Origin of the sequence: Paenibacillus physcomitrellae (assembly GCF_002240225.1) — a bacterium.
Taxonomy (GTDB): Bacteria; Bacillota; Bacilli; order Paenibacillales; family Paenibacillaceae; genus Fontibacillus; species Fontibacillus physcomitrellae.
This window is the reverse complement of the sequence record NZ_CP022584.1, coordinates 2,750,515-2,865,857: the sequence shown is the minus strand read 5'-3', so window position 1 is coordinate 2,865,857 and position 115,343 is coordinate 2,750,515. Positions and strand designations below refer to the sequence as shown.

Annotated in this window: 92 protein-coding genes and 2 riboswitches (2 of these 94 only partly in view); of the genes, 61 read left to right on the top strand and 31 right to left on the bottom strand. The window is 53.2% G+C overall.

Annotated elements, in window-relative coordinates; all coding sequences use genetic code 11:
• From CBE73_RS12980 to CBE73_RS12970, 3 genes are all read left to right on the top strand, one after another.
• Nucleotides 1-3, top strand: the final stretch of a protein-coding gene (locus tag CBE73_RS12980; protein WP_094094566.1) for an ATP-binding protein. 1,680 nt of this gene lie to the left of the window's left edge; 3 of the gene's 1,683 nt are visible here — the last part of the coding sequence; the start codon falls outside the window, past its left edge; it ends in the stop codon at nt 1-3.
• A 295-nt stretch (nt 4-298) separates the two neighbouring features.
• Entirely contained in the window at nt 299-1,027 is a 729-nt protein-coding gene (locus tag CBE73_RS12975; protein ID WP_068698698.1) for a GntR family transcriptional regulator, read from the top strand.
• A 179-nt stretch (nt 1,028-1,206) separates the two neighbouring features.
• Complete coding sequence (locus tag CBE73_RS12970) at nt 1,207-3,621, top strand: phosphoketolase family protein (protein WP_094094565.1); 2,415 nt, start codon at nt 1,207-1,209, stop codon at nt 3,619-3,621.
• 118 nt (nt 3,622-3,739) lie between these two features.
• Here the strand turns inward: CBE73_RS12970 and CBE73_RS12965 are convergent, their stop codons facing one another.
• Nucleotides 3,740-4,369 carry an HD domain-containing protein gene (locus CBE73_RS12965; RefSeq protein WP_094094564.1) on the bottom strand — a complete coding sequence of 210 codons (630 nt, stop codon included), beginning with the start codon at nt 4,367-4,369 and terminating at the stop codon, nt 3,740-3,742.
• Nucleotides 4,370-4,569: 200 nt separating this feature from the next.
• Between CBE73_RS12965 and CBE73_RS12960 the strand changes: the two genes are divergently transcribed.
• The gene (locus CBE73_RS12960) at nt 4,570-5,340 is read left to right on the top strand and encodes a hypothetical protein (RefSeq protein WP_094094563.1); all 771 of its coding nucleotides are present in this window, start codon (nt 4,570-4,572) and stop codon (nt 5,338-5,340) included.
• A 61-nt stretch (nt 5,341-5,401) separates the two neighbouring features.
• Here CBE73_RS12960 and CBE73_RS12955 read toward each other — a convergent pair whose 3' ends face one another.
• A complete protein-coding gene (locus CBE73_RS12955; RefSeq protein WP_068698690.1) occupies nt 5,402-6,532 on the bottom strand; it encodes a 5-methyltetrahydropteroyltriglutamate--homocysteine S-methyltransferase in 1,131 nt (376 codons plus the stop codon).
• A gap of 169 nt (nt 6,533-6,701) precedes the next feature.
• On the opposite strand from CBE73_RS12955, the gene CBE73_RS12950 reads away from it, so the two are divergent.
• From CBE73_RS12950 to thrS, 8 genes are all read left to right on the top strand, one after another.
• On the top strand, nt 6,702-7,541 hold the full coding sequence (locus CBE73_RS12950) for an aldo/keto reductase (protein WP_094094562.1): 840 nt from the start codon (nt 6,702-6,704) through the stop codon (nt 7,539-7,541).
• Between the two features lie 141 nt (nt 7,542-7,682).
• Complete coding sequence (locus CBE73_RS12945; protein WP_094094561.1) at nt 7,683-8,420, top strand: PspA/IM30 family protein; 738 nt, start codon at nt 7,683-7,685, stop codon at nt 8,418-8,420.
• Between the two features lie 29 nt (nt 8,421-8,449).
• On the top strand, nt 8,450-9,484 hold the full coding sequence (locus tag CBE73_RS12940) for a TFIIB-type zinc ribbon-containing protein (RefSeq protein WP_094094560.1): 1,035 nt from the start codon (nt 8,450-8,452) through the stop codon (nt 9,482-9,484).
• A gap of 56 nt (nt 9,485-9,540) precedes the next feature.
• Entirely contained in the window at nt 9,541-10,326 is a 786-nt protein-coding gene (locus CBE73_RS12935) for a TPM domain-containing protein (RefSeq protein ID WP_373286382.1), read from the top strand.
• A gap of 39 nt (nt 10,327-10,365) precedes the next feature.
• On the top strand, nt 10,366-11,430 hold the full coding sequence (locus tag CBE73_RS12930; protein ID WP_094094559.1) for an SPFH domain-containing protein: 1,065 nt from the start codon (nt 10,366-10,368) through the stop codon (nt 11,428-11,430).
• 284 nt (nt 11,431-11,714) lie between these two features.
• A complete protein-coding gene (locus CBE73_RS12925) occupies nt 11,715-14,504 on the top strand; it encodes a glycoside hydrolase family 3 protein (RefSeq protein ID WP_094094558.1) in 2,790 nt (929 codons plus the stop codon).
• 635 nt (nt 14,505-15,139) lie between these two features.
• Nucleotides 15,140-16,630, top strand: a complete 1,491-nt coding sequence (locus CBE73_RS12920; protein WP_094094557.1) for a chitinase — start codon at nt 15,140-15,142, stop codon at nt 16,628-16,630.
• An 875-nt stretch (nt 16,631-17,505) separates the two neighbouring features.
• Nucleotides 17,506-19,341, top strand: coding sequence for a threonine--tRNA ligase (gene thrS, locus CBE73_RS12915; protein ID WP_342351903.1), 1,836 nt, complete (start codon nt 17,506-17,508; stop codon nt 19,339-19,341).
• A 56-nt stretch (nt 19,342-19,397) separates the two neighbouring features.
• On the opposite strand, the gene CBE73_RS12910 is transcribed toward thrS, so the two are convergent.
• Nucleotides 19,398-20,288, bottom strand: a complete 891-nt coding sequence (locus CBE73_RS12910; protein ID WP_094094555.1) for a LysR family transcriptional regulator — start codon at nt 20,286-20,288, stop codon at nt 19,398-19,400.
• 226 nt (nt 20,289-20,514) lie between these two features.
• On the opposite strand from CBE73_RS12910, the gene CBE73_RS12905 reads away from it, so the two are divergent.
• Nucleotides 20,515-21,834, top strand: a complete 1,320-nt coding sequence (locus CBE73_RS12905) for an MFS transporter (RefSeq protein ID WP_174704722.1) — start codon at nt 20,515-20,517, stop codon at nt 21,832-21,834.
• A 127-nt stretch (nt 21,835-21,961) separates the two neighbouring features.
• On the opposite strand, the gene CBE73_RS12900 is transcribed toward CBE73_RS12905, so the two are convergent.
• From CBE73_RS12900 to udk, 4 genes are all read right to left on the bottom strand, one after another.
• Nucleotides 21,962-22,324, bottom strand: a complete 363-nt coding sequence (locus tag CBE73_RS12900; RefSeq protein ID WP_094096303.1) for a DUF1304 domain-containing protein — start codon at nt 22,322-22,324, stop codon at nt 21,962-21,964.
• A gap of 708 nt (nt 22,325-23,032) precedes the next feature.
• Nucleotides 23,033-23,115: riboswitch (cyclic di-GMP riboswitch) on the bottom strand.
• A 451-nt stretch (nt 23,116-23,566) separates the two neighbouring features.
• The gene (locus CBE73_RS12895; RefSeq protein ID WP_094094553.1) at nt 23,567-26,662 is read right to left on the bottom strand and encodes an MMPL family transporter; all 3,096 of its coding nucleotides are present in this window, start codon (nt 26,660-26,662) and stop codon (nt 23,567-23,569) included.
• A complete protein-coding gene (locus CBE73_RS12890; RefSeq protein WP_094094552.1) occupies nt 26,655-27,299 on the bottom strand; it encodes a TetR/AcrR family transcriptional regulator in 645 nt (214 codons plus the stop codon). Before CBE73_RS12890 ends, CBE73_RS12895 begins: the two co-directional genes overlap by 8 nt.
• Nucleotides 27,300-27,500: 201 nt before the next feature.
• Complete coding sequence (udk, locus tag CBE73_RS12885; RefSeq protein ID WP_094094551.1) at nt 27,501-28,136, bottom strand: uridine kinase; 636 nt, start codon at nt 28,134-28,136, stop codon at nt 27,501-27,503.
• Nucleotides 28,137-28,275: 139 nt separating this feature from the next.
• Here udk and CBE73_RS12880 point away from each other — a divergent pair, with 139 nt between their 5' ends.
• The 7 genes from CBE73_RS12880 (at nt 28,276) to msrA (ending at nt 37,936) form a co-directional block, all read left to right on the top strand.
• Entirely contained in the window at nt 28,276-29,376 is a 1,101-nt protein-coding gene (locus tag CBE73_RS12880; protein ID WP_094094550.1) for a mechanosensitive ion channel family protein, read from the top strand.
• A 281-nt stretch (nt 29,377-29,657) separates the two neighbouring features.
• Complete coding sequence (locus CBE73_RS12875; RefSeq protein ID WP_229752696.1) at nt 29,658-31,085, top strand: RAD55 family ATPase; 1,428 nt, start codon at nt 29,658-29,660, stop codon at nt 31,083-31,085.
• 14 nt (nt 31,086-31,099) lie between these two features.
• A complete protein-coding gene (locus CBE73_RS12870) occupies nt 31,100-31,342 on the top strand; it encodes a hypothetical protein (RefSeq protein WP_094094549.1) in 243 nt (80 codons plus the stop codon).
• 2 nt (nt 31,343-31,344) lie between these two features.
• Nucleotides 31,345-33,531 (top strand): helix-turn-helix transcriptional regulator, encoded by a 2,187-nt coding sequence (locus CBE73_RS22435; protein ID WP_229752697.1) that lies wholly within the window; start codon nt 31,345-31,347, stop codon nt 33,529-33,531.
• 237 nt (nt 33,532-33,768) lie between these two features.
• Nucleotides 33,769-35,859 carry a bifunctional diguanylate cyclase/phosphodiesterase gene (locus CBE73_RS12860; RefSeq protein ID WP_094094548.1) on the top strand — a complete coding sequence of 697 codons (2,091 nt, stop codon included), beginning with the start codon at nt 33,769-33,771 and terminating at the stop codon, nt 35,857-35,859.
• A 166-nt stretch (nt 35,860-36,025) separates the two neighbouring features.
• Nucleotides 36,026-37,132 (top strand): threonine aldolase family protein, encoded by a 1,107-nt coding sequence (locus tag CBE73_RS12855; protein WP_094094547.1) that lies wholly within the window; start codon nt 36,026-36,028, stop codon nt 37,130-37,132.
• A 111-nt stretch (nt 37,133-37,243) separates the two neighbouring features.
• Nucleotides 37,244-37,936, top strand: coding sequence for a peptide-methionine (S)-S-oxide reductase MsrA (gene msrA / locus CBE73_RS12850; protein ID WP_094094546.1), 693 nt, complete (start codon nt 37,244-37,246; stop codon nt 37,934-37,936).
• Between the two features lie 146 nt (nt 37,937-38,082).
• Here msrA and CBE73_RS12845 read toward each other — a convergent pair whose 3' ends face one another.
• The 3 genes from CBE73_RS12845 to fabF all read right to left on the bottom strand — a co-directional run bounded on the left by CBE73_RS12845 (nt 38,083) and on the right by fabF (nt 42,019).
• Nucleotides 38,083-39,636 carry an MDR family MFS transporter gene (locus tag CBE73_RS12845; RefSeq protein ID WP_094094545.1) on the bottom strand — a complete coding sequence of 518 codons (1,554 nt, stop codon included), beginning with the start codon at nt 39,634-39,636 and terminating at the stop codon, nt 38,083-38,085.
• A 518-nt stretch (nt 39,637-40,154) separates the two neighbouring features.
• Entirely contained in the window at nt 40,155-40,685 is a 531-nt protein-coding gene (locus CBE73_RS12840) for a cysteine hydrolase family protein (protein ID WP_094094544.1), read from the bottom strand.
• A gap of 95 nt (nt 40,686-40,780) precedes the next feature.
• Complete coding sequence (gene fabF / locus CBE73_RS12835; RefSeq protein ID WP_094094543.1) at nt 40,781-42,019, bottom strand: beta-ketoacyl-ACP synthase II; 1,239 nt, start codon at nt 42,017-42,019, stop codon at nt 40,781-40,783.
• 199 nt (nt 42,020-42,218) lie between these two features.
• On the opposite strand from fabF, the gene CBE73_RS12830 reads away from it, so the two are divergent.
• The 4 genes from CBE73_RS12830 (at nt 42,219) to CBE73_RS12815 (ending at nt 45,298) form a co-directional block, all read left to right on the top strand.
• Nucleotides 42,219-43,061, top strand: coding sequence for a helix-turn-helix transcriptional regulator (locus CBE73_RS12830; protein ID WP_094094542.1), 843 nt, complete (start codon nt 42,219-42,221; stop codon nt 43,059-43,061).
• Between the two features lie 124 nt (nt 43,062-43,185).
• A riboswitch (Fluoride riboswitch) is annotated at nt 43,186-43,246 on the top strand.
• A 71-nt stretch (nt 43,247-43,317) separates the two neighbouring features.
• Nucleotides 43,318-43,716 carry a fluoride efflux transporter CrcB gene (gene crcB, locus CBE73_RS12825; protein WP_094094541.1) on the top strand — a complete coding sequence of 133 codons (399 nt, stop codon included), beginning with the start codon at nt 43,318-43,320 and terminating at the stop codon, nt 43,714-43,716.
• Between the two features lies 1 nt (nt 43,717).
• Nucleotides 43,718-44,080, top strand: a complete 363-nt coding sequence (locus CBE73_RS12820) for a fluoride efflux transporter FluC (RefSeq protein ID WP_094094540.1) — start codon at nt 43,718-43,720, stop codon at nt 44,078-44,080.
• Nucleotides 44,081-44,281: 201 nt separating this feature from the next.
• Nucleotides 44,282-45,298 carry a S66 family peptidase gene (locus CBE73_RS12815; protein WP_094094539.1) on the top strand — a complete coding sequence of 339 codons (1,017 nt, stop codon included), beginning with the start codon at nt 44,282-44,284 and terminating at the stop codon, nt 45,296-45,298.
• 105 nt (nt 45,299-45,403) lie between these two features.
• Here the strand turns inward: CBE73_RS12815 and CBE73_RS12810 are convergent, their stop codons facing one another.
• From CBE73_RS12810 to CBE73_RS12795, 4 genes are read right to left on the bottom strand one after another with little or no spacing between them, the layout of a single operon-like run.
• The gene (locus tag CBE73_RS12810; protein WP_094094538.1) at nt 45,404-48,691 is read right to left on the bottom strand and encodes a DEAD/DEAH box helicase; all 3,288 of its coding nucleotides are present in this window, start codon (nt 48,689-48,691) and stop codon (nt 45,404-45,406) included.
• The gene (locus tag CBE73_RS12805) at nt 48,688-50,454 is read right to left on the bottom strand and encodes an SWIM zinc finger family protein (RefSeq protein WP_094094537.1); all 1,767 of its coding nucleotides are present in this window, start codon (nt 50,452-50,454) and stop codon (nt 48,688-48,690) included. The genes CBE73_RS12810 and CBE73_RS12805 overlap by 4 nt, the downstream gene beginning before the upstream one ends.
• Nucleotides 50,455-50,477: 23 nt before the next feature.
• Nucleotides 50,478-50,825, bottom strand: coding sequence for an MGMT family protein (locus tag CBE73_RS12800; protein ID WP_094096300.1), 348 nt, complete (start codon nt 50,823-50,825; stop codon nt 50,478-50,480).
• A 16-nt stretch (nt 50,826-50,841) separates the two neighbouring features.
• Nucleotides 50,842-51,678, bottom strand: coding sequence for an AraC family transcriptional regulator (locus CBE73_RS12795; RefSeq protein WP_094094536.1), 837 nt, complete (start codon nt 51,676-51,678; stop codon nt 50,842-50,844).
• Between the two features lie 134 nt (nt 51,679-51,812).
• Between CBE73_RS12795 and CBE73_RS12790 the strand changes: the two genes are divergently transcribed.
• Complete coding sequence (locus CBE73_RS12790; RefSeq protein WP_174704720.1) at nt 51,813-52,262, top strand: SRPBCC family protein; 450 nt, start codon at nt 51,813-51,815, stop codon at nt 52,260-52,262.
• 118 nt (nt 52,263-52,380) lie between these two features.
• Here CBE73_RS12790 and CBE73_RS21940 read toward each other — a convergent pair whose 3' ends face one another.
• Nucleotides 52,381-53,334 carry a DUF4183 domain-containing protein gene (locus tag CBE73_RS21940; protein ID WP_483406838.1) on the bottom strand — a complete coding sequence of 318 codons (954 nt, stop codon included), beginning with the start codon at nt 53,332-53,334 and terminating at the stop codon, nt 52,381-52,383.
• 199 nt (nt 53,335-53,533) lie between these two features.
• On the opposite strand from CBE73_RS21940, the gene CBE73_RS12780 reads away from it, so the two are divergent.
• From CBE73_RS12780 to CBE73_RS12760, 5 genes are all read left to right on the top strand, one after another.
• Entirely contained in the window at nt 53,534-54,208 is a 675-nt protein-coding gene (locus CBE73_RS12780) for a response regulator transcription factor (protein ID WP_094094534.1), read from the top strand.
• Complete coding sequence (locus CBE73_RS12775) at nt 54,205-55,608, top strand: sensor histidine kinase (RefSeq protein ID WP_308420949.1); 1,404 nt, start codon at nt 54,205-54,207, stop codon at nt 55,606-55,608. Before CBE73_RS12780 ends, CBE73_RS12775 begins: the two co-directional genes overlap by 4 nt.
• 109 nt (nt 55,609-55,717) lie before the next feature.
• Entirely contained in the window at nt 55,718-56,179 is a 462-nt protein-coding gene (locus CBE73_RS12770) for a MarR family winged helix-turn-helix transcriptional regulator (protein ID WP_157739551.1), read from the top strand.
• Nucleotides 56,180-56,318: 139 nt separating this feature from the next.
• The gene (locus tag CBE73_RS12765; RefSeq protein ID WP_094094532.1) at nt 56,319-58,160 is read left to right on the top strand and encodes an ABC transporter ATP-binding protein; all 1,842 of its coding nucleotides are present in this window, start codon (nt 56,319-56,321) and stop codon (nt 58,158-58,160) included.
• Complete coding sequence (locus CBE73_RS12760; RefSeq protein ID WP_094094531.1) at nt 58,157-60,046, top strand: ABC transporter ATP-binding protein; 1,890 nt, start codon at nt 58,157-58,159, stop codon at nt 60,044-60,046. The genes CBE73_RS12765 and CBE73_RS12760 overlap by 4 nt, the downstream gene beginning before the upstream one ends.
• Nucleotides 60,047-60,258: 212 nt before the next feature.
• Here CBE73_RS12760 and CBE73_RS12755 read toward each other — a convergent pair whose 3' ends face one another.
• The 3 genes from CBE73_RS12755 to CBE73_RS22565 all read right to left on the bottom strand — a co-directional run bounded on the left by CBE73_RS12755 (nt 60,259) and on the right by CBE73_RS22565 (nt 63,379).
• Nucleotides 60,259-60,951 (bottom strand): DNA-3-methyladenine glycosylase family protein, encoded by a 693-nt coding sequence (locus CBE73_RS12755; RefSeq protein WP_229752698.1) that lies wholly within the window; start codon nt 60,949-60,951, stop codon nt 60,259-60,261.
• 116 nt (nt 60,952-61,067) lie between these two features.
• The gene (abc-f, locus tag CBE73_RS12750) at nt 61,068-63,080 is read right to left on the bottom strand and encodes a ribosomal protection-like ABC-F family protein (RefSeq protein ID WP_094094529.1); all 2,013 of its coding nucleotides are present in this window, start codon (nt 63,078-63,080) and stop codon (nt 61,068-61,070) included.
• Nucleotides 63,081-63,256: 176 nt separating this feature from the next.
• The gene (locus CBE73_RS22565; protein WP_268237170.1) at nt 63,257-63,379 is read right to left on the bottom strand and encodes an RAxF-45 family protein; all 123 of its coding nucleotides are present in this window, start codon (nt 63,377-63,379) and stop codon (nt 63,257-63,259) included.
• A 261-nt stretch (nt 63,380-63,640) separates the two neighbouring features.
• Here CBE73_RS22565 and CBE73_RS12745 point away from each other — a divergent pair, with 261 nt between their 5' ends.
• Nucleotides 63,641-64,093, top strand: coding sequence for a hypothetical protein (locus CBE73_RS12745; RefSeq protein WP_094094528.1), 453 nt, complete (start codon nt 63,641-63,643; stop codon nt 64,091-64,093).
• Between the two features lie 162 nt (nt 64,094-64,255).
• On the opposite strand, the gene CBE73_RS12740 is transcribed toward CBE73_RS12745, so the two are convergent.
• Both CBE73_RS12740 and CBE73_RS12735 read right to left on the bottom strand, forming a co-directional pair.
• Entirely contained in the window at nt 64,256-65,206 is a 951-nt protein-coding gene (locus CBE73_RS12740) for a DUF4097 family beta strand repeat-containing protein (protein ID WP_094094527.1), read from the bottom strand.
• Nucleotides 65,207-65,580: 374 nt separating this feature from the next.
• Nucleotides 65,581-67,146 (bottom strand): FAD-dependent oxidoreductase, encoded by a 1,566-nt coding sequence (locus CBE73_RS12735; protein WP_373286379.1) that lies wholly within the window; start codon nt 67,144-67,146, stop codon nt 65,581-65,583.
• Nucleotides 67,147-67,405: 259 nt separating this feature from the next.
• On the opposite strand from CBE73_RS12735, the gene CBE73_RS12730 reads away from it, so the two are divergent.
• The 8 genes from CBE73_RS12730 to CBE73_RS12695 all read left to right on the top strand — a co-directional run bounded on the left by CBE73_RS12730 (nt 67,406) and on the right by CBE73_RS12695 (nt 77,615).
• A complete protein-coding gene (locus tag CBE73_RS12730) occupies nt 67,406-67,804 on the top strand; it encodes a Fur family transcriptional regulator (RefSeq protein WP_094094525.1) in 399 nt (132 codons plus the stop codon).
• A complete protein-coding gene (locus CBE73_RS12725) occupies nt 67,801-68,550 on the top strand; it encodes a winged helix-turn-helix transcriptional regulator (protein WP_094094524.1) in 750 nt (249 codons plus the stop codon). Before CBE73_RS12730 ends, CBE73_RS12725 begins: the two co-directional genes overlap by 4 nt.
• A 120-nt stretch (nt 68,551-68,670) precedes the next feature.
• A complete protein-coding gene (locus CBE73_RS12720) occupies nt 68,671-69,531 on the top strand; it encodes a uroporphyrinogen-III synthase (RefSeq protein WP_094094523.1) in 861 nt (286 codons plus the stop codon).
• A gap of 121 nt (nt 69,532-69,652) precedes the next feature.
• A complete protein-coding gene (locus CBE73_RS12715; RefSeq protein ID WP_094094522.1) occupies nt 69,653-70,411 on the top strand; it encodes a cyclase family protein in 759 nt (252 codons plus the stop codon).
• 330 nt (nt 70,412-70,741) lie between these two features.
• The gene (locus CBE73_RS12710; RefSeq protein WP_373286380.1) at nt 70,742-72,190 is read left to right on the top strand and encodes a DEAD/DEAH box helicase; all 1,449 of its coding nucleotides are present in this window, start codon (nt 70,742-70,744) and stop codon (nt 72,188-72,190) included.
• Between the two features lie 266 nt (nt 72,191-72,456).
• Nucleotides 72,457-73,455 (top strand): M15 family metallopeptidase, encoded by a 999-nt coding sequence (locus CBE73_RS12705; RefSeq protein ID WP_094094521.1) that lies wholly within the window; start codon nt 72,457-72,459, stop codon nt 73,453-73,455.
• Nucleotides 73,456-73,693: 238 nt separating this feature from the next.
• Complete coding sequence (locus CBE73_RS12700) at nt 73,694-76,252, top strand: beta-mannosidase (RefSeq protein ID WP_094094520.1); 2,559 nt, start codon at nt 73,694-73,696, stop codon at nt 76,250-76,252.
• Nucleotides 76,253-76,265: 13 nt separating this feature from the next.
• Nucleotides 76,266-77,615 carry an MFS transporter gene (locus tag CBE73_RS12695; RefSeq protein WP_094094519.1) on the top strand — a complete coding sequence of 450 codons (1,350 nt, stop codon included), beginning with the start codon at nt 76,266-76,268 and terminating at the stop codon, nt 77,613-77,615.
• Between the two features lie 133 nt (nt 77,616-77,748).
• Here the strand turns inward: CBE73_RS12695 and CBE73_RS12690 are convergent, their stop codons facing one another.
• Nucleotides 77,749-78,567 carry a helix-turn-helix transcriptional regulator gene (locus CBE73_RS12690; RefSeq protein ID WP_094094518.1) on the bottom strand — a complete coding sequence of 273 codons (819 nt, stop codon included), beginning with the start codon at nt 78,565-78,567 and terminating at the stop codon, nt 77,749-77,751.
• A gap of 141 nt (nt 78,568-78,708) precedes the next feature.
• Here CBE73_RS12690 and CBE73_RS12685 point away from each other — a divergent pair, with 141 nt between their 5' ends.
• The 4 genes from CBE73_RS12685 (at nt 78,709) to CBE73_RS12670 (ending at nt 83,016) form a co-directional block, all read left to right on the top strand.
• Nucleotides 78,709-79,815: a lipocalin-like domain-containing protein gene (locus CBE73_RS12685; RefSeq protein WP_094094517.1), complete on the top strand. Its 1,107-nt coding sequence runs from the start codon at nt 78,709-78,711 to the stop codon at nt 79,813-79,815.
• A 235-nt stretch (nt 79,816-80,050) separates the two neighbouring features.
• Nucleotides 80,051-80,389: a DUF3243 domain-containing protein gene (locus tag CBE73_RS12680; RefSeq protein ID WP_094094516.1), complete on the top strand. Its 339-nt coding sequence runs from the start codon at nt 80,051-80,053 to the stop codon at nt 80,387-80,389.
• Nucleotides 80,390-80,677: 288 nt separating this feature from the next.
• Nucleotides 80,678-81,538, top strand: a complete 861-nt coding sequence (locus CBE73_RS12675; protein WP_094094515.1) for an ABC transporter ATP-binding protein — start codon at nt 80,678-80,680, stop codon at nt 81,536-81,538.
• Between the two features lie 194 nt (nt 81,539-81,732).
• Nucleotides 81,733-83,016 (top strand): stalk domain-containing protein, encoded by a 1,284-nt coding sequence (locus CBE73_RS12670; RefSeq protein ID WP_229752699.1) that lies wholly within the window; start codon nt 81,733-81,735, stop codon nt 83,014-83,016.
• 40 nt (nt 83,017-83,056) lie between these two features.
• Here CBE73_RS12670 and CBE73_RS12665 read toward each other — a convergent pair whose 3' ends face one another.
• The gene (locus CBE73_RS12665) at nt 83,057-83,293 is read right to left on the bottom strand and encodes a DUF5316 family protein (RefSeq protein WP_094094514.1); all 237 of its coding nucleotides are present in this window, start codon (nt 83,291-83,293) and stop codon (nt 83,057-83,059) included.
• A gap of 328 nt (nt 83,294-83,621) precedes the next feature.
• On the opposite strand from CBE73_RS12665, the gene CBE73_RS12660 reads away from it, so the two are divergent.
• The 6 genes from CBE73_RS12660 (at nt 83,622) to CBE73_RS12635 (ending at nt 91,120) form a co-directional block, all read left to right on the top strand.
• Complete coding sequence (locus tag CBE73_RS12660) at nt 83,622-84,980, top strand: FAD-dependent oxidoreductase (RefSeq protein ID WP_094094513.1); 1,359 nt, start codon at nt 83,622-83,624, stop codon at nt 84,978-84,980.
• 141 nt (nt 84,981-85,121) lie between these two features.
• The gene (locus tag CBE73_RS12655) at nt 85,122-85,799 is read left to right on the top strand and encodes a phosphatase PAP2 family protein (protein ID WP_094094512.1); all 678 of its coding nucleotides are present in this window, start codon (nt 85,122-85,124) and stop codon (nt 85,797-85,799) included.
• Nucleotides 85,800-85,955: 156 nt separating this feature from the next.
• Complete coding sequence (locus CBE73_RS12650) at nt 85,956-86,783, top strand: formate/nitrite transporter family protein (RefSeq protein ID WP_094096295.1); 828 nt, start codon at nt 85,956-85,958, stop codon at nt 86,781-86,783.
• Nucleotides 86,784-87,128: 345 nt separating this feature from the next.
• On the top strand, nt 87,129-89,213 hold the full coding sequence (locus CBE73_RS12645; protein ID WP_094096294.1) for a molybdopterin-containing oxidoreductase family protein: 2,085 nt from the start codon (nt 87,129-87,131) through the stop codon (nt 89,211-89,213).
• A gap of 126 nt (nt 89,214-89,339) precedes the next feature.
• On the top strand, nt 89,340-90,557 hold the full coding sequence (locus CBE73_RS12640) for an MFS transporter (RefSeq protein WP_094094511.1): 1,218 nt from the start codon (nt 89,340-89,342) through the stop codon (nt 90,555-90,557).
• Nucleotides 90,558-90,685: 128 nt separating this feature from the next.
• Nucleotides 90,686-91,120 (top strand): GNAT family N-acetyltransferase, encoded by a 435-nt coding sequence (locus CBE73_RS12635; protein ID WP_094096293.1) that lies wholly within the window; start codon nt 90,686-90,688, stop codon nt 91,118-91,120.
• A gap of 173 nt (nt 91,121-91,293) precedes the next feature.
• Here CBE73_RS12635 and CBE73_RS12630 read toward each other — a convergent pair whose 3' ends face one another.
• Nucleotides 91,294-91,554: a DUF2164 domain-containing protein gene (locus tag CBE73_RS12630; protein ID WP_094094510.1), complete on the bottom strand. Its 261-nt coding sequence runs from the start codon at nt 91,552-91,554 to the stop codon at nt 91,294-91,296.
• 162 nt (nt 91,555-91,716) lie between these two features.
• Between CBE73_RS12630 and CBE73_RS12625 the strand changes: the two genes are divergently transcribed.
• From CBE73_RS12625 to CBE73_RS12615, 3 genes are all read left to right on the top strand, one after another.
• Complete coding sequence (locus CBE73_RS12625) at nt 91,717-93,429, top strand: glutamine--tRNA ligase/YqeY domain fusion protein (protein ID WP_174704812.1); 1,713 nt, start codon at nt 91,717-91,719, stop codon at nt 93,427-93,429.
• Between the two features lie 27 nt (nt 93,430-93,456).
• Nucleotides 93,457-93,906, top strand: a complete 450-nt coding sequence (locus tag CBE73_RS12620; RefSeq protein WP_094094508.1) for a hypothetical protein — start codon at nt 93,457-93,459, stop codon at nt 93,904-93,906.
• A gap of 231 nt (nt 93,907-94,137) precedes the next feature.
• Complete coding sequence (locus CBE73_RS12615) at nt 94,138-94,647, top strand: metallophosphoesterase family protein (protein ID WP_094094507.1); 510 nt, start codon at nt 94,138-94,140, stop codon at nt 94,645-94,647.
• 30 nt (nt 94,648-94,677) lie between these two features.
• On the opposite strand, the gene CBE73_RS12610 is transcribed toward CBE73_RS12615, so the two are convergent.
• Nucleotides 94,678-95,892 (bottom strand): MFS transporter, encoded by a 1,215-nt coding sequence (locus CBE73_RS12610; protein ID WP_229752706.1) that lies wholly within the window; start codon nt 95,890-95,892, stop codon nt 94,678-94,680.
• A gap of 148 nt (nt 95,893-96,040) precedes the next feature.
• Between CBE73_RS12610 and mobA the strand changes: the two genes are divergently transcribed.
• Nucleotides 96,041-96,670, top strand: coding sequence for a molybdenum cofactor guanylyltransferase (mobA, locus tag CBE73_RS12605; RefSeq protein ID WP_094094505.1), 630 nt, complete (start codon nt 96,041-96,043; stop codon nt 96,668-96,670).
• A gap of 127 nt (nt 96,671-96,797) precedes the next feature.
• Here mobA and CBE73_RS12600 read toward each other — a convergent pair whose 3' ends face one another.
• The 5 genes from CBE73_RS12600 to CBE73_RS12580 form a co-directional block, all read right to left on the bottom strand.
• Entirely contained in the window at nt 96,798-100,004 is a 3,207-nt protein-coding gene (locus CBE73_RS12600; protein ID WP_094094504.1) for an efflux RND transporter permease subunit, read from the bottom strand.
• A gap of 36 nt (nt 100,005-100,040) precedes the next feature.
• A complete protein-coding gene (locus CBE73_RS12595) occupies nt 100,041-100,988 on the bottom strand; it encodes a TetR/AcrR family transcriptional regulator (RefSeq protein WP_094094503.1) in 948 nt (315 codons plus the stop codon).
• A gap of 83 nt (nt 100,989-101,071) precedes the next feature.
• Nucleotides 101,072-101,386, bottom strand: a complete 315-nt coding sequence (locus CBE73_RS12590) for a DMT family transporter (RefSeq protein WP_094094502.1) — start codon at nt 101,384-101,386, stop codon at nt 101,072-101,074.
• Entirely contained in the window at nt 101,386-101,721 is a 336-nt protein-coding gene (locus CBE73_RS12585) for a DMT family transporter (protein ID WP_094096292.1), read from the bottom strand. Before CBE73_RS12585 ends, CBE73_RS12590 begins: the two co-directional genes overlap by 1 nt.
• Before the next feature lie 117 nt (nt 101,722-101,838).
• On the bottom strand, nt 101,839-102,444 hold the full coding sequence (locus CBE73_RS12580) for a TetR/AcrR family transcriptional regulator (protein WP_094096291.1): 606 nt from the start codon (nt 102,442-102,444) through the stop codon (nt 101,839-101,841).
• A 191-nt stretch (nt 102,445-102,635) separates the two neighbouring features.
• On the opposite strand from CBE73_RS12580, the gene cls reads away from it, so the two are divergent.
• Complete coding sequence (cls, locus tag CBE73_RS12575) at nt 102,636-104,144, top strand: cardiolipin synthase (RefSeq protein ID WP_094094501.1); 1,509 nt, start codon at nt 102,636-102,638, stop codon at nt 104,142-104,144.
• Nucleotides 104,145-104,311: 167 nt separating this feature from the next.
• On the opposite strand, the gene CBE73_RS22430 is transcribed toward cls, so the two are convergent.
• Nucleotides 104,312-105,985 carry a phospholipase D family protein gene (locus CBE73_RS22430; protein WP_229752701.1) on the bottom strand — a complete coding sequence of 558 codons (1,674 nt, stop codon included), beginning with the start codon at nt 105,983-105,985 and terminating at the stop codon, nt 104,312-104,314.
• Between the two features lie 458 nt (nt 105,986-106,443).
• On the opposite strand from CBE73_RS22430, the gene fni reads away from it, so the two are divergent.
• The 3 genes from fni to CBE73_RS12555 all read left to right on the top strand — a co-directional run bounded on the left by fni (nt 106,444) and on the right by CBE73_RS12555 (nt 110,513).
• Nucleotides 106,444-107,496: a type 2 isopentenyl-diphosphate Delta-isomerase gene (fni, locus tag CBE73_RS12565; protein WP_373286383.1), complete on the top strand. Its 1,053-nt coding sequence runs from the start codon at nt 106,444-106,446 to the stop codon at nt 107,494-107,496.
• A gap of 187 nt (nt 107,497-107,683) precedes the next feature.
• Nucleotides 107,684-108,784 (top strand): redox-regulated ATPase YchF, encoded by a 1,101-nt coding sequence (gene ychF / locus CBE73_RS12560; RefSeq protein ID WP_094094500.1) that lies wholly within the window; start codon nt 107,684-107,686, stop codon nt 108,782-108,784.
• A 217-nt stretch (nt 108,785-109,001) separates the two neighbouring features.
• Nucleotides 109,002-110,513, top strand: coding sequence for a helix-turn-helix domain-containing protein (locus CBE73_RS12555; RefSeq protein WP_094094499.1), 1,512 nt, complete (start codon nt 109,002-109,004; stop codon nt 110,511-110,513).
• 26 nt (nt 110,514-110,539) lie between these two features.
• On the opposite strand, the gene CBE73_RS12550 is transcribed toward CBE73_RS12555, so the two are convergent.
• Nucleotides 110,540-111,484 (bottom strand): SDR family oxidoreductase, encoded by a 945-nt coding sequence (locus CBE73_RS12550; protein ID WP_094094498.1) that lies wholly within the window; start codon nt 111,482-111,484, stop codon nt 110,540-110,542.
• Nucleotides 111,485-111,711: 227 nt separating this feature from the next.
• Here CBE73_RS12550 and prfA point away from each other — a divergent pair, with 227 nt between their 5' ends.
• From prfA to CBE73_RS12530, 4 genes are all read left to right on the top strand, one after another.
• Complete coding sequence (gene prfA, locus CBE73_RS12545) at nt 111,712-112,779, top strand: peptide chain release factor 1 (RefSeq protein WP_094094497.1); 1,068 nt, start codon at nt 111,712-111,714, stop codon at nt 112,777-112,779.
• 4 nt (nt 112,780-112,783) lie between these two features.
• Complete coding sequence (gene prmC, locus CBE73_RS12540; RefSeq protein ID WP_373286381.1) at nt 112,784-113,773, top strand: peptide chain release factor N(5)-glutamine methyltransferase; 990 nt, start codon at nt 112,784-112,786, stop codon at nt 113,771-113,773.
• A 139-nt stretch (nt 113,774-113,912) separates the two neighbouring features.
• Entirely contained in the window at nt 113,913-115,082 is a 1,170-nt protein-coding gene (locus CBE73_RS12535) for an FtsW/RodA/SpoVE family cell cycle protein (RefSeq protein WP_094096287.1), read from the top strand.
• Between the two features lie 238 nt (nt 115,083-115,320).
• A protein-coding gene (locus tag CBE73_RS12530; RefSeq protein WP_174704719.1) for a DUF421 domain-containing protein crosses the window boundary here: on the top strand, nt 115,321-115,343 show its beginning. It continues 475 nt past the right edge of the window; 23 of the gene's 498 nt are visible here — the first part of the coding sequence; it begins with the start codon at nt 115,321-115,323; the stop codon falls past the right edge of the window.

Here is a 115,343-nt window from a genome sequence, read left to right as displayed (position 1 = left end):
TAAGTGAGTCTAAAATAACTAGGGAAAGCGGTTGAAGGGATCTGTAGAGTGCTGGTGCAGGAGGGAATCCTCCGGGAGGAGCAATGTTTGTGGGGCTTCGCGCATCCGTCGAAAACAAACGGCCACCGGTCCAGGCAATTTCCACGATAGGAGATCTCCATTCTTAAGAAATTCTCAATTGTTAGCCTAACAGTGCATATCCCCCCCCCTTGGCCGATTATGGTATAGTAGGCTGCATTGGACGGGCCAACGCGCATCCGTGAAGCCGAGAGCTGACGAAACGAAGAAGGAGTAGGCCATGACTCAGTTTGTGTACAAGCAAATTATGGATGATCTTAAATCAAAAATATTGGCAGGCCAGTTCCCGGACATGCGTCTGCCGGATGAGCGGAGTCTCAGCGAGCATTACCGGGTGAGTCGGAGCTCCGTGAAACGGGCGCTTGCCCGAATGGAACATGCCGGACTTATTTTTAAGAAACAGGGTTCAGGCACCTTTATTAATCCGTTGTACATCAAGAACGAATCGATCTTCAATTACGAGGGCTCCAATCTGGGCGTCACCGACAATTTCCAGATGCACGGGCAGAAGCCGAAGGTGAAGGTGATCAGCTTTGAAGTGATCCTTCCTACGGAAGAACTGCAGAGGGATTTGTTCCTGGGGCCTCATGATTTCGTGTATAAAATCGTCCGCCTCCGGTTATTTGAGGAAGATCCGTTTATGATTGAGACAGGCTACATTCCGATCAAGATCGTGCAGAATCTGAACCTGGCCATCATTGAGGGATCGATTTTTAATTACTTGGAGGAAGCGCACAATCTGGCGGTCACCAAATCGTTTTTGTCCGTGTTCGCCGAGCCCTCCGAGCCTGCCGACCAGGAGCTGCTTCATTTAAAGCCGCATGAGCCGGTCGGCGTTATGGAGGGAATTTTTTTTCTGGACAACGGGACGCCTTTCGAATTCTCCCATATGCGGTTCCATTATCAGTACATGAAATTCAATAGCTTTGTATCGGTTCAGGAGCGGTAGGGAAGACTGAGGATCAGCGGATGCTGGTCTTCTTTTTGTTTCCTTCGGAGGCTGAGTTCTAAATTTCATACTATGTTCACTTTTTCACAAAATTGGACCGTATCATTTCTCAAAAAGGTTGTTATGATGTAACTACAAGTGAAATTATTCACAATATTAGAGATAAAGGAGTGGGTGAAATGTTAGTTACCGATACCAAAGTTGATTATTCGTCCCAAGAATACCTGGACAAATTGGATGCGTTTTGGCGGGCGGCCAATTATATCTCGGTGGGACAGCTTTATTTGAAAAGCAACCCTTTGCTCCGCGAACCGCTTAAAGCCGAGGATATCAAAGTGAAACCGATTGGACACTGGGGTACGATTCCGGGCCAAAACTTTATTTATGCTCATTTAAATCGGGTGATCAACAAATATGACTTGAATATGTTTTACATTGAAGGACCGGGCCACGGCGGCCAGGTTATGGTGTCCAATTCGTATCTGGACGGCAGCTACACGGAAATTTATCCTCAAATTACGCAGGATATCCCGGGGATGACGAAGCTCTTCAAGCAGTTCTCCTTCCCGGGCGGGATCGCTTCTCATGCAGCGCCGGAAACGCCGGGTTCCATTCATGAAGGCGGAGAGCTTGGATACTCTTTATCCCACGGTACGGGGGCCATTCTGGATAATCCTGACCTGATTGCGGCTGTCGTTGTGGGTGACGGTGAAGCCGAAACCGGTCCGCTTGCCGCTTCCTGGTTCTCGAACCGCTTCATTAACCCGATCACCGACGGTGCCGTGCTGCCGATTTTGCATTTGAACGGCTTTAAGATCAGCAACCCGACCCTGCTGTCGCGGATGAGCAAAGAAGAGCTGACCGCTTATTTCAAAGGTTACGGCTGGGAGCCTTATTTCGTGGAAGGCAGCGATCCGGCGCACATGCATCCTGCTATGGCGGAAACGTTGGATGCGATTGTGGAACGCATTGGTGCTATTCAAAGCTATGCGCGTGAAAATAACGACTCCGCCCGCCCGGCTTGGCCGATGCTGGTATTCCGTTCCCCTAAAGGCTGGACCGGGCCTAAAGAGTGGGATCAGGTGCCGAATGAAAACTCCTTCCGTGCCCACCAGGTACCGATCCCGGTGGATCAGAAGCATATGGAGCATGCAGATGCCCTGCTGCAGTGGCTGAACAGCTATAGACCGGAAGAGCTGTTTGATGAAAAGGGCCGTCTGCACGCCGAAATCGCCGAGCTCGCGCCAAAAGGAGACAGACGGATGGCGATGAATCCGGTGACCAATGCCGGCAAGCAGATCAAAGACCTGAAGCTACCGGACTTCCGCAAATACGCGCTGGACAACAGCGAGCCCGGCAAACAGACCGCCCAGGACATGTCCGTGCTGGGCAAATACCTCAAAGAAGTCATTGAGCTGAACGAAACGAGCAAAAACTTCCGCATCTTCGGACCGGATGAAACGATGTCCAACCGTTTGGCGCCTGTCTTTGAAGCTACAAAACGCCAGTGGCTGGAGAAAATCATGGAGCCGAACGACGAATTTATGGCTTCCTATGGCCGCGTTATCGATTCCCAGTTGTCCGAACATCAGGCGGAAGGCTTGCTGGAAGGATACGTGCTGACCGGACGCCACGGATTTTTTGCCAGCTATGAAGCGTTCCTGCGGGTCGTGGACTCCATGATTACGCAGCATTTCAAATGGCTGCGCAAAGCAACGGAGCAAAGCTGGCGCGCCGATATTCCGTCCCTTAACATTGTGGCGACCTCGACGGTGTTCCAGCAGGACCACAATGGTTATACGCACCAGGATCCAGGCCTGCTCGGGCACCTGGCCGACAAGAAACCGGAATTCATCCGCGAGTATTTGCCGGCTGACGCCAACACTTTGCTGGCTGTGTTCGATAAAGTGCTTAACGACCGTCAGAAGATCAACCTGATCGTGTCGTCCAAACATCCGCGTCCGCAGTTCTTCTCGGCAGATGAAGCGCAGGAGCTGGTGGATAACGGCCTCAAAATCATCGATTGGGCCAGCACGGACCAAGGTGGGGAGCCGGACCTGGTGATGGCGTCCTCCGGCACCGAGCCAACCATTGAAAGCCTGGCGGCGATCTCCATGCTGCACGAGAAGCTGCCGCAGCTGAAGATCCGTTATATCAACGTGGTTGATCTGCTTAAGCTGAGAAGCCGGAAGCTTGATCCGCGGGGATTGTCCGATGAGGAGTTCGACCGTTATTTTACAGCCGATAAACCGGTGATCTTCGCTTTCCATGGTTATGAAGGGCTCATCAAAGACCTGTTCTTTGACCGCAATAATCATAATCTTCATGTTCACGGCTACCGAGAAAACGGCGATATCACCACTCCTTTCGATATGCGTGTGCTCAACCAGATGGACCGCTTTGATCTGGTGAAGGAAGCGGTATTGAGCCTGCCTGAAGCCGGACAATATGCTGCTATCGTGAAAGAAATGGAACAGATGTTAGAGAAACATCATCAATATATCCGCGAAGAAGGCGTCGACCTGCCGGAAGTGGACAGCTGGGTTTGGAAAGGCGTGAAATCATCCATCCAAGGGGCGAGAACTCGGAGGTGAAGGTCGGTTCTCATTCCAATAGAAAGCCAGCCTGTCCGAGGCTGGCTTTTTGTTTCTTTTCAAATAAAATAGATTTGCGAATCAAGAGGGGGATTAAAAGGAGGGGCATAAGGGGAGGTTAAGATGCCAACGCGTCTTTGGTAATCTGCTCAATATCGATAGGGGATCGTGAGCCTTCGCTGACCAGGTCAGGCAGAATCTGTTCCAGAAAATAATCCACGCAGTGCAGCTGGATGCCTTTGATTTTGATCAGGGCGCTCCGGTACATAAATACAAATTCTTTCTCCGTGTTTCCTTTTTGCAGCTCGGCGAAGGCTTCGTAGATCTGGTCGAGTTTATCGGCAACCTCCAGGATTCGGCCTTCTACGGAATCGTCTTTGCCTTCCCGCAGCTGTCTGCGAAAGATCGGTTTGAATTCCTCTGGAATATGCCCGTCAATAAAATGCGCAACCATACCTTCCTCCACCTGCTGCAGCATGGCGCGGAGCTCGAGTGAGTAGTGTTTCACAGGGGTTTTGATATCCCCGATAAAAATTTCCCCGTAATCATGACTGCTCGTGATTTCATACAGCTTCTTCCAGTTCACGGCGACGCCGTGACTTTCTTCAATATCGGCCAAGGTTTTGGCGTATTGCACGACTTTCCAGGAATGCTCGGCAACGCTGTGCTCCTGAAACTTGAATTTACCGGGACATCGGATGATTCGCTCTAAATCGGTTAACGATTGGAAGTAGGTGTGTATCCCCATCTTATAAGTTCCTTTCCTTGTTGAATGAAATGTAGTGCTGTATACGTAGTATAAGCTTTATTTGTTATTGGACCGTTAACTCTACCAGGAAATTATTTCCCGGCGGTCTTCCCCTTCTGGCAGACTGTAATCAGGGAAGGTGACATAGCTTAGGGGCGTCCCCAGCGTTCCCGATCGAAAGGAGATAGGACAAGCAAAGCATGTTGTACGCAGCAGCTTTTTCAGCATACAAACCTTATATTCGCCAGCTTCCTTCCCGGCCTCTTACCAAAGCCGATCTGCTCCATGAGCGCTTTCTGCTGGCCGAATCAGGGCCTGTATCCATGTATTATGCGCCGCACAACGAAATCGTTAACCCGTACGCGCAGATTCTTATCGCAGGCTTAACGCCCGGTTGGAGCCAGATGAAGCTGGCTTTTGAAACGGCGAGGGATTGTTTGCAGCAGAATCAGGGGCCGGAGCTTAGGGATGAAGACATTCTTCAGCAAGCTAAGGAGGCTGCTCGCTTTGCCGGTCCCATGCGGAACAATATCATCCGGATGCTGGATACCCTAGACCTGCCGGCGCCGCTCGGCTTGTCTTCCGCTCAGCTGTTGTTTGAGGGGAGTCAGCAGCTTCTGCATACCACCTCCGTCCTGCGTTATCCGGTGTTTGCCCGCGGCCATAATTACACGGGAAGCAGGCCGGATTTGCTGTCGTCCGATTTCCTCAGGGACTTTGCCGTAAATTCTATCCAAGGGGAACTCGGTTCCCTGGACGCTTGCGGCGGCGGCTTTCGCCGTGTGCTCGTCATTCCGCTGGGCAAAGCGGTTGAAGGGATTTGCCGGGTGCTGGTACAGAAGGGCATCCTCCGGGAGGAGCAATGTCTATGGGGCTTCCCGCATCCGTCAGGGGCGAACGGCCACCGGGTCCGGCAATTTAATGAACAAAGGGGTTCTATGAGAGAGATCATAAGAGCCTATTTCCGCTGAAAAATAAAACCAGCCGTCTGCCCGATCCGGGCTGACGGCTGGTCTGGCCTTTGGCTGCTGATTAACCCTTCCACACGTCCCGGGCAATTTCCACGACATGGCGGAGTTTGGCCCACTGCTGCTCTTCGGTCAGCAGGTTGCCTTCTTCGGTGGAGGCAAATCCGCACTGCGGGCTGAGGCACAGCTGATCCAGACTTACGATCCTGGAAGCTTCCTCGATCCGGCGTTTGATCTCGTCAGCTTGCTCCAGTTCTCCAAATTTGGAGGTAATCAGCCCAAGCACGATCGACAGATCCGGACGGTTCACGTAACGCAGGGGTTCGAAACCGCCGGCCCGGTCGCTGTCATATTCGAGGAAAAATCCGTCAATGTTCAATCCGCCAAACAGCGTCTCGGCCACCGGCTCATAACCGCCTGAGGAAATCCAGGTAGAGCGGAAGTTGCCGCGGCAGATATGCATGGTGATCTTGAGATCATCCGGACGACCGCTAACGGCGTCGTTGATCGTTTGTGCGTAACGGGCAGACAGCTCGTCCGGATTGAGGCCGCGGGCGCGAAGCTGTTCCTTCTGCTCCTCCGAGCACAGGTACGCCCAGGCCGTATCATCCAGCTGCAAATAACGACAGCCGGCGTCATAGAAGGCTTGTAGCGCCTGCTTATAGGCGGCGGCCAGGTCATGGAAGAACTCATCCTGATCCCCGTAAACCTTCGGATCAATCGTGCCGCGGAAATGCAGCATGCTTGGGCTTGGAATCGTCATCTTGGCTGTGTGGCTGCCGGCAATGCTGTGTAAGAACTTGTAATCCTCCAGCATCGGGTGGGCGGAGAAGCCAAGTTTGCCATTAACCAGAATAGAATGGGCTTTGGTTTGGGTCTGCTGGAACTGGATACCGCTCTCCGCTTCATAGCCGGTCACGCCGTCCAGATGCTCCAGAAAATCGAAATGCCAGTAAGCGCGGCGGAACTCGCCGTCTGTCACGGCCTGCAAGCCTACCTCTTTCTGCTTCTCTACAATACGTGCAATTTCTTCGTTCTCGATCAGGCGCAGCTGTTCGGCAGACAAGCTGCCTGCGGCCTTTTGCTGGCGGGCCTGTTTGATTCGGTCAGTTCTCAGCAGGCTCCCGACCTGATCGGCGCGAAATGGAGGGGCCAAACGCGGTCCGGTGGATGGGGTTTGGTTAGATTCGCTCATTTGAATATATCTCCATTCTTAAGGAATTTTTTTAATTGTTAGCTTATCAAATGAGAGGGTTGAAGTAAACGCGGTTTGCTCATTTTGCCAGGCCAATCAAATGGTGATAAGGTAAAGAGTAGTAGAAGACTAAGATCAATGGAGCACACTGAATGAGGAGGCAACGGACATGAACCCGATTCCTGAAATTGTACTCAACGACGGCTTGAAAATTCCCCAAATCGGCCTTGGCACGTATACGCTAAAAGGCAGAGACGGAGCAAAGTCAATGGCCGGGGCGATTGATGCCGGCTACCGGCTGCTGGACAGCGCATTTAATTATGAAAATGAAGGTGCGCTTGGCGAAGCGATTCGCCTCAGCTCCGTTCCGCGCGAAGACCTGCTGATCTGCTCCAAGCTGCCAGGCCGCCGCCAGGCTTATGATCAGGCGCTTGTGACCATTGAGGAGTCCCTGTACCGCGCCGGACTGGACTATTATGATCTTTATTTGATCCATTGGCCGAATCCGAAGACGGACCGGTACGTGGAGGCTTGGCAGGCGATGATCGAAGCCAAGAAACGGGGCTATATCCGCTCCATCGGCGTCTGCAATTTCCTGCCGGAGCATAACAAGCGGATTATCAAGGAGACGGGCGTTGCGCCAAGCCTCAATCAAGTGGAGCTGCATCCGTTCTTTGACCAAGCCTACCAGCGGCAGAAAGATGCCGAGCACGGCATCGTAACGGAGTCTTGGAGTCCGCTGGGCCGGGGCCACAGCATTTTGCAGGATGAGAGGATTGGCGCGATCGCTGCTGCCCACGGCAAAACGAATACGCAGGTCATCCTGCGCTGGCATATCCAGCTGGGAGCGGTTCCGATCCCGAAAGCGGGCTCGCTTGAGCATCAGGTCGAGAATCTGAGCATTTTTGACTTCGAGCTGTCCAAAGCGGAAATGGACGTTATTTCAAGCTTTAACCGGGAAGACGGCCGGCTGTGGGGACAGGACCCTGCGGAATATGAGGAATTTTGACTCCTAGATAGGCATTTTTGCTGGGCAGAATCTAAGCCATCATTCGTAAAAGGATGATGGCTTTTTGGTCAAAATGAAACCTTAGCCGCCTTTTTCATGTATTATAAGAATACATGCAATTGATCGAGGAGGAAGCGCCGAATGGGGATCCTGTCGAGATTTCGCCAAGTGATGAAGATGAATGTGAACGCTTTATTGGACAAAGCAGCGGACCCGGAGCAGGAAGCTGACGCTTACATGCGCAGCTTGAGCAGCGATTTGGGACAGCTGGAGGCCGAAACCGCTGCCGTACAGGCGGATGAACGGAGAGCCCGCCAGGCCCTGGATGAAGCTCAAGCGGAGATCCGCAAGCTGCAGCGTTACGCCGAGAAGTCGATGGAAGCAGGCCGGGAGGAAGATGCGCTGGACTTTCTGAAGCGCAAGGCGGATAGGGAAGAGAAGCTGATCGGGCTTCGCGCGGCTTATAACCAGGCGGCAGCCCAAGCAGAAGGCATGAAGCGGATGAAGGAGAAGCTGCTGGCCGATCTGAATCGGCTGGAGAAGCGCCAGGCCGAGCTGAAGGGCAAGCTGGCGGAGGCCAAGTTCCAGCAGCGCTTGAACGAATCCGGCGGAGCAAATTCGGCCTTCAAAGCGCTGGAAGAGAAGGCCGATCTGGCCTTGAACGCAGCTCTTGCCCTGGCAGAGCTGAGGGGCGGCGCCGAGGAGGACGATCTGGACACGCTGATTGCCAAGCTGGAGCAAGCGGAGGGCGTTCAAGACAGCCGTTCGCCCGGGAGTTCAGACGATGATAAACCGTCTTCCTCCAATTGGGAGACCCCTGTGGCAAGTCCGGAAGAAGAGCTGGCTGCTATCAAGGAGAAACTGAACCGAAAGGAATAATCCTTCTTTGGTTCCAAAGAGGTGAGATTGTGCCGGTAATTGAATACAAATGTCCGAACTGCGGGAGCGGAATGGTGTTCGACAGCGCGACCGGAAAGCTTTCCTGTCCCAGCTGCGGCAGGCAAGATAATATCGAACAACTTCAGGACCCTTTGACGCAGACCGTATTTACGGAAGAAGACCAGGCTCAGGAATACCACTGCACCAGCTGCGGGGCGGTAATCATCACCGATGCGGACACCAGCGCGACAACCTGCAGCTTCTGTGGCTCGGCGGTTGTGCTGGGCGACCGTTTGACCGGGGATTTGGCCCCGGCGCTGGTCATTCCTTTTTCCATCAGCAAAGAAGAGGCTATGAAGGCCTTCAAGAAATGGTGCAAGAACGGGCTGCTGACGCCAAACGGATTCATGACAGCCGACCGGGTCAAAAGCATAACCGGCATTTACGTTCCCTTCTGGCTGTATGAGCTTCATAACAACGTGGAAGTGCAGGGCCATGCTACCCGGGTCAGAACCTATACCAGGGGCGATTATCAGATTACGGAAACCCAGCATTTTGAAGTCTATCGGCGGCTGAAGCTTAATTACAAACGGGTCCCGGTGGATGCTTCCAAGAAGCTGAACGATGAGCTGATGGATAAGCTGGAGCCATTCCCTTATGGGGAGATGAAGGATTTCAAGACACCTTACCTGGCCGGATTCATCGCCGAAAAATACAGCTTTGACGATGGAGAACTTCTCCCCCGCGCCAAAGGGAAAATAAGAGGATACATCGAATCCGCGATTTCGTCTTCCGTGTCGGGGTATACAACCGTTAATTATACGAACAAAAATATCGACACCTCGCTGAAGCAGTCGGATTATGCTCTACTGCCGGTCTGGATGGTGTATTACGATTTCAACAAGCAGCAGCATACGTTTGCGATGAACGGACAAACGGGCAAGGTTGTAGGCAAACCGCCGATCAGCAAAGCGAAGGTGACAGCCTGGTTTGCAGGCGTCTCCTGCGTTTCCCTGGTGGCGCTGAAGCTGTTATCCCTGGTGATGGGAGGCGGTTTTCTGTGAACACGCATATGAACAAAAACAAGAACAAACGCAAGCACATGAACAAACACAAATATATGAATAAGCTCGGTAGACTTTGGCTGTTTCTGCTTCTTTTATTTGCAGTTGTGGGTCTTCCTTTCCAGCACGCAGCGTCCGAAGTTAACAAGTCGCTTATTTATGATGAGGCACATTTGCTGACCGCGGAGCAGACCAAGGAGCTTAACGAGCTGGCTCTCCGTTACGGAGCGGAGCGTGAAACGGACTTTATTATTTTTACTACCGATAATCCCGAGAATCTGGACGTTGTGGATCTGACGGAGAATTTCTACGACGAGAAGGCGCCGGGGTACGATAAACCCCATGGCAATGCGGCAATTCTGACGCTGGATATGAGGAACAGGGACGTTTATCTGGCCGGATTCTATAAAGCGGAGGAAAGGCTGGATGACGGACGGCTGCAAAAGATTCGCAGCAAGATTACGCCGGATCTAACCGAAGGGAATTATGCGGATGCATTTGAAACGTACATCAAGACCGCATACAAATATATGGGCTTCAAGCCGGGGGTGAATCCGGACAATATTTTGTTTAACGGGTGGTTCCAGCTCGGCGTGGCCGTTGTTATCGGCGGTATCGTGGTTGGCATCATGGCTTACCGTTCAGGCGGAACCGTTACCGTGAACCGGATGACTTATGAAGATGCGGCGACATCGGGTGTTCTTGCCCAAGAAGACCGTTATATCCGGACGACTACGACAAGGCGGAAGATTGAGCGGCAATCCAGCGGCTCAGGCGGAGGCGGTGGAGGCGGCAGAACCGGCGGCGGGCATTCGCATAGCGGAAGCCGGGGTTCTTTTTAAGGCGGAGGACGACTTACACAGGGAAAGGTGGAGGATGAAATGGGCTTCTTTAAAAACCAGTTCTCAAATGTTGTGGAATGGGAAGAGTTCCGCGACGATATGATCTTTTGGAAATGGAACAACCGGGAGATTAAGAAGGGCAGTAAGCTGGTCATCCGCTCCGGCCAGGATGCCGTGTTTATTAACAATGGCAAAATTGAGGGCATTTTTGAACAAGAAGGCGTCTATAACGTGGACTCAGACATCATTCCTTTTCTCTCCACGTTAAAGGGCTTTAAATTCGGCTTCAACAGCGGCATGAGAGTTGAAGTGCTGTTCGTGAATACGAAGGAGTTCACGGTCAGATGGGGCACGCAAAGCCCGATTCTGATCCCGACGCCGCAGCTGCCAGGCGGCATGCCGATTCGGGCCAACGGCACGTTCAACTTCAAGGTGAATGATTATGTGACGCTGATTGACAAGATCGCCGGCATCAAGGAAAGCTACCTGGTCGATGACGTCAAGGTGCGGATCACCTCGGTGCTGAACCAGCTGCTGATGAAGTGGATTAGCAAAGAAGGCAAAGACATGTTTAATCTGCAGGCTAACGCTGATGCGATTGCGGCAGGGATCCGCGAGGATTTGGATATGCAGATCATGGGTGACGGCCTGACGGTGACCGGCTTTCAGGTGATGAGCTTCAATTATCCGGCTGAAATTCAGGAGATGATTACGAAAAATGCTTCCTACCAGATGATCGGCGATCTGCAGAAATACCAGCAGGTCAGCATGACCGACGGCATCGCTTCCGGCAAGGTTGCGGGCGGCGGTGCGGCGTCTGACATGGCCGGCATGATGATGGGCATGAATATGGCGAATGAAATGCTGAAGAACATGAACGGCGGACGGGGACAGGGACAAGGACAAGGCCCAGCTGCAGGGCCAAATAGCGGTGGTCCCAGCGCCGGAGCAGGAGCAGGGCAGCCGTCTGCTCAGCAGCCCCCTGCGGCACCTGCACCGTCTTCAGCTCCAGGTAACGTCACACGGCCGAATTTCTGTCCGAACTGCGGCGCGAAGAATGAAGGCGCTAATTTCTGCCCGAATTGCGGTCAGAAATTGGTTTAACTGACTTCCTTTTTGGAGTTATGTAGGTATTTTTAAGTTATGGTTACAAAAGTTCTTTGATTAGGTGCTTGTAGGATAGACCGTAACAGATTATGCTGGTAACATAAGCTGTACGGGTCTTCCTGCTCATAAAAATAAAATCGATTTCATTCAAACCGGACCTAAATAAAATCGATTTCATAATATTTGGGGCAAACACTCGGTTTTAGAGAGAGAATACCACCAATAAAAAGTAGTTATGAGCAACGAATCGTTCAGTATTTTATAACTTGGAGGGGAACATATTGAGCAAGCAGCTAATTGGAGTTCCATTGGAAGGTTTTGCAGAATTTAGCCGTAAGGTAGCGGCTGACGGCGCCGTGTTGCTGAAGAATGAAGGACAGGTCCTTCCGCTTGGCAATGGTGAAAGCGTATCCGTCTTCGGACGCACCCAAGTTAACTATTACCGCAGCGGCACTGGATCAGGCGGCAGTGTAAACGTGGCTTACACCACCAACCTGCTTGACGGACTTCGTTCCAAGACCAACTTGAAGGTTGACGAAGAGCTTGCAGCGGTTTATGAGAAGTGGATCGAGCAGAACCCGTTTGATAACGGCGGAGGCGGCTGGGCTGCCGAACCTTGGCATCAGAAGGAAATGCCGCTGAGCGACGAGCTTGTAGCCCAGGCGAGAACCCGCTCGGAGAAAGCAGTTGTAGTGATTGGCCGCACGGCTGGCGAGGACCAGGATAATGCCGGCGAGCCGGGCAGCTATCTGCTCACTGCGGATGAACTGGACATGATCAAGAAAGTTACGTCCCATTTCGATAAAACTGTAGTCGTGCTTAACGTATCCAATATTATCGACATGAGCTGGGTGAATGACAGCAGCTATGTCCATCCGATCTCCACCGTCATTTATTCCTGGCATGGAGGCATGGAGGGCGGCAATGCGATCGCAGACGTGCTGGCCGGCGAAGTAACGCCAAGCGGTAAACTGACCGATACGATCGCTTATTCGCTTGAGGATTATCCTTCTACTCAAAACTATGGAAACGAATTCAAAAACCTTTATCAGGAGGACATCTACGTAGGTTACCGTTACTTCGAAACCTTCTGCCCGGATAAAGTTCAATACGAATTCGGGTTTGGTTTGTCCTACACCACATTTGACGTGAAGCCTGAGGCAGCGAAAGTGGTGACCCAAGGCGGAGCGCCGTATATCGAAGCATCCGTTAACGTAATGAACACTGGCAGCACTTACGCAGGTAAAGAAGTTGTTCAGCTTTATTATGAAGCTCCTCAAGGAAAGCTGGGCCAGCCGGCTAAAGTACTTGCTGCTTTCGGCAAGACAAGCCTTCTCCAGCCGGGCGAATCGCAGAAGCTGACGATCAGCTTCCCGGTAACACGTATGGTTTCCTATGACGATGCGGGCGTAACAGGACACGCTTACGCTTATGTGCTCGAAGAGGGAACTTATCATATTTTTGCCGGAACCAGTGTGAAAAAGCTTTCCGAAGTGGCCGTAGACGGCCAAAACGGTTATGTTGTGGAATCGCTCCAGGTGATCGAACAGCTCCAGCAGGCGCTGGCGCCGACTGAGGATTTCACACGCATGAAGCCGGGGAGCCGTAAGACCGACGGCACTTATGAGCTGGAATATACCGAGGTTCCAAAGCTGCAATTCTCGCTGGCTGAGCGGATTGAGAAGAACCTTCCACAGTCGTTTGAGTACACTGGCGACCAAGGCTACAAACTGCAGGATGTGCTGGATGGCAAAGTCAGCATGGAGACCTTCATTGCTCAGCTGAGTGACGAGGATCTGATGGCCATCGTGCGCGGCGAAGGCATGAGCAGCCCGCGGGTTACGCCGGGAACGGCTTCGGCGTTTGGCGGGGTCAGCGAACCGCTTCAGGGCTTCGGCATTCCTGTCGGCTGTACAGCGGACGGTCCTTCCGGTATCCGGATGGACAGCGGGGACAAAGCAACCCAGGTTTCGATCGGAACGCTGCTGGCTGCTACCTGGGACACAGCGCTGGTTGAGGAGCTTTATGTACTTGAGGGTCAGGAGCTGCTTCGCAACGAGATTGATACGCTGCTCGGACCTGGCCTGAACATCCGCCGCAGCCCGCTGAACGGACGGAACTTTGAGTACTTCTCTGAAGATCCGCTGATTTCCGGTCTGTTTGCAACAGCTTGCGTGAACGGCATCAAGAAAGGCGGTTCCAACGCCACGTTGAAGCATTTTGCCTGCAACAACCAGGAGCAATACCGGACCAAGGTAGATGCCGTGGTATCTGAACGGGCTTTGCGCGAGATTTACCTGAAAGGCTTCGAAATTGCCGTTAAGGAAAGCGGAGCCAATTCGATCATGACCTCCTACAATCCGGTGAATGGTCACTGGGCGGCTTCCAACTACGACCTGAACACCACAATTCTTCGCGGTGAGTGGGGATATACCGGTATTGTGATGACGGACTGGTGGGCGGTTATGAACGATACCGTGAACGGTGGGCCGGCAAGCCGCAAATTCACCAATTTCATGGTACGCGCTCAAAACGACCTGTACATGGTTGTGGCCAACTATGGCGCAGAGACGAATGTCTGGGACGACAACTCCCGCGAATCGCTGGAGAACGGCACCTTGACCCGCGGAGAGCTGCAGCGTTCGGCTATGAACATCTGCCGCTTCCTGATGCATGCTCCGGTATTCTCCAGAGACTGGCAGGCAACGGATGAAGAGGTTAAATCCTATAAAGCGGATGCTTCCCTTGCGCCTGAACAGGTTCAGGTTGTAGCGGAAGAGACCGCGGTGGCAACGGAGACCGAAGGAACGACCTATATCCGGGTAGAAGAAGCCGGTAAATATCGTCTCTATGCCGGTCTTATGTCTGCGGAATCGGATCAGGCTCAAAGCGCATGCAATTTGATTCTGAACGGACAGATCGTAACCACCATTCAAACGAACGGCACAAATGCGAACTGGATCAAACAGACGCTGGTGCACATCGTTCTGGAAGCCGGTGTCTACGAAATGAAGCTGGAAGTAACCAAACCAGGCTTGCAGATCAACACCATTCAGTTCAAACGGATTTAAGACTTAAGAAGTTTGAATTTTGTTGGAATTGGGCAGAGAAGCAAAGAAAGAGCGGGTTCCTTTGGGAATCTGCTCTTTCTTTATTTTTTGAGCTGCTTAGGGCCGGGGTCTGGGTAAGGGATGAAATCTTCTTGTTTCGGTTATTAAAGCAGAGAGCGCATAAATTTATCCCTACCCCTAGAATTACAATTATGTTATATTAACTCCAAAAAATAGAAAGTCCGTAGGAGTCGGGTCCTTCTATGATTAATAGAGACTCTAACTAACTCCAGCCCTTAACCTCTAATTCCTAAGAATGCTTCTAACAATACTGCTAACAATACTGCTAACAATACTTCTGTCATTGCCTCCAACAACACTCCTAACAACGCTCCAGCAACACTTCTATCAACACTTCAGGCCATAATACTCTTGGTGACACTCCAACGCTCTTTCCGCAATTACTCTGACTACGATCACCTATTATTTTTGCTGTTATGAATACTACTATTTTACGTTCCCCGGTTGGTTTCTCTTGCTGGTAGATGGCCCCCTGCATCCGGATTTTGCTGGGATTAACGCTCTTAAACTCTGTAAAGGAGGTGAGCTTTGGTTTGTCCGGCCGTTAACACACATTCGATAAAGGAGGAGAATCTATGAAGAAGAAGCTTTTCTCTCAAAAGTTGTCTTTCAAAGGTCTTTTTCTTCCGCTTGTACTGGTTTTTACGATGATTTTCGGCGTATTGGGCGCAGACGTTGCTTCGGCTGCAGATCGGGGTGCCTGGGCCCCGAACGTTTCCTATGCGGTTAATGATACGGTCACCTATAATAGCAGCACGTATAAAGCCATCCAGGCGCATACCTCGCTGGTTGGCTGGGAGCCGCCTAATGTTCCTGCCCTGTGGCAGCTAACCCAAAGCGGTGGTGGTGGTGGAGGCGGTGGAAGCGATACGCAGGCGCCTACGGCTCCATCAAACCTTACGGTGACCGGAACTACCTCCACCAGCGTTTCGTTAAGCTGGAATACCTCCACCGATAATGTAGGGGTAACCGGTTATGACGTTTACCGGAACGGATCGGTTGTTCAGACGGTAACTGGCACATCCGCGACGGTTACCGGGCTGGCCGCGGCTACGGCCTATACGTTCAAGGTAACGGCCAAAGACGCCGCAGGCAACGTATCGGCTTCCAGCAGCAGCGTAAGCGCAACGACAGGTTCGTCAGGCGGCGGAGGTGGAGGAGGCGGAACGCTGCCTAAGCATATCCTGACCGGCTACTGGCAAAACTTCGTCAACGGTGCAACCCCGCTGAAGCTGAGCGATGTGCCAAACGACTATGACTTGATCGTGCTGGCTTTTGCCGAAATGGATGGAGCTAGACCGGGAGCCGTAAAATTCGGAGTCGATTCTTCGTTGTCCTCCGCGCTCGGCGGGTATACGGATGCCAATCTCATCAGCGACATTGAGGCCAAACATGCGGCGGGTAAGAAGGTAATCCTCTCGATCGGCGGGGAGCAGGGCAACATCAGCCTGGATAATGCTTCCCCTAACGTAGCCAACTTTGTGGACAGCATGTACAGCATTATCACCCGGTTTGGACTGGACGGCATTGACATTGACCTGGAACACGGCATGAATATGCCCAACCTGACCACGGCGATCCGGCAGCTGCAGCAAAAGGTAGGGCCTGGATTTATTTTGACTATGGCACCACAAACGATCGACATGCAAAGTCCGAATACGGCTTATATGCAGCTTTACAGCAACCTTAGAGACATCACGACCGTGATCAATGTTCAATATTACAACTCGGGTTGTATGCTCGGACGGGATGGAAAATGTTACTCTCAGGGCACAGTAGAATTCCTGACGGCCTTGACCGACTTGTCGCTGCAGTGGGTTTCTCCTTCCCAACTGGGCCTTGGCGTTCCTGCGACTTCCTCGGCGGCAGGCGGCGGTTACGTAGCTCCATCCGTAGTCAATGACGCGCTCCGCAGCTTGGCGAACGGAACGCAAAGCGGCAGCTACAAACCGGTTCAAGCTTATCCGGATATCCGCGGCGCGATGACCTGGTCCATCAACTGGGATGCGTCGAGCGGCTATAACTGGTCGAGAAACGTGAAACCGGTGGTTCATGCTTTGCCGTAAGGCGCAAAGGATTATTTGATCATCTTTGGTGCGGGAGCTGTCCGAAATAGGTTTGACAAATGCAGATTCGTTGATTATCATAACTGCATATCCAACTGAATGACAAAAGCTGGAATCAAGGACATGAATGCATGCAGGATACCGATCAGAGAGAGGGGTCGCCCGGCTGAAAGCCCCTTCGGAAGGCCGCACGAATTTACCGCCTTGTAGCTGCATTTTTGAAATAACGGACCTGCTGCATTTGCCGTTAGAGTAAGGAATGCCGGGAGTTCCCGTTACAGAATACTGAGGATTTGCCGGGCGGCCGGCAGATTAAATTTTGGGTGGAACCACGAGCATGCTCGTCCCTTGCGGACAGCGTGCTCTTTTTGATTTGAATATCAACAGCTGAGATCAAGGACATGAATACATGCAGGATACCGGACAGAGAGAGGGGTCACCGGCTGAAAGCCCCTTCGGAGGGTCGCATGGATTTACCGCCTTGTAGCTGCGTTTTTGAAATAACGGACCTGCTTTATCTGCCGTTAGAGTAAGGAATGCCGGGAGTTCCCGTTACAGAATGCTGAGGATTTGCCGGACGACCGGCAGATTAAATTTTGGGTGGAACCACGAGCATGCTCGTCCCTTGCGGACAGCATGCTCTTTTTAATTTGAATATCAACAGCTGAGATCAAGGGCAAGAATACATGCAGGATACCGAACAGAGAGAGGGGTCACCGGCTGAAAGCCCCTTCGGAAGTCGCATGGATTTACCGCCTTGTAGCTGCGTTTCTGAAATGACGGCCCTGCTATAGCTGCCGTTAGAGTAAGGGATGCCGGGAGTTCCCGTTACAGAACATAGAGGATTTGCCGGGCAGCCGGCAGATTGAATTTGGGTGGAACCACGAGCACGCTCGTCCCTTGCGGACAGCGTGTTTTTTTGTTCATCAATAATCAAAAATAAAGGAGAGTGTCTTACCGTGATTCATTTAGTTCAAGATGCCAGTCGAAATTATGCTGCCTTACTGTTGGCAAGAGTTGTACAACAAAAGTTCCCAGAGGCGAAGTTGGGGCTTTTCGCTTTAACGGATCAGGGATTTTATTATGATTTTGATTTGCCGAGCCCTTTGCCTGAGGAAGATTTGAAGATGATCGAACGGGAGATGGAGAATCTGGCGGCTGAGAAGGAACCTTATATATGCAGAAGGATTCCGAAAGAGGAAGCCGTGCCGATTTTTGAAGCCAGAGAGGAGAGTTGGAAGGTGGATTGGTTAATAGCACTTCCCGATTCTGAGGGGGTACTTGTTTACGAACAAGCAGGGTTTGTAGACGTCATTGACATTCGTCATGCGGGGGACCTTGCCGATCCCGGTAACCTGGCCCATTTAGCGGCTCCCAAACCGCTGGCCTTCAAGCTGCTGAACGTAGCCGGGGCTTACTGGCAAGGAGACAGCCGCAATCCGATGCTCCAAAGGGTATACGGGGTTGCGTTTGAGAGCGGGAAAGAGCTGAGACGTTATCTGGCGGCTCAAGAGGAAGCGCAGAAACGCGACCACCGCAGGCTGGGGAAACAGCTTGAATTGTTTATGTTCGCAGAGGAAGCGCCCGGGATGCCCTTTTACCTGCCGAAAGGGACGGTGATGCGGCAGGAACTGGAGAACCTGTCCCGGGGATTTTTGCAAACATACGAATATGAGGAAGTCCGTACGCCATTCATCATGAACCGGCAGATGTGGGAACAGTCCGGGCATTGGGAGCATTACCGGGACAACATGTATTTCTCGGAGATCGACCAGCATCAGTATGCGGTGAAACCGATGAACTGTCCCGGCCACATGCTGCTTTACAAAAATAAACGCCGTTCCTACAAGGAGCTTCCGGTCCGTTACGCCGAGTTCGGGCAGGTTCACCGCTACGAGTACAGCGGGGCGCTGAACGGCTTGTTCCGGGTGAGAAGCTTCTGTCAGGATGATGCGCACTTGTTCGTAACGCCGGACCAGATGGAATGGGAGATCAAACGGACGCTGCAGCTGGTTCAGGAGATTTACGGGATCTTTGGCTTCGAATACAGCCTGGAATTGTCCACAAGGCCAGCCGACTCGATGGGCAGCGATGAGCAGTGGGAGCAGGCGGAGCAAGCTTTGGCCCATGTCCTCGAAGAATCGGGGCTGGGCTACAGCCTGAACCCGGGCGACGGGGCCTTCTACGGCCCCAAGATTGATTTTCACATCAAGGATGCTTTGAACAGAAGCCACCAGTGTGGAACTATCCAGCTTGATTTCCAGATGCCGGAGAAATTTGGTTTGAATTATTACGACGAACGTAACGAGAAACAAACCCCCATTGTGATTCACCGCGCGGTTTACGGTTCGATCGACCGTTTCCTGGGTATCCTGATCGAGCATTACGGGGGTGTATTCCCGGCATGGCTGGCTCCTGTCCAGGTCGTCATTATTCCGGTAGCGGAGAGCCACGCCAATTACGGCGAAGAGATCCACCAGCAGCTTTTGGCGGCCGGGATCCGGGCGGACATCGACAGCCGGAGCGAGAAGCTGGGCTACCGGATCCGGGAAGCGCAGCTGCAGAAAATTCCGTTTACCCTTGTGGTTGGCGATGCCGAGCAGGAGTCAGGTCGGATCCAGGTCAGGACTTTTGGAGAGGCGGAGCAGAAATCGCTCGAAACAGAAGCGTTTATCGCTTCTCTCCGGAAGCGAATTGAAGAAAGGAAATAACAAGCGGAAGAAGTCCGGGAATTCATCCTAATCCCAGTCCCAACCTCGCCCAAACTCTATCCCCGATCCCGCCCGAAAAACTCCACCGCAAACTCCCGGAAATGCTGCGCCGCTTGCGATAAATAATGCTTGCGGTTCCAGGCGATGCCGAAGGTTCGTTGGCAGCGGGGTTCGGTGATCTGCACCTGCACGGTGCCGGGATTCAAGGCCCGGTTGCCGAGAGAAAGCGGTAGCGTAAACGTGATGCCAAGCCCCATTTCTACGAGGGTTTGCACGGCGCTGACCTCTTCCAGCTCAAAGGCGACATGCGGCTCGAATCCGGCCTGGCGGCAGAAGGCATCCGTGATTTCCCTGAAGTTGGAGCGTGCGGACAATGAAATGAAAGGCTCGTCCGCCGCTTCGCGCAGGGCGATTGATTTTCGGGAAGCAAAGCGGTGACCTTTGGGTACAGTCAGGCATAAGTCTTCTTCGGCGAGCGTCAGCCACTCGATGTCCGGGCCCTCTACAGCCGTAGAAGAAATGCAGAAGTCAATTTCGGCGTTCTCCAGCTCGCTTCGCAGCTCGGCTGCCGACCCGAGCTGACGCTGAACGATGCGCACATGGGGATGCAGCGTCAGGAACTGCTTGAGCAGCGTCGGCAGCACGTAAGGCAGCGAGACGGCGATGCTGACAACCCCGTGCTCAAGTCCAGCCATATCGATCAGCTCCCGTTCGCCTTCCTCGAGCTCAAGGAAAGCCTGTTCCACCCGGCGAAGATAGGTTTTGCCGAAGGCATTCAGCTTGATCTGCCGGCCCTGACGCTCGAAGAGCGGCATGCCGAGCCTGTTCTCCAGCCGTTGAATCGAGTTGCTGAGTGAAGGCTGTGATACGTTTAATTCTTTGGCTGCTTTAGTGATATGCTCAAGGCGGGCCACAGTCTGAAAATATTTAAGCTGCAGAAATTCCATCGACAAGTCTCCTTCGGTCTATAACTTTCAATCTATAACATTCGATTCACAACTTTTGATCTATAACTTTAATGTGATGATTTGATTATAAAATAAGTATTATTTTTTATGAATATTCAAATTTATAATGATACAGCGGACCCTTCAGTTCCCCACCGGATTAAGAGGGATCTGAAGGCGTTTTATACAGAGACAAGTTTCACGGGAAATGGAGAGAGTTTGGCTGATGAAAGAGAAAATTTGGACGAGGAGTTTCCTGGTCGTTTGTTTGAGCAGCTTTTTTATGTTTCTGACTTTTTATATTCTGGCCACGGCGTTTCCGCTGTATGTGAAAGACAGCCTGAACGGCAATGAACAGCAGATGGGTCTGGCCATTACGATTTATGTCGTTGGCGGCGTGCTGCTGCGGCCTTTCTCGGGGCAGTGGGTCGATCGTTTCGGTAAAAAGAAAATGGCCGTCATCGGCATGGCCGTCTTCCTCGCCGCGAGCTTGTGTTATTTCGGAGCCAAAGGCATCCTGCTTTTCCTGGTCGTACGTCTGATCCACGGCATGAGTTATGCCGTTGCTTCCACCGCGACAAGCACAGTCGCTTCCGCGATGATCCCGGACTCGCGCCAAGGCGAGGGAATGGGATACTTCAGCATGTTCATGAGCATTGCGATGGTTATCGGCCCTGCGATGGGGCTTTTTCTATGGAAGGATAAAAATATCAACGTCCTGCTGCTGGCCGTGTCGGCCATCGCAGCCCTGTCGCTGCTCTTTACGCTGCTGATCAAGCTGCCGCGGCAGCAGGCCGCCAAGGACGGCAGGGGAGCGGCTTTGGCTTCCGCTGACAGCGGCACAAACGCAGCCTTCAGCGGCGCCAGCGGAGCAACAGCAGCTGAAGCTGCTGCGGCCGTTGCAGCGGCTGCAGCACCCGAAACAGCCGGCCGCAAGAAACGGCTGAGCCTCAGCGGTTTTATTGAGCCTAAAGCGGTGCCAATTTCATTGGTCGGTTTTATTCTGGCCTTCTCTTACAGCTCGTTGTCCGGCTTTATGTCCTCTTTCGCGAACGAGATTCACCAAACGAAGGTGACGAGTTACTTCTTTGTGGTGTTTGCGATCATGATCGTGGCTTTCCGTCCGGTAATCGGGAAGATTTTTGATAAATATAAAGAGCATTATCTGTATTATCCGGGCATTGTGCTGTTCGCCATCGGCATGATCATGCTAAGTCAGGCTCATTCCTCAGCGATGGTGCTGATCGCAGGTGTGGTGATGGGGATCGGATACGGCGCGCTCATTCCGTGCTTCCAGGCACTGGCGATGAAGCTGGCTCCGGCGCACCGGCGGGGCAGTGCTAACGGCACCTTTTTCCTGCTGTTTGACCTGGGTTATGGCTTAGGCTCCTACTTTATGGGGTTGATTGCTTCGTACAGCGACTACCGCCTCATGTATCTGGTTGCAGGGCTGGTTCCGCTTCTGTCTGTAGCCGTTTATTATGTGCTCCACCACCGCCATGCCTCCAAAGGAATGGTTCGGGGGAAAGAGGCTAAGGTAATCTAAACATAGGGGAAAGTAAGGACAATAAAAAGCGGCGGATGCTCCTTCGAACAGGGCATCCGCCGTTTTGGTTGCAGCGCTCTTTATAGACCAAGCTATAAAATAAACTATAGAACGAGCTATAGAACAGCTATAGTACAAGCACCGCCAATAAAGCCACAAGCGCAGGCAGGCCCTGCATCAGCAGAATGGATCTTTTGGCTGTAGCTCCGCCGTAAAGAGCCGCTACAAGGACACAAATCAGAAAGAAAATTTCGATTTGCCGTCCGAAGGCCGCGTCAGGGTGGAAGATCCCCCAGACCAAACCGGCTGCCAGAAATCCGTTGTACAGACCCTGGTTGGCCGCAAGCGATTTGGAAGCCTCCGCTAACTCTGGAGTGGTGCCAAAGGTTTTCCTACCCCGGGGAGTAGTCCACAAAAACATTTCCAGAACAAGTATGTAAAGATGCTCTATGGCAACTAAGGCGACTAATATCAAGCTAATCACAACTATCACCTCCTCGTCTATAGACTACCAGTTTTTAGGAGGGATGAATAGACAGAAAAGAAGGCCTAAAATGCGAAAGGCACCACTCTTTAGAGCGGTGCCTTTCCTTACTTGTGGGACTTACTAATGACAAAGCTGAGTATAGTCTAGTTATGATATCAAGGTAACACTTATAGAAGGTCTTGCTAAGGTCTTCCGTCTTTCTAAGTAAGATATTGCTAGTCTTGCTAGAGTACTGCTAAAGTCTTGCTTCAGAATACTTGCTAGAATTGCTGTGTGACAGACTTATACTTGCTACTTTGGTACTAGATGCTTCGCGTTCAACCTAATTGTTGAACTATTTATCGAAGAGCGTAAGTTAACGGTGTACTTTCTTTCTGCTGGCTTGCTAGTGTTGTTGTACACTTACATGCTGGCGGCTTCTATAGAATACTTGCCTGGATAAGCGGACAAGTAACCGTTCGTCGCCTTTGTAGTTTACGCCTGCTTCCTTGCTGCAGATTGAATTCATGCTGGAACGCCAACCGAATGAAAGACATTCAGGCAAGCCATCCAGTCATGGAGGCCCCGTAAAATGATTAACTCCACATCCGTATTCACCTGCTTTAGATACACAGACTCGTGGCGGACAGGAGGTAAGGTTTATAAAAAGCGAAAAACCCTACTTACCGAAATAAGAAGGGTTAAAATCAACGGTTTAACGTTGCGTCTTATGTCGGTAACTGGCTGGCTTAGCAATTGCTTTAGCCCCTGTAGTTTTGCGTCCCTATCTTTCAATAGGTTTGCCTTTATCATTTTATTAGGTAAATCCATCCATGAAACTCATATCTATCCTTATATTAGAACTGAATAGAGGCTTAGTCAATAGAAAATTAGGAAAATAGAAGGAGTTAGCCGGAACCGTTTCTAGGAAAGGAAGCACGGTATAGTTCCTGTCCTATCATCTAGCTAATCTTTGACTCCGCCCTCTTCATTATGGAAAATAGCGCTATAGTCCCCTCTTCTTCGGCCCGTTTCTTCTTTGCTTCGCCGCTGCTTCAAATCTGGAATCCGCCGTTAAAATGGTTCTTTTGGATATGTGCTATTTAGAAATTCGGGGCAAGAAGTCAAAAAAACCGTCTGCCGGATGTTCCTGACAGACGGCTTTTTGGTAGGGAGTCAGAGGTTTATTTTAGAAGACTCTGGCTGCCTCTATACAGCAACAATTATTGGATGGGATCCATAAACTTAACTTAACTTAACTTTGCCTTACTCCTGTGTTTCGCGGCTTTTGGCCTGTTTATCCTGCAGGAAGCCTTGCACGGCCATCAGGGCCGGTACAAACATCGGCAGCAGGATGAAGGTCAGGACCACAAGGCCGACGATGACCGCCGCGGCAAGCTCGATCAGCAGCACGAGGCCGGACGGAATCAGCGTGGCGAAGGTGCCGCCCAAAATAATCATCGCAGAGATGATAACGCCGCCGACGCCGCGGGCCGAGCGGACAATCGCTTCGCGGTGGTCAAGCACGCCATATTCTTTGTACCGCATCATAAGGAAGATGCTGTAGTCGACGCCGACCGCCACAATGATGATAAAGGAGAAGAACGGAACAAAGGAAGAAACGCCGTCCGCTCCGATAATATATTCCGTTACCAGCTTGGAAGCCCCCATCGCCACATAATAGGAAGCGACCAGCGACAATACGATATACACCGCCGGCCAGAAGGACCGGATGACCAGCAGCAGGACCAGGAACACGCTGATGATGACGATCACCGCGGTGCTGTTAAAGGAAGACACCTGTGCCTTGTTCATATCGTAAGTGGTCGAGCTTGGTCCGGTGGCTCCGTGCGCGGCTCCGTCCAGGACGGTTCCGGCAAGGCCGGTGTCTACGGCTGCATTGATCTTCTCGATAATATTAAGCGCCGCCGGTGAATAAGGATCTTCGTTCAAAATGACAAGCATCTTTGTTATAGTCCGGTCGCCGGACATGAAGGCGTCTTCGGCCTTCTGGAATGATTCATCCTGAAGCGCTTCGCTTGGAATGAAGAAGGTTTTGGTCGTGCCCATCTGATTCAGGAAGCCGGACGTTTTGCCCAGTCCGTCGGAGATGTCGCCGAGACCTTGGCTGCTCTTCTGCAGCCCGGTCTTGAGCTGATCCAGTCCGCCGGACAGCTTGCCAAGTCCGTCGTTCAGCTGCTCTTGGCCATTCTGAATATCGCCGAGCGCTTTATTCAGCTTGGTCATGTTGGCGGCGATTTCCTGGCTGCCGGAGCTGCCCTGCTTCAGACCGTCCGCCAGCTTGCCGGCGCCCTGCTCGAGCTCGCCGAGACCGCTGGATATGCGGTCCAGTGCAGTGTCAAGCTGGCTCAAACCGCCGGTCGCACTGGCGAAGGATGAATTGAGCTGCTTGTAGTTCTGCTGCAGCGTCGTCATGCCGCTGCTGATCGAAGCCAGCGCGGTAGACAGCTGCTGTCCGGTTGCTTTTAGCGTTGTATAGTCGGTGTCCTCTTGCAGCTCGGAATGGCTTGCGCCCAGCTTGTCGATCAAGCCGTTCATCGAGGTCAAGCCGCTTTGCACATCAGGCAGGCCTGCCGCCAGCTTGTCGAGGCCTCCCTGAGCGGAGGTGTAACCCTGCTGCAGCTGCTTCAGGCCGGAGGAGAGCTGCCCGGTCTGCCCGGTAATCTGCTTCATGCCGTCATGCAGCTTGGCAATGCCCGCCTGCAGCTGTTCAGCACCTGAAGCGCCGTCGCCTACCCCGGAGGATACCTGGTTCAGCGCAGAAGTAATCTGCTCGTAGCCGTCTTTAACCTGAGCTGTACCACTGACCAGCTGCTCCACCTGAGAGAAATCCTCGGTGCCGGTCAGGCCGCTCTGCATCTGGTCAAGACCGTTCTTGACCTGGTTAACGCCATCCTTGGAGGCGTCGATGCCCTTGGTCACTTCAGCCGTTTGGCTGCTGATATAGAAGTCGTCGATGGGTTCTCCCTGCGGCTGGGTCACGCTGGAGACCGATTTGACGCCGGGAATCTGTTTAATGCTGTTTGTCAGGCCGTCGATAACGCCAAAGGCGTCGTTGTTATCCAGTTTATCTTTGCCTTCAATAACGACGGTGGTTGGCAATGCCTGGCCGCGCGTGAAATGCTCGGCAACAAGACCAAAACCTTTGGTCGACGGATAATCGTCGCCCAGCTCCGCAATCTGGTCAAAGGAGAGCTTTTGCCCGCTGGTCAGGAAAACCGGCACCAGCAGCACGATAATCGCGATTACCGTAATAAAAGGCCGTTTGACCGAAGAGGCCGCGAGCCCGCCCATCAGGCGGTTTTCCTTGTGGCCGTTGACGTTCTTGGAAGGCCAGAACAGCTTCGGTCCGAGAACCTTCAGGATAAACGGCGTCAGCGTGAAGATTTCAAGCACCAGGATCACGGCGCCGATCGCAACCACATTGGCCGATTTGTAGATCCCGAAGTTCGAGAAGCTGAGGCAGGCGAACGCAAAGAAAATCGTCAGAATGCTGTAGAAGATCGTTTTGCCAGCCGTTTTGTAGGAGATCAGGATCGCTTCATCGGTGGACTTGCCATGCGCCAGCTCCTCGCGGAACCGGTTGAAGAGCAGGATATTATAATCCGTGCCGATCCCGAACAGAATGAGTACCAGCAGCATTTGCGTGACGCTGGTTATCGGGAAGTTGAGCTTATCAATGACCTGCGCCGCAATCCCCATGGAGACCAGGTAACAAACCCCCACGGCTGCCAGCGAGACAAAGGGAACGACAACGGAACGGAACATGAGAATCAGCACGACCAGAATGAAAATGACGGTCAATGCTGCGCTTTTCTCAACTCCGGAGGTGGAGGCTTTTAAATAATCGTTCTGAATAAAATCCTCACCGCTGAGATAATAAGTCACGTTCACATCTTTCAGAGCCGAATCCAGATGATCCTGGATGTCATCTACACTTCGCCCGTTGATGTTCAGCGTGAAGGACACCATCAAGGTTGTGTTGTCTTCCGACAACAGGGAAGATTTGGCCTCAGGCGAGGAGAACGGATCGATCAAATCGGTGATCCCGAGTGCTTCCTTCTGATCTCTCAAGGCTTGAACACCGGCTTCGATACGGCTCATATCCTCTGCAGAGAACTTATTCTCGTCGTAGAAAATAACCAGATCACTGCGGCCTTCCGTCTTGTTCATCTTCTGGAGCAGTTCGCCCGCTACTTTAGAGGGACTGTCCGCGGAAAGCGGGTCCTGCCCGCGTTCATGCAAAATGGCATTAACATTAGGTGAAATAAGGGTCAAGACAACCGCGAGCGCCAGCCATAGGACAAGAAGCGGCCAGCGCCATTGAATCATTTTACGCATGATGATTTTCTCCTTCTCTCTCTTTGTACTCCTCCAGCAGTTGGTCGATTCCGCTGCAATAAACGGCTATCAGCCGATCCACCAGAAGGCCCAGCGTCTTTGGCTCGGGGTTATCGCGAATAATGAGCACAATGCCTTCGATTAAGGTGGCATTGATCATCTTCACCTCGCGCTGTTCATAGTTGCTGAGGCTTCTGGCAGGTTTAGCCGCCGCAAACTGCTTAAGCAGCAGGGTCTCCGAGAACAATGTGATCTCCTGCTTGATGCTTTCGTATTTCGAGCCTTCGCTGCGGCAGAGCAGCAGCATCAGCCCGGTACCTGAAGCCTTGAGCAGTCCGACGAGAGCATCCTCTACGCGGCGCCAGAAGTCATCAGTGGTTCTCACCTCGCTGCCGACGTGCAGGTCGACCGTTTGCAGATACTCGCCGGCATAGCTGCTGTACTGGCTGTAGATCGGGCCTACGATCGCATCAAACAGTTCTTCCTTCCCGCTGAAGTAGCGGTAGATATTGCCGGTTGTCATGCCTGCGCTTTTGGCAATCCGGCGCATAGAGGCTTCCGCATAGCCATACTGGTGAAACTCGTTGGCTGCGGCTTCCAGGATGGCATCCCGGACTTCTTCTTTTTGGATTTGCATTAGTGAACACCTGTTTACTTTTAGGATATTTTTTATTATAAATCCGCTTCAGCCCGATTTGCAACAAAGCGTTTTGTGGCAGCTTAGTTACGAAGGGAAACAACGTCTGCTGCTTTAGATGGCATGAAAAAAAGCCAAGCTGACCGGTTTGTCCGGCAGCTTGGCTTATGAATGCTCTCATTTTTGATTTTTGTGCGAAACTTAAGCTTCGCCCCAAGTGCGGTCGCCCGAAAGATATTTCTCGGTCAGGATAGCCAGAAGCTGAATGCCCACCTCGTTATGGCCGCCTTCAGGGATGATCAGGTCCGCATATTTCTTCGACGGTTCGATAAAGGCTTCGTGCATCGGTTTAACCGTCGTCAAATACTGATTATGGATGGATTGGATCGTCCGGCCGCGCTCCTCGATGTCACGCAGAACCCGGCGCAGAATCCGCACATCGGGATCGGTATCCACAAACACCTTAATGTCCAGCAGCTCGCGCAGCTTCTCGTCGGACAAGACATGCAGCCCTTCAATAATGACGATATTATTAGGCTTCAATTCAACGGACTTGTCCGTGGATCTTCCGTGAACCGTAAAGTCATAAACCGGAGCCTGCGCCGCTTGTCCGGACTTTAGCTGCTTCAGATGTTCAATCAGCAGCTCGTTGTCGAACGCAAACGGATGGTCATAATTGATCAGTTCGCGTTCCGACAAACTGAGATGCGAATGATCCTTGTAATAATTGTCTTGCGATATAAAAGTCACTTTACCCGATCCTAAACGGTCGATTACGGAACGGGCTACCGTAGTTTTTCCTGAGCCGGTGCCGCCGGCAATACCAATAATAAGCATAACGCTCGAATACCCTCCCTAAGATGTTGCAATTCCAGTATTGTAGCACAGCGAGCGATAATTTTCACCTTACAGAGGCGAAACAGAAAAGGCCAATATGTTACAATATAAGCTCATTTTCAATTGGAGGTGTTCTGATATGGCCATTTGGGAGTGGGCAACCGGCTTTCTAGAAAGGCTGAGGTGGCTGGATTTAGTCATTTCTTTAGTCATTTTAGCGTTCTTCTGGCTGTTCAGCCGGGTGTTTACCAAGTCGGTGTTTGCTTTCTGGAGGAAAAGAGTCCGTTCGTCCGGCGGGACGTCCGCCTGGCTGGAGGCGTTTGAGAAGCCGCTCCGGATCTTTTTTATTGTGCTTGGCGTTTATCTGGCAATTCGAACTTATATTGTCCCGCATCTGGAAACAACATTCCATCTGGATGCTATTTTCCGCAGTGCGATGATTATTTTGCTGGGATGGGGCACTTACAGGCTTTCAGCTCAATCTTCGGTACTGCTGGTGGATCTCAGCAAAAGGCTCAAGCTGGACGATTCCAGCATGCTGATTCCTTTTATGTCCAAAGTGCTGAGGTTTCTTGTGGTCGTGATTACGGCCGGACTGGTTGGCTCCGAATGGGGCTTTAGCGTAAATGGCCTTGTCGCTGGCATGGGTCTGGGCAGTCTAGCAGTTGCTTTGGCGGCCAAGGACACGCTGGGCAATATTTTTGGAGGTATCGTCATTATTACGGAGAAGCCTTTCTCCAAAGGTGATTGGATTCTGACACCGTCCGTCGAAGGCGTTGTGGAGGATATTACCTTCCGCAGTACGCAGATCCGCACGTTTGCTCAGGCCGTTGTTATTGTGCCGAATGCCAAGCTCGTCGATCAACCCATTACGAACTGGAGCAAAATGGGCAAACGGCGTATTAATTTTACCCTGGATGTGGCGCTGGATTCGGACAGGAACGCGCTGAACAGGGCGGTCGTCCGCATGAAAGAGCTGCTGCAGCATAACGAGCATATTGATCCGGTGACGATTATGGTTAATTTTACGGATTTCAAGGAACAGAGTCTGGGCATTTTCTTGTATTTCTTTACGAAGACCACCGTGTGGAGCGAATTTCTGGATATTCGTGAGGAGATCAACTTTAAACTGCTGGAGGTGCTGGAGGAGGAAGGCATCCTGCTGGCTTATCCCGTGCAGCGTGTCTTCCTTGAGGAGCAGACCGCTTATTCCCGTGAGCAGGAGAGTCTTCGCGGTTAGAATTTCTTATACAGAAACAGGAGTACCCCCAAAGGCCAAAATGACCGGAGGTTAAGGGGGTATTTGTACATAGGAGCTTTACCAATTCAGGAACAAAGTACTATACTTAAAATATAAGCATTTCTATATTCACCTATCGAAATCTCTATAATGATAACCTCGATGTACGCTTCTTTTTTTCTCTCCGAACCCTATTTAAAATCGGGAACAAGATCATATTTAAAGGGAACGAATCATGGAATAGTACCACTTTTTCTTACATAAGCAGGGGGTGACCTAATTTGAGAATTCAGATGCAGACAGGCATCCCGGGTTTGGATCCTATTTTATGCGGAGGTTTGCCTGTTGGAACCTCGGTCATTCTCGAAGGTGAACCCGGTACGGGGAAGACCACGTTTGGCATGCAGTTTCTGGTCGAAGGCATTCGCAAATACGATGAACCCGGCGTTTATGTCACCTTTGAAGAGCTTCCTGAGCAAATATACAGCGACATGTCCGGATTTGGATGGAACCTGAAAAAGATGGAGCAAGAAGGCAAGCTTAGAGTTTTATGCATGGATCCGGAGATTTTTCTGGAGGAAATGCAGCGCACAGGCGGGATCTTTGAACAGATTGTCGCCCAGATTGAGTGCCGCCGTCTAGTAGTGGACAGCATCAGCTTGTTCAGACTGCTGGGTCACAACGGCAATGTCCGCAGCCAGATCTATCAAATCCGCAACATTGTCCGGAAAATGTCTTTAACCGCCCTGCTCATCCGTGAATACGGGGAGCGGGAGAAGGACGGGATCTCCTTCGAAAATTATTTGTGTGACGGCATCATCCGTCTATCGCTCAAGCCGCTGATGGACAGGTACCGCAAGCGGACGGTTGAAGTGCTGAAGATGCGCGGCACCCCAATCAGGGAAGGCGAGCATATTTATAAGTTTTTGGACAGCGGCATTCATATTGTTCCCGCCTTATCCATGGCTGAAGATGTAATGATCGTGAACGAACAGAATAACGATCTGACCACCGGTATTCCTCAGTTGGATGAGCTTCTCCAAGGTGGACTGCCTAAAGGCTCCGTGTTTATGCTCGATACCAACAGCAAAGCCAACTACAAATATCTGATAGCAGCGATGTTGTCCGAATGCATCAAACGGGAGGACGGTCTGCTGATTATGATGTCCGGTCTGTCGACGATCGAAAGCTTGTCTCAAACGTTATCGATTTATAATGTCTCCTTAAAGGAAAGTCTGCATAAGAAAGAAGCTTATTTCCTGGAGCATTTCGACCGGTTTCTGGATTCGGAGCACAAAGCGGCAGTTGTGGCTTTATCCGATCTGAATAACCAGGACTTCAGGGAAGGACTCCACGACAGAATCAGATCGGTTATAGGAGAGGACAAGCTTCAGAACAAACGCTGGCTTGTTTATTGTGATTTGAATACGATGATCTCCCAGCGGGGTATAGATTTTGTGAAAGCCAATTTTGCACAGGAAATGTCGTACTGCCGATCCGTAGGGATAACAGTGGTCGCTCATTGCAATTTTACCGAAATTGGTTCTGAAAGCGCTTCTTATTTAGAACGTTCCTGCAACGGAGTCATCCGGACGTGGGTGGATGGCAGTTACCAGTTCTTGCAGGTTACCAAATCCCCAAGCGGGCGGATGACCGCGCCGCACATCATTGAGAATACGAGGGAAAAACCCTTTATTCGTCTGATATAGGAGGCCAGCCGTTCATGAGTTCCGAAAGAGATCAGCTTACGCTCCAAATGGAATGCACCCTGTTTTTTGAAAATAATCCTTATGCCTATCAAACCCTGGATGGATTATCTACCCGGCTTGGCCGCCATGCCGATCAGCTGGACGGCGTGTTGAACCGGCTCGTGGAGCTGTCTATTCTGAATCGGGTCGGGGACGGAACCCGGGCCATTTATTATTTCAATGCCCCGTATCATATCATTCAATTGGAATGGAGCTGAATATGGAGAAGCTGCTTATAAACCCTCATCTAGAGATGCTGCAGGAGCTTCAGGATACTTATGCAGCAGCAGCTGGTGCTTCTCTCTATCTCACGGACCGATCCGGCAAATTGGTTATACCGGCTTCTATCCTCCATGGATTTGGGGGAACGATCGAAGTTCACAATGAAACCCTGGAGGATTTCTTCTCGTCTCATATTCAGAAGCTGTCCGGCCTCCATCTTCCGGCGTTATATGATTCATGGATACCGGGGATTCAGATGATTATCGCTCCCGTTCGTGTCCATGGAGTGACTTTATATTACGTTTGGTCAGGTATTTTGATTATGGAAGGAATGAAGGAGCGGATCAGCCTTCAGGAACTGGAGGAGAATGCAGGCAGAGCGATGGCTGCATTCGTGGCCGGTCTGGTTAAAGCTGCGCCCGAAACGGGTTCGGGTGAAGCGGAACGCAAACGAATGAAGGTGGGGAAGCTGGCGGAGATCCTGGCGGTTATTGTTGAGAAGGATGCCGTCAGCACGCATCTTGACGACAGGTTCCGGAGGATTAGCCAGTCCCTTCAGGCAGCGGTTCAGCAGGAATTGCTGCCGAGTGACAAGATCAACTGGATTATGGAAACCAGCGAGCTCGGTGAAATATTCGGTTTTGCTCTGGAGGAGGCGCCTGGGGAATATGCGGTCCGGCATGCAGCGGGTCCGGCTTCGGACAGCCTTATCGGCTTGACCTTCCGGGAAGGCGAAGGTTTTCTGGGACAAGCGGTCTTGAACGAAGGCCCAAGCGAATGGACGAACGTACAGCGGGATCCGCGTACGGATTTCTTTTACAACAAGGGATTGAAGCAGATGGCCAGTCTTTACTGCTTTCCTGTCCGGTGTCATGACCGCATAGCCGGTCTAATGTTCTGTATTCGAACCGATTCCCTTGGGCTGAGCAGCAATGTGCTTCACTTCGAGAAGATGTTCCTGTCTTTAATGAGCGCGTATGCCGGCGCTCAGCTGGCTTACAGCCAGGTCGATAAACAGCTGGCAAGGATCAAACCGCTGCTGGATGTAGGCCGGTTTATGGTGTCCATCCCGGACATTAAACGTCTGCTGTTCACGCTGGTCGATGTCAGTCTGAATCTGGCCGTATACCCGGAAGGGGCCTTGGTGGTGTACCGGGATGAGAGGCTCAATCAATTTCAGACGGTTGCCAGGGGACTTGGGAGTACTACAGGCATTGAAAGCTGCGGCCGGGAAATGATGGGGCGTTATTTCTCTGAGCTGGAGCAGGAGCCGTCTGCGGATTTGTCCCCGGTGCTTCGGCAAAGAGCGTCAGGCAGAGCTTCTTTGGAACTGCCTGTCGGTTATGAAGACAAGATTTATGCTGTGCTTGCCGTTGAGCTTAGAACGGAACGGGACGCGGAAGACAGCAGGGAGATTTTATATGCTTTATCCACCATGTGCAGTCTGGTGCTGCGGCTGCTGCATGAGCGTCAGAACCTGTCCCATATGGCGGATCAGACGGCTATGCTGTTATTTGAGACGATCCGAATGAGCCATCCGGAGAAGTACCGGACAGGCAAGCGCATCCGTTCTGTAGTAGACCAATGGGGGAACTGGACAGGTCTCAAGGTGGAGGAGCAGGCGGTCATGAGCCGTACTGCCCTTCTGATGGAGCAGGATCCGGATGTTCTGCTCTCGTTGGCTCCGTTCTTCCGTCAGGAAGCAGAATGGCTGAAGGAGATCCACGGCCTTCTGGGCGGGGAGATAACCGGAACCGGGAGATCCTTCTCCAAAGCAGCCCAGATTATCACGATGGCTATCCTTTATGTCCGCGGAGATGAGCATCTCATGAGGATAGAGCGACTAAATGGCGTGGACCCGGCGAACCGGAGTGAGTTCCGGCATTTCATTGTCAGCAGTCAGACCGGGCAGAGCCAATTTACGGTCCATTCTCTGCATGCCGAATCGCAGTCCAGGACGGAAAGCGCCGAAGCCGCACTGGATAAAGCAGCAGTGAAAGCGTCTCTTTCTCCGCGCGAGAAGGAAGTGCTGGGACTCATCCTTAAGGCCTCCAGTAATAAGGAAATTGCGGCGGCATTATTTATCAGCGAGCATACGGTCAAGAATCATCTCACCAACATTTTTCAGAAGATGGGGGTAGGTGACCGGGCGCAGGCCATCGCTGCGGTATTCAATCAAAGTTAGGAGCTTTTCCCATTAGAAGGGCTCCTTTTTTTATGGACTAGGAAGAGGAGGGGGAAATAGTTCCTAATCTTCGGTAGTACAAGGAAATAGGAAGCTTACGCTATTTGGAAAGTATTACTTTTGATAGACAATAGGAGTATCAGCAAAGAGTTAATGAGAGTTGCCTGTATAGTTGGAGGTACTTATACACAGAGTGATAGCAGAAGGATTCGAAGAATAAGAGGGAAGGAGTTTTAAATGGTTGAACCGCATTTTTTTGTAGGGACCAGCGGCTGGACGATCTTGCTTTCGATAGTAACAATGGTGCTGGCCTCCTATTCGGGATTACATATGGCAAGCAAGGTTACGTCCTTGTCAGGCAGACTCAAGGTCATCTGGTTGTTATTCGGATCCTTTGTGATGGGCAGTGGCATTTGGGTGATGCATATGATTGGCCTGCTTGAGCTTTATCTGCAGACAGGAATACCCTTTGATCCGCTTATTACATTGTTTTCCTTTCTATTTACCCTTGCTGCAGCCGCCGCAGCCTTCTCAATTATCTTCAGCGGGAAGCCGAAAGCCTGGAAGCTGGGCGCGGCCGGAATTGTGCTGGGGGTAGGGATTGTGGGGGTTCACTATATCGGGATGTCCGCGATGCCTGAAGAGGTCTATATGAGTTATGATTCCTCGTTTTTGCTGCTCTCTATTTTGTTCGCGGTTGTCGTTACCTACGGTGCCTTATTCTTGTTCAACCGGTTCCAGTCCTCTCCCTTCTTTAATTACTGGAGACTATCCGGAGCATTAACGATGGGAGCGGCTATTTGCGGCATGCATTATATGGGAATGATCGGGGCCCACATTATGAGCAAAGGTTATTCTATAAATTTAGGAATGCATCATAATAACGAGATTGTCATCGGAGGACCGGGCCGGATGCAGCTGTCGCTGCTTATTCCCCTAATGTTGGTTATGGCTTGTGTACTTGCCGTTTCCTGGTCCGTTGTTTACGTAGACCGGAAGGGGCTAAAGAGACTGGCTTTCAGCGACTCCTTAACGGGGTTTTCGAACCGGCATGGCCTCCCTAACTTTTTCAAACATCACTTCCGGCCTGGGACAAGCGGAACCGTGTTGTTCCTGGATCTTGACCGCTTCAAGATGGTGAATGACACTTTGGGGCATGATGCCGGCGATCGGCTGCTGCAGATCGTAGCCGACCGAATCCAAAAGGAGCTGGGTAAGAACCAGGTAGTCTTCCGGCTTGGCGGCGACGAGTTTCTGATTGCCTGCACCCACTCTTCCGAAGAAGAGGTCTGTCAGCTTGCTGAGCGGCTGCTCCGTGCGATCAAGGAGCCTTTTTACCTGAAGGGCAGCACCCTCCGTGTGACAGGCAGCATCGGCATCAGCTTGTCCTCTCGTGAAGGACATGAACGTGAAAGATTAATGCAGGCTGCCGACGCGGCCATGTATTTCTCCAAAGTGGCCGGAAAGAACCGGTACACGGTTTATACGAATGAGCTGAACCAGAAGCGGCATAGGAGAATGGGATTGGAGAAGGATCTGGAAGCAGCGATTGAACTGGAGCAGTTCTTTGTCGTCTACCAGCCGAAATGGGACTCGGTAAGGGGAGGTTTGCAGGGGATGGAGGCTCTGATCCGCTGGGAGCATCCGGACTTTGGGGTTGTATCTCCCGGAGAGTTTATTCCGATTGCGGAGGAAACGGGTGTTATTGTGCCTATGACCGAGTGGCTCATGGCGGAAGTGGCCTGTCAGACGAAGAAGTGGGCGGCTTTGGGCTTCCCTCCGTTTCCCGTTTCTGTCAATATGTCGGCCGTTCTGTTCACGAACGGTCAGGTTGCAGACATGGTGGAGCGCTGCCTGATGGAGAGTGGGATGGTGCCGTCTCTGTTAGAGCTTGAAATAACGGAAACCGTGGCGATGAGTGATCTCGACTCGGCTGTGGTCCAGCTGAACCGTATTAAGGCTTTGGGGGTTTGTGTATCCCTGGATGACTTTGGCACCGGGTATTCTTCGCTTGGAGCTTTGGATGAAATGCCGATAGACACGGTTAAGATCGATCAGATTTTTATCAGAAAATACACCCAGCCTTCCAAGCAGGCCATGATCAGCAGCATTATTGCGATTGCCCAGCACCTGGGACTGCAGGTAGTGGCTGAAGGGGTGGAGACGGAGGAGCAGGTGAGGTTCCTGAAGTCCCACGGCTGCAAGGTCATGCAAGGCTATTATTTCGGGAAACCGATGAGAGCCGTTGATTGTACGGCATGGCTGAGACAGCTACCTGAGAGAGCAGGGCAGGATCAGGCAGGCGGCAGCTTTCATATAGAAGCCTGATTCTTTTTCTAAATGAAGGTTGAGTCCTCCCTCAACGAAGCTTGATGCCGCCCTTAACTTAACCTGGTTATGGTGAACGAGCTTGAGCACGCGTGCTATACTGGCTAATAAAAGAAACCGTCAGATTTTATTCAGGTTTTTTTTCTATAGGGGGAATCAGGAGAAGATGACACAGCAACCGACAACATTGGCGGACGCCGTATCACGGGCAGACTGGATCATTGGCGGGCATGGACCGCGGAACGTTCAAGTGCTCAAAGAGGCTTTGGAGCACATAGACGGCAATCAGGCGAGCGATATGTACGGCAAAGGTGAAGTGATCGAGCAGTTTGAGCGGAAGATGGCGGAGCTGCTTGGCAAGGAATCGGCGGTGTTCTTCCCGAGCGGGACGATGGCCCAGCAAATCGCACTGCGGATCTGGTGCGACCGGAAGGGACTGCCGAAGGTGGCCTACCATCCGCTCAGCCATTTGGAGATCCATGAACAGGACGGCTTGAAGAAGCTTCATCATATTACGCCGCTGCTGCTGGCGGACAAAGACCGTCTGATTACGCTTGAGGATGTCAAAGCCCTGGAGGAGGACATCTCCTGCCTGCTGCTGGAGCTGCCGCAGCGTGAAATCGGCGGGCAGCTTCCGCCTTTTGAGGAACTGGAAGCGATCAGCGCATACTGCCGCGAGAACGGGATCAAGCTGCACCTGGACGGGGCGCGATTGCTCGAGATTCTGCCTTATTATGAGAAGTCGGCGGCTGAGGTCTGCGCTTTGTTCGACAGCGTCTATGTAAGCTTCTACAAAGGCATCGGCGGCGTCGCCGGCGCAATATTGGCGGGAGGCAAGGATTTTACGCAGGAGGCTGTGGTCTGGAAACGGCGCCATGGCGGGGATTTGATCAGCCTTTACCCTTATATTATCAGTGCGGATTATTATTATGAAAAATACGGCGGCCACATGGCCCGTTACTACGAATACGCCAAAGAGCTGGCGGCTTTGTATAACGGCTGCGAGGCCGTTAAGACACTGCCGGAAGTGCCGGTGTCGAACATGTTCCATGTTCATATCGCCTATCCGAAGGAGCAGGTGGAGCCGCTGCTAATTGAACTGACCGAAGAAACCGGCTTGGCGCTTGCTCATTACGTCAACGCCTATGACGCCAAAACCAGCTCTTATGAGGTCAGTCTGGGCGAACGTTTCGGTACGATACCGGAGGACAAGCTGCGTGAAACGTTCAAGCAGCTGGACGAGAAGCTGAAGGCGCTGGGCCGCGGCGTGTAACTTCTAAAGGGATGGAAGGAAGCGGATGGCGGGCGATCAAGTTTTGTTTTCTCCAGCCGATCAGGTACAATGCTGTATAAACACAGCCTGGAAAGGCAGGGAGGGATTCGAATGTCCGAAACGAGCGGCGATTTTCAGCTTGAGGGGAAGCAGCCGGAGAAGCCGGATGTCAAGGCTCATCTGGAGACAGCTGTGCTTGGCATGGGCTGCTTCTGGAGCCCTGAAGCCTTGTTCGGCCAGCTGCCGGGCGTAGTGCGCACCCGGACCGGCTATGCCGGGGGCACTGCCGAGGCGCCGACCTACCGCCAGATGGGCGACCATACGGAATTGGTCGAAATTCAATTCGACCCTTCAATTCTCACTTATGAGCAGCTGTTAAACCTGTTCTGGGATCAGCATAACCCGGTTAATATCAATGATTATAAAGGACGGCAGTATCTGTCCCTGCTGCTGCCCCGAAGTGAACAGCAGCGCAAAGCGATCAGCCGGGTCGCCGAGGAGCGTAAGGCCCGCGGCGACAGCCGGCCGGAGGGGACCGAGGTGGCGGACTTCGAGGTCTTCTATCCGGCCGAAGAACGGCATCAGAAATATTATTTGGCCAGATTCCCGGATGCGCTGGACAAGCTTCGCGCGGAATACCCGTCCATGGAAGCACTGCTCGATTCCACGCTGTCTGCCCGGCTGAACGGCCTGGCTAAAGGGTATACGAATCTGGAGCGTATTGTGAGCGAAATCCGGGAGTGGAAGCTGCCTGCTGCCGAGCAGGAACGGCTGATCGCCCTGATACGGAGCATTCGCTGGTAAGGGGAAAGGGTAAAGGCAGCCCGGGCTTTGGCGGAGTTATCCTTCGCAGCGAACATCTGAATAATGCCGCCGGGAGAAGACAACGACTTCTATCCGGTAAAAAAAGTAACGCCATCCCCTAGCGTCCGGGGATGGCGTTATCTTTTTCAACCTTTCATGGACACCGCTCCAGCGGATTTCCCTTCGCCGTCTGCAGCATTTCCCTCCACTTCCTCACTCTGCTTGGAGAGCACGCCTTTGCCGAGGAACCAGCACATGATAAAGGCGATAATACTGAAGACAAGCGCGATGACAAACAGATTCTGGAACGCCCCCACGAACACCTCGCGGATGTTCAGCAGGAGGTCGGCAGGAATGCCCGCCGGAATGCCGCCGGAGGCGATGTTTTCCGTGGCTCCGGCCGGAAGATCACCGGCATAGCCGGCAACGCCTTCTTTGATATGTCTGGCCAGCAGGCTGCCGAACACGCTGAGGCCAATCGTGGCGCCTAGCGACTGCACAAGCCCGATGGTACTGACAGCAACACCGCTGTGCTGCTTAGGCACGGATTCCTGTACGATCAGGTTGTCGCTGCCGAACAGAACGCCGATTCCAAGGCCCAGGGTGAAGAACGAAATCACCACATAAAGGACAGAGGTGTGAACGCCAAGCTGGGTCAGCAGTGCGATTCCGATGATTGGCAGGATAAAGCAGACGATAAACAGGTTCCGGTAAGGGAGCTTGGTAATCATAAAACCGTTAATAATGCTGGACGGAATCGCCCCGGCCATAAAGGCCAGCGTCAGATAGCCAGAGGCTGTCGGGGTCAGGCCCATCACATTTTGCGCAAAAAACGGAAAGGTAGAGATGCCGCCCATCAGTCCCAGCATCAGGGTGAATACAATCAAAGACAGCACCACGACACTTCTGATTCGGAACAGATGAAGCGGAATGATCGGTTCTTTCGTTTTGGTCTCCACAAAGATAAAGAGAGCCAGCAGCAGAGCGCCGAGTACGAGCAGGCCAATCATCCATGGAGAGCTCCAAGACAAGCCCTGGTTGTCTACCAGCACCGGCGCCATCAGGAAGGAAAGCAGCGATCCGGTCAGGAGAGCAGCGCCGCCCCAGTCGATCGGCTTTCTTTCATCGCCCCGTGACTCGCGCATCCCGATAGAGAGCACAAGCGCTGCAAGAAGTCCCACTGGAATGTTGATCAGGAACACCCAATGCCAGTTGACGTGACCGGCCAGAAAGCCGCCCACAGTGGGTCCTAGAAGCTGCGGGAGAATCATCATAGGGCCGATCAGGCTCTGGATTTTGGCCCGCTGCTCAAGCGGATAGGAGTCGCCGAGAATGACCATGGCCAGCGGCATCAAACCGCCTGCGCCAATTCCCTGAAGTCCCCGTCCGACAAGCAGCACTGTCATGGAAGGAGCCAGACCGCAGACAATCGAGCCGGTAATAAATAGTCCCATGCAGCTCAGATATATGATTTTTCGGCCGTAAATATCGGCCAGCTTGCCCAGCACAGGCATAAAGATCGTTGCGGTCAGCATATAAAGGCCGGCCACCCAGCCGTAAAGCGACAAGCCGTGCAGGTCGCGGATAATGGTCGGCATCGCCGTGGATACCACCGTTTCATCCAGCTCGGAGAAGATCAGACCGATCAGCAGTCCGATTAGGATGAGCTTTTTATTGTTTGTTTTTCCTAAAGCAGTCACTTGTTTGTTCCCTCGTTTCGTTTAGAAGATCGGTGACGATGACCGTTATTCGCTATTCGGTATTCGTATCTTCGTTCCTAGTACCTCGTTCCGGTCATCAGCCTTAACCAAGATAACGCACGATTATGAACCGAATATGAATAATGGAGCTAACTGCTGAATCTTGGTCGTCCGATTTATCAGTTTACTCGCCTTTGGCGGGGATTCCCAGCGGCGCGGGACGGAATAAAGAATTCGGTCTGGAGAAGAGGGAAGCTCCGTCCAGGGATGGATAAGGGAGCCGTAGGTAGAAAGGAGAGGTGAGCTAGTATACTTTGAAAGCATGTTTATGAGAGAGCATAGAAATTTATGAGAGAGCATAGAAAAAGCCGCCCGAAGCAAGGGCTGCCAGGATGCTCCCGGCTTTGCCTTCTTCGGACGGCTCTATTCCTATACGTATATTATGCGTCTAATGAAGCAGCGTATAACCGCATGCAGATATTGCTTGTTCATCGTTATAGACGTTTATAACACTACCGCTACAGCTCAATCTCCCGCAGCGGTTTGATGGCCACCAGGCCGCCCCAGGACTGCTCATGGTCTTCGATAATTTGAGCGGCGGAAGGCACGGAGTTCACGACCGTGCTGTGGCCGTCCTTTAACAGAATATTATCCTTGTAACCGAGGGTGTGAGCGCGGCGAATCGTAGCATTGATGCAGAAATCCGTCTGCGCGCCGGCGAATATCAGCTGATCAATCCCCTGTTCCCGAAGATAGTCAGCCAAGTCCGTTTCGTGAAAAGAATCCGGCGTTGATTTACGGATAACCGGATCGCTCTCCAGCCGGTTCAGTCCGCGGTGAAGCTGCCAATCCGGCGTATCTATGAGAAACTCATCGTCGGGATTCTCATATTCCGTATGCTGAATAAACACGACCGGCACAGCTTGTCTCCGGGCTTGCTCGATCAAGGCGTTAATGTTGCGGACCAGCTGTTCTTTCTCATGGAGCAGACAAGACGGATTTTCGAAAAAAGCTTCCTGCACGTCGATCACAATTACGGCTTTGCTCACAAGGACAACCTCCCCTAAAATTCATGCGGCCTGGCGGCTTATGCGCCTGTGCACCCCACATATGCTCCCCATTCTACATGAAACCTCAGGAAAAATTAACCCTCATATTTGCGGATGATAATCACCGCATTATGACCGCCGAAGCCGAACGAATTGGACATGCCGATCGTCAGATCGGCTGTGCGGGCCGTGTTCGGCACATAGTCCAGGTCGCACTCCGGATCGGCCTGCTTCAGGTTGGCGGTCGGCGGAATGACGCCGTCCTGCAGCGTTTTGACCAGGGCGATGGCTTCCGCGCCGCCGGCGGCGCCGAACATATGCCCAGTCATGGATTTGTTGGCCGTGACGGGAACGCGGTACGCGTGTTCCCCGAACACGGCTTTGATCGCGGCGGTCTCGGAACGGTCACCGATCAGGGTACTTGTCGCGTGCGCGCTGATGACGTCGATCTGCTCAGGCAGCAGATCCGCGTCCTTCAGCGCAAGCTTCATGGCGCGGGCTGCCCCGTTGCCGTCGGCAGGCGTTGCGACCATGTGGTAGGCATCCGAGGAGGCGCCGTAGCCGATGATCTCGCCGTAAATGCGAGCCCCGCGTTTGAGAGCGTGCGACAGCGACTCCAGGACGAGGATGCCCGAGCCTTCGCCCATGACAAACCCGTCGCGGGAAGCGTCAAACGGACGGCTTGCGCCCTGCGGGTTGTCGTTGCTCTTGGACAAGGCGGTCGAGTTGTTGAAGCTCGACAAGGAGATCGGGTTGACCGCCGCTTCGGCTCCCCCCGCGATGATGATATCGGACCGGCCGGCCTGGATGTTGAAATAGGCTTCGCCGATCGAGGTGTTGCCGATGGAGCAGGCTGTTACCGGCGCCAAAGTCGAGCCCTGCGCTTTGAAATGAATGCTGATCAAAGCGGCCGCCATATTGGCGATCATCATGGGCACCAGCGTTGGGCTGACGCGATCGGAACCACGCGACAGCAGCACTTTGTGCTGATCGAGCAGCGATTCGATCCCGCCGATGCCGGAGCCGACATAGACGCCCATTCGTTCATGGTCGATTGTTTCGAGATCGAGGCCTGAATCCTCTACCGCCTGCATGGCCGCCGCCAAAGCGAATTGGCAGAAGCGGTCCATCCGGCGGGCTTCCTTGACGCCAAACAGCGCTTTAGGATCAAAATCGTGGACAACACCCGCAATTTTCACCTTATAATCGGTCGTATCAAAAGAATCTATATAAGAGATGCCGGATTTGCCCTGCTGCATATTGGACCAGAATTCATCCACGCTGTTGCCAAGCGGGGAAATAATGCCTAAACCCGTTACAACTACTCTTTCCATTGAATTTTCACACTCCTCAAAAAAATATATGACCAGGTACTAAATCTATCTTGTCACTAAAATAATCCTATTACAAGTTGTGGTTTATCCTAGTATAATAAGCACCATAATAACTATAATAAGCCTAATTTCTGGATTCGGAGGATAGAAGGACTGGCTTTCTGTCCGGTGATTACATCAAATTGAAGGTGGCAAGAAGATGTCTACTCAAGTACGTTTACAGGCTTTATCCGCTTTTCTGAAGGCCCAGCGAGCCAAAATCTCACCCGAGGAGGTAGGGCTGCCGGCCGGTACCCGCCGCAGAACCCCGGGTCTGCGGCGGGAGGAGGTAGCCCATCTGGCCGGCGTCAGCACTACCTGGTATACCTGGCTGGAGCAGGGGCGCGACATCCAGGTATCGGCTTCGGTGCTGGACAATGTGGCGAATGCATTGAAGCTGACCGCAGATGAGCGCAAATATTTATTTTCTCTGGCGATAGAAACCGGCAAGGGCAGCAGCCTTCCTGTTAGGGAGGAGGCGAAGATCAGCCCGTCTCTGCAGAAGATCATCCGCGAGCTGCGAAGCTGCCCGGTGATCATCTCCGATCCCCGCTGCCATATTGTCGGCTGGAACGAGGCGGCGTCGCATATTTTTCTCAATTTCGACGAAATTCCGCCAGAGGAACGCAACTTGATCCGCCTCCTGTTCACCCGCCGCGAATTCCAGCGGCTTGCCGTGAACTGGGAGCAGTTCGCCTCCGACTACCTGTCCATGTTCCGCTCCTATTACGGCCAGTATGTCGATGACCGCTGGTATGATCCGTTCCTGGAGGAAATGAAGCAGCAGCATCCGGATTTCAATCGGCTGTGGGAACAAAGCAAGGTGAGTTCGGCGCCCGATGTGCTGCTCGAATTCCGGCATGCAAAGGCCGGTAAAATGATGTTCCAGCTCACCTCGCTGCAGGTGCAGGGTGACGACGATCTTCGGTGCAGCGTCTACACGCCTGCCCAGCATACCAACACGGAAGCGAAGCTTATGAAGCTGATGAGCAGAGGGTTATAAAAGGCTCCGGGTCTGCGTCATCTCCTTTGACGGAACCAAAACAAAGCCCAAACAAAGCCAAAACAAGCCAAAATTCTGTTGACCGGCCCCGTTAATCCGACTAAAATAACGGTAGACTGCTACCCACACAATAGGCGATGGAGTTCGCCATAACCGCCCTTTGGGCTGATGACTCCTACCAGTTTATTTGTGCTGGTAGGAGTCTATTTTTTTGGAGAAAATAGAGATCAGGAAAGGTATGAGGTGAGGAGAGACGATGATTTATTTATGGGTCGGATTAAGCGGCATTTTGGGTGCGCTGCTGCGGTATGAAATGGGGCAGTGGATCGTCCTGCCGGGAGTCAGCCTGTTCCCGCTCGGGACTTTGATCGTGAACCTGACGGGCTGTCTGGTGCTGGCCTTTTTCTACACGGCGGCTGCAACCCGATTGAAAGTAAGCCCGCATTTCAGGGTCGCCTTCGGGACCGGGTTTATCGGGTCATATACGACGTTTTCCACGTTCTGCAAAGAAGGAATCATGCTGATGAAGGATGGCCATGCAGGTACGGCTCTGGCTTACATCCTGATCAGTCTGGTTGGCGGTTATATCTGCGCCTGGCTGGGCGTGCGGCTCGGCAGCCTTAAGTCTGTCCAAACAGCAGGGGAGGGGAACTAGGATGGTGGATTGGATTTGGGTAGGCATCGGCGGTTTTGCCGGAGCTGTCTGCCGCTATGGTTCAGTAACTTATCTGGGAAAAAGATTCCCGTCCCTCGTCATGCCTGTCGGCACGCTGTTTGTTAACCTGCTCGGCGCGTTCCTGCTGGGGTTGCTGACCGGGCTGGATGCAAACGTCCAGACAATCCTGCTGCTCGGCACGGGATTTATGGGCGCGTTCACTACGTTCTCTACGTTTCAGTATGAGATGGTCCAGTTCAGCAAGCAGAAGCGCTTTGGTGTTGCAGGACAATATTTGCTTCTCAGCGTCGTGCTGGGGCTGGTACTGGCTTATGCGGGGTTTGAGCTGGGGAAAGGATTGTAGGAGATGGGGAAAGAGGCCGATCCAGCGATCCGGCGTTATGGATCGGATTCTCTTATTCGAGTGCAATACACGGATGGATGATAAGACAGGCGTTCAAACTGATAACGGTTTGGACGCCTGTTTTTCTTGATCCAAGGCGTCAATCTCATGGTCAATTGCAAGGACAACCTTGTATGATGTTCATATAGGCTAATAATACAAGTGATTAGATATCCGTCTTTAAACGAAGGGACAACCCTTGGTGTAACAGCGCCCTCATCAGGTGTAAAAGCTGAATTACACGATTTGATCCATCTTTCTTTCAATCGTATGGAGATGGAGGGATTTAAAGTGGTTGGCGGAGAGACGGTTTGGACACAACATAAGGCCAAGTCTGCTCCGGCCAAAGTCCGTGCTATGGAATTGGATAAGATGATGAGAGATGACCAGATCGGTATGATCATCCCGCCCTGGGGGGGCGAACTTTTAATTGAGATTCTCGAATACCTTGATTTTGATAAATTTAAGAGTAAGTGGATTTTAGGTTATTCAGACACAAGTGTTTTATTGTTAGCAGTAACATTAAAAACAGGCATTGCAACGGCCCATGGTGCAAATCTTATTGATTTCAGAGGGGATTTCTCAGATCCCACAACTGCAATGTGGAAATCGGTCTTATCCACGAAAGTGGGCGAATCCAACCTGCAATATTCATCAGAAAAATTCCAGAAGGAATGGCAACATTCCGATCCTTCTCCATGTGTCTTTCATTTAACCGAACGTACCTATTGGAAAGCTGTCCCCAATGCCAAGATTATGATACAGGGGCGATTGCTTGGGGGATGTGTCGATGTGATACGCCATTTAATCGGCACTCCATTCGGTGATGTTCGGCGATTTCAAAAGGACACTCTTCATGGTGAGCCTATTGTGTGGTATCTGGAGAATTGTGAATTATCGACTGCCGATTTACGTAGATCGCTCCTTCAAATGAAGTTAGCAGGCTGGTTTGACAACTGTTCGGGTCTTCTTTTTGGAAGAAGCGGTGCAAACCAACCTGTTGATGATTATACAGTGGAAGATATCTATCATGAACTGTATGAGGAGTTGCAGGTACCGGTTCTCTACGACATAGATTGCGGTCATGTTCCGCCGCAAATGACCTTCATAAACGGCGCATATGCTGAAATTGAAGTGAAGGAAGGCAAAGGCTCCGTAAAACAACTATTTAAACCCTAAGGGGTTTCTTTCTTAAAACAATAAAAAAGACAGCCAGCCTGAACAACTGTCTTTTTATTAAGTTTCTTCGGATTTAATTTGAACTTTAATTTAAATCTCAAGCGATTAACCGCCCCAATTCCTCCGCAGCGTAATCAGATCGCGCAGATCTTCCGTGGAAAGCTCGGTGATCCAGCCTTCGGTGCTGGAGATCACATTGTCGCTGAGCTGCTGCTTGTTCTCCAGCATTTCGTCGATCCGTTCTTCCAGTGTGCCCAGACAAATAAATTTGTGCACCTGCACGTCTTTGGTCTGCCCCATTCGGTAAGCCCGGTCTGTCGCCTGGTTCTCGACCGCCGGGTTCCACCAGCGGTCGAAGTGGAAGACATGGTTGGCTGCCGTCAGGTTCAAGCCTACTCCGCCAGCCTTCAGAGATAGGATAAACACGGCCGGGGATTTTTCAGCTGAAACAGCAGCTGCAGCCACAGCCGCGTTTTCAGCTGGAGCAGGAGCCGCTTTAGCAGCCTCGGTCGCATCCGCAGCGGCTCGCGTTTGATCCGTTTGATCCGTAGCAGCTGCCCGGATCCCGCCATCTGTAGCTTTCTCTGCGGCCGGGGCGGCTGTTCCTGTCTGGAACTGCTCGACCATCCGGTCGCGGGCCGTTTTAGAGGTGCTGCCGTTCAGATACAGCACCGGCTCCTGCAGCTCATGCTCAAGTACGGTCTTCAGCATGTTACCCATGCCGATGTATTGGGTGAAGATCAGACAGCGCTCGCCTTCCTCGCGCAGCTCCTTCACCATCGCGAGCAGCCGCTCCAGCTTGGAGGAGCGCTCGACCAGCGCAGCGATGTCCGCATCCTCAACCGGTTCCCCGGCCATGCCCGGATACGGTTCGCCGCTGGACAGCAGCGGATGATCACACAGCTGCTTCAGCTGGGTCAGGGCAGATAAAATCGCACCTTTGCGCTGGATGCCTTTAAGGCTGCCCATCTGCTTCATCAGCTGATTGACGGCTTGGTCGTACAAGGCACCCTGTTCGGCTGTCAGATGGACGTAGGTTTTCATCTCGTTTTTCTCCGGCAGATCAAGCATAATGGCCGGGTCCTTTTTCTTCCGGCGCAGCAGGAACGGATGAACCAGCTTTTTGAGATCGGCGGTGCGGCGTTCGTCATGCTCTTTTTCAATCGGCGTAGCGAACCGGTGCTGGAAGGACCTTGCAGAACCCAGATAACCCGGCGCGATAAAATCATAGATCGACCACAGCTCGGCCAGACGGTTCTCGATCGGCGTACCGGTCAAAGCAATGCGGTGTTTGGCCGGGAAGCTGCGGACGGCAGTGGACTGCTTCGTCTGGGCGTTCTTGATATTCTGTGCTTCGTCCAGACAGATCGACTCCCAGGTCACCGTCTGCAGCAGCTCCTGATCAAGCGCTGCCGTGGCGTAGGAGGTCAGGACCACATCCGCCTGCAGCGTGTCCGCTTCAAAGGCTTCGCCGCTCAGCCGGCTGCTGCCGTAGTGGAGCTTGACCGAAAGGGACGGCGCGAACCGCTGCAGCTCCTTCTGCCAGTTGCCGAGCACGGACGTCGGGCAGATGACGAGCGCCGGAGTATGACGGCGGATTCGGGTGGCATTGGCTGCAGCTCCGGTCACCGCCTGCCGTTCTGCCGATGCTGACGCGGCAGCCGGCGCAGCCGACGAATTGCCTGCCGCCGCAGCTTCGCCCGTCCGGCACTCCTTCACGAACAGCAGATAAGCAATCAGCTGTACCGTTTTCCCGAGACCCATGTCATCGGCGAGAATACCGCCGAGACCATAGCGGCGCAGGAAAGCAAGCCAGGCAAACCCCTCATGCTGATAAGTGCGAAGCGTGGCTTGAAGGGCGTCCGGCACCGGCTCCAGCGGCCAATCCTCCTTGCGGTTCAATTGGCTGAACAAATGGGCAAGCTGCCCGTTTAATTCCACTTCGATCCGGACGCGGGCCTCGTCTTCTTCCTCCTCGGGCGCGTCTTCCGTACCGCTTTGATCTTCACCCTTGCTGTTTTGGATTGGCTGCAGGCGATCCTGCTTGCGCTGCTCCAGCAAGTGAAGCTGCAGCACATCCTGGAAGGACAGGCCCTGCTCCGGGTCGATACTCTCCATTGCCCTGCGGATTTGAGCCAGAAAAGCCGGGTCAAGCGCCAGCCACTGCCCGCGGAACTGGACTAACCTTTCATTCATGGCGATCAGCTCATGGAATTCGCTTTCGCTCAAATCGGCGTCGCCGATCGCAATCCGCCAGTCGAAATCGACCAGCGAGTCGAAGCCGAAGTAAGAAGGACCACGCGCCGCTTGTTCCTCTTCGGACACCGCGCGGACCTTGGCCCGCAGCCGCGGCTTGCGGCGGCTGGCGGATTCCCACCAGGCCGGCAGCAGCACAAGCCAGCCGGCCCGCAGCAGCTGCTCGCTGTCCTGGCGCAGGAACTGCCAGGCAGCGTCGTTGTCCAGCGCGCGTCCAAGCACGTCCGGGCCGTCTGTCAGACGGCCGGGCGGCATGCCCGCGCGCAGCCGGTCCAGCCAGCCGGCGCTGCGCTCGCGGACCTGGGCCGTCCATTCGGCCGGCCAGCTGCCCGCGGCTTCGCCGCTGTCTGCAAGCTGCACAGGATAAAGCGACGAGGCGTCGAGTTTATCCTGCAGCTGAAGCCGGAGCCGCCAGTGGGGCTCGGCTTCCTCCGGTTCGAGCAGCTGGAGAACCGGCCTAAACGGCGCGGTATCGGCTTTCCAGCCGATCGCGACCAGCCAGGCCTGTTCATTCATACCCGCGAACCGTGCAGCTCCGCGCTCGAACAGCCGCGGGAATTCGCTGCGCAGATCAGCTGCTTCTTCTTCGGTATTGTAGTAGCGCTGGAACACCGAAGCCGAGAAGGCGGCCCGCAGCCCTTCACGCAGCTCGCTGTCCTCCGTCACGGCCTCCAGCGCCTCGCGGATTTCACTTGTCTTGGCGTCAGGCGGCTGACTCTCTGCCGCATGCTCCCTTACAAAAGCCTCATCCCATACCCACTGCAGCTTTCCCTGACGGAAAGCCTCCAGACTGGGATGGAATTTGCGCTGCCTGATGCAGGCTGCCAGGCCGGGGGCAAGGAGGTGCAGCGGGCGTGATTCTTCATCCCAGATCCATTCGACATGCTGAAGCATGCCCGCCGCATCGTCCATGTAAGGAATCACCTGCTCGGCGGGCAGGACGATAATGTCGGCCCCGTCCGTCTGCTGGATCTCCAGCTCGGTTCCGTAGAACGACTCCTCATGCCAGGCGAACAGCAGCTGTTTCAGATAAAGTCCGGGCTCGTATCCGTAGGCTTGTTTCTGTCCGAACAACAGCGCATCACCGTAAGGCGTCAGCCGGGCATGAACTTGTATGCTCTGTAAATGTTTGCTCATGAAATCAGCTTTCCTTTCCTAAGCTCTTCCTGCAGCGCCCGCAGACGGCTGTAGCGCACGGTGAAAGCGGTGACAAACCGCTCCCAGCGCTCCGTTTGCTTCAGCTTGGCGTACAGCTTGGCCAGCCGTTTGAGCAGCTTCACTGCTTTCTTATAGCTGTCCCGGTTCTTATGCGTAACATAACGCTCTACTGCCTGATGGTAAAAGGGGAGCAGAAGTCGGGGATCGGCTTTCTCGATCTTTTGCAGATCCTTCACCTTGAAGTCCAGCGGTTCCGCGCCGGCCGACAGCTGGTAATCCATCCATTCCCGAAAGCGGCCGTGCTCGAACAGCTTGCGCTCATAGAAGCGCTGGGCCGCAGGCAGCAGTTCTTCCAGGGTCCGCCACATCAAAGTACCGGCAGAGGGATCAAGCGCAGCAGCCGCCTCCCAATAGGCGAAATAAGATTCAAGCTGGTTGGTTCTGCTGTTCTTCAGCAGCGGGACAAGGCGCATCAGCCAGGAGGTCAGCCTCGCTCCGCTTCCGGTTTGCTGTACAATATCCAGCAGGTTCGACAAATTTTCCGGACGAAGTCCGGAAGGCAGTGAAGCGGCAGTACGCAGCCGTTCCCAGGCCGGCTCATCTTCGCCCAGCTGCGCAAGGAGCCAGGCCCGGGTGGCGTCTAGCGCATAAGGCTGGATGACTCGAGCCTGCTGCAGGGCTGCGGCGTCACCGCTTTTTCCTGAAACCGGATCAGACAGACCAGCTGGGCTAGCAGCTTCCTCCGCGTCCAGCTTCGCCAGCTCTTCCCGCAGCAGCTCCGTTCCAGGGAAGACAGGCAGGAGCCATTCCTTCCAGAAACGATAGTAATAATGAGAGAAATAATAGCGTTCCCGCTGCTCCTTCAGCATTTCGCTGCGGAGCCACTCCAGGCTCTGAATCAGCAGGGGCTTCAGTTCTTTCAGTTCCTCCCGTTCTCCTCCCTGCACGCCGGCAGGAGAATCTCCAAGCGAAAGGAGGACGGCCTTATCTAATTCACCTACGGCCACGTGCGTGAAATAGCCGAGGTGGGAGCTGTAGGCCTGTGCAGCCCCGGGGATCCTGACCGGCTGGAGCAGAGACTGCTGCACAAACAGGTGGGCGTGCAGCCCGTACAGCTGCTCGGCAGCCGGGGATAGGTTCCGCTTTGCTTGAAGAATCAGCTCCAGCGCTTTATCGGCGTAAGCCGAGTTTCGGACTTCCCGCTCAAGCGGAGCCGTTACTCTCTGAAAGAGGGCATGCCATCTGGCAATACCGCTGCCCTGATCGCTATGATCGGCGTAGTTCCTTCCGGCTTGATCCTGTCTCCTGGAAGCCGGGTCATCTGAATAGCTGCCCTCCGCAAACAGCCCGTCCCGCAGCAGGGGAGGGGCCGGTTTGGCAGCCGGCTTGGCCGAGGCCAGCATTTGTTTGGCTTTGGCATTCGCGAGGCTGTTCACGGAGCGCCCCTGGGTCTCGGCCAGCTTCATCAGCGCGGCGGCCATATGCTTGCAGGGCTCATTAACCGGACAGGAGCAGCTCGCGAGAGATAAGGTCTCAAGAGGGATCTCAACCTTATAAGGCTGTGGATCGCTGCCCCGAACCGCTGCCCGAACAAGCGCCGGCTCCGGCATCTCCAGCTGCTCGACGCGTCCCTGTTTGAAATAAAGAAAGCCCCGGCTCAGCGTGACTTCGTCAAATTGACTGCCGGTATATCGCACCAGCCTGTTCCACTCGGCATCCTGGATCAGGCCGTCTGGTTTCATCGTCACGATTGTTCTCCCTTTTCCTACTCAGTATCTTTAGGATTAGTATAACATTTTAGAAACGTTTGTTCCCCATCAGCCTGAAAAATCTCCAGGTTAATCCGGTCTCCGAGACCAAACTCCACACCCTCCTGCTCCAGCTGCATCCGCTGCATAAAGCGGGATTCTTCATCTTGAAGTCCGATTTCCCCTTTGACATTTACAACCCGGTGCCAGGGAAGCTTATGCTTCCGGCTGGAGGAGTGCAGAATTCGCACGACCTGTCTTGCAGCGCGGGGGCTTCCCGCCAAAGCGGCGATTTGACCGTAAGTCATGACCTGGCCTTCAGGGATTTGCTTAATAATAGAAATAACTCGCTCTGTAAAAGGCAGCATAACACCGCTCCTTCTATATTTTCGACCGGATGTACTGCTCCGGTGTCAGGCCAATCACAGCCTTGAAGTCTTTGATAAAATGCGCCTGGTCATGGTAGCCAAGCTCCATGGATAGATTCAGCAGACTGCCGATTTGACCCTTGTCCATCGCTTCGGCGGCATTTTGCAGGCGATAGAGCCGGATTACCGTCTTAGGACTAAGCCCGACATACTGTCCGAATAACCGCTGCAAGGTTCGAATATTGCAGTCAAAAGCCGAGCACAACTGTTCGACCCGGGACAATTCTTGATGTTCGGCAATATAGGTCACGACCCAGCGGATAAAATGAATTTGTGGATCCTCGGCGGGCAGCACGGCCATAAACAGCTGATCGGCCTTCTTAGCCTTATCCTCATCCGTATCTTCCATAGTCCCTATATCGCCCGCAGTCTCCGTATCCGGCAGAAGCAGCTGTTCAAGCTCCGCTTCCTTTACGCCCAGAATGGAGAAGGGAGGTAACGGCTGGCCTTGCAGCCCGGACACGGACCCGCGCAGAAACGGATAGAAACCGCCGGGATGGAATTTGACGCCGAACACGGCTCCTGAGCCGTCCAGCCGGTGAGCATATTTTTGGGCAGAAGGTGCGTAGAAAAATGTGTTCCCCCGCTCCACGACCATGTTTACGCAGGGATTCGGTACCACTTCCTGATCGTAGGCCGCTTGTCCGTTTAGATTCCACTGTGCAATCCAATAATGCTTGATAAAGGGCTTCAGCGCAGGCGCGGGCTGCAGGCGGGCAAGCCTGAACTTTTCATTGGCCTGCGTATGGCGCAGGATACCCATGGCTGGTTGGATAGGGTTGTGATTCATATTTTTGTCTCCTCCCGGGATTCGAGAAATAGGATCGTGTCTGTCGCCTTTTTACAAGACATTCCATCGGGCTAGCTAATAGAATCATACTATCATAAATCGCATAAATCGATTTTCCGGAAGGAGAGATTGACATGGAATTGAAATATGAATTTTATATCGGGGCGGAGCCGGAGCAGGTGTGGAAGACGTTGGTTTCGCCGGAAGGAACGCGCAGCACTTTCTTTGGATCAATCCTGAAATCGGACTTAACGCCGGGAGCCTCTTTCGAGTATGTGGGACCGGGTGAAGACGGGGACGAGACGGTGCATGTATACGGGACTATTCTGGAGGCCGAACCGGGCAAAGTGTTAAGCTACCGTGAGCATCCGGGCCCGTCCTACCGCGAGAATCATGCGGAGCTGGAATCGAGAGTCACCTTCAGGCTGGACAAGGTCGGCGGCTGCACCAAGCTGACGCTGGTGAATGATGAGTGGTCACCGGGCAATCCGGCGCTGGAGCACACGGAGGGCCATTGGTGGATGATTCTGAGCAACATCAAGACCTATACGGAGACAGGAAAAACACTGGACTTCGGCTGGTAACCGGCCAATAAAGCCATGACCTCGTTCAGAACGTCCAGAACGTCTTCCCGTCAAACAAGGAAAGAACCCGACCCGCCTGCAGGCGGGTCGGGTTCTTCGGGCTTCGGGCCAGCGCTCTTTAAGTGGCGACGGTTGTAGCTACAGTCAGGCTGGGAACGGAAGTCGATGTGGAGGTTGTGCCCGAATAGTCGTGCATCTCCAGGTTAACTGGCGTTCCTTCCAGAATAGCAGCGGTGGCGATGGTAAGCGCCGTTGCAGTGGTGCTGAACAGTCCGGCTTGCTGCAAAATGCCGTTTACATACAGGTTCATGGACCCGCCGGAAGTAATGGCCGGGATGTCACCGGTCAAAGGTTCGCCTGCATCTGTCAAAAAGCTTCCTGCCGGAATCGTAGTCGTTCCGGCTCCCGCATCAATCATAGCCGCTGTTACGGTAGCGTTAAGCCGGGTAACGGCGTCCGTGACGGTGGTATCGGTAGTGGTGGCCACGGTTCCTGCAATCACGCTTGTTGCGAGAGCAAAGGGTTTAATCAGGGCTGGAGGCATGCTTGCTTCACCTTCCTTTATGTTCTGATTTATTCTATCGTATGAGACAATACTTGTGCCCGGCACGGCTTCTGGCTTAGTCCGCCGCCTCGCTCCCGCTGTTTGGCTGCATTTGCCCCGTTTCTTTCTGCCCGGTTTGTTTGCGTAGGGCTTGTTCAAACTCACGGTGATGCACTGCAAAATGACGGGGACGCCGGCAGGAGGCAGCTCGCGGGTTAACAGACGGATCTTGCCGGTATATTGCTCGTAGTTGCAAGCGGGCTGAAGAATGCCGTTAATATAGAGCTGGGAGAATGTTACCTTTTGCGGATCGGGGATACCGGAGCCGGCCGGCCAAAGGGCAGCGGCATCTTGATCTTTATACATACATTTTCTGTCGTCGGAGTAAGCAAGATAATAAATTAGGGATGCCCCGATACGGGGTGAGCTTCGGCGTTCCAAATGAGATCTATCGCGCTTCCGGTTTGAACGGCACCGGGATGATGGCCGGAGGCATTTTAATTTGGTTTTGGATGTTCTCTGCCTCACTCTTCTCACCACCTAAAATTAGAAAAAATCTTCTCCGCTTATGCGTACGGGATATTATATGTGCCCCGGCGGGAAAAGGAGGCGGCTCCTGACCGAGTTTACCTGTTCGGGAACCGGTTTGTTCATATTCGGTTCATCTGGCTGTTTTACAATAAGGGTAATGATGAGGAAACGAAGAAGTTTGGAGAGGTGAGAGGTAATGACCCGAATTCTTGTCGTCGATGACGATCCCTATATTCAAGAGCTGATCGGCCATGTGCTAATCAAGGAAGGTTTTGAGATTTCGGCAGCCGGCAACGGTCTGGAAGCGCTGAATCTGCTGCAGGAGGTGAAAGCCGATCTGGTTATCCTGGACGTGATGATGCCGGAAATGGACGGCTGGGAGCTGTGCCGGGAGCTTGAAGCTCATTATGATATGCCGCTCCTGATGCTGACCGCTAAAGGCGATACCTCGCAGAAGGTTAGAGGCTTTGAGCTCGGAACAGATGATTATATGGTTAAACCGTTTGAGGCGCCAGAGCTGATTGCCCGGGTAAAAGCGCTGCTGAAACGCTACCGTATTGCGGCTTCCCAGCAAGTTCAGCAGGGCGATCTGCTGCTTGACCGGAAGACTTATGAGTGCCGGGTCGGGGGAGAAGCCGTTCCTCTGCCGCTTAAGGAGTTTGAGCTGCTCTTTATGCTGGCCAGCTATCCGGGACGAACCCTGCTGCGCGACCAGATTGTGGAGCAGATCTGGGGCTACGATTATGAAGGCGACGAGCGGACCGTGGATGTCCACATCAAGCGACTGCGGGAGCGGTTTCCTGAGGATCACCATTCGTTTCGGATTGCGACCGTCCGCGGCCTTGGCTACCGGTTCGAGGTGACGGGATGACGGATAAACGCACGGAATCAAACGGAGACAAGCCGGACCGCAGAGGAGACAGGGGAGGCGTCCGGGGTATGGGGCCGTCCACGGCTGATATCGAACGCCGGATCAACCGCCAGAAGGAACATTTGGAGCGGCACCTGGAGCAGAGAAAACGTCAAGCGGAACGCGGGCAGGAACATGTGCGGCGGCATTTGGAGCATGCTGAGCGACATTTGGAGCATGCACAGCGCCGGGTGGAGCGGAAGCAGGAGCAGCTGGAGATGCGCATGGACCGGAAACAACGGCAGATCGAACAGCGGCAGGCCAAGCAGCGCGGCAAAGAGCGGAGGGAGGGAACCTTCCACGAATTTATGGAGCGGCTGCTGGCGTTTATCGGGATCACTTCGCTGCTCAGCTTGTGCTGGGTCGGCGCTTTTTACGTGTCCCGGCACGGCTATGATTGGATCGGCTGGCATCCTCATCCATTAGCCGGGCAATTAATCACTTCGGGGCTCGGGATGGTTTTATGGGGAATGGTGATTTCGGTCATATCGAGGATCCCCAGAAAGAAGCAGAATGATTACTTTCAGCAGACGATTGCAGCATTACGCCAGATTTCGCGCGGGGATTTCCAGGTTGACTTAAGGAATTTGGGACTTGGATTCCGCAACCACCCGTTTAATGTGCTTGCCGATATCGTCAATGAAATGGCCGCCAATCTGAAGAATACCGAAGAGATGCGCCAGGAGTTCATTTCCAACGTATCCCATGAAATTCAGTCGCCGCTGACCTCCATCGCCGGTTTTGCCCGGGTATTGAAGCAGGAAGAGCTGAACCGGGAGCAGAGCCTTCACTATCTGGATATTATTGAGCGGGAAAGCGTCCGGCTGTCCAAGCTGAGCGACAATATGCTCCGGCTGGCCTCGCTGGATTCCAAACACATTACGCTGCAGACGGAGAGGTTCCGGCTCGATAAGCAGCTTCAGCAGCATCTGCTCTCATGCGAACCGCAATGGCTGGAGAAGAAGCTGGAGATGGACGCCGACCTTGTGCCGGCAGAGATCGAAGCGGATCAAATCCTGCTGAGCCAGGTATGGGTGAATCTGCTGCATAATGCCATTAAATTTACGCCGGAAGGCGGGACGATCACGGTTTCGCTTGCGGTCGAAGACAATCATGCGCTGGTTTCCGTTAAGGATACCGGAATCGGTATTGCCGAGGAGGAGCTGGTGCATATCTTTGAACGCTTCTATAAAGTGGACCGGTCGCGAACCCGCACGGAAGGCGGCAACGGTCTGGGGCTGTCGATTCTGCAAAAAATCGTAGAGCTTCACAAAGGAGAAGTATCGGTTCAAAGCCGGGTTGGCGAAGGCACCAAATTTACCGTTCGGCTGCCGCTGAAGCAGCAGCTGGGGTCCGCTTGACAGGGGTAATTCTGCTGTCTATAATAACTTTTATAAATACTTTGTATATACTAATTATTAAATGATTTAAAAATTAGTAATGCGTAATATTGCGAAAGGGGGAGTTCTGTTGGACATCCAGGATCAGTCAGCTGTTGGCAGACTGATGGAGGTTATGCGGCAGCTGCGCAGAACTCAGTTGAACAAGATTTCTTTTGAAGGCTATAACGCCAGCATGCTCCGGGTTTTGTTCCTGTTAGGAAGAGGCTGTGGTCAGCATCCGGAAGGGATGACCGTCTCCGAGATCAGCAGCCGGATGGAGGTAACGCCTCCTACGGTTACGCCGCTGATCAAAAGCCTTGAAGCGGAAGGTCTTATTCTGCGGGTCAATGATCAGGAGGACCGGAGAGTGGTGCGCGTGCTGCTGACTGAAGAGGGGCAGGCGCTGCGCAAGCGGGCGATGGAAATGAGCTTGGACCGTATGAAGCGGATCAGCGAGCATTTGGGCCAAGAGAAAACGGAACAGCTCGCGGGCCTGCTGGAAGAAGTAGTGGATTATTTGAATCACCGGGACGGACAGAAGACCGAATAGAGATTCGCGGTTATTATTTTATTTTTAAACCTGATGGCCTCGTTAACAGGAATCGGGAGAATAAACCTCGAAGAAAAGGGTCTCTAGAAAAAGGGTCTCTGGTAGAAGCATTTTATTAACAAGTGGAGATGATCGAGCGATGTTTAAGTTGTTCAGGCTCTTGAAGCCGTACCGGATTCCCGTGATCATTACCTTGATATTGGTATTTATCCAGTCACTGGCGGAATTATATCTTCCTACCCTGATGTCAGATATCGTGGACGAGGGGGTCGTCAAGGGGAATACGGCGTACATTTGGCGTTTTGGATTCTATATGCTGCTGGTTGCTATGGGCAGTATGATTTGTTCCATTGTGGCCAGTTATTTTTCTTCCATGTCGGCTACCGGCTTCGGCAAGCTGCTGCGTGGACGGGTATTCAAACATGTAACGAACTTTTCGCTTGAGGAATTTGACAAGATTGGCACGGCTTCGCTCATTACGCGGACAACCAATGACATTAACCAGATTCAGCAGGTGCTGGTGATGATGCTCCGCATCATGGTTATGGCTCCGATGATGGCGATCGGTGGCCTGATCATGGCGTTGTCCAAGGACCGGGAGCTGACGCTGATCTTTGTAGTCGTCATTCCGGTGATGGGGCTGCTGATCGCGGCGATTGCCGGTAAAGGCCTGCCGTTGTTCAAGGCGATTCAGAAGAAGATCGACAAACTGAACCTGGTGCTTCGCGAAGCCCTGACGGGCATTCGGGTTATCCGCTCCTTCAACCGGATTGATTACGAGAAGCAAAAGTTTGACGCGGCCAACCGCGACCTGACGGAAACCTCGATCAAGGTCAACAAAATTTTTGCGGTTATGATGCCGGCAATGATGATTATTATGAACTTTACACAAATCGCGATCGTCTGGTTCGGCGGACACAGGATCGATACCGGCGAAATGCAGGTCGGCGATCTGATGGCTTTTATCCAATATGCGATGCAAATCATGTTCTCCATCTTGATGGTGACGATGATCTTTGTAATGATTCCGCGGGCTTCCGCTTCGGCAGAGCGCATTAACGAGGTGCTGAATGTCGATCCTGTCATTAAAGATTGGACAGAGCAGGATGAACGGGACGCTCAGAAAGCAGTACATGAAGCAGCTGCACAGGCTCAATCAGCCTTCGGGCAGTCAGACACTGGAGGGGAGCCGGGAGTGGCCGGCCAAGCGGCTGCTCCTGATGAGGCGCAGCCGTTGCGGGGTTATCTGGAGTTCCGGGACGTCACTTTCAGCTATCCGGGCGCCGAACAGCCGGCGATTCAGCATGTTTCTTTTGCTGCGAAGCCGGGTGAAATCACGGCGATTATCGGCGGCACAGGCGCGGGTAAATCGACTTTGGTCAGCCTGATTCCGCGTTTCTATGATGTGGACAGCGGGGAAATTTTGATCGATGGCGTCGATATTCGAAGAATGACCCAAGCCAAGCTGCGCGGCAAAATCGGCTTTGTGCCTCAGAAGGCCGTTCTCTTCACAGGTACGGTGACGGACAATATCCGTTACGGCAAAGAAGATGCGACGGATGAAGAAGTGCGTCATGCGGCGAAGATCGCCCAGGCGGACGAATTTATTTCCAAGATGGAAGAGGGCTACAACGCTCCGATTTCGCAGGGCGGCTCCAACGTCTCCGGCGGTCAGAAGCAGCGTTTGTCCATTGCCCGCGCGCTGGTGCGCCGAGCTGAGCTGCTGATCTTCGACGACAGCTTCTCCGCGCTTGACTTCAAGACGGATGCCAAGCTCCGCGCTGCGCTGAAGCAGGAAGCAGCCGACTCTACCATGCTGATCGTCGCCCAGCGGGTCAGCACAGTAATGGATGCCGACCGGATTATCGTGCTGAACGAAAGTGAAGTAGCGGGAATCGGCACTCACCGCGAGCTGATGGAGACCTGCGACGTATACCGTGAAATTGTCAGCTCCCAGCTGTCAGAGGAGGAGATCGCATGAGTCAGGCTAACGGAAACGGAAAACCGGCTGGAATGCCGCGCGGAGGCGGGGGACCGATGGGTCCTGGCGGAGGCGGCCGGGGAATGGGCATGCCTGTCCAGAAAGCGAAGGACTTCAAAGGCACGCTCCTGCGGCTGATGAAATATTTGAAGCCTTTCCGCTTCAAATTATCGATTGTTTTTATTACGGCTATCTTGAGTACCGTCTTCAGCATTTATGGTCCGAAAGTGCTCGGCCAAGCGACGACCAAACTCCTTGAAGGTCTGTTGGGCAAGTCGCAGGGCGGCCATATTGATTTTGAAGGCATTTGGCGTATTGTTCTGGAGCTGGTAGGTTTGTATCTGTTAAGCGCCGTCTTTAGTTACATCCAGCAGTATCTGATGGCGGGCGTTGCCCAGCGTACGGTATTCCAGCTGCGCCGGGATGTGAACGAGAAGCTGAACAAGCTTCCGCTGAAATATTTTGATTCCCGCACCAACGGGGAAATTCTCAGCCGCGTCACCAACGATGTGGACAATATCAGTACGACGCTGCAGCAAAGCTTGACGCAGCTGATTACATCGGTTGTAACGATCATTGGCGTATTGATCATGATGCTGACGATCAGCCCGTGGATGACCTTGATTGCTTTGGTTACGCTGCCGGTCAGCGTGCTGGCCATTACCCAGGTCGCCAAACGGTCGCAGAAGCAGTTCGCCGAGCAGCAGAAGGAACTTGGAATGCTGAACGGGCATGTGGAGGAAATGTACACCGGCCACAAAATCGTTAAAGTCTTCGGCCGTGAACAGGAATCGCTGAATAAATTCGATGAAGTCAACGACCGGCTGTTCCAGGCCGGACGCAAAGCGCAGTTCCTGTCCGGCATCATCATGCCGATCATGAACTTTATTGGCAACATCGGTTATGTGCTGATTTCCGTAGTGGGCGGCTTGTTCGTAATCAAAAATATGATCACGATCGGTGACGTCCAGGCCTTTATCCAGTACATGCGCCAGTTCACCCAGCCGATTACGCAAACCGCCAACATTGCCAACATCATTCAGTCGACCGTAGCGTCGGCGGAACGTGTCTTTGAAGTGCTGGATGAAGAAGAAGAGGTTCCAGAGGTGTCTACGCCGAGGAAATTGGCATTACCTCAAGGCGACGTGGCCTTCGAGCATGTCCAGTTCGGGTATGACGGCAAACCTACGCTGATTGAGGATATGAGCATTGAAGCGAAGCAGGGACAAACGATTGCGATTGTCGGGCCGACAGGTGCCGGTAAAACAACGCTGATCAACCTGCTGATGCGCTTCTACGAGCTGCGGGGCGGCCGGATTACGATTGACGGTATGGACATCAAGGACATGAAACGCGGCGATCTGCACAAGCTGTTCGGCATGGTGCTTCAGGATACGTGGCTGTTTAACGGCACGATCCGGGACAACATTGCTTACGGCCGTGAAGGCGCCTCGGAGGCCGATGTGGTCCGCGCAGCGAAAATGGCGCATGCCGATCATTTTATCCGCACATTGCCGCAGGGCTATGACACGGTGCTGAATGAAGAAGCGTCCAACATCTCGCAGGGACAGAAGCAGCTGCTGACGATTGCCCGCGCCATTCTGGCCGATCCGGCGATCCTGATTCTGGACGAAGCAACGAGCAGCGTCGATACACGGACCGAGGTCTACATCCAGAATGCCATGAATGAGCTGATGAAGGGCCGGACCAGCTTCGTTATTGCCCATCGCTTGTCGACCATCAAGGGAGCCGATCTGATTCTGGTTATGAATCAAGGTACGGTGATCGAGCAGGGCACACACGATGAGCTGATGGCCCAGAACGGCTTCTATGCCGACCTGTACAACAGCCAGTTCAGCGACGACGCTGAGCCAAGCGCAGGATAGGAAATTATTTTTATACGAAAAAGGCCCGGTGAGGTACAACGTTACTTACCTTTACCGATAAAGATGCCCTTTGCGGTTTGCAAAGGGCATCTTTTTTTTGAAATCTGGCTTTTGAAAAAATTCGCAGGGGTAAATCCCGCGCTCGCTCGGCAATTCGCCGGGGGGATCATTTGGTACAGAGATCATCTAGTACAGATTGATTATTGCCAGCATTATTCGTCAGAAGCTTCACGTATTTCATTATCACGATCCGGATGAACTTCAAGAATTAACTCGCCAAAGCTTTTGCCCGAATCCACCAGTTCCTGATTGATAGCTTCCCACAGATACAGACAGACGTAAGAACCGTAGGAAGGCCAGTAGTGGGCGATCTGCTGCAGATATTTTTTATCTTTTCTTGTTTCCAGATCATACAGCCAAAGCGCAGCCCGCTGCAATCCGGCGTCGCCAAAGGAAATGACGTTCTCGCGGCCGAGTACGAACATCAGGAACATCTCGGCGGTCCACCGCCCGATGCCCTTCACCGAGGTCAACGCGGCGATTACTGCCTCGTTGTCCATTTCCGGGAACGCTGTAAAATCCAGCTCCCCCGACAATAACTTGCTGCTCAAGTCGCGGAGATAAGCGGTTTTGGAGGCCGACAAGCCGGCGCCCCGCAAAGTCTCGTCCTCAAGCGCATGCAGCGCTTGAGGCGTGAAGACTCCGGCAAGCCGTCTTACCCGCTCGCGGATCGTGGCCGCAGCTTTAACAGAAATCTGCTGGCTGATGATGGAGCGGACCAGCGATTCGAACGGGTCCCGCTCCAGGGAAATCGTAAGGGCTCCAAGCCGGGCGATCAAGGCGCCAAGCCTGGGATCGGAGCTGCAAAGCTCCTTAATCCGCGGATCCTCCAGGTGGAGGATCACCTGCTGTCCAGTTTCGATGGGATTCAGCCTCCTCTATTAGATGTTGTCTTTCCGGTTATTCCTCAAAGCTGGTCGAACAGTGGTTGTTCAAATAGTGTCCGTCAAGATAATATTCGTCAAATATCGTTCGCCAGATATTGTTCGTACAGGGCATCCAGGCTGCTCTGCAGCGGTTCACGCTCCGCCTGCAGCCGCTGCAGCTTCTCAGCATCGCAGGCGGTATCCGGCTCCAGCATCTCCGCATCCAAACGGGCAAGGGCGGATTCTGCTTCCGCAATGTCCCGTTCCAGACAGGCAATCGTGGCCGGATTTGCCGCCGCTGCTTTGCGAGGGTGACGTTTAGAAGCAGGGGAAGCTGCTTGATTTGCCTGTTGGCTTGCAGCCTGTCCGGCCGATGGTTCCAACTCAGAAGCAGGAGACGGATGAGCCGGGGTGACCAGTTTAGCGGGATGATCCGCGGAAAGGGCATCCCCGGAGAAGCCCCGCCTTTTGGCCCGCTGCTCCAGATAATCGTCGTAATTCCCGGCGTAATCATACAGCTGACCCGCTTCCAGGCTCCAGATCCGGCTCGCGATCCGGTTGATGAAGTAGCGGTCATGTGAGACTGCCAGCACCGAGCCGGCGAACTCCTCCAGCGCCTCCTCCAGCGCTTCGCGGGAGTCGATATCGAGGTGGTTCGTCGGTTCGTCGAGCAGCAGCAGGTTCGGCTGCTGCCGCATCAGGATGGCGAGCCGCAGCCGCGTCCACTCGCCGCCTGACAGGTCGCTGACACGTTTGAATACGTCAGCGCCGTAGAACAAGAAGCGCGCCAGCTGACCGCGCGCTTCTCCGGTCTCCATTCCGGCTTCGCGCCGGTAATAGTCGAGCACCGTGTCTTTGCCCGCGGACGGCACGCTTTCCTGGGCGAGATACCCAAGCTCCGCCCGGGAACCGAGGCGGGCTTCGCCTTCGTCCAGCGTCTCCTGGCCGATCGCACACTTGAGCAGGGTGCTCTTGCCGGTCCCGTTGCCGCCGATCAGGACGGCGCAGTCGCCGTACATGAGGGTCGCGTTCAGACCCGCGAACAGCCGGCGCCAGCCGAAGCTTTTTCCGGCCTGCTCGAAGACCAGCGCCCGTTTGCCGGAGCGGTCCTGCTGCGTCAGCTGCAGGTCGATCGCCTTGCGCTCGAGTACCGGCCGCTTCAGCTTGACCATGCGGTCCAGCGCCTTCTGCATCGAGGCCGCCCGGCGGTGGAAGCCGGCATTCGGCGGGTTGGAGCGGTTGCCCCATTCAATGAGCTGCTTGATCGTCTCCTGCATCTTCCTGATCTTCTTCTGCTGCTCCTGGTAATCGGCGAACTGCCGCAGCAGCAGCACTTCTTTCTCCTGTTTGTAGAAGCTGTAGTTCCCATGATAAGTGAAGGCTTCTCCGTCTTCAATTTCGATCGTTTTGGCCGTAACGGCATCCAGAAAGTAGCGGTCATGAGAAATAACGACGACAGCGGCCTTCAGCGCACGCAGATATTCCTCCAGCCATCGCACGGCCTCCAGGTCGAGGTGATTGGTCGGCTCATCAAGGATGAGCAGGTCAGGCTCCTGCAGTAAAATAACGGCCAGCCCGATCTTCGTCTTCTCCCCGCCCGACAGCGAGGCGAAAGGCTGTTCAAGCTGCTCTTCGGGAATGCCCAGGCCTTGGGTAACGCGCTCGATGCGGGCATCCATTTCATAACCTCCGCCGGTCTCAAACTTCTCCAGCAGCTGACCGTATTTGGCCAATGCGGCTTCGTACTTCACGGTTTCGTGCCCGGCGCCGGTGCCTTCGCTGCTGCCAAGCTCTAAAGCCAGCCGCTCCATTTCGGCCTGACAGTCCAGCAGCTCTTTAAAAGCCTCCTGCAGCTTGCCGTACACGGTTTGTCCTTCAAGGCCCTGCGGAATTTGCGCCAGCACGCCGATCTGTGTGCCTTTCTGAACAGCAAGCTGTCCGCCGTCCGGCTTCTCCAGTCCGGATAGGACGCGCAGCAGCGTCGTTTTGCCTGCTCCGTTGCGGCCAATCAGACCGACTTTCTCTCCGGCGCTGATTTCGAGCGATACATCACTGAGCACCAGCTCGGCGCCGTAATATTTTTGAATATGTTGTCCTTGCAGAATCATGATTAAGTTCTCCTCGTTCCCATGCCGTCTCCCGAACCCTGGCAGATCTCCTGCAGAGAACAAAAAGAGGCTGCAGGAAATCCTGCGGCCTCTGAACCACGAATCGTGACAGGATCAACCAATCGTGATCCCAAACAATGTCCGTGAGGTCAAGGTAGGAGCGGCATTTCGCAATTTTAGCGGTACATGAGATTGTTGAAAAAGGGCAGACGGATCCCGTTCAACGAACCTCTGTAAAAAATGCCGGACAAAATCATAGGAAGCTGATTAATCCGACTCCACGCCAATTTGCGGTCCATAACCTACCTTCACCTCCTTTGCATAAGATGCTTTCATTTTACGAAATCAGGCAATCATTGGCAAGCCCGAGACGCTCTAAGTTTTTTCCAAGAGGCAGGTAAACCCGCTGCTGGCAGCCGGCAAGCCTCTTGAATTTTTTTGTGGACAGATGCTGTTTGAAGTGGATTTTCTGCGGGTAATAAACATGTTTGGGTTTAAATGCCAGAAACGATCGGTTATAATGGGATTTAGACTCTTAACAGAAATCAGGGGATTACATTTTGAACAAGACAGCAGCTAAACTTGTAGTTGAGCCTTTATTGGAGCGCTCGGGCAGCAGGGTTTCGCTTAATCTGAAATCGCGTTTTCCCGGCGGCCGCAATGTGGGCGGTAAATATACAATGAAGGATCATTCCGTTACTTTATATTTAGGGGAAATCGGCATACAGGCCAGACTAATCTTTGGCACGGATGAATATGCCGAGGATGTGCTTAAGATCGTCGCGGCTCATGAGCTGGGGCACGCCGAGGATGCGGAGCTACCAATGCTTTCGGAGCAGCTTGATGAATGTCAGTCGGAGCTGGAACGAAACCGGCTGGCCTTGAGGATCGAAGAGAATGCCTGGGATTTCGCCCGCGGCCTTCTGACCGATGTGGATTCAGGCCTCCTGGACACGATGATTTATTTCTCCCTTAAAGCCTACCGGGAAGCGGTGGCAGAAGGAATCGCCTAAGGACATTCAGGCATAGAAGCTGGAAGCGGCGTTACGTCAGGATAGATAGTTGAGGTTTGTATGCAAGAGAAGAATACCGCCTGCGGCGCGTACGCGAATACGCGCCAGGCCGCACAGCAAAGCCCGCTGGGAATTCCCGGCGGGCTTTGCTGCTGGTAAAGCTTATCGGATGGTAATATTCCCCGACCGGGTCCGGATCTCGATCACATCATGGGTTTGCCCGGGTGATTCGGGCGCATGAATGCTGCCCGAGCTTGCCCGGAGATCGTATATGCCCCGGAAAGCATCGTCTTTGGACAGCTTAACGTTCCCTGAACGAGCCGTAATATTCAGCGAGTCGGAGCGCTGGCCGCTGAGCGTAATGTTGCCTGATCTGGAAGCGATCTGCCCGCTGCCGCTGAATTGACTCAGCGCAACGTTCCCTGATGAGGTCTGAATGGCGACCTGACCGGTCATTCCGGTTCCGTCCAAATTGCCAGAGCTTAAGGTATAAGTGCCGTCTCCGGAAATCCTGGTTAAAGACATGCCGCCTGAGCTTGTTGCTGCAGTTATAGTGCCTTCCAGTTGTTCGGCCGTTATTTTGCCGGAGGAGGAGTGAAGGTTGATCTGAGCTGCTTTGACGTCCGAGACGACCAGGCGGCCGGAGGAAGTCTTCAAATCGGCCCGTCCGGCTCTCACACCATGGATGCTGCCGCCGCCGGATTTGAGATCGAGCTGGAACCGGCCGAGCTCCGAGCCTTCCGGAAGAGCAACCGTGATTTGGGATTTGGTTGACCTGAAGCTGAAGGAGAAGATAGAGAAGGAATCAGAACTCAAGTCGAGCTGAAGCCCGTCCGGGGCGGGTTCAGTCTGGCTGAGCCTGCGGGCGATTTCAGGCTTGAGCTTGCCGCTCAGCTGGACGTAGCCGCTGCCTTCCTTAGCGGGAATGAAATGAATGTCGGAGGGATCGTCGCTCACAATCGACAAGCTTTGCAGCTGCGCGGCAGTTAGATTCCAGCGCCGCTCGAAATCCTTCCGCTCTTCGCCGAATTTGAAATGCTGATAAGCCATGCCGGCCAGCCCGATGGCCAGAAGCACGACGACGGCAACCGGCCAGTTTCTCGATTTATTCATGTTAAGGGTTCACGCTGCCTTTCCCGGCAGAACAGTCCATCCCATTACAGCATAGGTTTGAGGACGCGGGGAGGGAATTTCTGCCGTTAGGTCTGCCTGCGGGTTCGATCCAAGAATTCGATCCCATGCATTCAACCCATGCGTTCAATCCATGTATTCGCAGAAACAGACTTTTCTTTCTTTCAAAGATAACACAACTTTTTACAGCCGAAATCGGGCTGCAGAAGGAGGGCAACACCAGCTTTAAGCCGGATGGACCGCTGTGGGCCTTTGGTTTTCTTCGGCTGGATTCTCTTGCTTGCAAGCCAAACACCCCGGCCTGGTTGATTCAGGTGAGCCGGGGTGTTCCTCTTTTTATTGGGCAGCGATCCCAATCAGCCTTCATGCTGATGCTGGGTCAGCGGCGTAAGCGGCTGGGTCGCCGGACCTTCGATAACCTCGCCTTTGTAATTGAACCGTGAACCGTGGCACGGGCAGTCCCAGGAGCGTTCCCCTTCGTTCCAGTCGACTTCGCAGCCCATATGGGTGCAGGTCGTATCCACCAGGTACAGCTGGCCCTCCCGATCTTTGTAGGCGCCGGCCCGTTTGCCGAGATGCTTGACGATAGCGCCTTCGTCGTTTTGCAGTTCGTCGGCTTTCCGGTGGACGAGCCCGACTTTTCCTGCTACGAGATCTTTGGCGACTTCCGCATTCTGCACGATGAAATTTTTGATGCCCGGATCGGCTTTGAATCGCTGCGGACTAAACACATCCTCATACCGGTTGTCCCGCTTCATAATCCGGTCTCTGAACATAAGAGCTGCCAGAGTTCCGGTGGACATGCCCCACTTGGCGAATCCCGTTGCAACGAGAATATGCGGGTCATCGTTTGTGGCCTGCCCGATATAAGGGACCTGATCCAGCGTGATCAAGTCTTGGGCGGACCAGCGGAACGGGATGTTTTTCGCTCCAAACAGCGAAGCTCCGTAAAGCTCTAACGCCTCATAATTCCGGATCGTACAGAGCGCTTTCCCTGTTTTGTGGCCCTCTCCGCCGACCAGCACCAGCGTTTTGCCGTTCCACTCCGCCGCTCTGAGCGAACGCTTCGGATTGCTGCAGTTGATATACATGCCGCCGGGAAATGAGGTCTCAGGTTCGATGGCTACGATATAGGAACGTTCGGCATGCAGCCGGGAGAAATACATCGCGCCTCCGTCATAGAAGGGGAAATGGGAGGCAGAAACGGCATAATTGCAGGTGATGGAGGAGGCGCTGTCTTCCGTATGCAGCTTCAGCCGGCCGCTCACCTTATCCACTTTCTCAGCAATGGTCGTGTGCTCGTAAATGGCAGCGCCGCCCTCCTGCAGCAGCTGCACCATGAAGTGGAGATACTGCAGCGGGTGGAAGCGGGCCTGCCCGGACAGCTTGATGGCCCCTTTAACCAGCAGCGGCAGCGGAAGAGATTCCTGCCATTCGCCGGGAATGCCGAGCTTCTGATAGGCGGCCCATTCTTTCTTCAGATCCTTCAGCTCATCGTCCGACTCGGCGAATAAATAGGCATCTTCTTCGACCATGCCGCAGTCAATTCCATGTTCTTTGGCAAAGCTCTGCATGAAATGGACAGCTTCCTCATTGGCTTCATAATATAATCTGGCTTTCTCTTCACCGAAATGATCGATCAGCTGATCATAGATCAGCCCGTGCTGGGCCGTAATTTTGGCCGTCGTATGGCCGGTTGTGCCGTGGAGCAGGCTGCCCATTTCAACAAGTGCAACCTGCAGCCCTTCCTTCATCAGCAAATAGGCTGTCGTAAGCCCGGTGATGCCGCCGCCGACCACGACAACATCCGCATTGGCTTCGCCTTGGAGCCGCGGGAACCGGGGGAATTCAGTGGTACGCTCCCACAGGGATTCAGGAAATTGGGGCAGCTCGCTGGTGCGTGGAATTTCACTGCTTGCCATGTGCATCTTCCTCCTCGAATTGGAATGATATCAGCAGCTATTGCTGTAGAGTCCTTGACGGACGGAATCCTAAACCCTAAATCATGTATCCTGTTTCCTGAATGGCAAAGACTTGCATCACTTCAATTATTACCACCCGGTTCGGAAAAGAAACGAGTCCCCGCTCGATTACATTTATCCGATTCCATGAATGGGAAATTGACGATTTCTAAAATAGGATTTATACTTATTCTAAAATCAAATTGAAGGATGAACAGCTATGAAATCCCTGAACCTAACAACTCAACGGAAAGCCGTATATGATATTGTAAGAAATTCGGAAGACCATCCTACCGCAGCCGAGGTGATGAACCGGCTTGTTGAGCAGGGCTTTAATTTTGCCTACGGTACGGTATATAACTCTTTACGTTACTTGACCGATAAAGAATTAATACGCGAGCTTAAGCTCGGTGAAGCGGCCAGCCGCTACGATGCCAAGATGGATGAGCACCAGCACATCATCTGCGAGTCCTGCGGCCGTGTAGATGAGGTCATGTCGTCGGTTCCGGAAGATTGGAAGAAAGCAGTGGCTATTGAAACGGGTTACGACGTGCATCATGCACATGTAGTCTTCGGAGGGATGTGTCCGCAGTGTTTGAAGAAGAGAAACAACGGATGAGTACAGTTTATATGGAGAATGAAGCTATGCCTTTCGTAGAGGCTTGCCCGGTGACTCAGCGGGTTATTGTGATCAGCCCTGTTCCAGGCGGCATCTACGAATTGGTCCGCGACCTGTCGGAAGGCTGCTTTGATGTGATGGTGTTCCATCACCGTGAAGAAGGCATTCGCAATGCCCTTTCAGCCGATTTGCTTATCTTTGACCTGACCCGGTACCGGGAACAGGATGCGGCGATTGTACGCTCGTTAGGTTCAGTGGATACAGGCGGCGTGCCGATCTTGTATTTAATCCGTGAAGATATGCTGGGCGGTATGGACGAGGATTACAAACGCAAGGAGCTGCTGGTATGGCCTTGCCGTCCGCAGGAGCTCGTTTATCACACCCAGCGGATTATCCGCAGCTCGGAGGGCAAACGTCCCGTTGCTTCGCGGCTGCTGGCCGGCACTTCTCCGGCTATCTTCAAAGACCTTTGGGTCGACCGCAAGAAGATGGCGGTTTACCGCAAAGGCGAGCAGATCGACTTGACCAAAACGGAATATGATCTGTTCATCCAGCTGCTGGAGAGCGAAGGCAGCGTTATGACGCGTGAAGATCTGCTTGCTTCCGTGTGGGGAACTACGTTCCTGGGCGGCAGCAATGTTGTAGATGTGCATATCAAGAGCTTGCGCAAGAAGCTTGGAGACCGCGCAGCTTCTCCTGATTATATTGCAACGGTTCGCGGTGTAGGCTACCGGCTGGCGGATTAAGCGTGAAGGAAGCCTGGCAGCCGCAAGCGCGGGTCCGGTTTGATCATCAGGGTTCACAGGGAGCGGAAACGGCGGCAGGTCAATAAGCAGGCGTTAGGTGCTGGATGGAGGAGGAAGGGTATGGAAGGCGGAGCGGACAAAACAGGAAGACCAGGCAGGCTGGCAGGTAAAAGGGTGGCGCTGACCGGCCCGAGGCGCTCAGAGGAGCAAGCCAGGCTGGTGGAGAACATGGGTGGGCAAGCGCTGCTGCGTCCTGCTCAGGGAACGGTTTTTCTCGATGATGAATCCCTGAAGGCCGGAATTCGGGAGTGGTTGTCCAAACGTTCCGAGTGGGCGGTGTTTACGACAGGAATGGGGCTTGAAGCCTTGTTTACGGCGGCGGAGGAGATCGGGAAGGACGGGGAGCTGCAGCAGCTGCTGGAGAACACCCGAATCGCGGCCCGCGGCTACAAGACGGTTAATACGCTTAAACGGAGAAACCTGGCGCCCGTCGTTCGCGACGATGATGGAAGCACGGAAGGGCTGGTGCGCGCCTGGTCGGCATTAGGCCAGCCTTTGGCAGGGCAAAAGGTCATGATCCAGCTGCACGGCGATTCCGCGCCGCTTCTGGTGGACTGGCTGGAGCGGGAAGGCGCCGAAGTGATCCAGCTGCTGCCCTACCGTCATATTGCCCCTCCGGAAGAACAGCTAGAACAGCTGTTAAGCGATGTGCTAAACGGGGAAGTGGATGCCGTTACCTTCACCAGTGCGCCTCAGGTGCGCTTTTTGCTGGAATACGCGGCCCGTTCAGGCCGCTCTGAGGCGCTGCTGGCCGCGTTTGAAGGCCCGGTTGTAGCGGTGTCGGTTGGCAGAATCACGGCGCAGGGCCTCAAGGAAGCGGGCCTTAGCAGGGTGATCGCTCCGCAGGAGGAACGCATGGGCAGCATGATGGTCGAGCTGGCGAAATTTTATGCGAGCGGGAATGGGAATACGAAGAGCTGAACTTTTTATGCGGGTTCGGAACCTTTAGGGAGATTTGAGCGTTTTTCTATTAGAATTAATATTCTAGATAGAACTAATTTTCTATTAAAGTTAATTATTTGTGAAAAGGAGTTTCCCTCTCATGAAATTGATTGATTTGAGTGTCCCGCTTAGTCCAAGGATCAAAGAACCCCTGCCGGCGAAGATTGACTATCACTCCCACGAGGACGGTGCCCGCCAGGGAGCCGCTATTCTGGGATTACAGACGGAATTTTTCCCGGACAGCAAAGCTTGGGCAACCGAAACTGTTACGCTTAATACGCATGCAGGAACACATGTGGATGCTCCTTACCATTATTGGCCGACGTCGGAAGGCAAACCGGCACGGACGATTGACGAGCTTCCGCTGGAATGGTTTTTCTCGGATGGCGTGCTGCTCGATTTCAGCGCCAAGCCGCCGGGATATGAAATCACCCAAGCCGATCTCGAGGCAGAATTGAACCGGATCGGATATACGCTGAAACCTCTGGACATCGTGCTCATTCGCAGTGATGCCGATAAACGGTTATACCAGGAACATTATGCTTTCCTGCATGCGGGCGTTTCGGCCGAAGCTACGGAATGGCTGCTGGATCAAGGCATCAAAGTGGTTGGCACCGACGGCTGGGGCTGGGATATTCCGCTGAACCTCCAGGCTGAGGATTACAAGAAGAATCCAAGGGAGGGCGTGCTTTGGGCGGCTCACTATCTGGGCAGAGAGAAGGAATATTGCCAGATCGAGAAGCTGGCTAATCTGGAGCAGATTCCTAAACCGTTTGGCTTCAAGGTCAGCTGCTTCCCGGTGAAGGTGGAGAAGGCCAGCGGAGGCTGGGCTCGTCCTGTCGCTATTATTGAAGATTAAATTTAAGAAGGTTTAGGTTTTCAAGTACGGCGATCGTTACGTATCGCCCTTAGATGGCCTGTTCGGAGCAGAATCCGGACGGGCTTTTTTTGCTGCACGGAACCGGCATTCCGAAAAAAGTTTACAAGCTGGATACAAGTCTGACCACAAATAGAAACATGAACCGGTTAAAGTAGGATGGGACGGCCGGGGTTACGATTTTAATGCATTCCTCTACACATCGTGTACCAGGATTCTTGAACATCAGGCTTCTTAGCTTTAGATTTAAGTCATTCCTTGTTACAATGTCCGTACGGGCCTGAAGGTCCAGTCCACAATGAGGTGAACGTATTGGCGACATTTGAGCAATTTGGGCTTTCGCCCGAAATGAATGAAATATTGAAGAAGCAGGGAATCGTGGTTCCGACTCCGGTTCAGGAACAGGCGCTGCCTGTGCTGCTTGCCGGGGAGGACGTGATTGCCCAGGCGCAGACAGGTACGGGCAAGACGCTCGCTTTTCTGCTTCCGATCATAGAGAAAATCGATCTGCGTAAAAATCATCCGCAAGCGCTTGTCATTCTGCCAACCCGCGAGCTGGCAATCCAGGTTACGGCCGAAGCGCGCAAGCTCGCCGCGGCTAAGCCGGGGCTGCAGATGCTGGCCGCGTACGGCGGACAGGATGTAGAGCGCCAGCTCCGCAAGCTGGAGGGCGGCAGCCATCTGGTCATCGGCACGCCGGGCCGGCTGCTGGATCATATGCGCCGGGAGTCCTTGTCCCTGGGCGGTGTGAACATGCTGGTGCTGGACGAAGCCGACCAGATGCTGCATATGGGATTCCTGCAGGAAGTGGAAGCGATCATCCGCTCTATTCCGCGCAGACGGCAAAGCATGCTGTTCTCGGCAACGATGCCGGACGGCGTACGGCGATTGGCCAAAAATATGATGAACAGTCCGCGCGACATCCGGATCTCTTCGGATTCGGACATTCCGCTGGACAACATCCGGCAGCTGGCGGTCGAGTGTACAGACCGCTCGAAGCAGGATGCGCTGGTGTCGATGATTGAACGGGACCGCCCTTATCTGGCGGTGATCTTCTGCCGGACGAAACGCCGGGCGAAGACGCTGAACGAAGCGCTGCAGGAGAAAGGCTACGCCTCGGACGAGCTGCACGGTGATTTGTCCCAGGCCAAACGCGAACAGGTTATGCGCGCTTTCCGCAGCGCGAAGCTGCAGCTTTTGGTGGCGACCGATGTGGCCGCCCGCGGGATTGATGTTGAAGGTGTAACTCATGTCTACAACTACGATATTCCGCAGGAAGTGGAATATTATGTGCACCGGATCGGCCGGACAGGCCGTGCCGGAGGCAAAGGCTTGGCGGTTACTTTTGTGGCGCCGAAGGATCTGCCGGAGCTGCGCGATATTGAGCGCTTCCTCGGCCTGCGCATTCCGCGCCAGCGCTACGAGGCCTCATCCGGCCTCGTGGAGAAAGCCGGCACGGCCAGCCAGGCGGGCCAAGCCGGTGAAACCGGGCGCGGAGCACGCGCCGAGAGCCGCCAGGGCAAAGGCGGCTCTGGAGGTCGCTCCGCGAAGCCGGGCGGCCGCCGCGGGGCGGGCCGCCAGGGTGCAGGCGCCGGCCGTGGCAGCGGTGCCGGCGCAAACGGCAGCCGCAGCGGCGGCAAGCGCGGCGGCGAGGGCAGACCGTCCGCCGGCGGGCGCGGCGGACGGCAGGATTCCCGCGGCGGCTCCAAGGGAGGCCGCGGGCCGTCTTCTGGCGGCCGCGGAGGTGGCCGCCAGCGCTAAGCGGCTAGCGGCAGGCCAATAGCCGCGCTAGCCCAAAGCGCCGTGGCCAGTACGGAACACCGACTCTGGCACAAATTTGTGCGGAGAGGTACTCCGTTGCTTGGCTCACCGAAACTTTTTGCTAAGCTGCTGCGTTTGGTTTAAAGGATCATCTGTAAGGTTTAACGGACATGCCGAGCTCTGTAACTCTACAGGCTCAGCATCGGGAGAGTCAGCTGCAGATAGATATAAGATCAACCGTTTACGCTTGGAGGAGGAACACAACGATGAAATCAACGGGATTCAAAAAGGGGACAGCCGCTGCGGCGGTGCTGCTGCTGGGAGCTGTTTTGTTAACTGCATGCGGCGGCGGGAACAACGACGCTGCAGGCGGGGATACGTCAACCAATGGGACAGGAATTTTGGAGCCTGCGACGGCTTCTGGCAATGATGCGGGTACCGATACGGAAGGGGCTGCGGCTCAAAGCGATTCGAATGCAGGCGCGCCGGAATCCGACTCTTCCGCAGGTAGTAACAGCGGTGACGGTACTGAAAATTCTGGCACTGGAAATTCGGGTGCTGGAAATTCCGGTACGGTGGATTCGGGTGTGGCCAGTCCGGACGCTTCCGAGGTGACCGGTTCCGGCCAGCCTCATCAACCGGTTGTAGACTCCGGTCAGGGTGCCGATCAATCCGTGGTTGCCAATCCGGACAGCATCGCTGTATTGGTCAATAAACAGTTTGGCCTTCCTGACAATTTTGAACCTAAGGATCTTGTTTATCCGGATGTGCCTTTTACGTTCAAAGAGAAAATCGAGAAACGTAAAATGCGCAAGGTAGCTGCAGATGCGCTTGAGGAAATGTTTGCCGGGGCCAAAAAGGACGGCATTTATCTGGCCGGCGTTTCGGCTTACCGTTCTTATGAACGGCAAAAGGTCGTTTTTGAGAATTATGTGAAGAGAGACGGCGAAGAGAAAGCCAGAACGTATAGTGCTTATCCGGGCTACAGCGAGCATGAAACGGGACTTGCCATCGACGTTTCAGGCAGCGACGGTAAATGTGCGGCCGAAGACTGCTTTGGTGGAACGCCGGAGGCAGAATGGATTGCCAAACATGCGGCTGAATACGGATTTATTCTCCGCTACCCGGAAGGCAAGGAAGACATTACCGGCTACAAATATGAGCCATGGCATATTCGTTATGTCGGCAAGGACATCGCTCAGGAAGTGACCGAGCGCGGCATCACCCTTGAGGAATATTACAATGCGATTCCGGTCAGCAAATAAACCGGCTTCCGCCATAAGCTGCGCTGGCTAGAAGGGCTTCCGTATTGAAGTCATTAAGCCACCGCATTAGCCGTACATTCGGGCATCAGCCCCGGATGTGCGGCTATTTTTATGGCCTCCGTTTATTCCTCATGATGTAAATACAAAATTTCTGAGAAAATTACAAATCCTCTGCATTTTTCATTGTTACAATGCAGCTAATTAATCAGTGCAAAACCAGGCAGAGGAGAGAAACGTTATGATCAGTTACTTGGACCTTGGGGGCAGTTGGACCTTGACCGGACGAAGCACGCAAAGGCAGTATCCGGGCCAGCTTCCAGGCAGCAATTATCTCGATTTACTGGCGTGCGGCGCCATTCAAGATCCCTTCTGGGGGATGAATGAGAAACAGGCGACCCAAATTGCCGAAGAGGATTATGTGTATGCCCGTCATTTTAACGTGTACAGCGGGCTGCTGGCCTGCGACAAGGTGACTTTGGAGATCTCGGGCATCGATACATTTGGGGTGATTACCCTGAATGACCGGCAGATCGGCAATTGCAGCAATGCACATCGGGACTATCGTTTTGATGTCAAACCTTATTTGACCGAGGGTGATAACATCATCGAAATCGAGTTCACAAGCCCGCTTCCTTATATCCGGAGAATGAAGAAGGAAATGCCTCTATTTCATATGTCCTTTGGTGAAATCGCTTCCTATGTCCGCAAACCGCAATATCATTTCGGATGGGATTGGGGTCCCAATCTGCCGCCTGTAGGCGTGAGCGGGAAAATTGGCATTAGCGGCGAAACGGCCGCTCGTCTGGAGGAGGTTCGGGTAAATCAGCTTCATCATAACGGCAAAGTCGATTTGCAAATCTACGCCGGTCTGGAGCGGCTTTCGGAGGTGAGCCGGAGGCAGCCGCTCGTGTATGAAATCGAGCTGACCTCACCGGACGGTTCGACCCGGCAGATCGGAGGCACTACGACCGAGAATCGGATTGACGCTGTATTGACCGTGGAAGACCCGCAGCTGTGGTGGAGCAACGGACTGGGCGAGCAGCCTTTGTATGAGCTGGAGGTACGTATTAGCACAGCGGAGGGGCATGTGAACGAGAAGGTAAGCAGCTGGAAGCGGACGATCGGCCTGCGGACGATTCGGCTGGACACATCAGCGGATGCTTACGGGAATAACTTCCGGTTTGTCGTCAATGGTGTGCCGATCTTCGCCAAAGGGGCGGACTGGATTCCTTCCGACAGCTTTGTGACTCGTACGTCGCCGGAGGATTTGGAGTTCTACATTCAAAGCGCCAGGACGGCCAACATGAACATGCTGCGTGTATGGGGCGGCGGCTATTACGAGTCTGATTTGTTTTATGACCTTTGTGACCGGTACGGCATTCTGGTCTGGCAGGATTTTGGATTTGCCTGCAACGAGTATCCGATGTCCGATCCGGAATTTATGGACAGCGTGAAGGCCGAGGTCGAAGATCAGGTACGGCGGCTGCGCGACCATGCCAGTTTGGCCTTGTGGTGCGGCAATAACGAGGTGGAGCCTTTCTATCTGCTGATGAAAAAGAAATCCGTAGCCGTGCACAAACGTTTCTTCTTCGAGCAGCTGCCGGCCTGGATGAAGCAGCTTGATCCCGTTACGCCATATTGGCCGGGTTCCCCAAGCTCCGGAGGCCCGAAAGATAAAGCCGGACTGCTGAATAAAGGCGACAGCCACCTATGGCAGGTGTGGCACGGCATGAAGCCGATCGAATATTTGGGCGAGCTGCCTGCCCGCTTCTGTTCCGAGTTCGGACTGGAGTCCATGCCTAGCATGCGGACGATCCGCAGCTTTACGGATGCGAAGGAACCGTCCATTTCGGACCCGGTTATGAAAGCGCATCAGAAGTCCCAGGCAGGGAATGAGAAGATGCTGTTCTATATCCTTTCCAAGTACCGGAACCCGGCGAATTTCGAGGACTTTACTTATCTTTCGCAGCTGATTCAGGCAGAGGCCGTGCAGATGGCGACCGAAGGCTGGCGGCGCAGCACAGGCCGCTGCAACGGTGCGCTGTATTGGCAGTATAACGACTGCTGGCCGACCGCATCCTGGTCTGGCATTGATTATGAGAAGCAGTATAAGGCGCTGCAGTATAAGGCCAGACATTTCAACGCCATGCTTTGCGTATCCGCCCATATGCGGAAGGACAAAGCGGAGATTTATGTCATCAACGACTATGCGGAGAGCTTTACTGGAACGCTTCAATGGAAAATCGCTGATTTCAGCGGCCAGGTGATCGCCTCCTCTACAGCTACTGCCCAGGCTGGACCAGCCGCAGCGGTCAAGCTGCTTGACCTGGATTTTGCCGAGATTGTCGGCCCGCGCAGCCGTAGCGATCTGCTGCTGTCCTTGACGCTGACGGACCAGGAAGGCCAGACGCGGTTTGAGCAGATCCGGCTGCTGGTGCCGGATAAGAAAGCCCGGCTGCAGAAGCCGCAGATCCGCCAGACGCTTACCGTTAAGGGTGAGACAGCCGAGCTGACTTTGCAGACGGATACGTTTGCCCGCAGCGTACGGGTTGAAATTGAAGGCCAGGACGCTCCGCTGTCGGACAATTTCTTTGATCTGGAGACTGGCAGAAGCATTACGCTAACGTTCCCTGTTAAGCCGGGTACGAAGGCTGAGCAGCTGAAGCGGCAGATCAGCATCAAGACGCTGGCTAATGTGACCAGCAAAGGGAATGCGTTTAGCGATGCGTTTCGCCGGATGGCGTTCCGCCTGAAGCCGATCAACTTCTTCACTTGGATGATTTATAAGTTCGTATAATAGGGGGTTCCATATGGAGACTACACAGCGGGAGCGTTTTTCTTATTACGGTTATTCGTTCGGACAAATTATGATCTACATGATACTTACCAGCTTTCTGCAGATCTATATGACTGACATCGCTATTCCGGCAGCTACCGTAGGGACGATCCTGCTGATCGCCCGGGTGCTGGATGCCGTTTATGATCCCTTCTTCGGGATTATCGTGAACAAAAGCAAGTGGAAGACAGGCAAATATACCCCTTGGCTGCGGATATCCACGTTTCTGATCGCGGGGCTTACGATCCTGCTGTTTGCCGTGCCAGCATCACTGGATCTATGGGTCAAGATCCTGCTGGCCGCCGGACTTTATATTATCTGGGGCATGTGCTACACCTTGTGTGATGTTCCCTATTTCTCTCTGGTCACGGTGATGACCGGCAGCGTGACGGAACGCAACACGATTCTGTCGCGCGGCAGGCTGTTCTCCTTGATCGGCACCGCGATCATCGCTTCCCTGTTTCCCCTGGCTTATCCGAAGACAGGCTGGTTCTGGGGCGTCTTCATCTTTACCGTGCTGTCCTTTGCGGTCATGACGCCGCTAGGACGGGTGGCCAAGGAACGCCATCCGGTCACGGAAGAGGCGCCTTCCTTGTTAGCCCTGTTAAAGGCAGTGGGCAGGAACAAATATTTGCTGGTGTTCTGCCTGGCATTTATGGTCGCCAATATCACCAACACGATTCTGACGGTGAACGGTTATTTTGCGATTTATTGTCTGGGCGGGCCGGAGATGATTTCGATCACGATGACGGTTCCCATGCTGTTTGCCGCCGTATTCTGCGCGCTGGTACCGGCCATCATCAAAAAGGTGGATAAATTCGATTTATATATGGTCGCCACGGCAGTCGGCGTAGTGTCGAGCATCGTGATGTATTTGGCGGGTTATTCCAATTTCACTTTGTATATGGTGTTGTCTACGATCCGCATTGTGGCGGTCACGTATACCAGCTCGTTTATGATCCTGTTTGTGGTCGATTGTGCGGAATACGGCCGGTACAAAACAGGGGAAGACAGCACGGCAGTCACAGTATCTTTGCAAACGTTTACGGCCAAAGCGCTGGGCGCTCTCTCGGCGGCCTTGGGCATGTTCATTTTGGGATTAAGCGGTTTTGTCGACGGGGCGGACGCGGTTCAGCCACCGGCCGTGCTGGATACGCTGTGGATTCTCGTATCGATTCTTCCGGCTGCGGGGCTGATTGTCTCGTTCTTTATCCTCTTGTTCGGCTACAAGCTGCGTGACCGCGATGTACAGATCATGTCCAAGGTGAACCAGAAGCTGCTCAGCCGAGAGGCGGCGGAGACGATGCTGTCGAGAAAATATTAAATTTGCTGCATTGATTTTGTTGCTGCACGCAAAAAAAAGACCGGGTGGTCCCGCTCCCGGCTTGGTCAGCCGTCATAAACCGCCCGGTTCATTGTTTCAACTATCGCTTGAGAGTTTCAGGATTGATTGTCCTTCAGCGTTTAGACTTTAACGTTTCTTCCTTCAAAATATTGCGGATCTTCTCCGCCGAAAGCTGGCCGTACCGGCTGGCAACGAGATTGTTGCTGTCAGGCTCCTTCAGATTCCAGATGGTGGAGGCCACATATTTTCGCGGACTGCACGCATAAGCCTTCTGAAAATCTTTCGAGAAATAAGACAAACTGCTGTAGCCGAGCATTTCCGAAATTTCCGTGATGGAATATTCGCTGTTCAGCAGCAGCTTGCGCGCTTCTTCGAGCTTGATGCTTTTCACGTATTGGGTGAGCGGGAGGCCGACTTCCGTTTTGAACAGGGTAGACAGGTAATTGGGATGAAGATTCAGCGCAAGCGCAATGTCTTTGACCCGGCAGGGCTCAAACAGGTGGCTGTGGATGTACTGGATCGCCCGGACGATCGGCAGGGAGTAGGATTTCAGCCGCTCCTCCTTCACCAGCTGAGAGTAATGGCGGATCAAATCGACCGTCAGGCGGCAGACGGCCAGCGGCGTGGTCTGTTTCTCCAGCTTATTGATATAGTAATCGCTCAGCGCAAAACATTTTTCAGGTTCAACGCCTACATCGGCTACAGCCCGGCAGACTACTGTAACGACACAGATGACGTTGTTCTTGAGGGAACGAAAGGAATCCTCGGCCAGCGGGTAAGTGTTGATCGTGTCCGGCGTCAAATAGTCAAGGAAATCCAGATCACCTTTAAGGACGAGATCGACGCAATATAATTCAAATTCACGGGAAAGATGATGATAACCGGACATTTTCATTTTTTTGATTTCCCAGTCTGCGGTTTTGGCTGCCATTTGGTTTCCTCCGATTGGATTGGCCTTAGAGTATATAAATTATTCTTTGAGATAATTACAAATATTATGAGAATATTACAACTAATATAAATCCGGAATTGATAGAATGCAACTGTGAAAGAGGCGCATATTAAGGGGATAGTGAAGCAAACGAAAGGGGCCGGCGCTGTCATGACAACCAAAGGACATTCCACAATGGGGTCTACCCCCGAGCATTATAAACGTTTAGGGATTCGGAAGAATGACATCAAACCTTGGGAAGATGGTTACCGGACTAAGGACGTCAAAGGAACCTACGAATGGTGGTATTTCGATTCGCAGATGGATGACGGCTCAACGCTGGTCATTGTGTTCTATTCGAACAAATGGACGCTGGCGCCCAAGAAGGGACCGACGCCGCAGGTTACGTTTGCGCTGCATACGGCTGACGGACAGGAATTCTCCGAAACGATGGAGATGCCTTTCTCAAGCTTTGAAGCCGCTGTGGATCACTGCCGTGTGAAGATCGAGGACTGCCTTTTCGAAGGGGATTTGCATGAATACCATATCCGGTTCAACAATGGAAAGATTGAAGCCAATGTCCGGCTGGCCGGCAACGTTCCGTCCTGGCGTCCGGAAACCGGATACTTCTACTTCGGCGATCAGGAGCAGCATTATTTCGCCTGGCTGCCTTCCGTTCCGGAAGGACGCGTCGAAGCGGAGGTGAAGGTAGAAGGCAAAACTTTGACCTATACCGGCACAGGCTATCATGATCACAACTGGGGCAACATTTCCATGATGAGCATCATCCGGCACTGGTATTGGGGCAGAGCCAAGATAGGCAGATATCAAACCATCTCTTCCTATATCAGCGGAGAGAAGAAGTTCGGTGACAACAAGTTCCCGATCTTTATGCTCGCCAAAGACGGGGAGATCATTGCCGACGATGCGGTGAGCTTCCTGCATTTTTGGGAGGAGGATCCCTATACCGATTCCCAAACAGGGCAGACCTTCTATAATCGCCTCCTTTATGATTACAACGATGGTCGGCAGCATTACCGGGTCACTTACCAGCGGGAGAGGGACATTGAATTTCATCAGGCTTCGGCATCCTTATCCAAACCGCTGCAGCTGCTCGCGAAAGTGATCCGTTTGGATGGGGTGTACATCCGGTTCACCGGGATGGCGACCATTGAATGTTTTGACGGCAGCCATGTGGTTGAGAGCGTCTCCGGCCCGGCCATTTGGGAACTGACGTCAAAGATTTAATCTGACCTGGCTTGGTATGACCTGATTCGATCTGGTTTGATCTGATTTTCTGGTCCGGAAACGTTACGGCTCAACGTTACCGCTCAAACGTTAACCGCTCAAACATTCACCGGACCTTCGCTCTTGAACGTTCTTCAGTTTACGCGGCCTCGATGCAGGGTAAGGAACATATGGAGCCGCACCCGGCTTCAGGGTGCCTGGCTCCCTGATGTTTCATACTCAAGGAGGGATAGCCGTGTCTGAACATAATCATGTAGTGAATAAGGAAGGCGAATTGGCGCTGAACAAGGTGGACGATGCGCTGAACCGGATCGATGAAGAGCGTAAGGATGAAATCCTGAACAGCTTTAACGAATTTAAATCCTATTTGCGAAAAAGAATAGAGCTCGCGCAGAACATCGGCTTAAACGAGGAAGCCATTGCCGTGGCTGCCGAGAAAGTGGCCGGTTATCTGGCGAAGCAGGAGGAGCCCCGCAACGCCGAAGAGAAGCTGCTGCGCGAGCTTTGGAATGCAGGCAACAAGGAGCAGCAGCATGCTCTGGCACATATGCTGGTAGGCATGGCTAAATCTTAAGCAAATTCGAATAGCTTACAGAACAGCCTTCGCAGGGACAACCTTCGGATGACAGGAAAGCTTTTTCCTGATCCGGAGGTTTTTTTATTTGACTGAACCTGGGTCGTTTGAAGACTCTCCGTTGAGCGGGAAATCATCAAATCTTCATAAAATCATCATCAAATCGCAAAAATGTATTGACACTGATAATGATTATCAGTATGGTTATACATATAAAATGATAATCATTATCAACGGACTTAATCGGATGTTCATATATTATTTATCAGGGGAAAGGAAGTTATGGCCATGGTATCTTTGCAAACGGCTCGTTTGGATATCGCTTATGAGGAGCGGTTGATCGTTGAGGATTTGAATATCAAGATTCCTGACGGTAAAATCACAGCACTTGTAGGAGCCAACGGTTCCGGCAAGTCTACGATCTTGAAGACCATGGCCCGGATTCACGGACCTAAGAACGGAAGTGTACTGCTCAACGGCAAATCGATACATAAGCAGTCCACACGCGAGGTAGCGAAGCAGCTGGCTATTCTGCCGCAGAACCCGACCGCTCCGGACGGCTTGACCGTTTATGAACTGGTATCCTACGGCCGCTTCCCTTACCAGAAAGGCTTCGGCAGCATGAGCGCTGAGGACCGCCGCGTGATTGAGTGGGCCATTGAAGTTACGGCCATGTCCGATTTTGCGGAGCGTCCGATCGAGCAGCTTTCCGGCGGTCAGCGCCAGCGTGCCTGGATCGCCATGGCTCTTGCCCAGGAGACAGGAATCCTGTTCCTTGACGAGCCAACGACTTTCCTGGATATGGCGCACCAGCTCGAAGTGCTGGAATTGCTCGAAGAGCTGAATGCGGAGCAGAACCGGACGATCGTTATGGTTGTGCATGATCTGAATCACGCTTCCCGTTATGCCCAGCACATGATTGCCATTAAATCCGGCAAAGCGGTAGCAGAAGGTGCGCCTACTGAAGTTATGACGTCTGAAGTGCTGCAGGAGGTATTTGGAATCGAGGCGGATATCATTCTGGATCCGCGGACCGGCGTTCCTCTTTGCCTGCCTTATGGCTTATGCGGCCGTAAACCTTCGGCCCGTGTGAAAGCAGCCGAGAAGGACATTGTCCCGGCGGCCCAATTGACAGCGGCATTCCGCTAAACTTTAACAATCGAGCAGTTTAACGCAGTTTCTCCTTGTGAGAGACTGCGTTTTTTGTTTTGCAGTAAAGATACTTAATTTGGAATTCGATCCTGAATTAAGTATACTAGGGGGAGCTAATCTATTAATCGTTTACTAGTCATGATAGGTTTATAGTTTGATAGACTTTGGAGAAAAGGGGAGTGTTCTTTACGTTGAAGTCTCGCCAAATCAAGCCATATTTCATATCGTCTGTAGCTGCCGCGCTTCTTGTCGCCGGCATCGCTTTGCCTTATGGAAACGCCCCGTCAGCCGCTGCCGCGGCGGCCCAGACGGCCGCTGTGCCTGCTATTTTGCTGGATGGGTACAGTCTGCCTTTTCCCGCTCCGCCTGCGGTCAAGTCGGGAACGACCATGGTTCCGTTCCGAGCCGTTGCAGAAGCTTTGCATATAACGGTCCAATGGGACGCCAAAGCGCGGACGGTTACGGCCACTAAAGCCATGAGCGGCGGAGGCACCCGCAAAGTGGTTCTCAAACAGGGAAGCAAACAGGCCACGGTGGATGGCAAAGCGGTAACGCTGGCCGTTGCGCCTTATGCCCAGAACGGCAGCGTGCTTGTCCCGCTTAGCTTCTTCAGCAGCCAATTCGGAGCAGCAGTAAGCTGGAACGGCGCTACGAAGACGGTGTCGATCCAGTCTCCTGCGGAGGATATGGATACCTCGGTCTTTTACGCTCTGAATTCATTCGCCAAACGCAGCTATATGCCGCTGTTCGACGGCGTTTCCTTCGGCTGGGCCCGGATCGGCGAAGATGGCAGATTGACCCTAGAGGGGAAAGATTATTACTGGCCTGAGGCCGCCGGTGACATTACGCCGGAATCGCTGGTTGAGGGAGCAGAGGCAGCTGGACAGGATGCCCAGCTTCTGGTGGTCGGTACGGATGGTGCAGGAGAATTGACCCGGCTGCTTGGCGATCCAACGCTGCGTGCAGCGGCAATATCGGATATAGTGAGCCTGGCATCCGGCAAACATTTTACCGGTATTACTTTGGACTTTGAAGGACTGGGCCTTACAGGCGACGCACAGGCAGTACAACAATCCTTAAACACCTTCGTGAAGGATGCATCGGCAGCGGCCCGGCAGGCCGGTCTGAGGCTGTCTCTGGCCCTGCATCCGTTAAACGGCTCTTATAAAGGTTATGATTATAAAACGCTGGGTTCTTATGCGGATGAATTGATCATTATGGCTTACGATTTCAAACAGGAGCCCGGACCTGAACCGCTGGGCAGTATTGATACCGCGATTAAGCTGGCGCTGCAGCAGGTCGACAAGAGCAAGCTGGTGCTGGGTATTTCTCTCGGCAGCGAAAATGCCCAGTCCTTAAGAGGACCGGTTGGTTTAGCCAAGCGCTATGACCTCAAGGGAATTGCGATTTGGAGATTGACTTTGGTCAGCGACGAGATTGTGAATGCTCTTAAACAAAACGTCATTTTGAATTAAAGGCAGGACCCGAACTGTTTATTACAGTGAGGGTCTTTTTTTATTCCACGACCCTATGCAAAATAAAGGCAGCAGCCAACGCAAGCACACCGGCCAGGAACAACCAGCCCGACCATTTCAGCCGGCTTCTTCGTTCCTTTCCAGCCTGATCATTCATGCTTTCATAAGCCTGATTGGCACGCATCCGATCGCCGCCGACGGCCGAACCACTTAATAGAATGGCGCTGGCCAGCAGGGCATAACCCAAGTAAGACAGCCAGCGAATCAAGTCAGACATAGGCGAAATCCTCCTTTGAAGTCGTTCCTTTTTATAACCTAATTTTACATGAATTGAAGGCCGCCGATACAGGGAAATCTAACATTCAGGAATCAGGATCAAAGCCAGTCGGTGCTTGAAACTTGAGTCGTGCAAATGTGAACAAAACATGAAAGTGAAAAAAATCACTTGATATGTGAAAAAAGTCACACTATAATAAACTCATAAACAAAGTGAACATTTTCACAAGTCAATTGCAAGTGGTGTGGAGCTCATTTCCCATCATTCAGGATCATCCAGGATGTCCCGCTTTCTTATAGATTTTCAACATTTGAGGAGGAAGTTAACAATGAAAATTGCAGTGATTGGATGTACTCATGCAGGCACGGCGGCTATTGTAAATGCGGCAAAATTGTATCCGGAAGCTCAGATTACCGTTTATGAGCGTAATGACAATATTTCATTCCTATCCTGCGGTATTGCGCTTTATGTAGGCGGAATGGTAAAGGACCCGGCCGGATTATTTTATTCCTCGCCTGAACAGCTCAAAGAGCTGGGGGTGGAGACCCGGATGCTGCATGAAGTGACGGAGATCGATACGTTGGGGAAAACGTTGACCGCCCGCAACTTGAAGACAGGGGAAATGCTGCAGGACAGTTATGACAAGCTGATTGTGACCACTGGTTCCTGGCCAATTGTTCCGAAGTTTGAAGGCGGCGATCTGGACAACATTTTGCTCTCCAAGAACTTCAATCACTCTAATACGATCATCGAGAAATCGAAGCAGGCCTCCAGCATTGTTGTCGTTGGGGCCGGTTATATCGGGGTTGAACTTGTGGAAGCCTTCCAGCTTAACGGCAAGCAGGTGACGCTGATTGATGCCGAGGAACGAATCTTGAGCAAATACCTCGACGCCGATTACACGGATAAAATTGAAGCTTCCCTGCAGCATCATGGCATCAAACTGGCGCTCGGCGAGAAGGTAACGCGCTTTGAGGGTGCCACTGGTAAAGTAAGCAAGGTCATTACGGACAAAGGCGAATACGAGGCGGACCTGGTTATTTTGTGCATCGGCTTCCGTCCGAACACGGAACTGCTCAAAGGCCAGGTTGATATGCTGAAGAACGGGGCCATCATCGTGGACAATTACATGCAGACCAGCTGTCCGGATGTTTATGCGGCCGGCGACAGCTGCGCGGTTTATTACAACCCGACCCGTCAACATGCTTACATTCCACTGGCCACCAACGCTGTCCGCATGGGAACCCTGATTGCCCGGAACCTGATCAAACCTACGGTATCCTACATGGGTACGCAAGGAACCTCGGGCATCAAGATCTATGAAGATAACATCGCAGCTACAGGACTTACAGAGCTGGCGGCCCAGGAAGCAGGCCTGGATATTGACAGCGTACTGATTCATGAGCATTACCGTCCAGAATTTATGCCGACCCATGAGGAAGTGATGCTGAAGGTTGTCTTCGAGAAAACCTCCCGCCGAATTGTCGGGGCCCAGCTCATGTCGAAAGCGAACCTGACCCAGTCGATCAATACGCTTTCGGTGTGCATTCAGAATCAAATGACCATGGAAGAGCTGGCGTTTGTCGATTTCTTCTTCCAGCCGCATTACAACAAACCATGGAACTTCCTTAATACAGCGGGGTTAGCGGCTCTGCCAGAGGTTCCATCGCTGGAGCTTACCCGTTAAATCTCACAATAAATTACAGGCAGTGTTCGGCAGGAGAAGATCCTTGCCGGCACTGCTTTTTATTTTTTTCGTTGCCACAGCTTTAAAATGGCGTTAAAGTGGACAATGTATGTTTACATGGGATAGAAAGGTTTAAGGAAAATGAAGGACGAGAATTTGAAAAAAGGTTTATCTTTGGCATTCCTTATCAGTCTTCTGTGTGCTATTCTCTTCGTTGTGTTAGCGCTGTCTATTCGGCGCGACTGGATTGTATCTTTTGACCGGACGATCATCGGGGAGGTTCAGGGCTGGGAAACTGCCGGCCTAACCCGCTTCATGGAAGCGCTCAGCTGGATTGGAACCACGAAAGTAGTTATCACCCTTATTGTCGTCATTATGCTATTCCTATACTTTGTGCTTGGACACCGCAGAGAACTGATCTTCTTTGTATGGGTATGTTTGGGCGCTTATCTTCTTAACGTATTGATCAAGTCCCTGTTCAAGCGAGAACGCCCGGATTTGCATCGTATTGTCGAGGAAGTAGGCTACAGCTTCCCGAGCGGCCATTCTATGGTTTCATTCGCTTTATACGGTTCACTGGCTTATCTGCTCTGGAGGCATGTTTCTTCTAAAGGCGGACGATCTGTACTTCTGGTCATCAACGGTCTGATAATCGCGGGAATCGGTTTAAGCCGGATTTATCTAGGTGTACACTATCCAAGCGACGTCCTTGGCGGTTACATAGCCAGCGGCTGCTGGCTTACGCTCGCGATCTGGCTTGGAGGCAGATGGATCAAGGGCGGCAGAACAAGTTCTCAAGACATCTCATCCCGCCAATAAAGCAGCCTCAGAGCTCTGCTCCCCGCCGCTGCAGGAAGAATGAAGAGCTTTGTGCTTCGTGTAAGCGGTGCCGTGATTAATATTATTTTGTGGGTGTTCGGTCAAAGGTACAATAAGATCAAATTTTCCAGGATGGAAACAAAAGGAGATTTTGCTATGGCTTATTACAAACCAAATGAAATTGCCGACCTTGTTGTAGATGTCGGGATCAAGAAAGCTCGTCTCAGCCTTCTGACTATGCTGGTATTGGGATTCCTCGGTGGCGCTTTTATTTCGCTCGGTTTTCTGCTTGATATCCGGGTTACTGCCGGAATGCCCGCGCAGTGGGGCGGACTTTCCAGCTTTATTGGAGCAGCGGTTTTCCCGGTAGGGCTGATTCTGGTCGTTGTAGCGGGTGCCGAGCTGCTCACGGGCAATATGATGGCCGTGCCGATTTCCCGCTTTGCCGGCAAGATCAGTACAAGTGAACTGATTGGCAACTTGGTTCTTATTACGCTCTCCAACTTTGTAGGTGCCCTTTTTATTGCCTACTTTTTTGGCCATGTAGTGGGTTTGACGCACAGCGGCGTTTATTTGGACAAACTGGTCGATATGGCAGGTCATAAGCTGGATGACAGCTTTGTTCAGGCCTTTTTCTCCGGTATCGGCTGTAACTGGCTGGTTGCACTTGCGATTTGGGCTTCCTACGGGGCTGACAATATCAGCGGCAAGATTCTGGCCGTCTGGTTCCCGGTTATGGCGTTTGTCGCTATCGGCTTCCAGCACGTTGTGGCCAACATGTTCCTGATCCCGGCCGCTATCTTTGAAGGCCACTACACCTGGGGCCAATATTTCGGGAATTTTGTTCCCGTCTGGCTCGGCAACCTGGTCGGCGGTGCCCTGTTCGTGGCGATGATTTATTACCTGGCTTACCTCAAGCAGGCTCCTGTAGCGGGTAAACCGATTGCCAAACAGGCAGCTTCCAAAGGCGGCGCACGCAAATAGAACATTAGCTGGAGTTATGAATGAATCCGGCTTCTTACAGCAGCAAGCTTTGGCGTACGAAAGGCGCCAAGGCTTGTTGTTTTTTTTCTGCGCAAAAAAAAAGAGCAGGAACAGCGCTGCTGACGCAGCATCGTCCCTGCTTGTGCCGGGTGCACAAAGATTCCATGAATATCGCTTAAGGGGAAGTCACAAATTCACGGGTTTGCTATCCAGCTTGTTATTACCCCGCCGATTTAAGATTGAAACACGAATCGGATCAAGCAATAATAGATTTATAGACAGATCGGAGGAGAGAGGCTCATGCAAGCAGAAACAGGGAAGAAGATGAACCGCTCTTCCACATTCATGGCGGAGCAGCAAGACGGCCTATTTCCCGCCGTATGTCCGCTGGATTGTCCGGATACCTGCGGTTTGCTTGTCCACAAGCGGGCCGGCAAAATCGTAAAAGTCGAAGGCAATCCGGAGCATCCCGTTACGGCCGGAGCCATCTGCAATAAAGTCCGGAATATGACGGAGCGCATTTATCATAAAGAGCGAATCTTATATCCGCTTAAACGGGTTGGCAGGAAAGGGGAAGGCCGGTTTGAGCGGATCACGTGGGAAGAGGCTCTCCAGGAGATCGCGCAGAGGTATCACCGGCTGATCCGGGACTATGGGGCTGAATCTATTCTGCCCTATAACTTCTATGGAAATATGGGCTATTTGAGTGTGCAGGGCATGGACCGCCGCTTCTTTAACCGGCTGGGGGCTTCCAGACTCCAGCGAAGCATCTGCAATTCGGCCGGAACGGTCGGCTGGAATTATACGATGGGCTTTGGCGGCGGTGTCCCGCCCGAGGCTGCGGCGAAGGCCAAACTGTTCATCGTGTGGGGCGGAAATATCGTCAGCACTTCGATGCACAAGTTTATGCTGATCGAGAAAGCCCGCAAGCAGGGTGCCAAGCTGATCGTAATCGACGTCCACCGCAATAAAACCGGCGAACGGGCCGACTGGTTCATTCCGGTTCATCCCGGCACCGACGCGGCGCTGGCGCTTGGTCTGATGCACGTGCTGTTTGACCGCGGCTGGACGGATGAGGCGTTCCTCTCGTCATATACGGTAGGACACGAAGAGCTGCGCGAGCATGTGAAAGCCTATACTCCGGAGCGTGCTGCCGAAATCACGGGGGTGCCTGCTGAAGACATTGTCAGGCTGGCTCAGATGTATGCCGAAGCCTCTCCGGCCTATATTCATATCGGGAATGGGCTGCAGCATCATGACAACGGCGGCATGGCCGTCCGAACAATCGCCTGCCTGCCCGCTTTGACCGGGGCCTGGAAGATGGAAGGCGGTGGAGCCTTTAAATCAAATATGGCCTACGGTGCGATCAATGGGGAAGCGCTGGAGCAGTCCGGATTAAGAACCAATCCGCAGGCAAGGACCGTTAATATGGTCCGGATCGGTGAAGCGCTGCATGAGCTGGAGCCTAAGCTCCGCTCCTTGTTTGTCTACTGCGCCAACCCTGCGGTTGTAGCGCCTGACACGGAGCGGGTGCTGGCAGGATTGATGAGGGAGGACTTGTTTACGGTTGTACATGACCTGTTTATAACCGATACGGCCAAATATGCGGACATCGTGCTGCCGGCGACTTCAACTTTCGAGAATACGGATTTATACGGCTCTTATTGGCATCTGTACATGCAGCTGCAGGAGCCGGTCATCCCGGCCGAAGGGGAGAGCAAAAGCAACTTCGAGCTGTTTAAGCTGCTGGCCGAGGCCATGGGTTTTGATGAACCGGCTTTCCGGGAAACGGAAGAGGACCTGATCCGGCAGGCGCTGGATTACGCTGCCAATCCTTATTTGCGCGGCATGACGCTGGACAAGCTGAAGGAACAGCGCTTCGTCAAGCTGAACATGGAGCCGCTGGAGCATCGCCCTTATTTGGATCAGCTGACCACCCCCTCCGGAAAAATAGAGCTGTATTCGCGGCAAATGGAAGAAGCCGGCCTGCCGGCTCTGCCAACCTATATTCCGCTGACAGAAGGATTTGATGGACGCCGGCGTCCGCGTCCAGACGGCGGTGATCCTTATCCGCTGATGTTTATCAGCCCGCCGAACCACAGCTTCCTGAATTCCACCTTTGCCAACGTGGAGAAGCTGGCCAAGCTGGAGAAGGCGCCGATCCTGCAGATTCATCCTGAGGATGCGGAAGCGAGGTCTATTCGTGATGGAGATCCGGTAGTGATCCGCAACGACCGCGGGCAGTTTGAAGCGGCAGCCTCCGTTACGGAGCGGATGCTGCCGGGGACTGTCGTCAGCCAGGGGCTGTGGTGGGGCAAAGACGGCAAGCGGACGCGCGTCAACGCCCTGACCTCCGGGCGGCTGGCGGATATGGGAGGCGGAGCCACATTTTTCTCCACGGTGGTAGAGGTTGAACGGTTGAAGGAATAGCCATGGAAGCAGGAAGATTATTTGCTTGCCGCTGCCGGCCAATTCCTCCATACTGAAAGCTGGATGACAGTGGCATCTGGAACGACAAGAAGACGATGACAACATGAATGTAGGAGTTTTATAGAGATGAGATGGTTACAGAATTACCCGCGGGAAGTCAAAGTCTTTCTTGTGGCAAGCTTGATCAATTCCGCCGGCGGTTCGCTGATGTGGCCGCTGATCACGATGTTTATATTCAAGGAACTGGGCCGCAGCATGACGGATGCCGGACTGGTGATCCTGGTGCAGAATATCGGCGGAATTGCAGGGCAGATCCTCGGCGGAGCGCTTTACCACCGGGTGGGCGTGAAACGCCTGATTGTCGGTTCGCTTGTTTTTAATGCGGCGGGTCTGCTTATGCTTCCCTATGGGGCAGCGAACTGGTATGTCTTTATGGGGCTTATGCTGGTCATCGGTTTCACCAATGCGATGTCCATGCCTGCCATTCAGGCTTTTATCGGATTCAGATTTACGGAGAGAAGGGCCGAGCTGTTTAACGTGGTCTACGTGGCGAACAATATCGGCGTGGCGCTGGGTACGGCTATAAGCGGCGTGCTGGCCCGAATTTCTTATCATTTGAGCTTTATGGCTAACGGAGTCACCTCGCTGGTGTTTGCTGTATTCTTCCTTGCTTATTTAACAAGGGTGGAGCGGGAGCAGGGCGATCTGAAGGTAGGAAAACGCAGAAAATCGACCAGTGGTCACAGGCCGCTGTCGCTGCTGGGCGATTTCCGGGTTTATTTGTTCATGGGGATCGGATCGCTGTTCCTTTGGCTGGCCAACAGCATCTGGAACAATGGCGTGTCGCCCTATACGATCACTATGGGAATGCCTGAATGGAAATACAGCATTTTGTGGACTTTAAATGGCATACTGATCTTTGCAGCGCAGCCGCTTGTGTCCTGGATTCGCCGTCTGTGCGCCGGAACGCCGCAGCTGCAGATGCTGGCGAGCGGGGTCTTCTACCTGCTTGCGTATATTTGCATCCTGGTCTTCCACAGCTATTCGGCCATGGCCTTCGCCATGGTGCTGGCTACGCTTGGCGAAATGCTGATTTCGCCTGCGATTCCTGCGTTTATCTCGGAGCATACCGGGAAGACGGCTCCTTTTTACCTGGGGCTTGTTGGCGGGATGGGCTTTGCCGGACGGGTGATCGGACCTTATGCGATGGGGGTCCTGTATGACTGGGGAGGCCTGACACCGGTGGCCTGGCTTGCTGTTGTTATTGCGGTGCTGACGATAGCCGGCTTTGCGGTTCATGCGGCCATAAACCGGGACCGGAAGGCGTTATATGAGATAAATTAAAGCAATGAAATGCTGGCGGAGGAGGGAAGGTTAGCATAGAATCCCCTGCCTATGATATCGGAGGCGATTAAAGCGTGTCAGAAGAGATAGAAATCAGGTTGTCCGAGCTTCGCGATGCCGGGGCTCTGATGGAAATCGATGATCTGGTATGGACGCCGGCTATTACGCCGGGTCCTATGGTCAAGAAGACGAAAGAGCAGTATTTGCAGCAGTGTCCGCCGGGCAATCAGCTGGTGGCTTGTTTGGGCAGTCGGCTGGTCGGTTATATCGGCTTTGACAACCCGACGGGTTTGGCCAGCAACCGCCATGTTTATGAGATCAATATTGCGATTCATCCGGAGTTTCAGCACCGGGGCATCGGCATGAAGCTGATGGAAGCGATGAAGGAACAAGCCAAAGCAGACGGCGTACGGAAGCTTTCGCTCCGCGTGTTGAGCACGAACCAGGCGGCCAAAGCTTTCTATGAACGCTGCAGCTTCCGGGTGCAGGGTGTGCTGCCGGAGGAGTTCTGGCTGGATGGCCGTTACGTGGATGATATTTTGATGTGGTGCCCGGTTTCCTGAACGATGGGAGATCACGATAAGCAGGGGCACGTAATCAAACAAACGGGCAGGACAGCAGCCCTCCTCGGAGGGAGGAAGCCGTCCTGCCCGTCGTTGTTGGGGAAGAAGACCCGATTAGACAAACGTAAGTAGACTAGCTGGAACGGACACAGGAGCAGACTAGCGGGAGCGGACTAGCGGGAGAGCTTCACTTTCTGCTCCAGCGCATAAATATCCTCCTCCAGAGAGACCATCCGCTGGCCGACCAGGGTGCGGCAATCCGCCAGCGCCTGATTGTAGACATACGGCCCGATGCGGGTCATAAAGAAATCAAGCACGCCGTCCGCCGCCAGGTCTCCCAGCGTTTCGCCCCGTTCCTCCTCAAAGAACTGCTGAATGAGGCGAATCATCTGATCGCGTTGTTCTTTGGGCAGTTTGACCGGTTTGGTGGGCATAATGGGAACAACTCCTTTCTTGCTGCATTTAAATGGGAATCAGTTCAATATAAAGAATAATGCCATGCTAAGGCATTCGGACGGGTGCTGTCAAAGGCCCGGGGCATTGAACTCTTGCCCGGATATCGGTATATTTATATAAACGAAACGGATCCTATTCGGATAGAAAGGTTGATTCGCGTGACACACGGCACAACGCCTCCAAACTTTATTAAGAACATTATTACCGAGGACCTGAAGAGCGGGAAAGTAAACAAGGTCATTACCCGTTTCCCGCCTGAACCGAACGGTTATTTGCATATCGGCCATGCCAAGGCCATTTGGGTGAATTTTACGCTTGCAGACGAATTCGGCGGCCGGACTAATCTTCGCTTTGATGATACGAACCCATTGAAGGAAGACGTGGAATATGTCAATTCTATTAAGGAAGATGTAAAATGGCTGGGCTTTGAATGGGAAGAACTCCATTTTGCGTCCGATTATTTTGAAGAGATGTACAACCGGGCGGTGCTGCTGATCAAGAAGGGCAAAGCCTATGTGGATGATCAAACCGCTGAGCAAATCCGCGAAACCCGCGGTACGCTTACTGAGCCGGGCAGCAACAGCGCGTTCCGTGAGCGTTCGGTTGAGGAGAACCTGGATCTGTTTACCCGCATGAGAGCAGGTGAATTCAAGAATGGGGAAAAGGTGCTGCGCGCCAAGATCGACATGACGTCCCCGAATATTAACCTGCGCGACCCGGTCATTTACCGGATTTCCCACGCTAAACATCATAATACGGGCGATGCCTGGTGCATCTATCCGATGTATGCATTTGCCCATCCGCTGGAGGATGCGATCGAAGGCGTAACGCACTCGCTTTGTACGATCGAATTTGAAGATCAACGTCCCTTCTATGACTGGGTGATCGCCGAGACCGAAATGTCGGCAGAGCCGCATCAATATGAATTCGGCCGTTTGAACGTCGAAACGATGGTCACCAGCAAACGGAAGCTGAAGCTGCTCGTTGACGAAGGATATGTGGACGGCTGGGACGATCCGCGGATGCCGACGATTTCGGGTCTGCGCCGCAGAGGTTATACCCCGGAAGCGATCAAGAACTTTGTATTTGAAGCGGGGATTTCCAAAGCGCAAGGTACGGTTGATCTGGCGATGCTGGAGCATTTTATCCGCGAGGATTTGAAAATGAAAGCTCCGCGCACCATGGCTGTGCTTGATCCGCTGAAGGTAGTCATCACCAATTATCCGGAGGGTCAATCGGAGATGCTGGAGGCCGAGAACAACTCCGAGAATCCGGAGATGGGCAACCGCGAAATTCCGTTCTCCCGTGAAATTTACATTGAACGCGAAGACTTCATGGAGAACCCGCCAAGCAAATATTTCCGGTTGTTCCCGGGCAACGAAGTCCGCTTGAAGCACGCTTATTTCATCAAATGCAACGATGTGATCAAGGATGCTGAAGGCAACGTAGTCGAGATCCACTGCACGTACGATCCGGAAACGAAGAGCGGCACCGGATTTACCGGCCGTAAAGTAAAAGGCACCATCCACTGGGTAGATGCCGCCAGCGCGGTTCCGGCGGAATTCCGCCTGTACGAGCCGCTGATCTCCTCTGCGGATGAGGAAGAAGAGCTGGACGGGGAAGAAACGGCGAAGGTAGAAGCCAAAACCTTTCTGGATCAAGTGAATCCGAATTCGCTGGAGATCGTTAAAGGTTTTGTTGAACCGGAGCTTGCCGAGGCCAAGCCGCATGACAAGTTCCAATTTTTCCGTCATGGATATTTCAATGTGGATCCTAAGGTTTCCAAACCGGGGGCCCCGGTATTCAACCGGATCGTATCGCTGAAGAGCTCATTTCAGCTTCCCAAACAATAAGAGATAGACAGAGAACGGGGGATGGAGATGCGGGAAATCCGATTGCCGCAGCCGGTTGGACTGAAGACTGAAATGGCCAAAGCGCTTGGCCGGACAGCCGAAGAACTGATCGACATTGTGAAGACGAAGAACTGGGCGGCACTGCCGTCTTTGCCGGAGGGCCGGGGAACCTGGGAGGGCTGGATCGATTTTGCCGCGAATCAGACCGATATGCTTCTGGCGGCCTTGAAAGAGGGGTACCGTTTTAATTTTGCCACCATTGGCGGCGTACGGACGCTGCTGGAGGTCAAGTGGGGCCTGATCCTCAGCAAGGATTATCAGGATGGCGGCGAATCCGCCGAGAACGTTCCGCTGACCGATGAAGCGGTTCAGGAGCTTGGCCGGCTGGTTACGGTCCCTTGGGAGATTACGCCGACAGGGCAAAAGGGATCATCGCCATCGGGGCGGCCTTTATACCGGATCGCTCACCGGATCTAAACTGTGCTTGAGCGGGACGGGACCCGAAGGGAACGGATAGGTTAGGTCAAAGTTAGAGTTAGGTCAGACGCTTGAACACGCTTGAACCTGAATAGACAGACAGACTAAGGAGCGCGGGGTGAGAGATCCCGCGTTTTTTGGTCATATACAGATTTTTTTGAAATTAGAGTTAAGTAGTTCTGCCCTGGGTCCATTTGATTAGGCTGTACAGTTAAGAGAGGAGGACAAATAATGATTATTGGCATCGTATCGGATACCCATCTGCGGGGAGGGAAGGTGAAGCTGCCGGACAAGCTGACTGAGGCGTTCAAAGAGGTGGACTATATTCTGCACTTGGGCGATTGGACAAGCCTTGAGGTGTATGACCAGTTGACTGCTTTAGCCCCGGTGGACGGGATTGCCGGGAACAATGACGGGTACGACATTATTGAACGCTTCGGGGAGAAGAAGATCCTGTCCTTTGAGGGTGTCCGAATAGGGCTTGTTCATGGACATGAACCTTATTCGTCAAGGCTTGCAACACCGCAGAAGGCCCGCAAGGCCTTTGAGGGAGACTCGGTGACCTGTATCCTGTTCGGCCATTCCCATCAGCCTTATTTGCAAACGGAAGACGGGGTGCTGCTGTTTAACCCGGGCTCCCCGACGGACAAACGGCGGGAGAAGCAATATTCCTTTGGCCTGCTCGAGATTAATGGTGGACAGGTCTCGGCCCGTCATATCTTCTATGAGGATAAAGGCTGAGCATCCAGTGGCATAACAAAAGCCCGGCCATTATGAATAATATTTGCTTGGCGCGTAGCCCTTGCGATGGATATAAGCCCAAAGCAGGCCCAATCCGATGGTGCCGCACAAAGCCATGGAGACCAGCGTTTTATATAAAATAACAGAACCGAAGTTCTGGAACAGCCAGCCGCCCATCAGCCCGGCAATGATCACGGATAATCCGCTCCAGCAGAGGACGCACAACGTCTGCCCCGCCGACCGGAACGGTTTAGGCAGGAAGAGGGACGTAATCCGGGTACCTACGAGGAAGAATCCCCCCAGGGTCACGGCGTTGAGCAGTCCGATCAGAATAACGTGAACAGGCAGGGTAGCGCTGGCCATCAAATTCCATCGCAGGACCGACAATAAGGACACCAGGGTTATAACCAGCAGCAGCCGGGACATCTGCTTTTTGACCCACCGGGTCAGCCCATAGAATACGGCGGCCTCAAGGATTGTCGCGGCAAAAATCGCCAAGGCGAAATCCAGCATGCTGCCGCCCAAATCGGTCATAAACAGCGGCATAAACAGCTGATTAACCGAGAAGGGGACCGTGATGAGCATCCCGAGCAGCAGGAACGCGATAAAATATTTATTGAGCAGCACGCCGGATATTTCCCGGCCGGTAAGCGGCGGTGTAGGATCCGGCTGCTTGTAGGACGGAAAGGACAAACCAAAGACGATGGCCGCCGCGGCAAACAGCGTCACGCTAATGATAATCGGCAGCCGGTGAAAGACGCCGTCGTTAAACGAGTAGCTTAAGGAGAAGGGGAGAATGGCCCAGCCAAGAGAGGACCACCATCGACTTATGGGATAATTCTTTTTCAGTTTGGATGAAGATTCCCCTAGCTTCTCAAGTGTAAAGGTATGACTTATGGTTAATAACGGAGACAGGAAGAAAAATAAAATCAAACTGCCCCAGACGACCCAGCGATAGCTTTCCACCCACAGCAGCAGCTGAACGGACAACAGGATTCCAATCAGCAGCAGAATAAGCGTATTTCGGGTGCTGAGCTGTTTGCTGCGGCAGTAGTTCCAGAAGGAATAGGCTGCTACAGATACCAGCGGTCCGGCGGCCAGCAGTTCTCCGATCTGGAGCTTGTCCAGTCCGACGGACAAATAATACAGCTGAAGATAGGACGTAAAGATTGAAGCAATCCCGTAGGTGAAGAAGTTTAACAGATGTAAGGAAAGGGAAGCTTGTCTTCCGGAATCTTTGTGCACCAATCTGCGCCATTCCTTTCTAATAGGTAGAAACAACGCCTGAACCTGAAAAAAAGGAGGCGTTTGCATTAATGTATCACGGCTTTTAGGTTGTTACAAACCAATTTTTGCTTGATCTATAACTTAATGGGTAAAGGGCGGTGAAAGGATGAACAGGCTTGGAATCATTCTGGCCGGCGGCCAATCCCAGCGGATGGGGCAGAACAAAGCCCTCCTGCAAATCGGAGGCAGAACGGTGATCGGTACGATTATAGAAGCTATGTCCCCGGTGTGCGGGCAAATGGTCGTCTCCTCTATGCATCCGGAGCTGTATGAGTTTACAGGCCTGCCGGTTATCCCGGACAGGTATGAAGGAGCAGGCCCCTTGGCCGGCATTCATGCCGCTCTGAATTATTCTGGACAAGAATGGAATTTGGTATGCTCTTGTGACCATCCTTTTGCAAGCCGGACGCTGTTTGAAGGACTGATAGACCTTGCGGAGCAGGCGGACGAGAGTGTTGAGGCCGTGATTCCCGTTTATGAGGGAAGAATCCAGCCTTTGGTCGCTGTTTACCGGAGACGATCGTATGCCCAGCTGGATTATGGCCTGGAGCAGGGAGAGCGCCGGGTTCTGGACTGGATCAACCGTTTGAACGTGAAGCAGATCGAGATCGGCGATTGGCCGGACAGCGAGGGCCGGGAAGCGGGGCTGGCTTTGTTTAATATGAACCGTCCCGAGGACTATACGGAGGCGCTCCGGCTGGCGTCCAAGCTTGAGCACAAGGCAAGGCCGCAGTAGGTTCAGAATGTCGAGTTTGTGGAAAAAGAAAAAGGGAAGCCCGAAGCATTCAGCTTCGGGCTTCCCTATTATTGATTTCTGCCTTCCTGCCGCTTAAGAAGCGGCCTTGGTCCGAACAGAAGATGAATTAATCTTCCTGCTCAGCCAGGCTGCGGCGGCGGAACTTGGCGAGGAATTCGTACACAATCGGTACGATGACCAGCGTCAACAAGGTAGAACTGATGAGGCCGCCGATAACGGTCACGCCAAGTCCTTTGGAAATGACGCCTGCGCTGTTCTCCCATCCGAAGACGAGCGGCAGCAGAGCGCCGATTGTCGCAATGGCCGTCATCAGAATCGGCCGGAGACGGGTAGCGCCGGCTTCCAGCAGGGCTTCCCGGGTAGACAGGCCATCGCGTTCTTTATGAATGACGCGGTCGATGAGAACGATCGCGTTCGTAACCACGATACCGATCAGCATGAGCGCACCCATCAGGGACGAGACGTTCAGGGTATCGCCGGAGATCAGCAGCGCCAGAAGCGCTCCAATCACCGTGAACGGCAGGGAGAACAGGATCGCAAACGGTGCAAGCGCGCCGTGGAAGGTCACGATAAGGACAAAATAAACAATCGCAACCGCTGCGGCCATCGCTAGACCGAGTTGGGTAAAGGTATCGTTGATCTGTTCGGTGACGCCGCCGAATTGGACGGTCACGCCATCCGGTTTGGTCAAGCTGTTGATTTTGGACTCAAGGGCTTTGGAAACGCCGCTGACATCGCTTGCCAGAATGTTGGCTGTAATTTCAACGACCGTTCTGCCGTCGATGCTGGAGATCGCATCCGGAGACGTTCCTTTGACTACTTGAGCAACATCTTTAATCGGTACCTGCATGCCAAGCGGCGATGCGATGGTTTGATTCTCGATGTCGGTAATGCTGTTATAGGTTTTGTTATCGGTCTTCACATGAACTTCGTATTGTTTGCCGTCAATGTCTACGCTGGTCAGTACCGGCTCGGTCGTAACCGGAGCCAAAGCCATAGCGAGCTGCCCGGCTGTCAGACCCAATGAGCTGAGCTTCGACTGATTGGCCATAAGCGTGTACTGGTCGTAAGCATCCGACAGGCTGGATTCCGCTTTGGCGAAATTGGCCGTATCGTCCTGAACAAGCTTGAGCACTTGATCGGCAAAAGGTTTGATCTGCTCGATATTGTCTCCGAACACCTGAACAGTCAGCTGGCTGCCGCCAAGACCGCCGCCGCCCGCACTCAGCTCGGACCAGGTGCCGTAAGGAACTTGTTCCGTAAGTTTGTTGATCAGATCTTCTTTCACTTTGCTGAAGTTCTTCGTATCGCTCTTATAGTTGGCGAAGAACAATCCCGACTTGGAAGGTCCCGGGCTAAGCGGGTTGCTGCCTCCAATGGAATACTGCATGCTCACTACGTCAGGCTGATCGAGGAAAATTGTCTCGGCGTCCATGGCATGTTCTTTCACTTCGTCCAGGGTAAGTCCCGGTTCCGGCGAGAAGGTTACCATGACGGTTTTGTCTTCCTGGTCAGGCAGGAAGCTGCTGCCGATGAACGGTGTCAGGAACAAGCTGCCGATCAGCAGAACAACAGCCAGGCCGAAAGTAATCAGCTTGTGGGACAGAGACCAGGCCAAAACTCGTTTGTAGCCGTTAGCCAGTGCGCCCGGTTTCTCCTCGTGATTGTGCGTCTTCTTCAAGCCCTTGCGGAACAAGGAATGAGCCAGCGCCGGTACTACTGTAATCGCCACGATCAGGGAAGCGAGCAGGGCGAAGACCATAGTCAGAGCGAATGGCGTGAAGAGCTCGCCGACCATACCGCTGACGAAAGCAAGCGGCAGGAATACAGCGATCGTTACGATCGTTGAGGAGAAGATCGGAACGAACATTTCGCGGGTGGCTTCAAGAATCAGCTTGCGCCCTTTGAGCTTCTCGCCGCTCAGGGACAAACGCCGGTAAATATTCTCGATAACGACGATCGAGTCGTCCACTACCCGGCCGATTGCGACCGTCATAGCGCCGAGTGACATCATATTCAGCGTAATATCCATCTGACGCAGCCCCAGAATAGCAATAAGCAGCGACAAAGGAATAGAGATAATGGCAATAATCGTAGAGCGAAGGTTACGCAGGAAGATCAGAATGATCAGAACCGCGAACAAGGCGCCAAACAAGGCTTTGAACAGCATGGTATTAACCGAGTCTTCAATCGGCTTGCCTTGATCCAGAAGTACGGTCAGATCGAGATCCGGATAATCCTTCTTCAATTGACTTACTGTATCTTTAACCTCGTTGACTACGTCAACGGTATTGGCATCATTGGATTTGACGATCTGGATACCAAGAGACTCTCTGCCGTTGGTACGGGAGATGGATTCGGCTTGGCCGATCACCTCGATTTTGGCGATCTGATCCAGACGGACGGTCGGCAATCCGGCTGCTGAACCGGCCTGACCTTGACCTGCACCTGCGCCGGAAGTTCCACCGCCAGCTGCGCTTGTATCCGCGCCACCGCCTGCAGCCGCTCCGCCGTTACCGGCAGCAGCGCCGCCCGCAGCAGGACCCTGTCCGGCGGAACCAGCGGATGGAACCAGCGGAATTTCAAGCTTCTTCAAATCGTCCAAAGTAGTGATGTTCCCATCAACAACAACCGCTGTCTGGGATTTGTCCAGTTCGAACAAGCCCAGTGGCGCATGCACGGCAGAGGCCGCGATGATCTGCTTGACGGAATCTTCCGTTAAACCGAGTTCAGCCATTTTGGCTTTATCGTAGGTAAGCTCGACATTTTTGGTATATTGTCCTGCGATCTGTACGGAAGCAACGCCTTCCAGATCTTCGAGCATCGGCTGAATATCGGTTTCGGCCAGATGCGTCAGCTGTTCCAGATCATTGGCCCCGTTGGAAGCAAGACTCAGGGAGATAACAGGAAGAGAACTCAAGCTGAATCTGGAAATCTGCGGCTTCTGTGCGCCTTCAGGCAGCGTTACGCTGTTTAAAGACTCCCGCAGTGCGGCAGAAGCGTTGTCCAGATCAGCTCCGTAATCAAATTCGACCTGAATGGAGGAGGCGTTCTCCATGGAGGTTGACGTAATCGTCTTCACGCCGTCCAGATTGTGGAGTTTCTGTTCCAGCGGAACGGTAACTTCGTTTTGCACGCCTTCCGGCGCGGCTCCAGGATAGACGGTGGTGACGGTCAGAAACGGGATGTTGATGTTCGGGATTGTCTCCTGTTTCATAGTCAGGCCGCTGTACAAACCGCCGGCTACAACGATAATCGTCAGGAACCAAACGGCAAATTTGTTTCTCAGCGAGAAATTAATAATGCCTTTCATAGCAGGTTTCTTCACTCCTTAGGGCTTTCTCTTATTTTAGTGGTTATTACTTGGATGGGCTCCGAGAGAAGCCAGAACAAGCTGTTTCAGCTCCAGGTAGGTGCTGCGCGCTGCTTCTTCTTCCTCTAAATAGCTGAGGTTATGCAGCATGCCGGTCAAAATAGCCTTGCGGGGCTCCGGTCTCAGAAATTCCTCCTCCAATATGGATAAGGTTTCATACGCAGCTTCCTGCACCTTGGTTTCAGACAAGTTCTCCGTCAGCTCTTGGCGAAGCTGCTGAAGGACCAGGAGCGGGTGACGCGGAGCCTCCGGAAGCTCATCCTTCTCTCTCTGAATCCATTCGTCCAGCGTTTGAGGGGGGATGAGGGGCGCCGATCCGCCATTCATATACAGATTGGCGGTATGATCGAACAGCTCCATCAGATGCCCGGCCACTTTCTCAAGCGAGAACGGAAAGGATGAGAATATGAGCATCAGCTGGATGCTGGAGCCGATCATGCCGTTGATCAGCAGCAGCATATCTCCGATATAAGGAGAGATACCCGGCCCATAGATATCCAGCAGCTTTTTCTGCATCAGAAGCAGCAGTCTTAAGTTGTTGCGGCGGATATGTTCATGCTCAAGAGGCAGCTTTCCATTTCGCGAGTGGTCCATGAACTGCATTTTCAAATATTCCCGCAGCTCCACCACCTGCTGGAGCAGAACGAGAATTTGCCGATACAGCCGTTCCCGCGGACTTAACCCTGCTTCATGCTCCACCAGGAGCAGCTGGTCCTCCAACTTCTTCAGGCAGTAAAGCGATATGGCCGTCTCCAGCTCCTCTTTGGACTTGAAATGGAGGTACAGACTACCTTTCGAGATGCCGCAGGCATCGGCGATATCCTGCATGGAGGTGGTGCGGGCCCCCTGGGTGGAGAACAGCTTGAGCGCCATTTGTAAAATCAATTGTTTCTTATCTGCCGATCGATCCGACAAAACGATCATGCACTCCCCTCTGACTTGCAAGTTCTCTTAATGACTTAATAGTCAAAGTTGATTATAGTATAAAAAAAAGCCCATTACAAATCTCATGTAATGAGCTTTAAGCCTACGGCCGAAGCCAAAATAACAGCGATGCATAACATGCGCGGCCAGCTGCGGGATTCCCCGTACAGAAACATGCCTACCAGCGCGCTGCCTACGGTGCCGATTCCGGTCCAAACGGCATAAGCGGTGCCCATTGGCAGGGAACCCATAGCCGAGCTCAGCAGCGCGAAGCTGCCGGCGAAGGAGCCGAACATCAGCAGATAGGACGAGAAGGCTCTCCGGCGGACAATCCGGTTCATGCCGATGACCCCCAGAACCTCGCAGCATCCGGCTAATACAAGAAAAATCCAGGCCATCAGTGCTCCGCCTCCTCTTGCCGGTCAGTAATCAGCTTGAGCCCCATGACGCCGCATAGCAGCAGGGCGATCAGCAGTACCTTGAGCGGTGCGAAGGGCTCATGGAAGAAAATCATTTCAGCCAGCACTGTGCCAGCCGTGCCCAGCCCGGTGAAGACGGCGTACACCGTCCCGACCGGCAGCCGTTTGGAGGCTTCTATAATCAAATAGAAGCTGGCGGCAATAGCAAGCAGGGTGCCCAGCCACTCCCACCAGCTGGAAGCATGCTTCAGTCCGGAGACCCAAACCACCTCAACCAGGCCGCCGATCAGAACGTATAACCAGTTTCGGTTCATTTTATCGAAAGCTCCTTTGCTCTTCGTGATGATGCGATCAGATGATGAATACATTGCATTGCCGATTTCTGGCAAGGTCAAGGTCATTTCTGCCGGGCAGAGCTGCGACCGCCTGGTTTATCCCTCGATTCCCCGCCAGTAAACCGGCCAGGCCAGCCCAAGTCGGCGCTCGGAACGCTCGGGGTAATCGTAGAGCATATCTACAAGCACGCCGTCCGCCAAGGTCATGTAGGCCGCAGCCGCCTGAACGGGGTCTGCAATGACCTTTCTGTCCGGCGATTCGGCCGCACCAGCCACACCGGCCGCTTCAGACTGAAAGATCCGGGTCATCCGCTGCTCCATTTCATCAAGAAACGGATAAGCGATGTCCAGCACCTCGGCTTGCAGAGATTGCGGTGGGAAATAACAGGTCCGAAGCAGAAACTTCAAGTCCTGATTATGGCGGTACTGCTCCAGCAGCAGGACAAGCAGTCCTTTCAGCCGCCCCTCCAAAGGCTGCCTGCGGTTAGCGGCGTAATATCGGTTCATACCGCGCTTAGCCTGCGCAACCGAACGCTTCAGCACCTGAAGGAACAAATCTTCCTTGCTCTGAAAATGCGCGTAAATCGAAGGTTTCTTAATGCCGCACAAATCGGCGATTTCGCGCAGAGAAGCTCCGTCGAAGCCTTGGGCGGCGAAACAATCCCTTGAGGCGTCCAGCAGTTTGGTTTTTCCGCTGCTCATGGTCAATATCAATCACCTTCCTAACGATCGTTAGGTAAATTTTTTCACGAAGAACCTCTTTTGTCAACTGAATTCAAAAACCTGACATTTCATGATGAATTTTGTTAGGAAGAATTTGTTTGTTCGTGTAATATAGACTAAGGCATATCTATAGCAAAATTTTTGGATATAGACAGATCAAGGGGAATGATATGAGAAAAGGGATACAGATATTTTTCATAACGGTCATATTAATTATTTTCTATCTGTTCGGCTTTAATTTCTTCGGGAAATTCGGCGGCACGCTGCTGAGTATCTTCCAGACGCTGACGGTGATTACGATCGGGCTTGCCATCTTTATGGAGAACCGCAACCCGTCGAGCACGCTTGCCTGGATCTTAGTCCTTGCGCTGCTGCCCGTCGTAGGCCTGGTTCTGTATTTCCTTATCGGACAAAACTATTTCAGAAGGAAGAAATATGACAAGAAGGCGATGGAAGACCAGGAAGCTTATGAGCGGATCGACCATAACGGCCTGATTATTAAAGGCGAGGATACCCGTTTCTCGCATGATCAGCAGAAGCTGCTGCGCCTCTCGCAGAAAATGGCCCGGACTCCTGTCTCGCTGGCCAGCCGGACCTGGGTGCTGACCAACGGTGAAGAAACCTTCTCTTCGCTGCTCCTGGAACTGAAGAAGGCGACTCACCATATCCACATGGAATATTACATTTACCGCGCGGATGCGATCGGCCGGGAAATCCAGCAGACGCTGATTGCGAAAGCCAAAGAAGGCGTCGAAGTCCGCTTCATGTATGATGCTGTAGGAAGTATTGGCCTGCCCAAGTCCTTCCTGAAGGAAATGCGGGACGCAGGCATTGAGATCGGCATTTTTGGCGCCGTCCGCTTTCTGGCCTTATCCAGCCGGGTGAATTACCGGAATCACCGCAAAATTGTAGTTATCGACGGCAAAACAGCCTTCATGGGCGGCCTTAACGTCGGAGACGAATATTTGAGCCGCAGCAAAACGTACGGCTTCTGGCGCGACACCCATATGCTCGTCAAAGGTGAGGCGGTGCGGACGCTGCAAATTATTTTTCTCCAGGACTGGAAGTATGTTACCGGTCAAACCATCATGGGGCTGGAGTATTTATCGCCCGAGCTTGAGCGCAATTGTACCGGCGCTGTGCAGATTATTCCCAACGGTCCGGATAACGAGAACGACTCGCTCAAAAATATCATCTTCAGCATGATCGTATCCGCCGAGAAATCGATTTGGCTGGCGACGCCTTATTTCATCCCGGACGACGACATTCTGACGGCGCTGCAGGTGGCGGCTCTTGCAGGGCTGGACGTGCGTATTCTGTTCCCGGCCAAGCCGGATAAATGGCTGCCTTTCCTGGCCTCTCATTCCTATTTCCCGTCGCTGCTCGAAGCGGGGGTCAAGATTTATGAATATGAGAAAGGGTTCCTGCACTCCAAGCTGCTGATTGCCGATGGCAGGCTGGCAACAGTTGGCACCGCTAACATGGACATGCGCAGCTTCCATCTGAATTTTGAGGTGAATGCGCTGCTTGTCGGCACGGAAAGCGTGGACAAGATGGTCGCCGATTTCGAACGCGACCTGTTATCGACCCATCTGATCGAACTAAATGCTTTCATGCGGAAAAAGATCGTGGTGCGGTTCATGGAATCGGCCGCCCGCCTGATGTCCCCGCTGCTTTAGAAATGCTGCGGTGATCACGATCGCTGAACCGCCTAAGATGGTCCGTCCGTATTTCTAAAAGGCTGACCGACTGTTAAACAAGATAAAAACCTCCAAACCCACTTAAACCGTGGTTTTGGAGGTTTTTTGTGTTATCCGCTTGGCTTACGTTGAGCAGGGCTCTACCCTTAATACGTTGTGAAGCCCAGCCAGTTCTGCAGGTTAAATACAATCTCTTTAAACCACACGCTCTTCTGCCGATAAGCCTTGTAATCCAGCGAGTAGGTAGCTCCATCGTTGTTCCAGAGCCGCTCGAAATACTGGTCGACCGAGCGGACCACCTCGCTGCTCTGCGGAGCTGCAATCCATAAGGCGTTCTCCAGGTTGTAGTCCCTGAGATTCCGCGGGGTCAGGTTGGCCGATCCACCGATCAGAATGCCCTCGCCCGAGGCTTTAGCGGCATAGACCAGCTTGGTGTGATACTGCTCTTTGGTGGTGTTGTACCAGCGGATTTCGATCCGTCCCTCCGAGCGGGAGACCAGCTTCTCGGCGACCGGCCGGTTTGGAATGCCCGTCTTGTCGCGGCCGAAGGCATTTTCATTCGGGTCGAGCAGCAATTTGACCGCCACCCCCCGTTTGGAGGCGTTCAGCACAGCCCGGATCACCTTGGAGTCGCCCAGGTAAAACATGCCCATCCACAGCGTATCCCCTTTGCCAAGCTGATCGAGGGTCTCGAGCACACGGCTGCTAATTTTCCCTTCGGTCAGGTATCGGACGCGTATCCCGCTCCCGTTTGTCGGAGCGCTTACGGCTGGCGGCGTCGGCCCCGGCACGATTGATGCCGGGGCCGATGGTGAAGCGGGCGCGGGAGTAGATGCAGATGCCGCGGCTTCTACTGCTGGAGCTGACCGGGATGCCGATACCGATGAGTATGCCAATGCCGATGAAGCAGCGCCAACTTCGTCGCCCAGGCCGGGCAGCTTACCGCCGCCCGAGAAGCGGAGCACGGACTGCTCGGTTTGCAGGATGTCCGCGCTCAGGGGCTTGGACTTCACCTCGAAAGCGATATTCGAATGATAAGCGCTGGCGTTATGTACGTTCCCGGTTGAGAGCAGCGCGCCGTTCTCCGTGAGGAGCACCTTCCGGTGATTAGCTTTCACGTTCAGCAGCTTCAAATAAGAGCGAAGAGTAATTTTCGGGCCGTCTGACGCCATCAGATTCGGAATCCAGCCGTTTCCGCGCTGGCCGAACCACTGGAAGAAGGTTCTCCACACAGCAGAATAAGCAGGCGTGGGATCGCGCAGCGGATTCACATCTGTAATGGCGACGCGGATACCGGCCTGCTTGAGCTGTTCAAACAGCTTATTTGGAGCAGAGCCATAGTTGATGTTGATTTCATCCGTAATCACAAGCGCCTGAAGCTTGGGGTACTTCTTTTTCTGATCGATAAGCCTCCGCACCAGCTCTCCGCTGACGTCCGGGAAAACAGCGCCTTTATGTACATAATCGTTAAAAAGGAACATATCCAGGACGATATATTGCCTGGCCTCGCCCGCCATTTCATACATGCGGTCCACAATATTTCGTTCCTGGTGGATTCCGCCCTGCCCGTCCGGGTAAGTCAGATCATATAGAAAATGGACGCTGGATACGGTATACTCGGGGCTTTCATAGGACACGCCGCGGGGCAGCGGTTTATGGGTCTGATACACGATGACGCCTGCCAGCCACAGCACCAGGATGACGACAAGTCCTGCAAGGGACAGGGCGGTAAGGCGTTTGCGCCGGCGGGCGGCAGCTGGTTCATCAGATACTCGGTCCGGCCAAGCCATTCCGGGCTTCTGGTCCTTGCGGCTGTTCATGTCCTTCTCCTCCTTGAGGGTAACTTGTGGTTTCCGTGCCATTAATATACCTTGAACCGACGTTTTTGAAGCAAAAGTGCTTAAGTAGATCCTTCATTTACGCCCCTTAGGGCGGGAGCAGCTTTCTCTTGCATTCAGAGTCAAAAATGATTACTGTTTACCCTATGACCGCCCACAAACCGAGTCGACTTTCGAGGCTGGTTCGGCAAGCGGGCAATGAACGTAAAGGAAAGAAAGGAAGAAATCAAGTGAAGCAGCGGCAGCGGAACGGGAATATTTACAGAGGACGGAGACGTCAGGGGAGATGGCAGGAACTAGGCAAGGAAAGCCTGCAGGAAGAGCGGAAGGAGATCCGGGAGGGAGCGCAGAGGGAAGCACAAAGAGAAGCACAAAGAGAAGTGGAGAAGGACGCAGGCACCGGGGAGGCTGCTCATGTCACTACAAGAAAGCTCCAATCCCTGCTTTCGGCCTCTTCCGCAGCTGTGACGGATACTTCAGGACGGAAGACGGAGCATATCCGGATTGTTCTGGAGGAGGACGTGGAAGGTGCCGGGATTACGACGGGATTGGAACGGTACCGTTTTCAGCATAATGCCCTGCCGGAGCTGGACTTTGATGCGATTTCCCTGGACACGGAATTTCTTGGCCACAAGCTGCGGGCGCCGCTGCTGATCAGCTCCATGACGGGCGGAAGCGCAGTAGGCGGCTCGATTAATGAGCGGCTGGCGGAAGCCGCCGAACACCGGGGCTGGGCGATGGGGGTTGGTTCGGTGCGGGCCGCGGTAGAGCGTGCTGAACTGGCGTCCACCTTCGCTGTACGCCGGTTCGCGCCGACCATCCCGGTGATTGCGAACTTGGGAGCGGTGCAGCTGAACTACGGTTTCGGCACCGAAGACGTGCGCCGGGCAGTCGAGATAGCGGAAGCGGACATGCTGGTGCTGCATCTGAACAGCCTGCAGGAGGTGTTCCAGCCGGAAGGGAACACAGCTTTCGGCGGGCTGCTGAAGCAGATCGAGCGGCTGTGCCGGGAGCTGGAGGTTCCGGTCGGCGTCAAAGAGGTCGGCTGGGGCATCGACGGCGAGACGGCGCAGCGGCTCCATTCAGCGGGAGCAGCCTTTATTGATGTGGCAGGTGCGGGAGGCACTTCCTGGAGCCAGGTGGAAAAATACCGCAGCGCGGACACGCTCCGCCGCATGGCCGCGGACACTTTCGCCGGCTGGGGCAACCCGACCGCCGACTGCGTCCGCGAGGTTCGCGGACGGCTGCCGGAGGCGGCCCTGATAGCCAGCGGCGGCCTGGTCAGCGGCCTGGACGCGGCCAAGGCCATCGCGCTTGGCGCCGATCTGGCCGGATTTGGGCGGGCGCTGCTTGCTCCGGCGGTGACATCGGAAGCGTCGGTGGACGAACAGCTCGCCCGGACTGAGCTTGAGCTGCGGGTGGCGATGTTCGGGATCGGCGTGAGCACGATCCGGGAGCTGCAGGAGACGCAGCGGCTTGTCCGGCTGCCTTGACTGGAAGGCAGCCCTTGTCCGCCGGAGGAACAGGCGGACGCGCGGACTTTTTTTCGCACATAAACACAGGGTCCGCAAGCCTTGCCCCCGTATTTGATCTAATATATAATAAATAGGATTGTTTGAAGGCAAGTTGGAAGAGACAGACAGGAATCCATTTTACGTATTATGAGGAGTTGTCATATAAATGGCTTTGAAAGCAGGAATCGTGGGTCTGCCGAACGTAGGGAAGTCCACACTGTTTAACGCAATTACACAAGCGGGTGCGGAATCCGCCAACTATCCGTTTTGTACGATTGATCCCAACGTTGGTGTTGTAGAGGTTCCGGACGAGCGTCTGGATAAACTGACCGAACTGGTAGTGCCGAACAAAACCGTTCCAACGGCGTTTGAATTCGTTGATATTGCCGGTCTGGTGCGCGGCGCCAGCAAAGGTGAAGGTTTGGGCAACAAGTTCCTGGCGCATATCCGCGAGGTAGACGCGATTGTTCATGTGGTGCGCTGCTTTGAAGACGAGAATATTACGCACGTCGACGGCAAGGTCAACCCGGTCAGCGACATTCAGACGATTAATCTGGAGCTGATTTTGGCCGACCTGGAGAGTGTCGATAAACGTATCGACCGCGCCAAGAAAAACATGAAAGGCGGCAACAAGCAATACGCGCAGGAAGTCGAAGTGCTGGAACGCCTGAAAGAGGCGCTGTACAACGATCAGGCTGCGCGCAGCGTGGAATTGTCCGACGAAGAGAAGCTGGTGGTGCGTGATCTGCATCTGCTCACCATGAAGCCGGTGCTTTATGCGGCCAACGTCAGCGAAGACGGCGTTGCTACTGCCGATTCGAATCCTTATGTTCAGCAGGTTCGTGATTTTGCAGCGGCTGAGAATGCGGCTGTTGTTCCGATCAGCGCGAAGGTAGAGGCAGAAATCGCCGAGCTGGAGGGCGAAGACAAGGCGATGTTCCTGGAGGAGCTGGGTCTTGAGGAATCCGGCCTGAACCGTCTGATCAAAGCGGCTTACAGCCTGCTTGGCTTGTATACGTATTTTACAGCTGGTGTTCAAGAGGTCCGGGCATGGACGATCCGCAAAGGAACCAAAGCACCGGGTGCGGCAGGCGTTATTCACAGCGATTTCGAGCGTGGCTTTATCCGGGCTGAAGTTGTGTCCTATGAAGATCTTGTTGCTGCCGGTTCGATGAACGCTGCCAAAGAGCGCGGCCAGCTTCGTCTGGAAGGCAAGGAATACGTGGTGCAGGACGGAGACGTTATGCACTTCCGGTTTAACGTTTAATCGAGCGGAGACCGGTAATAAAACCACAACCAAATGCGAGCGGAACGGGGCTTGGAGGAAAGCCGGCTTCGGTTCCCGCCGCGTCCGAAAGTCCCGCAGGAGGATCCTGGCGGGGCTTTTTTGTTGTATGGGGAAAGCAAGCCCCGCTTGATTCCTTGACCATTGATTTAAATGTGAATACTATGAAGCTATCAATCAGATGACTGGGGGAGCAGGATTGGCAGACAGAACCATTCAAGCGGCAATCGAACATTACCTGAAGACACAACAATTGTCGATCACCCAGTTTGCTGAACGCTCCGGCCTGAATTCCGGTACTCTCAGCAATATCTTAAATGGTCACCGTTTTTTGTCCGTTGGTCAGATGGACCGGATTACAGAGGCCATGGGACTGCCGGAGGGCTATTTCTACGATCAGTACGCCAAAGCATGTATCGAATCCGCGCCGAATTGGCGGCGTTATTCCCCTTTCCTCCGCCGCTCAGCGGAGCTTGGCAAAACGGAGGGAATGGTGTCCATCGTGCGGCGGATGCTGGAGAATCCGTCTTATGGCCCGCTGCTGTTTGAGCTTGCGGAGCATTTTCTGGACGAGGGAAAGCTGGAGGCGGCCGGTATTCTATATCAGAACGTCGCGGAAAGCGAGAAATATCAGCATTCGGAGCGGCTGGCCTTATGCGAATACCGGCTGTTTCAGATTGTGAGACAGGACTTGGAGGCAAAGGATGAGATTTTAAGAGCGGCGACAAGATTCGAGGGTTATTTGGAGCGGCTGGATGAAGCCGACCAAGCAGAGGCGCTGCTGGATCTGGCGGATACCTATGTCCATTTGCGTAAATGGGAGAGAGTGGAGCAGCTGGCGGAAGAGCTTGAACGGAAAATGCAGGCTGAGCAGGTGCTGTGGAATAAAGAGGGGAAGGCGCTGCCCCAAGGGCCGGCTAAATCGATGGGACAAGAAGACGAGGCTGCGTTCAGGCCGCTGCTTAGCTTTACTCTGCACAGTTACCGGCTGAGGGTTGTCGTTTACGAGAGACGTGGAGAATATGAGAAGGCGCTCTATTATCTTTCTTTGTGTACAGACTCAAGCAGGAGATACGCAGCTGAAGAGAGCATGGTTGATGAGGGCTCGGCTGCTGTGGGGAAGCCGGCAAGCATGAAACCGTTTGAGGATTGGGTACAGGCCGAGCGGCTTGCCTGCCGGATGCTCGCTGGAGAAACAGAGGTGCTGCATGCCTACGCCGATTGGATCTTAGACAGGGAGGATGCCGGCAGGCTGGAGGCGGTCTTTCGGATGGTAAAGGCCGCTAATACATATGGCTACGATCTGGACGACATCCTGAAACGCTGCCAACCGATCATCAACGGGTTAGCCCTGCCTATTGGCCAGGAGCCCTCTTGTTCTAAGGTCGATTGGCCGCAGAAGGACTCTGCGAAAGGTTCGGTGCTTTCGGCTAATCGGTTTGCCCAGGAATGGGGCGTACATTTCTTCATCGAGCTGGCGATGTACAATTTAAAGAAGCAGCGGTTCCCCTCGGCTGTTGCCCATCTGCTGCAAAGTCTTGCGTGGGGCGTTGCAACCGGAAACCACGCAGGTATCATCCGCTGTGTAGCATTGTTTGAGAAATACCGCGAACATGCGGGGGCGGAGGATATCACTCTCTTTCGGGAGCTGATCGAGAGATTGTATCAGCAGACAGAAAATAAGCGCCGTACTCCTGCGGACGGCGCTTAAGGTTTGTTTTTTTGAATTAAGTGAACCTATCTGAATGAGTTTATTCGGAACGACCCTGTTGTCGTCGGTACGTTTGTTTCGACTGGCTTCGGTTGATCCCGGTATCCGGTTACCTCTTCGCTCCACTCCCAGAAGCGGTTCGCCAGTTCAGGAGAAGAGGCCTTCGCCGATATTTTCGCCGGTTTGCGTTTATAGAAATAAAGACCCGACATTCCGGCGACTTCCGGGGAAGAGGCCAAATAAACGGCCGTATCCGCGCCCTGCTCGGGCGTCAGGAAGAACGGCTTCACCATCCGGTGAACAAAGGTGCCGAAGCCGGTGCTGCGGTTGACGCCGATCTGCGTCGATACGGCCCCGGGATGTACGGCATTGACCGTTACCCGGCTTTCCTTGAGCCGTTCATGCAGCTCCTTCATAAACCACAAGTTAGCCAGCTTGGAACGGCCGTAAGCACCCCACATCGTGTAGCGGCGTTTCATGTGCGGGTCGTTGTAATTCATTTTGCCGAATTTGTGAATGGCCGAAGAGACGATCACGATCCGCCCCTGACGGCTTTCGCTGAGTAAAGGAAGCAGTTCCCGGGTTAAAACAAAATGCCCGAGATGATTGACGCCCAGCTGGCGTTCAAATCCATCTTCGGTTTCTTCTCTCCTCAGGGTTAAGACACCGGCATTGTTCACCAGGACGTCAATGTGCGTGCAGCGGGACCTGATTTCTTCAGCGGCCCGGCGGATCTGCTCCATAGAGCCGAGATCACACAGGATCAATTCCGGATCATCTCTTTTGCTGCAGCGTTTGACATTCTCCAGAGCTGCGGTTCCCCGCTCCAGGCTTCGGGCCAGCAGGTAAACCTTCATACCGTGCTCAGAGGCGAGCATCCTGGCCGTAGCGAGTCCCATCCCTCCGCTCGCACCGGTTACGACGGCGATTCTTTGCCGTCCGTCGGCCTTGCTGTTATCTGGATTGGACATACTGCTTCACCTTCCGTTGATAACGTAATAGTTAAACACCAATTTAGTCAGACACCAATAAACGGTTATGCTTTCAGTCTAAAAGTTCTGGAAACAAAAATCAAGAAACCCCATCTGTTCAAATTTAAAGCTTCGTGATATAATAAAAAGTCGTTTACCAACCCGAAATTTCGAGAATAAATATACATTATGTCTATATTCCATAACCTTATGAGAGGTGAACTCCTTTGCTGGATAAACTTGAAGCCCTGATTGACCGTTATGAGAAGCTGAGTGAGCTGCTTTGCGATCCGGATGTGGCTAGCGATCCAAAGAAGCTGCGGGATTATTCGAAAGAGCAGTCCGATTTGCAGCCCACATATGAAGCTTATAATGAATACAAACAAGTTGTTGAAGAGCTTGAGGCTGCGAAAGAAATGCAGAACGAGAAGCTTGATGACGAAATGAAAGAAATGGTCAAAGGTGAAATCGACAATTTGACCGCCCGCAAGACAGAACTTGAAGAACAGATTCGCGTCCTGCTGCTGCCTAAAGACCCGAATGATGACAAGAACGTTATCGTCGAAATCCGCGGCGCTGCCGGCGGAGACGAAGCGGCGCTGTTTGCCGCCGATCTGTACCGCATGTATACCCGTTATGCAGACGCCCAGGGATGGCGCGTTGAGTTGATGGACGTTAACGAAAGCGACCTTGGCGGTTTTAAAGAGGTTATTTTTATGATTAACGGTCGTGGCGCTTACAGCAAAATGAAATACGAAAGCGGCGCGCACCGCGTGCAGCGTATTCCTTCTACGGAGTCGGGCGGACGGATTCATACCTCTACTTCAACGGTGGCCGTTATGCCGGAAGCCGAAGAGGTTGATATTGAGATTAACGATAAAGACATCCGCGTTGATACGTTCTGCTCCAGCGGTGCGGGCGGACAGTCCGTCAACACAACTAAATCTGCGGTGCGTGTAACGCATGTCCCTACAGGAATCGTAGCCACGTGCCAGGACGGCAAATCGCAGAACTCCAACAAGGAGAAAGCCCTGCAGGTGCTGCGTACCCGGATTTACGATATGATGCGTCAGGAAGAAGAAGCGAAATACGCCGGCGAACGTAAAAGCAAAGTTGGTACCGGTGACCGCAGTGAACGCATCCGGACCTACAACTTCCCACAAAGCCGTGTAACCGATCACCGCATCGGACTTACGCTGCACAAGCTGGACCAGGTCATGAATGGGGAAATCGAAGAGATTCTTTCTGCCTTGACCATTGCCGAACAGTCCGAACTGCTGGAAAAAGGAGAATAACGCTTTGAACAGAGACAGCTTTGTCATGTCTGCAGCGATAAATATCAGAGAAGCCCTTCAGGAGGCTTCTTCTTTTTTGACGGCGGCCGGCATCAGCGAGCCGGATGCCAATGCCAGACTGCTGCTCAGCCATGTGCTGGGCTTATCGCCGGCATCCCTGCTGGCCGCGCAAAGAGAAGGGTTTCCGAAGGACCGGAAGGCGGAGTGGGAACAAGCCATTATCCGCAAAGCCCAGGGAGAACCCGCCCAATATATTACGGGGGAGCAGGAGTTTTACGGGTTAACCTTTAAGGTGAACCCCGCCGTGCTGATCCCCCGGCCGGAAACGGAGCTGCTGGTAGAGCGCATCGTCCAGCTTGGGACGGAGCTATGGCCGCAGGAGAAACGAAAGGCCGCAGGGAATTCGGGAAGCGGAGGGGCAGCATCGGCTGCACCGATAGAAGCAGCTGTACGAACAGCAGCAGTGCCGGATTCGGATGATCGGCCGCTGGTGGCCGATATTGGCACGGGCAGCGGCGCCATTGCTGTGGCGCTGAAGCATCTGCGGCCGGAGTGGCGCGTGATGGCAAGCGATATTTCGCCCGGTGCGCTGAAGACGGCGCAAAGCAATGCGGCGGAGCTCGGTCTCGATATCGATTTCCGCGAAGGCAATCTGCTGGAGCCTTTCCAGGGTATGAAGCTGGACATCCTTGTGTCCAATCCGCCTTACATCCCGGCGGCCGTCATCGAAGGGCTGCAGCCGGAAGTCAAAGATTTCGAGCCGCGTTCCGCTTTGGACGGCGGGACGGATGGCCTGGATCCGTACCGGATCATGATGCAGCAGCTTTCGCTGCTGCAGGCGCCGCCGCGGCTGATCGGCTTTGAACTGGGCATGGGACAGGCGGAGGATGTAGCCGTGCTGCTCCGGCAAACCGGTTATTGGAGCCGGATCGAAACCGTGAAGGATTATGCGGGAATTGACCGGCATGTCATCGGCATTGACGGAAACGAATAACATTTGTTCTGACTGGCCGGGATAGTGTAACATTAAGGGGAGTTTGAACGTAGTTCATATGTCAGGATGTCAGTCACTAAGAACTTTGCGATAAGACAGAGTTCAGGCAAAAAGGACTCTGGGGGGATCCGTGTTGATCATAATCAACAAATTAAAGAAGATGGACTGGGTGATCGTGGTCATCCTGGGGCTCCTCATGGTGCTCAGTATTATCCTGATTCACAGCGGGGTAGCGGGATGGAAAGACTTCAGGGGCGCCGACAAAAGGATGGCGCTTTATTATATACCCGGTTTCATTGCTTTTTTCGGAATTGCACTGCTTGATTATAAGCTGTTAATCAAATATTATCCGTATATTTTAGGTCTCGGTCTGCTGCTGCTGCTGCTGGTTAATTTCATAGGCAGCAGTATTAACGGTGCGCAGGGCTGGCTTAAGCTCCCTGGCGGACTCAGCCTGCAGCCGGCCGAGCTGTTTAAGCTGGTGCTGATCATTACGCTGACGGCGCTCCTTATTAAGAAACATCGGGCACGCTTGTCCTTCTGGAGAAACGTGGTGCCGTTGACCCTGGTTACTTTGGTGCCCTTCGGACTCGTTATGGCTCAGAATGACATCGGTAACGGCCTGAGTTATCTGGTCATTTTGCTCGGCCTGCTTTGGATCGGGAATTTGAAATATTCGCACACCCTGATCATTCTGGTGGTGTTTGCGGCAGTTGTCGTTGTCGGTATTAAATCTTATATCTCGTTTCATGATCAGATCGCAACTTCACTGGCAGGGACCAGCAAAGCGCACTGGCTCGACCGGATCGACCCTTGGCTGCTGCCGGATGAAGCGAGCAAAGACGCTTCTTATCATACCCGCAACGCCAAGATCGCAATCGCTTCGGGCGGCATGTTCGGCAAAGGCTATATGCATGGAGATTTCGTGCAGAGCAGCCGGGTTCCTTATACCTATTCCGACTCCATCTTTGTGGTGGTAGCTGAGGAATTCGGGTTTGTGGGATGTTCGGTGCTGCTGCTGCTGTATTTCATATTGATTCACCGCATGATTCTGATCTCGCTGGAAGCGAAGGAGCGGGGCGGCCCTTATCTTATTGTAGGCGTCGTAGCGATGCTGCTTTATCAGATCTTTGAGAACATCGGTATGTTCATCGGCATTATGCCGCTGACGGGGATTACACTTCCCTTCATCAGCTACGGGGGAACCTCCCTCCTTATCAACATGGCAAGTTTGGGCGTCGTCATGAGCGTCCGCTTGCACGGACAGGAAAAGGAAGATTCCCTTGTTCAAAAACAGGGTTCCCAATAAAACATGAACTAAAAAAGAAAAACATAGACAAAAAGCCGCTCATCACCCAAGTGGACAAGCGGCTTTTTTGTCGTGCATTTAAGAAGGCAGGTCGGGGGAAGCTAAAGTTTGATTTCTATTTCTGAACATACGTCAGGAGGAGAGACAATTGGATTTTAACCTAATTTGGAGATCGGTAGTTTTGGCTTTGATTGCTCTGTTATTATTCCGATTAAGCGGACGAAAATCAATTTCCCAAATGACGATTCCACAGGTGGCGAT

Excerpts from the sequence above, each read along its gene's own strand:
- CBE73_RS12820 (WP_094094540.1), top strand. The coding sequence starts at position 43,718 with ATGGTGGATTGGATTTGGGTAGGCATCGGCGGTTTTGCCGGAGCTGTC.
- CBE73_RS12665 (WP_094094514.1), bottom strand. The coding sequence starts at position 83,293 with ATGTCTGACTTGATTCGCTGGCTGTCTTACTTGGGTTATGCCCTGCTG.
- mobA (WP_094094505.1), top strand. The coding sequence starts at position 96,041 with ATGAACAGGCTTGGAATCATTCTGGCCGGCGGCCAATCCCAGCGGATG.
- CBE73_RS12690 (WP_094094518.1), bottom strand. The coding sequence starts at position 78,567 with ATGGCAGCCAAAACCGCAGACTGGGAAATCAAAAAAATGAAAATGTCC.
- CBE73_RS12970 (WP_094094565.1), top strand. The coding sequence starts at position 1,207 with ATGTTAGTTACCGATACCAAAGTTGATTATTCGTCCCAAGAATACCTG.
- CBE73_RS12790 (WP_174704720.1), top strand. The coding sequence starts at position 51,813 with ATGGAATTGAAATATGAATTTTATATCGGGGCGGAGCCGGAGCAGGTG.
- CBE73_RS12720 (WP_094094523.1), top strand. The coding sequence starts at position 68,671 with ATGGAAGGCGGAGCGGACAAAACAGGAAGACCAGGCAGGCTGGCAGGT.
- CBE73_RS22430 (WP_229752701.1), bottom strand. The coding sequence starts at position 105,985 with ATGAACAGCCGCAAGGACCAGAAGCCCGGAATGGCTTGGCCGGACCGA.
- CBE73_RS12890 (WP_094094552.1), bottom strand. The coding sequence starts at position 27,299 with ATGCAAATCCAAAAAGAAGAAGTCCGGGATGCCATCCTGGAAGCCGCA.
- fabF (WP_094094543.1), bottom strand. The coding sequence starts at position 42,019 with ATGGAAAGAGTAGTTGTAACGGGTTTAGGCATTATTTCCCCGCTTGGC.
- CBE73_RS12860 (WP_094094548.1), top strand. The coding sequence starts at position 33,769 with ATGGTTGAACCGCATTTTTTTGTAGGGACCAGCGGCTGGACGATCTTG.
- crcB (WP_094094541.1), top strand. The coding sequence starts at position 43,318 with ATGATTTATTTATGGGTCGGATTAAGCGGCATTTTGGGTGCGCTGCTG.
- CBE73_RS12975 (WP_068698698.1), top strand. The coding sequence starts at position 299 with ATGACTCAGTTTGTGTACAAGCAAATTATGGATGATCTTAAATCAAAA.
- CBE73_RS12945 (WP_094094561.1), top strand. The coding sequence starts at position 7,683 with ATGGGGATCCTGTCGAGATTTCGCCAAGTGATGAAGATGAATGTGAAC.
- CBE73_RS12935 (WP_373286382.1), top strand. The coding sequence starts at position 9,541 with ATGAATAAGCTCGGTAGACTTTGGCTGTTTCTGCTTCTTTTATTTGCA.
- CBE73_RS12810 (WP_094094538.1), bottom strand. The coding sequence starts at position 48,691 with ATGAGCAAACATTTACAGAGCATACAAGTTCATGCCCGGCTGACGCCT.
- CBE73_RS12795 (WP_094094536.1), bottom strand. The coding sequence starts at position 51,678 with ATGAATCACAACCCTATCCAACCAGCCATGGGTATCCTGCGCCATACG.
- CBE73_RS22435 (WP_229752697.1), top strand. The coding sequence starts at position 31,345 with ATGGAGAAGCTGCTTATAAACCCTCATCTAGAGATGCTGCAGGAGCTT.
- CBE73_RS12775 (WP_308420949.1), top strand. The coding sequence starts at position 54,205 with ATGACGGATAAACGCACGGAATCAAACGGAGACAAGCCGGACCGCAGA.
- CBE73_RS12965 (WP_094094564.1), bottom strand. The coding sequence starts at position 4,369 with ATGGGGATACACACCTACTTCCAATCGTTAACCGATTTAGAGCGAATC.
- CBE73_RS12590 (WP_094094502.1), bottom strand. The coding sequence starts at position 101,386 with ATGGCCTGGATTTTTCTTGTATTAGCCGGATGCTGCGAGGTTCTGGGG.
- msrA (WP_094094546.1), top strand. The coding sequence starts at position 37,244 with ATGTCCGAAACGAGCGGCGATTTTCAGCTTGAGGGGAAGCAGCCGGAG.
- CBE73_RS12580 (WP_094096291.1), bottom strand. The coding sequence starts at position 102,444 with ATGAGCAGCGGAAAAACCAAACTGCTGGACGCCTCAAGGGATTGTTTC.
- CBE73_RS12855 (WP_094094547.1), top strand. The coding sequence starts at position 36,026 with ATGACACAGCAACCGACAACATTGGCGGACGCCGTATCACGGGCAGAC.
- CBE73_RS12740 (WP_094094527.1), bottom strand. The coding sequence starts at position 65,206 with ATGAATAAATCGAGAAACTGGCCGGTTGCCGTCGTCGTGCTTCTGGCC.
- CBE73_RS12735 (WP_373286379.1), bottom strand. The coding sequence starts at position 67,146 with ATGGCAAGCAGTGAAATTCCACGCACCAGCGAGCTGCCCCAATTTCCT.
- CBE73_RS12930 (WP_094094559.1), top strand. The coding sequence starts at position 10,366 with ATGGGCTTCTTTAAAAACCAGTTCTCAAATGTTGTGGAATGGGAAGAG.
- CBE73_RS12585 (WP_094096292.1), bottom strand. The coding sequence starts at position 101,721 with ATGAACCGAAACTGGTTATACGTTCTGATCGGCGGCCTGGTTGAGGTG.
- CBE73_RS12765 (WP_094094532.1), top strand. The coding sequence starts at position 56,319 with ATGTTTAAGTTGTTCAGGCTCTTGAAGCCGTACCGGATTCCCGTGATC.
- CBE73_RS12660 (WP_094094513.1), top strand. The coding sequence starts at position 83,622 with ATGAAAATTGCAGTGATTGGATGTACTCATGCAGGCACGGCGGCTATT.
- CBE73_RS12645 (WP_094096294.1), top strand. The coding sequence starts at position 87,129 with ATGGCGGAGCAGCAAGACGGCCTATTTCCCGCCGTATGTCCGCTGGAT.
- CBE73_RS12955 (WP_068698690.1), bottom strand. The coding sequence starts at position 6,532 with ATGAGCGAATCTAACCAAACCCCATCCACCGGACCGCGTTTGGCCCCT.
- CBE73_RS12780 (WP_094094534.1), top strand. The coding sequence starts at position 53,534 with ATGACCCGAATTCTTGTCGTCGATGACGATCCCTATATTCAAGAGCTG.
- CBE73_RS12550 (WP_094094498.1), bottom strand. The coding sequence starts at position 111,484 with ATGTCCAATCCAGATAACAGCAAGGCCGACGGACGGCAAAGAATCGCC.
- CBE73_RS12600 (WP_094094504.1), bottom strand. The coding sequence starts at position 100,004 with ATGAAAGGCATTATTAATTTCTCGCTGAGAAACAAATTTGCCGTTTGG.
- CBE73_RS12640 (WP_094094511.1), top strand. The coding sequence starts at position 89,340 with ATGAGATGGTTACAGAATTACCCGCGGGAAGTCAAAGTCTTTCTTGTG.
- CBE73_RS12695 (WP_094094519.1), top strand. The coding sequence starts at position 76,266 with ATGGAGACTACACAGCGGGAGCGTTTTTCTTATTACGGTTATTCGTTC.
- CBE73_RS12700 (WP_094094520.1), top strand. The coding sequence starts at position 73,694 with ATGATCAGTTACTTGGACCTTGGGGGCAGTTGGACCTTGACCGGACGA.
- CBE73_RS12910 (WP_094094555.1), bottom strand. The coding sequence starts at position 20,288 with ATGGAATTTCTGCAGCTTAAATATTTTCAGACTGTGGCCCGCCTTGAG.
- CBE73_RS12725 (WP_094094524.1), top strand. The coding sequence starts at position 67,801 with ATGAGTACAGTTTATATGGAGAATGAAGCTATGCCTTTCGTAGAGGCT.
- cls (WP_094094501.1), top strand. The coding sequence starts at position 102,636 with ATGAGAAAAGGGATACAGATATTTTTCATAACGGTCATATTAATTATT.
- CBE73_RS12760 (WP_094094531.1), top strand. The coding sequence starts at position 58,157 with ATGAGTCAGGCTAACGGAAACGGAAAACCGGCTGGAATGCCGCGCGGA.
- CBE73_RS12870 (WP_094094549.1), top strand. The coding sequence starts at position 31,100 with ATGAGTTCCGAAAGAGATCAGCTTACGCTCCAAATGGAATGCACCCTG.
- CBE73_RS12950 (WP_094094562.1), top strand. The coding sequence starts at position 6,702 with ATGAACCCGATTCCTGAAATTGTACTCAACGACGGCTTGAAAATTCCC.
- CBE73_RS12960 (WP_094094563.1), top strand. The coding sequence starts at position 4,570 with ATGTTGTACGCAGCAGCTTTTTCAGCATACAAACCTTATATTCGCCAG.
- udk (WP_094094551.1), bottom strand. The coding sequence starts at position 28,136 with ATGCTTATTATTGGTATTGCCGGCGGCACCGGCTCAGGAAAAACTACG.
- CBE73_RS12730 (WP_094094525.1), top strand. The coding sequence starts at position 67,406 with ATGAAATCCCTGAACCTAACAACTCAACGGAAAGCCGTATATGATATT.
- abc-f (WP_094094529.1), bottom strand. The coding sequence starts at position 63,080 with ATGATTCTGCAAGGACAACATATTCAAAAATATTACGGCGCCGAGCTG.
- CBE73_RS12895 (WP_094094553.1), bottom strand. The coding sequence starts at position 26,662 with ATGCGTAAAATGATTCAATGGCGCTGGCCGCTTCTTGTCCTATGGCTG.
- CBE73_RS12595 (WP_094094503.1), bottom strand. The coding sequence starts at position 100,988 with ATGATCGTTTTGTCGGATCGATCGGCAGATAAGAAACAATTGATTTTA.
- CBE73_RS12655 (WP_094094512.1), top strand. The coding sequence starts at position 85,122 with ATGAAGGACGAGAATTTGAAAAAAGGTTTATCTTTGGCATTCCTTATC.
- CBE73_RS12615 (WP_094094507.1), top strand. The coding sequence starts at position 94,138 with ATGATTATTGGCATCGTATCGGATACCCATCTGCGGGGAGGGAAGGTG.
- CBE73_RS12620 (WP_094094508.1), top strand. The coding sequence starts at position 93,457 with ATGCGGGAAATCCGATTGCCGCAGCCGGTTGGACTGAAGACTGAAATG.
- CBE73_RS12635 (WP_094096293.1), top strand. The coding sequence starts at position 90,686 with ATGGAAATCGATGATCTGGTATGGACGCCGGCTATTACGCCGGGTCCT.
- CBE73_RS12675 (WP_094094515.1), top strand. The coding sequence starts at position 80,678 with ATGGTATCTTTGCAAACGGCTCGTTTGGATATCGCTTATGAGGAGCGG.
- CBE73_RS12830 (WP_094094542.1), top strand. The coding sequence starts at position 42,219 with ATGTCTACTCAAGTACGTTTACAGGCTTTATCCGCTTTTCTGAAGGCC.
- CBE73_RS12630 (WP_094094510.1), bottom strand. The coding sequence starts at position 91,554 with ATGCCCACCAAACCGGTCAAACTGCCCAAAGAACAACGCGATCAGATG.
- CBE73_RS12905 (WP_174704722.1), top strand. The coding sequence starts at position 20,515 with ATGAAAGAGAAAATTTGGACGAGGAGTTTCCTGGTCGTTTGTTTGAGC.
- CBE73_RS22565 (WP_268237170.1), bottom strand. The coding sequence starts at position 63,379 with ATGGACCGCAAATTGGCGTGGAGTCGGATTAATCAGCTTCCTATGATT.
- CBE73_RS12715 (WP_094094522.1), top strand. The coding sequence starts at position 69,653 with ATGAAATTGATTGATTTGAGTGTCCCGCTTAGTCCAAGGATCAAAGAA.
- CBE73_RS12650 (WP_094096295.1), top strand. The coding sequence starts at position 85,956 with ATGGCTTATTACAAACCAAATGAAATTGCCGACCTTGTTGTAGATGTC.
- CBE73_RS12880 (WP_094094550.1), top strand. The coding sequence starts at position 28,276 with ATGGCCATTTGGGAGTGGGCAACCGGCTTTCTAGAAAGGCTGAGGTGG.
- CBE73_RS12805 (WP_094094537.1), bottom strand. The coding sequence starts at position 50,454 with ATGAAACCAGACGGCCTGATCCAGGATGCCGAGTGGAACAGGCTGGTG.
- CBE73_RS12705 (WP_094094521.1), top strand. The coding sequence starts at position 72,457 with ATGAAATCAACGGGATTCAAAAAGGGGACAGCCGCTGCGGCGGTGCTG.
- CBE73_RS12920 (WP_094094557.1), top strand. The coding sequence starts at position 15,140 with ATGAAGAAGAAGCTTTTCTCTCAAAAGTTGTCTTTCAAAGGTCTTTTT.
- ychF (WP_094094500.1), top strand. The coding sequence starts at position 107,684 with ATGGCTTTGAAAGCAGGAATCGTGGGTCTGCCGAACGTAGGGAAGTCC.